Annotated in this window: 108 protein-coding genes and 1 tRNA gene (1 of these 109 only partly in view); 50 read left to right on the top strand and 59 right to left on the bottom strand. The window is 69.7% G+C overall.

From position 1 onward, the window contains the following. From atpD to prmC, 11 genes are all read right to left on the bottom strand, one after another. On the bottom strand, nucleotides 1–171 hold the start of the coding sequence (gene atpD, locus DY023_RS05845) for a F0F1 ATP synthase subunit beta (protein WP_116241395.1). It extends 1,281 nt beyond the left edge of the window; the window shows 171 of its 1,452 coding nt (coding positions 1–171); its start codon is at nucleotides 169–171; the stop codon falls past the left edge of the window. Nucleotides 172–193: 22 nt separating this feature from the next. Next, a complete protein-coding gene (locus DY023_RS05840; RefSeq protein WP_116241394.1) occupies nucleotides 194–1,093 on the bottom strand; it encodes a F0F1 ATP synthase subunit gamma in 900 nt (299 codons plus the stop codon). Between the two features lie 20 nt (nucleotides 1,094–1,113). Continuing rightward, entirely contained in the window at nucleotides 1,114–2,754 is a 1,641-nt protein-coding gene (gene atpA / locus DY023_RS05835; RefSeq protein ID WP_116241393.1) for a F0F1 ATP synthase subunit alpha, read from the bottom strand. Between the two features lie 50 nt (nucleotides 2,755–2,804). Continuing rightward, nucleotides 2,805–3,593 carry a F0F1 ATP synthase subunit delta gene (locus DY023_RS05830; protein WP_116241392.1) on the bottom strand — a complete coding sequence of 263 codons (789 nt, stop codon included), beginning with the start codon at nucleotides 3,591–3,593 and terminating at the stop codon, nucleotides 2,805–2,807. Continuing rightward, nucleotides 3,593–4,141: a F0F1 ATP synthase subunit B gene (locus DY023_RS05825; protein ID WP_116241391.1), complete on the bottom strand. Its 549-nt coding sequence runs from the start codon at nucleotides 4,139–4,141 to the stop codon at nucleotides 3,593–3,595. The genes DY023_RS05830 and DY023_RS05825 overlap by 1 nt, the downstream gene beginning before the upstream one ends. Before the next feature lie 28 nt (nucleotides 4,142–4,169). After that, complete coding sequence (atpE, locus tag DY023_RS05820) at nucleotides 4,170–4,406, bottom strand: ATP synthase F0 subunit C (RefSeq protein WP_116241390.1); 237 nt, start codon at nucleotides 4,404–4,406, stop codon at nucleotides 4,170–4,172. Between the two features lie 45 nt (nucleotides 4,407–4,451). Then, entirely contained in the window at nucleotides 4,452–5,246 is a 795-nt protein-coding gene (gene atpB / locus DY023_RS05815; RefSeq protein ID WP_245958610.1) for a F0F1 ATP synthase subunit A, read from the bottom strand. A gap of 157 nt (nucleotides 5,247–5,403) precedes the next feature. Continuing rightward, nucleotides 5,404–5,874, bottom strand: coding sequence for a Cg1360 family ATP-synthase-associated protein (locus DY023_RS05810; RefSeq protein ID WP_116241389.1), 471 nt, complete (start codon nucleotides 5,872–5,874; stop codon nucleotides 5,404–5,406). Further along, nucleotides 5,871–7,016 carry an MraY family glycosyltransferase gene (locus tag DY023_RS05805; RefSeq protein WP_116241388.1) on the bottom strand — a complete coding sequence of 382 codons (1,146 nt, stop codon included), beginning with the start codon at nucleotides 7,014–7,016 and terminating at the stop codon, nucleotides 5,871–5,873. Before DY023_RS05805 ends, DY023_RS05810 begins: the two co-directional genes overlap by 4 nt. Then, nucleotides 7,013–7,783, bottom strand: coding sequence for an L-threonylcarbamoyladenylate synthase (locus DY023_RS05800; RefSeq protein ID WP_116241387.1), 771 nt, complete (start codon nucleotides 7,781–7,783; stop codon nucleotides 7,013–7,015). Before DY023_RS05800 ends, DY023_RS05805 begins: the two co-directional genes overlap by 4 nt. Nucleotides 7,784–7,852: 69 nt before the next feature. Beyond that, nucleotides 7,853–8,710 carry a peptide chain release factor N(5)-glutamine methyltransferase gene (prmC, locus tag DY023_RS05795; RefSeq protein ID WP_116241386.1) on the bottom strand — a complete coding sequence of 286 codons (858 nt, stop codon included), beginning with the start codon at nucleotides 8,708–8,710 and terminating at the stop codon, nucleotides 7,853–7,855. A 95-nt stretch (nucleotides 8,711–8,805) separates the two neighbouring features. Between prmC and cysK the strand changes: the two genes are divergently transcribed. From cysK to DY023_RS05780, 3 genes are read left to right on the top strand one after another with little or no spacing between them, the layout of a single operon-like run. Then, complete coding sequence (gene cysK / locus DY023_RS05790) at nucleotides 8,806–9,744, top strand: cysteine synthase A (protein ID WP_116241385.1); 939 nt, start codon at nucleotides 8,806–8,808, stop codon at nucleotides 9,742–9,744. A gap of 14 nt (nucleotides 9,745–9,758) precedes the next feature. Further along, nucleotides 9,759–10,328: a serine O-acetyltransferase EpsC gene (gene epsC, locus DY023_RS05785; RefSeq protein ID WP_116241384.1), complete on the top strand. Its 570-nt coding sequence runs from the start codon at nucleotides 9,759–9,761 to the stop codon at nucleotides 10,326–10,328. Between the two features lie 38 nt (nucleotides 10,329–10,366). Beyond that, nucleotides 10,367–11,431 (top strand): DNA polymerase IV, encoded by a 1,065-nt coding sequence (locus DY023_RS05780; protein WP_181905735.1) that lies wholly within the window; start codon nucleotides 10,367–10,369, stop codon nucleotides 11,429–11,431. Nucleotides 11,432–11,435: 4 nt separating this feature from the next. On the opposite strand, the gene DY023_RS05775 is transcribed toward DY023_RS05780, so the two are convergent. The 6 genes from DY023_RS05775 to lysA form a co-directional block, all read right to left on the bottom strand. Further along, nucleotides 11,436–11,786, bottom strand: a complete 351-nt coding sequence (locus DY023_RS05775; protein ID WP_116241383.1) for a YciI family protein — start codon at nucleotides 11,784–11,786, stop codon at nucleotides 11,436–11,438. 68 nt (nucleotides 11,787–11,854) lie between these two features. Next, nucleotides 11,855–12,928 carry a peptide chain release factor 1 gene (gene prfA / locus DY023_RS05770; protein ID WP_116241382.1) on the bottom strand — a complete coding sequence of 358 codons (1,074 nt, stop codon included), beginning with the start codon at nucleotides 12,926–12,928 and terminating at the stop codon, nucleotides 11,855–11,857. Nucleotides 12,929–12,932: 4 nt separating this feature from the next. Further along, nucleotides 12,933–14,963 (bottom strand): transcription termination factor Rho, encoded by a 2,031-nt coding sequence (gene rho, locus DY023_RS05765; protein WP_116241381.1) that lies wholly within the window; start codon nucleotides 14,961–14,963, stop codon nucleotides 12,933–12,935. 178 nt (nucleotides 14,964–15,141) lie between these two features. Then, entirely contained in the window at nucleotides 15,142–16,086 is a 945-nt protein-coding gene (gene thrB / locus DY023_RS05760; protein WP_116241451.1) for a homoserine kinase, read from the bottom strand. A gap of 47 nt (nucleotides 16,087–16,133) precedes the next feature. Further along, nucleotides 16,134–17,447: a homoserine dehydrogenase gene (locus DY023_RS05755; RefSeq protein WP_116241380.1), complete on the bottom strand. Its 1,314-nt coding sequence runs from the start codon at nucleotides 17,445–17,447 to the stop codon at nucleotides 16,134–16,136. Continuing rightward, nucleotides 17,444–18,880 carry a diaminopimelate decarboxylase gene (gene lysA, locus DY023_RS05750; protein ID WP_245958609.1) on the bottom strand — a complete coding sequence of 479 codons (1,437 nt, stop codon included), beginning with the start codon at nucleotides 18,878–18,880 and terminating at the stop codon, nucleotides 17,444–17,446. The genes DY023_RS05755 and lysA overlap by 4 nt, the downstream gene beginning before the upstream one ends. A gap of 139 nt (nucleotides 18,881–19,019) precedes the next feature. Between lysA and DY023_RS05745 the strand changes: the two genes are divergently transcribed. Further along, nucleotides 19,020–20,078: a YhjD/YihY/BrkB family envelope integrity protein gene (locus tag DY023_RS05745; RefSeq protein ID WP_116241379.1), complete on the top strand. Its 1,059-nt coding sequence runs from the start codon at nucleotides 19,020–19,022 to the stop codon at nucleotides 20,076–20,078. 11 nt (nucleotides 20,079–20,089) lie between these two features. On the opposite strand, the gene DY023_RS05740 is transcribed toward DY023_RS05745, so the two are convergent. Genes DY023_RS05740 through DY023_RS05730 form a run of 3 tightly spaced genes read right to left on the bottom strand, consistent with a single transcriptional unit; the run spans nucleotide 20,090 to nucleotide 23,603 of the window. Further along, on the bottom strand, nucleotides 20,090–20,899 hold the full coding sequence (locus tag DY023_RS05740; RefSeq protein WP_116241378.1) for a DUF2993 domain-containing protein: 810 nt from the start codon (nucleotides 20,897–20,899) through the stop codon (nucleotides 20,090–20,092). Continuing rightward, nucleotides 20,896–22,563 (bottom strand): arginine--tRNA ligase, encoded by a 1,668-nt coding sequence (gene argS / locus DY023_RS05735; RefSeq protein WP_116241377.1) that lies wholly within the window; start codon nucleotides 22,561–22,563, stop codon nucleotides 20,896–20,898. Before argS ends, DY023_RS05740 begins: the two co-directional genes overlap by 4 nt. Nucleotides 22,564–22,595: 32 nt before the next feature. After that, a complete protein-coding gene (locus tag DY023_RS05730; RefSeq protein ID WP_116241376.1) occupies nucleotides 22,596–23,603 on the bottom strand; it encodes an N-acetylglucosamine kinase in 1,008 nt (335 codons plus the stop codon). Between the two features lie 18 nt (nucleotides 23,604–23,621). Here DY023_RS05730 and DY023_RS05725 point away from each other — a divergent pair, with 18 nt between their 5' ends. The 6 genes from DY023_RS05725 (at nucleotide 23,622) to DY023_RS05700 (ending at nucleotide 29,713) form a co-directional block, all read left to right on the top strand. Next, nucleotides 23,622–24,620, top strand: coding sequence for a MurR/RpiR family transcriptional regulator (locus tag DY023_RS05725; protein WP_116241375.1), 999 nt, complete (start codon nucleotides 23,622–23,624; stop codon nucleotides 24,618–24,620). Then, nucleotides 24,617–25,369 carry a sugar isomerase domain-containing protein gene (locus DY023_RS05720; RefSeq protein ID WP_116241374.1) on the top strand — a complete coding sequence of 251 codons (753 nt, stop codon included), beginning with the start codon at nucleotides 24,617–24,619 and terminating at the stop codon, nucleotides 25,367–25,369. The genes DY023_RS05725 and DY023_RS05720 overlap by 4 nt, the downstream gene beginning before the upstream one ends. A gap of 101 nt (nucleotides 25,370–25,470) precedes the next feature. Continuing rightward, complete coding sequence (gene ngcE / locus DY023_RS05715; RefSeq protein WP_245958608.1) at nucleotides 25,471–26,856, top strand: N-acetylglucosamine/diacetylchitobiose ABC transporter substrate-binding protein; 1,386 nt, start codon at nucleotides 25,471–25,473, stop codon at nucleotides 26,854–26,856. A 91-nt stretch (nucleotides 26,857–26,947) separates the two neighbouring features. Beyond that, a complete protein-coding gene (locus DY023_RS05710) occupies nucleotides 26,948–27,958 on the top strand; it encodes a carbohydrate ABC transporter permease (RefSeq protein ID WP_425453432.1) in 1,011 nt (336 codons plus the stop codon). Then, nucleotides 27,955–28,866 (top strand): carbohydrate ABC transporter permease, encoded by a 912-nt coding sequence (locus DY023_RS05705; protein WP_116241373.1) that lies wholly within the window; start codon nucleotides 27,955–27,957, stop codon nucleotides 28,864–28,866. Before DY023_RS05710 ends, DY023_RS05705 begins: the two co-directional genes overlap by 4 nt. A 25-nt stretch (nucleotides 28,867–28,891) precedes the next feature. After that, nucleotides 28,892–29,713: an SGNH/GDSL hydrolase family protein gene (locus DY023_RS05700; protein ID WP_181905733.1), complete on the top strand. Its 822-nt coding sequence runs from the start codon at nucleotides 28,892–28,894 to the stop codon at nucleotides 29,711–29,713. 46 nt (nucleotides 29,714–29,759) lie between these two features. Here the strand turns inward: DY023_RS05700 and DY023_RS05695 are convergent. Together DY023_RS05695 and DY023_RS05690 are read right to left on the bottom strand one after the other, a co-directional pair. Further along, nucleotides 29,760–29,832, bottom strand: a tRNA-Arg gene (locus DY023_RS05695). Nucleotides 29,833–29,866: 34 nt separating this feature from the next. Beyond that, nucleotides 29,867–30,253, bottom strand: coding sequence for a DUF1304 domain-containing protein (locus DY023_RS05690; protein ID WP_116241372.1), 387 nt, complete (start codon nucleotides 30,251–30,253; stop codon nucleotides 29,867–29,869). 109 nt (nucleotides 30,254–30,362) lie between these two features. On the opposite strand from DY023_RS05690, the gene DY023_RS05685 reads away from it, so the two are divergent. Then, nucleotides 30,363–30,953 carry a CueP family metal-binding protein gene (locus DY023_RS05685; protein ID WP_116241371.1) on the top strand — a complete coding sequence of 197 codons (591 nt, stop codon included), beginning with the start codon at nucleotides 30,363–30,365 and terminating at the stop codon, nucleotides 30,951–30,953. A gap of 65 nt (nucleotides 30,954–31,018) precedes the next feature. Further along, nucleotides 31,019–31,687 (top strand): DUF2510 domain-containing protein, encoded by a 669-nt coding sequence (locus DY023_RS05680; protein WP_116241370.1) that lies wholly within the window; start codon nucleotides 31,019–31,021, stop codon nucleotides 31,685–31,687. Nucleotides 31,688–31,694: 7 nt separating this feature from the next. On the opposite strand, the gene sufU is transcribed toward DY023_RS05680, so the two are convergent. From sufU to DY023_RS05655, 5 genes are read right to left on the bottom strand one after another with little or no spacing between them, the layout of a single operon-like run. Then, entirely contained in the window at nucleotides 31,695–32,138 is a 444-nt protein-coding gene (sufU, locus tag DY023_RS05675) for a Fe-S cluster assembly sulfur transfer protein SufU (RefSeq protein ID WP_116241369.1), read from the bottom strand. Next, nucleotides 32,138–33,436, bottom strand: a complete 1,299-nt coding sequence (locus DY023_RS05670) for a cysteine desulfurase (protein ID WP_116241368.1) — start codon at nucleotides 33,434–33,436, stop codon at nucleotides 32,138–32,140. The genes sufU and DY023_RS05670 overlap by 1 nt, the downstream gene beginning before the upstream one ends. Before the next feature lie 38 nt (nucleotides 33,437–33,474). Continuing rightward, entirely contained in the window at nucleotides 33,475–34,293 is an 819-nt protein-coding gene (locus DY023_RS05665; RefSeq protein ID WP_116241367.1) for a CPBP family glutamic-type intramembrane protease, read from the bottom strand. Then, nucleotides 34,290–35,009, bottom strand: a complete 720-nt coding sequence (gene trmB / locus DY023_RS05660; RefSeq protein ID WP_116241366.1) for a tRNA (guanosine(46)-N7)-methyltransferase TrmB — start codon at nucleotides 35,007–35,009, stop codon at nucleotides 34,290–34,292. The genes DY023_RS05665 and trmB overlap by 4 nt, the downstream gene beginning before the upstream one ends. Before the next feature lie 22 nt (nucleotides 35,010–35,031). After that, the gene (locus tag DY023_RS05655) at nucleotides 35,032–35,874 is read right to left on the bottom strand and encodes a DUF3097 domain-containing protein (RefSeq protein ID WP_116241365.1); all 843 of its coding nucleotides are present in this window, start codon (nucleotides 35,872–35,874) and stop codon (nucleotides 35,032–35,034) included. Between the two features lie 134 nt (nucleotides 35,875–36,008). On the opposite strand from DY023_RS05655, the gene DY023_RS18365 reads away from it, so the two are divergent. The 4 genes from DY023_RS18365 (at nucleotide 36,009) to DY023_RS05635 (ending at nucleotide 40,090) form a co-directional block, all read left to right on the top strand. Beyond that, a complete protein-coding gene (locus tag DY023_RS18365; RefSeq protein ID WP_116241364.1) occupies nucleotides 36,009–37,976 on the top strand; it encodes a TPM domain-containing protein in 1,968 nt (655 codons plus the stop codon). A gap of 57 nt (nucleotides 37,977–38,033) precedes the next feature. After that, nucleotides 38,034–38,780 carry a PspA/IM30 family protein gene (locus DY023_RS05645; protein WP_116241363.1) on the top strand — a complete coding sequence of 249 codons (747 nt, stop codon included), beginning with the start codon at nucleotides 38,034–38,036 and terminating at the stop codon, nucleotides 38,778–38,780. A gap of 66 nt (nucleotides 38,781–38,846) precedes the next feature. Beyond that, nucleotides 38,847–39,644, top strand: a complete 798-nt coding sequence (locus DY023_RS05640) for an arginase family protein (RefSeq protein ID WP_116241362.1) — start codon at nucleotides 38,847–38,849, stop codon at nucleotides 39,642–39,644. After that, nucleotides 39,641–40,090, top strand: coding sequence for a Fe-S oxidoreductase (locus DY023_RS05635; RefSeq protein WP_116241361.1), 450 nt, complete (start codon nucleotides 39,641–39,643; stop codon nucleotides 40,088–40,090). The genes DY023_RS05640 and DY023_RS05635 overlap by 4 nt, the downstream gene beginning before the upstream one ends. Here DY023_RS05635 and DY023_RS05630 read toward each other — a convergent pair. Both DY023_RS05630 and DY023_RS05625 read right to left on the bottom strand, forming a co-directional pair. Next, nucleotides 40,069–40,533 carry an SIP domain-containing protein gene (locus tag DY023_RS05630; protein WP_116241360.1) on the bottom strand — a complete coding sequence of 155 codons (465 nt, stop codon included), beginning with the start codon at nucleotides 40,531–40,533 and terminating at the stop codon, nucleotides 40,069–40,071. The two genes, DY023_RS05635 and DY023_RS05630, sit on opposite strands and share 22 nt — an antisense overlap. A 56-nt stretch (nucleotides 40,534–40,589) precedes the next feature. Beyond that, nucleotides 40,590–41,294 (bottom strand): tyrosine-protein phosphatase, encoded by a 705-nt coding sequence (locus DY023_RS05625; RefSeq protein ID WP_116241359.1) that lies wholly within the window; start codon nucleotides 41,292–41,294, stop codon nucleotides 40,590–40,592. Nucleotides 41,295–41,451: 157 nt separating this feature from the next. Here DY023_RS05625 and DY023_RS05620 point away from each other — a divergent pair, with 157 nt between their 5' ends. From DY023_RS05620 to DY023_RS05595, 6 genes are read left to right on the top strand one after another with little or no spacing between them, the layout of a single operon-like run. Next, nucleotides 41,452–42,363 (top strand): alpha/beta fold hydrolase, encoded by a 912-nt coding sequence (locus DY023_RS05620; protein WP_116241358.1) that lies wholly within the window; start codon nucleotides 41,452–41,454, stop codon nucleotides 42,361–42,363. 43 nt (nucleotides 42,364–42,406) lie between these two features. After that, complete coding sequence (locus DY023_RS05615) at nucleotides 42,407–43,921, top strand: ABC transporter substrate-binding protein (RefSeq protein ID WP_116241357.1); 1,515 nt, start codon at nucleotides 42,407–42,409, stop codon at nucleotides 43,919–43,921. 8 nt (nucleotides 43,922–43,929) lie between these two features. Further along, nucleotides 43,930–44,880, top strand: a complete 951-nt coding sequence (locus DY023_RS05610) for an ABC transporter permease (RefSeq protein WP_116241356.1) — start codon at nucleotides 43,930–43,932, stop codon at nucleotides 44,878–44,880. Further along, nucleotides 44,877–45,755 carry an ABC transporter permease gene (locus tag DY023_RS05605; RefSeq protein ID WP_116241355.1) on the top strand — a complete coding sequence of 293 codons (879 nt, stop codon included), beginning with the start codon at nucleotides 44,877–44,879 and terminating at the stop codon, nucleotides 45,753–45,755. The genes DY023_RS05610 and DY023_RS05605 overlap by 4 nt, the downstream gene beginning before the upstream one ends. Beyond that, a complete protein-coding gene (locus DY023_RS05600; RefSeq protein ID WP_116241354.1) occupies nucleotides 45,752–46,543 on the top strand; it encodes an ABC transporter ATP-binding protein in 792 nt (263 codons plus the stop codon). Before DY023_RS05605 ends, DY023_RS05600 begins: the two co-directional genes overlap by 4 nt. Beyond that, complete coding sequence (locus tag DY023_RS05595; protein WP_116241353.1) at nucleotides 46,540–47,358, top strand: ABC transporter ATP-binding protein; 819 nt, start codon at nucleotides 46,540–46,542, stop codon at nucleotides 47,356–47,358. Before DY023_RS05600 ends, DY023_RS05595 begins: the two co-directional genes overlap by 4 nt. On the opposite strand, the gene DY023_RS05590 is transcribed toward DY023_RS05595, so the two are convergent. The 4 genes from DY023_RS05590 to DY023_RS05575 are packed head-to-tail and all read right to left on the bottom strand — an operon-like array spanning nucleotide 47,333 to nucleotide 50,035. Continuing rightward, the gene (locus DY023_RS05590) at nucleotides 47,333–47,845 is read right to left on the bottom strand and encodes a GNAT family N-acetyltransferase (protein WP_116241352.1); all 513 of its coding nucleotides are present in this window, start codon (nucleotides 47,843–47,845) and stop codon (nucleotides 47,333–47,335) included. The two genes, DY023_RS05595 and DY023_RS05590, sit on opposite strands and share 26 nt — an antisense overlap. Further along, nucleotides 47,842–48,540 (bottom strand): uracil-DNA glycosylase, encoded by a 699-nt coding sequence (locus tag DY023_RS05585; protein WP_116241351.1) that lies wholly within the window; start codon nucleotides 48,538–48,540, stop codon nucleotides 47,842–47,844. The genes DY023_RS05590 and DY023_RS05585 overlap by 4 nt, the downstream gene beginning before the upstream one ends. Continuing rightward, the gene (locus tag DY023_RS05580) at nucleotides 48,540–49,253 is read right to left on the bottom strand and encodes a Type 1 glutamine amidotransferase-like domain-containing protein (RefSeq protein WP_116241350.1); all 714 of its coding nucleotides are present in this window, start codon (nucleotides 49,251–49,253) and stop codon (nucleotides 48,540–48,542) included. The genes DY023_RS05585 and DY023_RS05580 overlap by 1 nt, the downstream gene beginning before the upstream one ends. Then, nucleotides 49,250–50,035: an SDR family oxidoreductase gene (locus DY023_RS05575; RefSeq protein WP_181905732.1), complete on the bottom strand. Its 786-nt coding sequence runs from the start codon at nucleotides 50,033–50,035 to the stop codon at nucleotides 49,250–49,252. The genes DY023_RS05580 and DY023_RS05575 overlap by 4 nt, the downstream gene beginning before the upstream one ends. Nucleotides 50,036–50,172: 137 nt before the next feature. Between DY023_RS05575 and DY023_RS05570 the strand changes: the two genes are divergently transcribed. The 3 genes from DY023_RS05570 (at nucleotide 50,173) to srmL (ending at nucleotide 54,133) form a co-directional block, all read left to right on the top strand. Further along, on the top strand, nucleotides 50,173–51,495 hold the full coding sequence (locus tag DY023_RS05570; RefSeq protein ID WP_116241349.1) for a bifunctional o-acetylhomoserine/o-acetylserine sulfhydrylase: 1,323 nt from the start codon (nucleotides 50,173–50,175) through the stop codon (nucleotides 51,493–51,495). Nucleotides 51,496–51,654: 159 nt separating this feature from the next. Beyond that, nucleotides 51,655–52,860, top strand: coding sequence for a homoserine O-acetyltransferase MetX (gene metX / locus DY023_RS05565; protein ID WP_116241348.1), 1,206 nt, complete (start codon nucleotides 51,655–51,657; stop codon nucleotides 52,858–52,860). A 154-nt stretch (nucleotides 52,861–53,014) separates the two neighbouring features. Beyond that, the gene (gene srmL, locus DY023_RS05560) at nucleotides 53,015–54,133 is read left to right on the top strand and encodes a PheS-related mystery ligase SrmL (protein ID WP_116241347.1); all 1,119 of its coding nucleotides are present in this window, start codon (nucleotides 53,015–53,017) and stop codon (nucleotides 54,131–54,133) included. A gap of 13 nt (nucleotides 54,134–54,146) precedes the next feature. Here srmL and DY023_RS05555 read toward each other — a convergent pair whose 3' ends face one another. The 4 genes from DY023_RS05555 to DY023_RS05540 are packed head-to-tail and all read right to left on the bottom strand — an operon-like array spanning nucleotide 54,147 to nucleotide 57,295. Further along, nucleotides 54,147–54,803, bottom strand: a complete 657-nt coding sequence (locus DY023_RS05555) for an NUDIX domain-containing protein (protein WP_116241346.1) — start codon at nucleotides 54,801–54,803, stop codon at nucleotides 54,147–54,149. Then, on the bottom strand, nucleotides 54,787–55,116 hold the full coding sequence (locus DY023_RS05550) for a thiamine-binding protein (protein ID WP_116241345.1): 330 nt from the start codon (nucleotides 55,114–55,116) through the stop codon (nucleotides 54,787–54,789). The genes DY023_RS05555 and DY023_RS05550 overlap by 17 nt, the downstream gene beginning before the upstream one ends. Before the next feature lie 23 nt (nucleotides 55,117–55,139). Further along, on the bottom strand, nucleotides 55,140–56,372 hold the full coding sequence (locus tag DY023_RS05545) for a hypothetical protein (RefSeq protein WP_245958607.1): 1,233 nt from the start codon (nucleotides 56,370–56,372) through the stop codon (nucleotides 55,140–55,142). Then, on the bottom strand, nucleotides 56,369–57,295 hold the full coding sequence (locus tag DY023_RS05540; protein WP_116241344.1) for an ADP-dependent NAD(P)H-hydrate dehydratase: 927 nt from the start codon (nucleotides 57,293–57,295) through the stop codon (nucleotides 56,369–56,371). Before DY023_RS05540 ends, DY023_RS05545 begins: the two co-directional genes overlap by 4 nt. Nucleotides 57,296–57,339: 44 nt before the next feature. Between DY023_RS05540 and DY023_RS05535 the strand changes: the two genes are divergently transcribed. After that, entirely contained in the window at nucleotides 57,340–58,407 is a 1,068-nt protein-coding gene (locus DY023_RS05535; protein ID WP_116241343.1) for an NADH:flavin oxidoreductase/NADH oxidase, read from the top strand. 45 nt (nucleotides 58,408–58,452) lie between these two features. Here the strand turns inward: DY023_RS05535 and DY023_RS05530 are convergent, their stop codons facing one another. The 3 genes from DY023_RS05530 to guaB1 all read right to left on the bottom strand — a co-directional run bounded on the left by DY023_RS05530 (nucleotide 58,453) and on the right by guaB1 (nucleotide 62,398). Beyond that, nucleotides 58,453–59,514, bottom strand: a complete 1,062-nt coding sequence (locus tag DY023_RS05530) for a hemolysin family protein (protein WP_116241342.1) — start codon at nucleotides 59,512–59,514, stop codon at nucleotides 58,453–58,455. After that, nucleotides 59,511–60,827, bottom strand: coding sequence for a hemolysin family protein (locus DY023_RS05525; RefSeq protein ID WP_116241341.1), 1,317 nt, complete (start codon nucleotides 60,825–60,827; stop codon nucleotides 59,511–59,513). The genes DY023_RS05530 and DY023_RS05525 overlap by 4 nt, the downstream gene beginning before the upstream one ends. Before the next feature lie 110 nt (nucleotides 60,828–60,937). Continuing rightward, complete coding sequence (gene guaB1 / locus DY023_RS05520; protein ID WP_116241445.1) at nucleotides 60,938–62,398, bottom strand: GMP reductase; 1,461 nt, start codon at nucleotides 62,396–62,398, stop codon at nucleotides 60,938–60,940. Between the two features lie 150 nt (nucleotides 62,399–62,548). Between guaB1 and DY023_RS05515 the strand changes: the two genes are divergently transcribed. Next, nucleotides 62,549–66,211, top strand: a complete 3,663-nt coding sequence (locus tag DY023_RS05515; protein WP_116241340.1) for a multifunctional oxoglutarate decarboxylase/oxoglutarate dehydrogenase thiamine pyrophosphate-binding subunit/dihydrolipoyllysine-residue succinyltransferase subunit — start codon at nucleotides 62,549–62,551, stop codon at nucleotides 66,209–66,211. A 54-nt stretch (nucleotides 66,212–66,265) separates the two neighbouring features. On the opposite strand, the gene DY023_RS05510 is transcribed toward DY023_RS05515, so the two are convergent. From DY023_RS05510 to DY023_RS05495, 4 genes are all read right to left on the bottom strand, one after another. Beyond that, on the bottom strand, nucleotides 66,266–67,345 hold the full coding sequence (locus tag DY023_RS05510) for an APC family permease (RefSeq protein ID WP_245958606.1): 1,080 nt from the start codon (nucleotides 67,343–67,345) through the stop codon (nucleotides 66,266–66,268). 115 nt (nucleotides 67,346–67,460) lie between these two features. Continuing rightward, the gene (locus tag DY023_RS05505) at nucleotides 67,461–68,762 is read right to left on the bottom strand and encodes a GNAT family N-acetyltransferase (protein WP_116241339.1); all 1,302 of its coding nucleotides are present in this window, start codon (nucleotides 68,760–68,762) and stop codon (nucleotides 67,461–67,463) included. A 46-nt stretch (nucleotides 68,763–68,808) separates the two neighbouring features. Beyond that, on the bottom strand, nucleotides 68,809–69,048 hold the full coding sequence (locus DY023_RS05500; RefSeq protein WP_116241338.1) for a zf-HC2 domain-containing protein: 240 nt from the start codon (nucleotides 69,046–69,048) through the stop codon (nucleotides 68,809–68,811). Continuing rightward, nucleotides 69,045–69,725, bottom strand: coding sequence for a sigma-70 family RNA polymerase sigma factor (locus DY023_RS05495; protein WP_181905731.1), 681 nt, complete (start codon nucleotides 69,723–69,725; stop codon nucleotides 69,045–69,047). The genes DY023_RS05500 and DY023_RS05495 overlap by 4 nt, the downstream gene beginning before the upstream one ends. Nucleotides 69,726–69,775: 50 nt before the next feature. On the opposite strand from DY023_RS05495, the gene aroA reads away from it, so the two are divergent. From aroA to bcp, 3 genes are read left to right on the top strand one after another with little or no spacing between them, the layout of a single operon-like run. Further along, nucleotides 69,776–71,119, top strand: coding sequence for a 3-phosphoshikimate 1-carboxyvinyltransferase (gene aroA, locus DY023_RS05490; RefSeq protein WP_116241337.1), 1,344 nt, complete (start codon nucleotides 69,776–69,778; stop codon nucleotides 71,117–71,119). Next, nucleotides 71,116–72,159 (top strand): ribosome small subunit-dependent GTPase A, encoded by a 1,044-nt coding sequence (rsgA, locus tag DY023_RS05485; RefSeq protein WP_116241336.1) that lies wholly within the window; start codon nucleotides 71,116–71,118, stop codon nucleotides 72,157–72,159. Before aroA ends, rsgA begins: the two co-directional genes overlap by 4 nt. 34 nt (nucleotides 72,160–72,193) lie before the next feature. Continuing rightward, nucleotides 72,194–72,670: a thioredoxin-dependent thiol peroxidase gene (gene bcp, locus DY023_RS05480; RefSeq protein WP_116241335.1), complete on the top strand. Its 477-nt coding sequence runs from the start codon at nucleotides 72,194–72,196 to the stop codon at nucleotides 72,668–72,670. Here the strand turns inward: bcp and DY023_RS05475 are convergent, their stop codons facing one another. Continuing rightward, entirely contained in the window at nucleotides 72,671–73,069 is a 399-nt protein-coding gene (locus tag DY023_RS05475) for a hypothetical protein (protein WP_116241442.1), read from the bottom strand. A gap of 203 nt (nucleotides 73,070–73,272) precedes the next feature. Here DY023_RS05475 and DY023_RS05470 point away from each other — a divergent pair, with 203 nt between their 5' ends. Next, on the top strand, nucleotides 73,273–73,521 hold the full coding sequence (locus DY023_RS05470) for a WhiB family transcriptional regulator (RefSeq protein WP_116241334.1): 249 nt from the start codon (nucleotides 73,273–73,275) through the stop codon (nucleotides 73,519–73,521). Nucleotides 73,522–73,599: 78 nt separating this feature from the next. Here the strand turns inward: DY023_RS05470 and DY023_RS05465 are convergent, their stop codons facing one another. Both DY023_RS05465 and DY023_RS05460 read right to left on the bottom strand, forming a co-directional pair. Beyond that, nucleotides 73,600–75,072, bottom strand: a complete 1,473-nt coding sequence (locus DY023_RS05465; RefSeq protein WP_116241333.1) for a sensor histidine kinase — start codon at nucleotides 75,070–75,072, stop codon at nucleotides 73,600–73,602. Between the two features lie 32 nt (nucleotides 75,073–75,104). Beyond that, complete coding sequence (locus DY023_RS05460; protein ID WP_116241332.1) at nucleotides 75,105–75,491, bottom strand: Rv3235 family protein; 387 nt, start codon at nucleotides 75,489–75,491, stop codon at nucleotides 75,105–75,107. Between the two features lie 151 nt (nucleotides 75,492–75,642). Here DY023_RS05460 and DY023_RS05455 point away from each other — a divergent pair, with 151 nt between their 5' ends. Beyond that, a complete protein-coding gene (locus tag DY023_RS05455) occupies nucleotides 75,643–76,239 on the top strand; it encodes a hypothetical protein (RefSeq protein WP_116241331.1) in 597 nt (198 codons plus the stop codon). A gap of 48 nt (nucleotides 76,240–76,287) precedes the next feature. On the opposite strand, the gene DY023_RS05450 is transcribed toward DY023_RS05455, so the two are convergent. After that, entirely contained in the window at nucleotides 76,288–76,566 is a 279-nt protein-coding gene (locus DY023_RS05450) for a helix-turn-helix domain-containing protein (RefSeq protein ID WP_116241330.1), read from the bottom strand. A 97-nt stretch (nucleotides 76,567–76,663) separates the two neighbouring features. On the opposite strand from DY023_RS05450, the gene DY023_RS05445 reads away from it, so the two are divergent. Next, nucleotides 76,664–77,284, top strand: coding sequence for an SAF domain-containing protein (locus tag DY023_RS05445; protein ID WP_116241329.1), 621 nt, complete (start codon nucleotides 76,664–76,666; stop codon nucleotides 77,282–77,284). Next, the gene (locus tag DY023_RS05440) at nucleotides 77,281–78,516 is read left to right on the top strand and encodes a CpaE/TadZ family protein (protein ID WP_116241328.1); all 1,236 of its coding nucleotides are present in this window, start codon (nucleotides 77,281–77,283) and stop codon (nucleotides 78,514–78,516) included. The genes DY023_RS05445 and DY023_RS05440 overlap by 4 nt, the downstream gene beginning before the upstream one ends. Here DY023_RS05440 and DY023_RS05435 read toward each other — a convergent pair. The 3 genes from DY023_RS05435 to DY023_RS05425 all read right to left on the bottom strand — a co-directional run bounded on the left by DY023_RS05435 (nucleotide 78,464) and on the right by DY023_RS05425 (nucleotide 81,423). Continuing rightward, complete coding sequence (locus tag DY023_RS05435) at nucleotides 78,464–79,690, bottom strand: pyridoxal phosphate-dependent aminotransferase (protein ID WP_116241327.1); 1,227 nt, start codon at nucleotides 79,688–79,690, stop codon at nucleotides 78,464–78,466. The genes DY023_RS05440 and DY023_RS05435 overlap by 53 nt on opposite strands. Before the next feature lie 15 nt (nucleotides 79,691–79,705). Continuing rightward, the gene (locus tag DY023_RS05430) at nucleotides 79,706–80,386 is read right to left on the bottom strand and encodes a GntR family transcriptional regulator (RefSeq protein WP_116241326.1); all 681 of its coding nucleotides are present in this window, start codon (nucleotides 80,384–80,386) and stop codon (nucleotides 79,706–79,708) included. Between the two features lie 83 nt (nucleotides 80,387–80,469). Continuing rightward, nucleotides 80,470–81,423 (bottom strand): carbamate kinase, encoded by a 954-nt coding sequence (locus DY023_RS05425; protein WP_116241325.1) that lies wholly within the window; start codon nucleotides 81,421–81,423, stop codon nucleotides 80,470–80,472. A gap of 143 nt (nucleotides 81,424–81,566) precedes the next feature. Between DY023_RS05425 and DY023_RS05420 the strand changes: the two genes are divergently transcribed. The 8 genes from DY023_RS05420 to DY023_RS05385 all read left to right on the top strand — a co-directional run bounded on the left by DY023_RS05420 (nucleotide 81,567) and on the right by DY023_RS05385 (nucleotide 91,133). Next, nucleotides 81,567–82,511 carry an oxamate carbamoyltransferase subunit AllH family protein gene (locus DY023_RS05420; protein ID WP_116241324.1) on the top strand — a complete coding sequence of 315 codons (945 nt, stop codon included), beginning with the start codon at nucleotides 81,567–81,569 and terminating at the stop codon, nucleotides 82,509–82,511. Then, the gene (locus DY023_RS05415; protein WP_116241323.1) at nucleotides 82,508–83,806 is read left to right on the top strand and encodes a cytosine permease; all 1,299 of its coding nucleotides are present in this window, start codon (nucleotides 82,508–82,510) and stop codon (nucleotides 83,804–83,806) included. Before DY023_RS05420 ends, DY023_RS05415 begins: the two co-directional genes overlap by 4 nt. After that, nucleotides 83,806–84,414, top strand: a complete 609-nt coding sequence (locus tag DY023_RS05410) for an ankyrin repeat domain-containing protein (protein WP_116241322.1) — start codon at nucleotides 83,806–83,808, stop codon at nucleotides 84,412–84,414. The genes DY023_RS05415 and DY023_RS05410 overlap by 1 nt, the downstream gene beginning before the upstream one ends. 21 nt (nucleotides 84,415–84,435) lie before the next feature. Further along, nucleotides 84,436–85,986 carry an acyl-CoA synthetase FdrA gene (gene fdrA / locus DY023_RS05405; RefSeq protein WP_116241321.1) on the top strand — a complete coding sequence of 517 codons (1,551 nt, stop codon included), beginning with the start codon at nucleotides 84,436–84,438 and terminating at the stop codon, nucleotides 85,984–85,986. Then, on the top strand, nucleotides 85,986–87,410 hold the full coding sequence (locus DY023_RS05400; RefSeq protein WP_116241320.1) for a YlbE family protein: 1,425 nt from the start codon (nucleotides 85,986–85,988) through the stop codon (nucleotides 87,408–87,410). Before fdrA ends, DY023_RS05400 begins: the two co-directional genes overlap by 1 nt. Further along, entirely contained in the window at nucleotides 87,407–89,038 is a 1,632-nt protein-coding gene (locus DY023_RS05395; protein WP_220347241.1) for a SulP family inorganic anion transporter, read from the top strand. Before DY023_RS05400 ends, DY023_RS05395 begins: the two co-directional genes overlap by 4 nt. A gap of 79 nt (nucleotides 89,039–89,117) precedes the next feature. Beyond that, complete coding sequence (locus tag DY023_RS05390; protein ID WP_116241441.1) at nucleotides 89,118–90,617, top strand: cytosine permease; 1,500 nt, start codon at nucleotides 89,118–89,120, stop codon at nucleotides 90,615–90,617. A gap of 27 nt (nucleotides 90,618–90,644) precedes the next feature. Then, nucleotides 90,645–91,133, top strand: coding sequence for a nucleoside deaminase (locus tag DY023_RS05385; RefSeq protein ID WP_116241319.1), 489 nt, complete (start codon nucleotides 90,645–90,647; stop codon nucleotides 91,131–91,133). A 64-nt stretch (nucleotides 91,134–91,197) separates the two neighbouring features. Here DY023_RS05385 and secA read toward each other — a convergent pair whose 3' ends face one another. Then, nucleotides 91,198–94,002, bottom strand: a complete 2,805-nt coding sequence (secA, locus tag DY023_RS05380) for a preprotein translocase subunit SecA (protein WP_116241318.1) — start codon at nucleotides 94,000–94,002, stop codon at nucleotides 91,198–91,200. Between the two features lie 208 nt (nucleotides 94,003–94,210). Between secA and DY023_RS05375 the strand changes: the two genes are divergently transcribed. Both DY023_RS05375 and DY023_RS05370 read left to right on the top strand, forming a co-directional pair. Beyond that, a complete protein-coding gene (locus tag DY023_RS05375) occupies nucleotides 94,211–94,804 on the top strand; it encodes a PadR family transcriptional regulator (protein ID WP_116241317.1) in 594 nt (197 codons plus the stop codon). Between the two features lie 84 nt (nucleotides 94,805–94,888). Then, nucleotides 94,889–96,223, top strand: coding sequence for a coiled-coil domain-containing protein (locus tag DY023_RS05370; protein ID WP_116241316.1), 1,335 nt, complete (start codon nucleotides 94,889–94,891; stop codon nucleotides 96,221–96,223). Nucleotides 96,224–96,280: 57 nt separating this feature from the next. Here DY023_RS05370 and hpf read toward each other — a convergent pair whose 3' ends face one another. From hpf to mtrA, 5 genes are all read right to left on the bottom strand, one after another. Continuing rightward, nucleotides 96,281–96,937, bottom strand: a complete 657-nt coding sequence (gene hpf / locus DY023_RS05365; RefSeq protein WP_116241315.1) for a ribosome hibernation-promoting factor, HPF/YfiA family — start codon at nucleotides 96,935–96,937, stop codon at nucleotides 96,281–96,283. Nucleotides 96,938–97,026: 89 nt separating this feature from the next. Next, entirely contained in the window at nucleotides 97,027–97,701 is a 675-nt protein-coding gene (locus DY023_RS05360; RefSeq protein WP_245958605.1) for a ComF family protein, read from the bottom strand. 88 nt (nucleotides 97,702–97,789) lie between these two features. After that, nucleotides 97,790–99,496: an LpqB family beta-propeller domain-containing protein gene (locus tag DY023_RS05355; protein WP_116241314.1), complete on the bottom strand. Its 1,707-nt coding sequence runs from the start codon at nucleotides 99,494–99,496 to the stop codon at nucleotides 97,790–97,792. Further along, complete coding sequence (gene mtrB / locus DY023_RS05350) at nucleotides 99,493–101,166, bottom strand: MtrAB system histidine kinase MtrB (protein ID WP_116241313.1); 1,674 nt, start codon at nucleotides 101,164–101,166, stop codon at nucleotides 99,493–99,495. Before mtrB ends, DY023_RS05355 begins: the two co-directional genes overlap by 4 nt. Before the next feature lie 10 nt (nucleotides 101,167–101,176). After that, a complete protein-coding gene (mtrA, locus tag DY023_RS05345; RefSeq protein ID WP_116241312.1) occupies nucleotides 101,177–101,857 on the bottom strand; it encodes an MtrAB system response regulator MtrA in 681 nt (226 codons plus the stop codon). A gap of 209 nt (nucleotides 101,858–102,066) precedes the next feature. Here mtrA and DY023_RS05340 point away from each other — a divergent pair, with 209 nt between their 5' ends. From DY023_RS05340 to DY023_RS05320, 5 genes are read left to right on the top strand one after another with little or no spacing between them, the layout of a single operon-like run. Continuing rightward, nucleotides 102,067–103,485, top strand: coding sequence for a hypothetical protein (locus tag DY023_RS05340; protein WP_116241311.1), 1,419 nt, complete (start codon nucleotides 102,067–102,069; stop codon nucleotides 103,483–103,485). Further along, nucleotides 103,482–104,126 carry a DUF4129 domain-containing protein gene (locus tag DY023_RS05335; protein ID WP_116241310.1) on the top strand — a complete coding sequence of 215 codons (645 nt, stop codon included), beginning with the start codon at nucleotides 103,482–103,484 and terminating at the stop codon, nucleotides 104,124–104,126. The genes DY023_RS05340 and DY023_RS05335 overlap by 4 nt, the downstream gene beginning before the upstream one ends. Continuing rightward, entirely contained in the window at nucleotides 104,123–105,373 is a 1,251-nt protein-coding gene (locus tag DY023_RS05330) for a DUF4350 domain-containing protein (protein ID WP_116241309.1), read from the top strand. The genes DY023_RS05335 and DY023_RS05330 overlap by 4 nt, the downstream gene beginning before the upstream one ends. Before the next feature lie 38 nt (nucleotides 105,374–105,411). Further along, nucleotides 105,412–106,398: an AAA family ATPase gene (locus tag DY023_RS05325; RefSeq protein WP_116241308.1), complete on the top strand. Its 987-nt coding sequence runs from the start codon at nucleotides 105,412–105,414 to the stop codon at nucleotides 106,396–106,398. A 17-nt stretch (nucleotides 106,399–106,415) separates the two neighbouring features. Next, nucleotides 106,416–107,723 carry a DUF58 domain-containing protein gene (locus tag DY023_RS05320; RefSeq protein ID WP_116241307.1) on the top strand — a complete coding sequence of 436 codons (1,308 nt, stop codon included), beginning with the start codon at nucleotides 106,416–106,418 and terminating at the stop codon, nucleotides 107,721–107,723. Between the two features lie 181 nt (nucleotides 107,724–107,904). Here the strand turns inward: DY023_RS05320 and katG are convergent, their stop codons facing one another. Further along, nucleotides 107,905–110,112: a catalase/peroxidase HPI gene (katG, locus tag DY023_RS05315; RefSeq protein WP_116241306.1), complete on the bottom strand. Its 2,208-nt coding sequence runs from the start codon at nucleotides 110,110–110,112 to the stop codon at nucleotides 107,905–107,907. Nucleotides 110,113–110,145: 33 nt separating this feature from the next. Next, nucleotides 110,146–110,580 (bottom strand): Fur family transcriptional regulator, encoded by a 435-nt coding sequence (locus tag DY023_RS05310; protein WP_116241305.1) that lies wholly within the window; start codon nucleotides 110,578–110,580, stop codon nucleotides 110,146–110,148. Nucleotides 110,581–110,734: 154 nt separating this feature from the next. Between DY023_RS05310 and aqpZ the strand changes: the two genes are divergently transcribed. After that, the gene (gene aqpZ / locus DY023_RS05305; RefSeq protein WP_116241304.1) at nucleotides 110,735–111,490 is read left to right on the top strand and encodes an aquaporin Z; all 756 of its coding nucleotides are present in this window, start codon (nucleotides 110,735–110,737) and stop codon (nucleotides 111,488–111,490) included. Nucleotides 111,491–111,528 lie beyond the last annotated feature (38 nt).

Here is a 111,528-nt window from a genome sequence, read left to right as displayed (position 1 = left end):
CTCGAGCGTGATCTCGGTGGACTCGTCACCGATCGTGATCGTGGTCTTGAGGGCGTTGTAGATGTCGGGGATCGAGTCGTGCGGGAACTCGATGTCGACGACCGGGCCCGTGACGCGTGCGACGCGCCCGACGACCGCGGTTGCGGCTTCAGCCGTTGCGGTGGGGGTCATATCTTCGTCTCTCTCTTGAGGCTTACTTGCTCGACGCCAGGGCGTCGGCGCCGCCGACGATCTCGGCGATCTGCTGAGTGATCTCCGCCTGACGCGCGTTGTTGCGCAGGCGGGTGTAGTCGGTGATGAGCTTGTCGGCGTTGTCGCTGGCCGACTTCATCGCCTTCTGCGTCGCGGCCTGCTTGGCGGCCGAGGACTGCAGGAGGGCGTTGAAGACGCGGCTCTGGATGTACACCGGCAGGATGGCATCCAGCACGGTCCCGGCGTCCGGCTCGAACTCGTACAGCGGGTAGACGGCGCTCCCCGCCTCCGAGGCGTCGGCCTCGGCGATCTCGAGCGGAAGCAGACGGCGTGCCGTCGGCTCCTGCGTCATCATGCTGACGAAGCGGTTGAACACCAGCACGATCTCGTCCACGCCGTTCTCGGCACCGCCGCGCAGGAAGGCCTCCTGCAGGACGTTCGCGATCTCCTCGGCGGTCTTGAACGACGGGGTGTCGGTGTCACCGATCCACTCCGCAGCCGAGGCGATGCCACGGAACTGGAAGTAGCCGACGGCCTTGCGGCCGATCAGGTAGTACACCGGCTCGCTGCCCTTGGCACGGATCTGCTCGCCCTGTTCCAGGGCCTCGCGGATCACCTGCGAGTTGAACGCACCGGCCAGGCCCCGGTCGCTCGAGAAGATCACGACCGCGGAGCGGCGGATCTGCTCGGACTCCCGAGTGAGCGGGTGGTCGACGCTGGAGTGCGTCGCGACGGCGGACACGGCCCTCGTCACGGCCTGCGCGAAGGGCGAGGACGCCTTGACGCGTGCCATCGCCTTCTGGATGCGCGAAGCCGCGATGAGTTCCATCGCCTTCGTGATCTTCTTGGTCGTCTGAGCAGAAGAGATCTTCTGCTTGTAGACCCGGAGTTGAGCGCCCATGAGTGCCTATCTCCCGCGCGTTACGCGCGACGACCCTTGACGATCTTCTCCTGGTCGACGTCACCGGCATCCTCTGCCGAGACCTGCTCGTTGCCCGGCGCGCCGAGGGACTGGCCCTTGCCGCCTGCGAACTCCAGGATGAAGGCGTCGGTCTGCTTCTCGAGCTCTGCAACGGTGTCGTCGTCGAGGACGTTGGTCTCGCGCAGCGTGTCGAGGACCTTCGTGTTGCGACGCAGGTAGTCGAGCAGCTCGCGCTCGAAGCGCAGCACGTCGGACACCTCGATGGTGTCGAGCTTGCCGTTGGTGCCGGCCCAGATCGAGACGACCTGCTCCTCCACCGGGTACGGCGAGTACTGCGGCTGCTTGAGCAGCTCGGTCAGGCGCGCGCCGCGGGCCAGCTGACGACGCGAAGCCGCGTCGAGGTCGGACGCGAACATCGCGAAGGCCTCGAGCGAACGGTACTGCGCGAGCTCGAGCTTCAGGGTTCCGGAGACCTTCTTGATCGACTTGACCTGAGCGTCACCGCCGACTCGGGAGACCGAGATGCCCACGTCGACAGCGGGACGCTGGTTGGCGTTGAACAGGTCGGACTGCAGGAAGATCTGACCGTCGGTGATCGAGATCACGTTGGTCGGAATGTACGCCGAGACGTCGTTCGCCTTGGTCTCGATGATCGGAAGACCCGTCATCGAACCGGCGCCGAGCTCGTCGGACAGCTTCGCGCAGCGCTCGAGCAGACGCGAGTGCAGGTAGAAGACGTCGCCGGGGTAGGCCTCGCGACCCGGCGGGCGGCGCAGCAGCAGGGACACGGCGCGGTACGCCTCGGCCTGCTTCGAGAGGTCGTCGAAGATGATCAGGACGTGCTTGCCGCCGTACATCCAGTGCTGGCCGATGGCCGAGCCGGTGTAGGGGGCGAGGTACTTGAAGCCCGCGGGGTCGGACGCCGGAGCGGCCACGATCGTGGTGTACTCCAGGGCGCCGGCCTCTTCCAGCGCGCCCTTGACGGAGGCGATGGTCGAGCCCTTCTGGCCGATCGCGACGTAGATGCAGCGCACCTGCTTGGTGACGTCGCCGGACTCCCAGTTCGCCTTCTGGTTGATGATCGTGTCGATCGCCAGTGCGGTCTTGCCGGTCTGGCGGTCGCCGATGATCAGCTGGCGCTGGCCGCGACCGACCGGGATCATCGCGTCGATGGCCTTGATGCCGGTCTGCAGCGGCTCGTGCACGCTCTTGCGCTGCATGACGCCGGGCGCCTGCAGCTCGAGCTCGCGGACGCCCTCGGTGGCGATGTCGCCCAGGCCGTCGATCGGGCTGCCGAGCGGGTCGACCACGCGGCCGAGGTAGCCGTCGCCGACGGGGACCGAGAGCACCTCACCGGTGCGGGTGACCTCCTGGCCGGCCTCGATGCCGGTGAAGTCGCCGAGGACGACCACACCGATCTCGTGCTCGTCCAGGTTCAGGGCGAGGCCCTTGGTGCCGTCCGCGAAGGTGACGAGCTCGTTCGCCATCACACCGGGCAGTCCCTCGACGTGCGCGATGCCGTCGGCGGCGTCGATGACGGTGCCGACCTCGGTCGCAGCGGCCGACGTGGGCTCGTAGGCGGCGGCGAAGTCCTTCAGCGCGTCACGGATGACGTCGGGGCTGATCGATAGTTCTGCCATTGTCTTCCCTTTGTATCTGGTGGCGCGGTCAGCCCGCGCAAAGTCTTGAGTCAGCCCGCGAGCTTCTGTCGGAGGTCGGCGAGCCGCGCGGAGATGCTGCCGTCGATCACGTCGTCGGCGACCTGCACGCGCAGGCCCCCCACCACAGTGGGGTCGACGACAACGTTCAGCGACACGTTGGAGCCGTACCGCCGGGTCAGCGCCTCGGTGAGGCGCGTGTGCTGCTCGGCCGAGAGCGGTGTCGCGGTCTGCACCGTGGCCACCACCGCGCCGCGCTGTGCGGCGACGATGCTCATGGCGCGGCTCAGCAGCTGGCGCACGCGGCGCTCCCGCGGCTGGCGCACCAGCGACGAGACGATCAGCTCGGTCGCCTGGCTGGTGCTGCCGCCGAGCACGCGCTCGACCAGGCCGGCCTTGGCGCTGCTGTCGCCCAGGCGGCTGCCGAGCGCCAGTTCGAGCTCCGGGTTGTCGGCGATGACTCGCGTCACCGCGAACAGTTCGCCGGACAGGTCCGCGTTCGGCTCGCCGATCGCGGCGGCACGGACCGCCAGCTCCTCGATGCCGTCCACCAGGTCGGAGGCCGAGGACCAGCGCTGCGAGACCGCAACGCGGAGCACCTCGCGCGTGGGCTCGGAAGCCTGAGCGAAGACGTCCGCCGCGACCTTCGCGCGGGCCTCGGCCGGAACCGACGGGTCGGCGAGCGCGCCGCTCAGCTGAACGGAATCACTGATCAGACGTGCGACGGCGAAGAGCTCGCCGGCGACGTCCACGGTGATCCCGGTCGCGCCGGCCAGAGCATTCGCGGTGGTCTCGAGCGCCTGAGTGGTCGCGCTGCCCATTACTTGGCCGCCGTCTCAGAGGCCTCGAGGTCGGCCAGGAAGCGGTCGACCACTGCCGCAGCGCGCTTGTCGTCGGACAGCGACTCGCCGACCACGCCACCGGCGAGGTCGATCGCGAGAGTGCCGACCTCGCTACGGAGGGAGACGAACGCGCTCTGGCGCTCGGCCTCGATCTGGGAGTGCGCCGCGGCGGTGATGCGAGCGGCTTCAGCGGATGCGGTCTCCTTGGCCTCGGCGACGATCTTCTTGCCGTCCTCGCGGGCGGCGTCGCGGATCGTCCCGGCCTCAGTGCGGGCCTCGGCGAGCTGGCGGGTGTACTCCTCCAGCGCTGCCTCGGCCTGCTTCTGCGCCTCGTCAGCCTTGGCGATGTTGCCCTCGATCGCTTCGGAGCGCTCGTCGAGCATCTTCGTCAGCTTCGGGATGGCGACCTTCCAGAACACCACGAGGATGATGACGAAGCAGATCGCCGACCAGAAGATGTCGTAGGTCGCCGGCAGCAGCGGACTGGGAGTTGCTTCCTCCGCCGCAGTGACAAGAGTGCTCAGCATCCTGTCTCCTTACGTGTGAGGTGTCGGATCAGAAGCCGAAGATGAAGCCGGCTGCGATACCGACGAAGGCGAGCGCCTCGGTGAAGGCGATACCGATCCACATCAGGACCTGCAGGCGGCCGGCCAGCTCGGGCTGACGGGCGACACCCTCGATCGTCTTGCCGACGACGATGCCGACGCCGATGGCCGGGCCGATGGCGGCGAGACCGTAACCGACAGCGGCGAGCGAGCCGGAGACATCAGCGAGAACCGTAGTTGCGTCCACGGGGGTTTTCCTTTCGGTTGGTGGGCAGGCGGTTGCCTGTCCCCTTTAGTGCTCTTCAGCGACCGCGAGCTGGATGTAGACCGCGGTCAGGACGGCGAAGATGTAGGCCTGGAGGACAGCCACCAGGATCTCGAACAGGGTGAAGGCGAGCCCGAAGGCGCCGGTTGCGACACCGAGTGCCGACCAGAAGCCGCCGAGTCCGAAGATGAAGAACTGGGTCGCCGAGAACAGCAGCACCAGCATGAGGTGGCCGACCATCATGTTCATCAGCAGTCGCAGCGTCAGCGTGACGGGCCGGATGATGAACGTCGAGATGAACTCGAGGATGGCGACGAACCACTGCAGGGCGATCGGGATGCCCGACGGGAACAGCGAGGCCTTGACGAAGCCCTTGGGGCTCTTCTTCACACCTGCGTAGATGAACGTCACGTAGGACACCAGCGCCAGCAGCAGCGGCACGGCGATCACGGAGGTTCCCGCGATGTTGATCCCGGGGATGATTCCCGTGATGTTCATGAACAGGATCATGAAGAACATCGTCATCAGGATCGGGAGGAAGCGATCCCCGTCCTTGCGGCCGAGCAGGTCGTGCGCGATGTTGTTGCGCACGAAACCGAAGCCCATCTCGATGATGCTCTGGAAGCGGCCGGGGACCATCTTCAGGCGACGGGTTCCGATGAGGAACAGCACGACCAGGACGACAGTGGCGAGGATCTGTGCGAGGTTGATCCGCGTGATCGCGAACGGCGTGCCTTCGAACAGCAGAACCGGCGGGAAGAACTCCCAGATCGACGGCGGATGGAACGTCGGATCCTCAGCGGCTGCTGCGATGAGAGTCACGGCTTGAGTCAACGTTGCGGCTCCAGCTTCGTCTGCGCCGATCGGAATCGGTGCGAAGGGGGACGGATGATCGTCACCCGCGATCACGCCGAGGCACAAGCCGGTTCAGCAATCTCTCAGCGGGGACTTCTACAGCCTAGCAAACTTGTGCGCCTGCTCACGAATCCGCGGGGTCCTCGGTGGATTCCGGGAGCTCGACATCGCTGACGTTCGGCATCCTCGTGCGCAGCATCACCACGACGTCGATGATGAGCGTCACGACGATGCCCGCCAGGATCGCGAAGAAGAACACCTGGGGCTGGACCCACGGCGCTCCGCGCAGCGTGGCGAGCACGACCAGGAAGATCACGAACTTCAGCAGCCAGCCGCCGAGCACGGCGCCGAAGAAGATCGGGACGTAGAGGTCGTCGCCGTACCAGTGATTCGCGATCAGGATGCTGATCGCCGTGATGGCGAGGAACACCGCCGCCAGCAGCACGCCCACGAGCGCGCTGATCAGGCCCGACTGCCCGGCCACCGCCCAGCCGATGAGGGCCCCGGCGACGGCGAGGACGCCGGTCGCGATGGCGCTGAGGATCAGGGTTCGGCGCAGCAGCGGGGTGCTGGTCGGCCTGGCAGGGGTGTTCATGACTTCTCCGGTGTTCGGGGCTTCGGTCGGGACGGATTGAGCGTGACCGCGAGGCAGGCGATGATGCCGATCACGCCGAAGGCGACGCCGACGAGGTAGCCGCCCGGCCAGTCCTCACGCGTGGCGATGTACATCAGCAGCACCGCGATCGAGATCACCGCGGTCCATGCGTAGAAGATCAGCACGGCATCACGGTCGCGGTGGCCGAGGTCGAGCATCCGGTGGTGCAGGTGCAGGCGATCCGGCGAGAACGGCGACTTGCCTGCGCGCATGCGGCGGAAGACGGCGAGACCGAAGTCCAGCAGCGGCAGCATGACGATCACCACGGGCAGCAGGATCGGGATGAACGCACCGAGCAGCTGGGAGCGGCCGAACTGCTCGGGGTCGAAGGCGTTCGAGGGCATCTGCCCGGTGAGGGCGACCGCCGAGGTGGCCATCAGCAGTCCGATCACCAGCGCACCGGAATCGCCCATGAACAGTTTGGCCGGGCTCCAGTTCAGCGGCAGGAAGCCCAGGCAGGCGCCGATCAGCACGGCGGCCAGGAAGGTCGCGAGGTTGAAGTAGCTGGACGCGCCGGAGTCGCGGGTGAGGGTGTAAGCGTAGATGAAGAAGACGCCGTTCGCGATCAGGCAGACGCCCGCGACCAGGCCGTCCAGGCCGTCGATGAAGTTCACCGCGTTCATCACCACGACCAGCGCGAACATCGTGACCCCGATGCTGACCCAGCTGGAGACGAGGATCATCTCGTCGAACGGGAGCGAGAGGATCTGCAGTCCGCCGCCGACGGTGATGATGCCGGCGGCGAGGAACTGCACGCCCAGCTTGATGAACCAGTCCAGGTCCCACAGGTCGTCGAGCACACCGACCAGCGCGATCAGCGCCGTCGCGCCGAGCACCGACCACATGGTGCTCGGCGGCACCCACATGATGTCGAAGAACGGGTTGGCCGCCGAGGCGGCGATGGCCGTCACGATGCCGAAGAAGATCGCGACTCCGCCGAGACGCGGCGTCGGTGTGGTGTGCACGTCCCGGTCGCGGATGCCGGGATAGAGCTTGTACTTCAGGCTCAGCTTCCACACCGCCCAGGAGAGCGCGAAGGTGACCGCCGCGGTCAGGATGACCGTGAAGAGGTACTGCTTCACGCGGGGCCGTCCGGAGCAGCAGGTCCGTCGGCGTCCTCCTCCTGCGCTCCCCCAGCGTCCTCAGCAGCCGTTTCCGGCCGCGTCGCCGCCGGCGGCGTCTCGGGCTCGAGCAGGTCGCCGAGCACAGCTTCGAGCTGCTCGCGGCTGATCGCACCCTGCCGCAGGATGCGCACGCGCGGCTCCTCGGCGGCCGGGTCGGCGAGCGAGGTGCAGTCGACGATCGTCGATGCGACGCCGTCCTCGCTGAGCCCGCCGTCGAGATACACCGACACGCTGTCGCCGAGCATCTCCTGAGCGTCGGCGGCCGAGGTCGCGACGTCCTTGCCGGTGAGGTTGGCGCTCGAGACGGCCAGAGGGCCGGTCTCCTCGAGGAGCTCGAGGGCGATCCGGCGATCCGGCATCCGCACGGCGACGGTGCCGAGCGTGTCGCCGAGATCCCAGGCGAGGGACGGCTGAGCAGGCAGGATGATCGTCAGACCGCCCGGCCAGAACTCGTCGACGAGCTGCTGCACGGGCGCGGGGATGCTCTCCACCAGTGCTGCGAGGGCCGCCTGCCCTGCGACGAGCACGGGCGGCGGCATGTCGCGCCCGCGACCCTTGGCGGCGAGCAGGCGGCTTACCGCAGCAGGCGAGAACGCATCTGCGGCGACGCCGTACACGGTGTCGGTGGGAAGGACGACGAGCTCGCCCCTGGCGATGGCCTGACGGGCGTGGCGCATACCGGCGAGGAGGTCGGCCTCATCGCTGCAATCGAAGACGGTAGACATGGCGGCCTCAGTCTACGCGGGCGCGGGCGGCTGAACCTGTCGAACCGGTGCCGATCCGCTGGCGGCGCGTCACGACCGCAGCGCCGTGGTCGCGCGGTCGCGCCGGGTGAGGTCCTGGTGCGTCGCCGCTCCCCGCCATCCGTCGGCGCCGAGGATGCCGCGGATCGCCTCGCCCTGCAGCTCGCCGTGCTCGAGCACCAGAACGCCCCCGGGGCGCAGCAGCTCGAGGGCACGCCTGCTGATCACCCGCACGACGTCGAGTCCGTCCGGGCCACCGTAGAGCGCCTGCGCAGGGTCGAACAGCCGCACCTCGGGGTCGCGCGGGATCGCGTCGTCGGGAACGTAAGGGGGATTCGAGATCACGACGGCGACGGTGCCGCGCAGTTCCTCGAACGCCGTCGAGAGGTCGCCGTGCGCGAGCGTCAGGTTCGCGGCGGCCGCGGTGTTCCGTGCCGCCCAGGGATACGCGTCGTCGGAGAGCTCGACGGCGTAGATCTTGGCGTGCGGCACTTCGGTGGCCATGGCCATGGCGATCGCACCGCTGCCCGTTCCGAGATCGATCCCGATCGGTTCGGGGTCCGGCATGCCGATCAGCGCGTCGATCGCGAACTGCACGACCTGCTCCGTCTCCGGACGAGGCACGAACACGCCCGGTCCCACGGCGAGCTCCAGGTGGCGGAACGGCGCGGTGCCGGTGAGGTGCTGCAGCGGCTCCCGGCCGGCCCGGCGCTGCGCGAGCGCCGTGAGCCGCTCGGCATCCGTCTCCGCGATCGCGTCGCCGCGCAGGGTGGCTGCCTGCACTCCCCCGCGCGACAGGCCAAGCACGTGGCCCGCGAGCAGCTCGGCGTCGACCTGAGGATCGTTCACGCCCGCATCCGCGAGCTGCTGGGCGACGGCGCGCAGCTGCGCGGAAAGGGTTTCTGGCATGGGTCCGAGTCTACGAGCAGACACATTCCGTCATCGTCCGGAGGCCGAGAAGTAGGCTGGTGCCGCTCTCGCCCCTTTATCCGAAAGGTCGCACCATGTCAGGTATCCATTCCGAGATCACCTCCACGTTCGGCAACACTCCGCTCGTGCGGCTGAACCGGCTCACCGAGGGCCTGGGCGCCACCGTCCTGGTCAAGCTCGAGTCGTTCAACCCCGCCTCCAGCGTGAAGGACCGCATCGGCATCGCGATCATCGACGCTGCCGAGGCCTCCGGCGAGCTGAAGCCCGGCGGCACGATCGTCGAGGCCACCAGCGGCAACACCGGGATCGCCCTGGCCATGGTCGGTGCGGCGCGCGGCTACCGCGTGATCCTGACGATGCCCTCCTCGATGTCGAAGGAGCGCCGCGTGCTGCTGAAGGCGTTCGGCGCGGAGCTCGTGCTCAGCGACCCGACGCTCGGCATGAAGGGCGCGATCGAGAAGCTCCAGGAGATCATCGAGACCACGCCCGGCGCGGTCTGGGCGCGGCAGTTCGAGAACGCGGCGAACCCGCAGGTCCACCGCGACACCACCGCACAGGAGATCCTGCGCGACACCGACGGCGACGTCGACGTGTTCATCGCCGGCGTCGGCACCGGCGGCACGGTCACCGGCACCGGCCAGGCGCTGAAGGCTGCCAAGCCCGGCGTCCAGGTCATCGCGGTCGAGCCCAAGGACTCGCCCCTGCTCTCCGAGGGCCGCGTCGGCCCGGCCAAGATCCAGGGCATCGGCCCCAACTTCGTCCCGCCTGTGCTCGACCGCGACGTCATCGACGAGATCATCACCGCCGAGTTCGACGAGTCGCTGGAGACCGCGCGCGCCCTCGCAGCCAAGGAGGGCCTGCTGGTCGGCATCTCCAGCGGCGCCGCCGTCGCGCAGGCGCTGAAGGTGGCCGCGCGCCCCGAGAACGCGGGCAAGACGATCGTCGTGATCGCGCCCGACACCGGCGAGCGGTACATCTCGACCGCGCTGTTCGAGGACCTGCGCGAGGACTGATGCCGATTCCTGGCATGTCATGGGCCGGGCGGATGCGCGAAGACATCGCGTCCGCCCGGCTTCGTGATCCCGCCGCGCGCAGCGCGTTCGAGATCGCCGTCCTGTACCCCGGTCTCCACGCGATCTGGGCGCACCGGGTGAACCATGTGCTGTGGCGGCGCGGTCTGCGCTTCCCCGCCCGCATGGGGTCGCAGCTGACCCGCTGGCTGACGGGGATCGAGATCCACCCCGCCGCCGTCATCGGCCGGCGCTTCTTCATCGACCACGGCATGGGCGTCGTGATCGGTGAGACCGCGGAGATCGGCGACGACGTCATGCTCTACCACGGGGTCACGCTCGGCGGACGGACGAGGGACGCCGGCAAGCGGCATCCCACACTCGAGGACGGCGTCCTCGTCGGCGCAGGTGCGAAGATCCTCGGTCCGGTCGTGATCGGCGCCGGCACTGCCATCGGGGCGAACGCCGTGGTCACGAAGGACGCCCCCGCGGACTCCGTGCTCACCGGAGTGCCCGCCAAGGCCCGCTCGCGTGCACCTGGCGAGAATCTCGCGCACCTGCTCTCCGCCCCCGAATACCTGATCTGAGCCCCCGCGCGCGCCCCGGCCCGCGTACCCTCGGGGACATGCACTGGGTGCTGCATGTCGATCTCGACCAGTTCATCGCGGCGGTCGAGGTGCTGCGGCGCCCGGAGCTCGCCGGCCTGCCGGTGATCGTGGGCGGACGCGGCGATCCCACCGAACGCGCGGTCGTCTCCACGGCGTCGTACGAGGCTCGCGCGTTCGGCGTCGGATCGGGGATGCCGCTGCGCATCGCCGCCCGCAAGGTGCCGGACGCCGTGATCCTTCCCGTCGACGCCCCCGCGTACCTAGCCGCCTCCGAAGAGGTCATGGCCGAACTGCGAGCACAGCCCGGCGCCGTCGTGCAGGTACTGGGCTGGGATGAGGCGTTCGTCGGCGTCGACACGGATGATCCGGAGGCGTACGCGCGCAGCATCCAGCAGGCCGTGCTCGCCAGGACCGAGCTGCACTGCAGCGTCGGCATCGGCGACACGCTCGTGCGGGCGAAGATCGCGACCGGCTTCGGCAAGCCGCGGGGCGTGTTCCGGCTCACCGCGGAGAACTGGGACGAGGTGATGGGCGACCGCCCGGTGATCGAGCTGTGGGGCATCGGCTCGAAAGTCTCGAAGCGCCTGCTCGGACTCGGCATCCGCACCGTCGCCGAGCTCGCCGCGGCTCCGGAGGGCGATCTCACGGCGGAGTTCGGCCCGCGGATGGGTCTCTGGTACCAGGAGCTCGGCCGCGGTGGCGTCTCGGCGATCGTCGACGACACACCCTGGGTGCCGCGCGGACACAGCCGCGAAACGACGTACCAGGTCGACCTCGAGGACCGCGCCGGGATCGTGCGGGCAGCACTCTCGCTGCTGGATCAGGTGCTCACGGATGTCGGTGATGACGGACGCCCGGTCGTCGGCCTCGGCCTGAAGGTGCGCTACGCGCCGTTCACCACCAAGACGTTCACGAAGCGGATCGGGTCGACGAGCGATCGCGAGATCATCGTCGCGAAGGCGGAGGAGCTCATCGCCCGGATCGATGAGGATCGACCGGTGCGTCTGCTGGGAATGCGCGCCGAGATGGCGATGCCTGATGACGCCAGGGACGGCCACACGCCGACGCGCGGCGGCTGGTGAGCGCTCAGGAGGCCTCGACCATGCCTCCGCTGTGCACCGGGCGGATCTCCACCGCCCCGCCGGCGAGCACGGCGGGGTTGTTCCGCGCCAGACGCGCGGCCTCGTCGATGTCGTCGGCCTCGATGACGTAGAAGCCCGCGACGATGTCACCGTCGGGCCGATGCACACCCTCGACGGCACCCGACCTCCTGACCGTCTTCGCGAACTCCTTGGGCGTGAGCGCGTAGGCGAGGCTCATCCTGCCGCTGGCGACCAGAGCTTCGTAGTCGTCATCGCACTCCTTCAGCTCCTCCGGTGTCGCGTCAGGAGCGTGGGCGGAATCGGAGACATGGATGAGGACGGCGAACTGCGGCATGGCATCTCCTGAAGTCGTGAGCAGAGCGAGCCTATCGCCGCCCTCCGACGAAGAGGAAGAACCCGTCGTCAGCTGCCGACGGCGCCGAGCCGCTCGGCCTCATCCGCCTCGATGCAGGAGGCGATCACCGGGGCGAGTGCGCCGTCCATGACCTGGTCGAGGTTGTACGCCTTGTAACCGGTGCGGTGGTCGGCGATCCGGTTCTCCGGGAAGTTGTAGGTGCGGATCCGCTCGGAACGGTCCATCCCGCGGATCTGGCTCTTCCGGGCATCCGAGGCCGCCGCCGCGAGCTCCTCCTGCTGCCTGGCCAGCAGTCGCGCGCGCAGCACGCGCATCCCCGCCTCGCGGTTCTGCAGCTGCGACTTCTCGTTCTGCATCGACACGACGATGCCGGTGGGCACATGGGTGATGCGCACCGCGGAGTCTGTGGTGTTCACGGACTGGCCGCCTGGTCCGGACGAGCGGAACACATCGATCTTCAGATCGTTCTGATCGATCTGGATCTCCTCGGGCTCATCCACCTCGGGGAACACCAGCACACCGGTGGTCGACGTGTGGATGCGCCCCTGCGACTCGGTCGCCGGTACGCGCTGCACGCGGTGCACGCCGCCCTCGTACTTCAGGTGCGCCCAGACGCCCTGGGCGGGGTCGCTCGAAGACCCCTTGATCGCGACCTGGACGTCCTTGTAGCCGCCCAGGTCGGACTCGTTGCGCTCCAGGAGCTCGGTCTTCCAGCCCATCGATGCCGCGTACTGGATGTACATCCGCAGCAGGTCGGCGGCGAACAGCGCCGACTCGGCACCGCCCTCCCCCGCCTTGATCTCCATGATCACGTCACGGGCGTCGTCGGGGTCGCGCGGGATCAGCAGCCGGCGCAGCTTCTCCTGCGCGGCCTGCAGCCCCGCTTCCAGCGCGGGCACCTCGTCGGCGAACGCGCTGTCCTCGCGAGCGAGTTCGCGCGCGGCATCCAGATCATCGGATGCCGCGGACCAGGCGTCGTACGCGGCGACGATGCGCGACAGCTCGGCGTAGCGCCGGTTCACGCGCTTGGCGCGCGCGGCATCGGCGTGCACCGCCGGGTCGGAGAGCTCCTCCTGCACCCGGCGGTGCTCGTCGATCAGCCCCTGGACGGACTCGAACACGATGTCAGCGGATGCTGTTCTCGTGCCCGTGGCTGTGGCCGGTCGCCGGCTGAGAGCCGGTGACCGACTTCTGCATCTGGACGTTCTGCATCTGAACGAGGAACTCCACGTTCGAGCTGGTCTCCTTGAGCTTGCCGAGCACGACCTCGAGTGCCTGCTGCGGGTCGAGACCCGCGAGCGCGCGACGCAGCTTCCAGGTGATCTTGACCTCGTCGGGCGAGAGCAGCATCTCCTCGCGGCGCGTGCTCGACGCGTTGACGTCGACCGCGGGGAAGATGCGCTTGTCGGCCAGCGCACGCGACAGGCGCAGCTCGCTGTTGCCGGTGCCCTTGAACTCCTCGAAGATGACCTCGTCCATCTTGGATCCGGTCTCCACCAGCGCGGTGGCGAGGATGGTCAGCGACCCGCCGTTCTCGATGTTGCGCGCGGCGCCGAAGAAGCGCTTCGGCGGGTACAGCGCGGATGCGTCCACACCGCCGGTGAGCACGCGGCCCGAGGTCGGGGTCGACACGTTGTAGGCGCGGCCGAGGCGGGTGATCGAGTCGAGCAGCACGACGACGTCGCGGCCCAGCTCGACCAGGCGCTTGGCGCGCTCGATCGCCAGCTCGGCGACCGTGGTGTGATCCTCGGCGGGCCGGTCGAAGGTCGAGGCGATGACCTCGCCCTTCACCGATCGCTGCATGTCGGTGACCTCTTCAGGACGCTCGTCCACGAGAACGACCATGAGGTGCACCTCGGGGTTGTTGTGCGCGATCGCGTTCGCGATCTGCTGCAGCACGATCGTCTTGCCCGCCTTCGGGGGCGCGACGATCAGACCGCGCTGGCCCTTGCCGATCGGGGCGACGAGGTCGATGATCCGCTGGGTCAGCTTCTCGGGCGCGGTCTCCAGGCGCAGGCGCTCCTGCGGGTACAGCGGAGTGAGCTTGCCGAACTCGACGCGGGTGCCCGCGTCGTCGGTGGACAGCCCGTTGATCGAGTCGACCTTCACCAGGGCGTTGTACTTCTGGCGGCCCTGCTGCTCGCCCTCGCGGGGCTGCTTGATGGCACCCACCACGGCGTCACCCTTGCGCAGGTTGTACTTCTTCACCTGGCCGAGCGAGACGTACACATCCGTCGGGCCGGGCAGGTAGCCGCTGGTGCGCACGAAGGCGTAGTTGTCGAGCACATCGAGGATGCCGGCGACCGGGATGAGCACGTCGTCCTCACCGATCTCGGTCTCGAACTCGTCGGTGGTCTGGTTGCTGCCGCCGCGGCGCTTGTTGCGCTGACGGGAACGACCGCTGCCCTGTTCGTCCTCGGCGGACGAGCTCTGCTGCTCCTGCTGACCGCCCTGGCCGTTCTGGCCACCCTGACCACGACCACGGTTGCGGCTGCGGTTGCGGGTGCGGCCGCGGCCGGTGCCCTCCTCGCCGTCGCCGGAGTCCTTGTTCTCGGGGTTCTGCTCGGCGGGCTTCTCGCCCTGCGAGGCAGCGGAGTCGGACGACTCGGATGCCGCAGTCTCGCCCTCGGCGGCCTGCTGCTCGGCCTTCTTGCCCCGGCGACGGGCCGGCTTCGTGGTCTCGCCCTCGGTGCTCTCGCTGTCGGCGGCGGGCTTCTCCGCGACCGGCTCTGCCGTCTCGGCCGACTCGGCGGCAGGCGCTGCCTTCGACGAGGCGCGACGCGAGGAGGCGCGCTTCGGGGGCGCCTCGGTCGCGGGTGCCTCGGCGGCCGGCTCGGCCGCGGCGACTGCGATGTCGAGGGTGTCGCCCTCGGGCGTGGCATCCGCCTTCTTCGCACGGCTGCGCGTCGCGCGCTTCGCCTTGGGCGCCTCGACGGGCGCCTCAGCGGCGTCGCTCGCCGGAGCGGCGGCGGGCGCGGCCTCGGCGGCATCCGCCTTCTCCGCCGCCTTTGCGGCAGCGGTCGCCGTGGTCGCGCGGCGAGGCGCCCGCTTGCGCGGCGCCTCGGCGGCCGGTGCCTCGGCAGCGGCCGGAGTGGATGCAGGGGCGTCGTTCACCGGCGCCGCCTGGTCGTTCTGGGTCTCGGAGAAGTTCTCCACGAGTACTCCCTCATATGTCGTGGGAAATGAGCAATCCTGAGCGCACAGCGATGCTGAGCGCGTTGCACGCACAGGCGACGAACGCCAGCCAGCCGGAACCGCGAAGGAACGGATTCCTTCTCAGACCGGGGAACACGTGCGGATCTCGCAGATGTGCGATGGGGCCAGATTCACGAAGTTACGTGGAGCCCTCCGCTCGATTCCTTACTGTACCACCCCGCACGTCGACGGCGAGCATGTGCGCGGTCCACGGGGTGTCCGTGACGGAATCCGCCAGTTCGACGGCGTCCTGGCGATGACCGGGGCCGTCCGCGAGCACCAGCACACTGGGCCCGGCCCCCGAGACGACGGCGGCGAAGCCCGCCTGACGCAGCGCCTGCACCAGCCGCAGCGTCTCGGGCATCGCCGGTCCCCGATAGTCCTGGTGCAGCCGGTCGGCCGTGGCGTCCAGGAGCAGCTCCGGGCTCTGCGTGAGGGCCGCCACCAGCAGCGCCGAGCGCGACACGTTGAACACCGCATCCTCGCGCGGCACCTGCGGCGGCTGCAGCGAGCGGGCCAGCGAGGTCGACATCGTGAACCCGGGGACGAACACCAGCGGCGCCACACCACGGTGCACGAGCAGCTTCTTGTGGGCCGGCCCTCGCTCGCCGATCCAGGCGATCGTCAGGCCGCCGAACAGTGCGGGTGCGACGTTGTCGGGGTGACCCTCGAGCTCCGTCGCGAGGCGCAGCAGCGCGTCGTCGTCGAACTCGACGTCACCGGCGAGCAGCCCCTTCGCCGCGAGGATTCCTGCGGTGACAGCCGCTCCGGACGAGCCGAGCCCCCGGCCGTGCGGAACGCCGTTGTCGGCGACGATGCGCAGCCCCGGCATCGGCCTGCCGGCATCGGCGAAGACGTGCGCGATCGTGCGCACGACCAGATTCGTGGCGTCCGTCGGGATCTCGTCTGCGCCCGAGCCGGACACGATGATCTCCAGCCTGTCGTCGTCGAACGACGACACGGTCAGGTGGTCGTAGAAGCTCAGCGCCAGGCCGAGGGTGTCGAAGCCCGGTCCGAGGTTGGCACTGGTCGCGGGGACGGTGATGTCGACGGTGCGGAGGGCACCGGTGACGGGCTCGCCCACCGGCTGATCGGTCGGTTCGGCGGCGGGGACGACGGTGACGCTCACGGTCACTCGCCTTCGACGCGCAGCACGGACACGACGCGCTCGACGACCTCGCTGGCGGCGAGGCTGTCGACCGTGGCGCTGAGCGCCTCGTCAGCCGCGCGGTGGGTGCCGATGATGAGGCGGGCGGTGCCGCCCTCCTCGCCGTTCGGCTCGGCCACCGTCTGCAGCACCGTCGCCACGGACACGCCGCCCTCGCTGAGCAGGCCTGCGACCGTGGCGAGCACGCCCGGTGCATCCGACACCTCGAGGGTGATCTGATAGCGCGTGGTGACGTGGCCGATCGGCACGATCGGCAGGTTCGCCCTGGTGGACTCCCCCACACCCGTACCGCCGGCGATGTGCCGGCGCGCGGCCGAGACCACGTCGCCCAGCACCGCCGACGCGGTCTGGACGCCACCCGCACCCGCACCGTAGAACATCAGGGGGCCCGCGGCCTCCGCCTCGACGAAGACGGCGTTGTTGGCGCCGTGCACCGAGGCGAGCGGGTGCGAGCGCGGCACGAGGGCCGGGTAGACCCGCACCGAGATCGATTCCGCCCCCTCGTCGACGAGGCGCTCGCACACCGCGAGCAGCTTGATGACGAAGCCGGCGTCACGCGCTTCCTCGATCATGTCCGCGGTGATGGCGGTGATGCCCTCGCGGTGCACGGTCTCGAGCGGCACCGCGGTGTGGAAGGCGAGGGATGCCAGGATCGCGGCCTTCTGCGCGGCGTCGTAGCCCTCGACGTCGGCGGTCGGGTCGGCCTCGGCGTATCCCAGACGCTGGGCGTCGGCGAGGACGTCGGCGAAGTCGGCGCCCTCGGTGTCCATGCGATCGAGGATGTAGTTCGTGGTGCCGTTGACGATGCCCATGATCCGCACGACGCGGTCGCCGGCGAGAGAGTCGCGCAGCGGGCGGATGATCGGGATCGCACCGGCGGCGGCGGCCTCGTAGTAGACCGAGGCGCCGACGCGATCGGCCGCCTCGAACACCTCCGGCCCGTGCGTGGCCAGCAGCGCTTTGTTCGCGGTCACGACGTCGGCCCCGGACCCCAGCGCGAGCAGGGTGTGCGCACGGGCGGGCTCGATGCCGCCGATCAGCTCGACCACGATGTCGGCACCCGTGATGAGCGCCTCGGCGTCGGTGGTGAACAGCTCCGGCGGAAGGTCGACGTCACGGTGTGCGTCCAGGTTGCGCACGGCGATGCCGGCCAGTTCGAGCTCGGCGCCCGCGCGATCGGCGAGTTCATCACCGTGCCGCAGCAGGAGTCCTGCCACCTGGGATCCCACGGCTCCGGCGCCCAGCAGCGCCACTCGAAGTCGTCGGTACTCGGTCATCTCTCTCCTTCGGAGGTCTGCGAGGTCTCGGAGCCGGACTCGGGCTCCCAGATGCCGGCGTCGCGCGACAGCAGGTCGGCGACCGTCTCACCGCGCACGATCACTCTGGCCGCCCCGTCGCGCACGGCGACGATCGGTGGACGCGGGACGTGGTTGTAGTTGTTCGACAGCGGCGCGCAGTACGCGCCGGTCGCCGGCACAGCGAGCAGATCGCCCGGGGCGGCGTCTGCGGGCAGATACTCGTGGTCGACGACGATGTCACCGGACTCGCAGTGCTTGCCGACGACCCGCGACAGCACGGGTTCTCCATCGCCGTCGCGGGAGGCGAGCCGCGCCGAGAACTGCGCGCCGTACAGCGCGGTGCGCGCATTGTCGCTCATCCCGCCGTCCACGCTGAGATACCTGCGGCTGCCGCCTTCGAGGACGACGTCCTTGATCGTGCCGATCTCGTAGAGCGTGACGCCTGCGTTGCCGATGATCGATCGCCCAGGCTCGAACGACAGAGCGGGCACCTCGATGCCCCGCGCCGCGCACCCTTCCGCGATGGCGCCGACGATGCCCTCTGCGAGCTCGCGGACCGGTGCGGGGTCGTCGACCCGTGTGTAGGCGATGCCGAATCCGCCGCCGAGATTCAGCTGCGGGACGGGTCCGTCCGCGAGCAGCACCGCGTGCAGATCGAGCAGGCGCGACGCCGACTCGCGGAAGCCGGCGCTGCCGAAGATCTGCGATCCGATGTGGCAGTGCAGCCCGACGAACTCCAGTCCGGGAAGCTCGCGGATGCGGGCCACCACGGCTGCGGCATCCGCCAGCGGGAGACCGAACTTCTGGTCCTCGTGCGCGGTGGCGAGGAAGTCGTGCGTCTCGGCGTGCACACCGCTGTTGACCCGCAGCATCACGCGCTGCACCGCACCGGTACGTGCCGTGATCGCCGCCAGGCGCTCGATCTCGATCGCGCTGTCGATGATGATCGTGCCGACGCCGGCCTCGACGGCGCGCTCGAGCTCGGCGACCGACTTGTTGTTGCCGTGGAAGCCGATCCGGGACGGTTCGACCGCTGCGCCGAGCGCGACCTGCAGCTCGCCGCCCGTGCACACGTCGACACCCAGCCGCTCCTCTGCCATCCATCGCGCGACGGTGGTGCACAGGAACGCCTTGCCCGCGTAATAGATGCGAACGCTCGTGCCGTGGGTGGCCGCGGCCTTCTCGAACGCGTCGCGCAGGGCTGTTGCGCGACGGCGGACCTCGCCCTCGTCGATCACCAGCACGGGGGTGCCGTACGAACGGACCAGATCGCCGACGGGCACGCCGCCGAGCACGAGGGCTCCGTCCGCGTCGCGATGCGCGGACTCCGGCCACACCCCCTCTGCGAGATCATCGGGATCGTCGGGCACGACCAGCCATTCGGGGGCGAGCGCGGTGGGGGCGGAATGCACGGGGCAGGTCACCAATCGTGGGAGGGATCCTCGGACGGAACGACGCACGCCGCGAGGTTCCCCCGATTCTAGGGCACGGTCGTGCACTCGCCTGTCAAGCCCTCCGCATCATGACGGCGACACGGATAGGGTGGCGCCGATGGAAGACGAATCGCCCTCGAAATCCTCGCCTCCTGCCTCCGGCGGGCTCACCGGACTGCGGGACGGGCTCATCCGCGCCGCCCTGCGGCTGCGCATCGTGAGGGCCGTGCTGCTGCATCTCGCACGCCGCGGCCCGATGCTGGCCGACGCGGTCACCTACCGTGCGCTGTTCGCCGTGTTCGCCGCTGTGCTGCTGGGGTTCTCGATGGCGGCGCTCTGGCTGGCCGGAGACGATGCGGCATGGAACGCGGTCGTCTCCGCCGTCGACGCGGCTCTTCCGGGGCTGATCGCCGAGGGGGGCGAGGGCGGGATCGTCGATCCGTCCAGCATCCGGGCACCCGCGGGCCTGACCATCGCCGGTGTCCTCTCCGCGATCGGCCTGGTCGGCGCGGCGATGGGCGGGATCAACTCGCTGCGGGCCGCCATCCGCACGATCTCGGGCACAGCATCCGAGGATGCTCCCTGGCTGCGGGCGACCGCACGCAATCTGCTGCTGGCTATCGTGATCGGTGCGACGTTCCTCGCCGCTGCCGCGCTGACCTTCGCCGGCCGCCTGGCCGTGCGCTGGTCTGCGCGCGCGGTGGGCATGCCGGAGGACTCCGATGCCGTGTTCTGGTCGGTGCGGGTGCTCTCGCTGGTCGTCGTCCTCGGCCTGAACGCCGTCCTGATCGTCGCCGCCTTCCGCACGCTCTCCGGCGTGACTGCTCCGCGTCGTGCGCTCTGGGGCGGCGCACTCGGTGGAGCGATCGGGCTGCTGGTGCTTCAGGAGCTCTCCGGGCTCTTCGTCAGCGGCGCGAAGGCGAACCCGCTGCTGGCCTCGTTCGCGTCACTGCTGGCGCTGCTGATCTGGCTCAACCTCTCCACGCAGCTGATCCTGCTCGCGACGGCCTACATCGTGATCGCCGCAGAGGAGAGCACCGAGCGGGTGCGCAGCAGGCACGGCGCGCAGACGCTGGCGCAGTACCGACTGCGCCGCGCCGAGCAGGAGGTGATCGCGGCCACATCGACGCTGCGTCAGGCGCAGCGCGCGGTGTCCGATGAGCGCGGAGAATCCTGACCGGATTCCGCTCAGGGGCAGGTTCCGTTCTCCTGCAGCGAAGGATCGACGGTGATCCGGCCGTCGACGTCGACGTCGGCGACTGCCGTGTCTGCGTCGATCTTCAGACCCGTGAGCGTGAGTCCTGCCGGCAGCTGGTCGGCGATGCAGATCCGCTGCGTCTGCGCGAGACCGGAACCGATCCCGCCGAGCCGGTCGGCCAGCTGGGCGATGTCGAGGTCGATGCCGCCGAGAGTCGCCGACACCGGGGTGAGCAGCAGCTCACCGGCATCCGCGCCGGGAGTGACGGTGAGCGCGACCGGGATCGACAGCCCGAGCACGGGCACGCTGCCGCTGACCGTGACATCCGGTGCGTCGAAGGCGACATCGTCGATCGGCAGGTCGGTCTTCTCCACCAGTCCGGCGAACTGGTCCTCGGGGATCGTGACCGTCCCCTCGGCGTGACCGATCGCGCCGCCGCCGATCGGGACTCCCGTGGCCATGACGTCGACGGCGCCGGTGATGCCGCCGACTTCGACGCTGTCGCTGGAAAGATCCAGCCTGCCCAGGCGGCCGGAGATCAGCTGCGGCACCAGCAGTCCGTATGTCTGCACGTCGAGCTGCTGATCCGCGGGCAGGCCCATGTTGTCGACGACGACGCTGCGGACCACGTTCGGCACGACGGCGCGCGCGACGAGTTCGGCGGTCACGGCCAGCGCCGCGAGCAGGACCGCCACGATGAGCACCACCCACGGCCAGCGCCTGCGGCGCCTCGGCTGCGGAGCCGACTGCGCGAGGTCATCCGGCAGCGGCAGGGTGGGGTACGCCGAGGTGTCGCTCACATGCGCTCCGGCGCACTGACCCCGAGCAGCTGGAGGCCGTTGCGCAGCACGACACCGGTGGCGTCGTTCAGCCACAGCCGCGTGCGGTGCACCGACTCGATCGGGTCGTCGCCCTGCGGGATGACGCGGCAGTTGTCGTACCAGCGGTGGTAGAGACCGGCCAGCTCCTCGAGGTAGCGCGCGATCCGGTGCGGCTCGCGCACTTCGGCGGCGAACGCGACGAGGCGCGGGAACTCCTGCAGTGCGCCCAGCAGCGCCGACTCGGTCTCGTGGGTCAGCGTCTCGGGTACGAACTCCGAGCGGTCCACACCGGAATCCCCCGCATTGCGGGCCACGTTGTGTGTGCGGGCGTGCGCGTACTGCACGTAGAACACCGGGTTGTCGTTGGTGCGCTTCTGCAGCAGCTCGGGATCGAGCGCGAGCGGTGAGTCGGCGGGGTAGCGCTCCAGCGAGTACCGCAGCGCGTCGGTGCCGAGCCACTCACGCAGGTCGTCCATCTCGATGATGTTGCCCGCGCGCTTGGACAGCCGCGCGCCGCCCACCGAGACGAGCTGCCCGATCAGCACCTCGATGTCCTTCTCGGGGTCGTCGCCCGCCGCCCCGGCAAGCGCCTTGAGGCGATGCACGTAGCCGTGGTGGTCGGCTCCCAGCAGGTAGATCTTGTGCTCGAAACCGCGGTCGCCCTTGTTGAGGTAGTAGGCGGCATCAGCAGCGAAATACGTGTACTCGCCGTTGGAGCGGCGGATGACACGATCCTTGTCGTCGCCGAAGTCCGTGGTGCGCACCCAGACGGCGTCCTCCTCGTCGAAGACGTGCCCCTGCTCGCGCAGCCGGTCGACCGCCTGGTCGACGAGGCTGGGGCCACCGTCCTCGCCGTCGGCGTGCAGGATGCGCTCCGAGAACCAGACGTCGAAGTCGACGTTGAACTGGGCGAGCGAAGCCTGCTGCTCGGCGAGCTGGTACTCGTATCCGAGCTCCCGAGCGACCAGCAGCTGGTCGTGATCCGCCAGTTCGGTGAAGTCGGGGCGCGCGGCGATGACCCGCTGAGCGAGGTCGGCGATGTATCCCCCGACGTACCCGCCCTCGGGGGTCGGCTCGCCCTTCGCCGCCGCGACGATCGAAGCGGCGAAGCGCTCCATCTGCGCGCCGGCGTCGTTGATGTAGAACTCCCGAGCCACATTCGCACCGGATGCCGCGAGAAGGCGTGCGATCGCGTCGCCGAGGGCGGCCCAGCGCGTGTGCCCGATGTGCAGCGGACCGGTCGGGTTGGCCGAGACGAACTCGATGTTGATCGAGCGCCCGGCCTGGGAGTCGTTCGATCCGTAGGTCTCGCCCGCGTCGACGATCGTCTTCGCCAGGGCCCCGGCGGCGGCGGCATCCAGTCGGATGTTGACGAACCCCGGTCCCGCGACGTCTGCTGCGGCGATGCCGTCGACGTTCACGAGGCCGTCGGCGATCTGCTGGGCGAGCTCGCGCGGATTGGTGCCGAGCCTCTTGGCCAGACGCATCGCGATGTTCGACGCCCAGTCGCCGTGGTCCCGGTTGCGCGGACGCTCCAGAACGATGTCGGATGCCGTGATATCGGTCTCTTCCCCGGGTCGCAGCGCCGCCGCGATCGGGGCGATGACGGCGAGGATTTCCTGGGCGAGCGTTTCCGGGTTCATAGACCTTCTACTCTACGCGGTGCGCCTGTGCGTCACCGGGCGCGCGCCGCGGCGACGGACTCGGCCAGCCGTGCGTGCCCGGCGGCATCCACCTCGGCACCCGCGTGCCGCAGGGCGAGCACAGCCGAGCCGAGCACGCCGTCGGCTGCCGGGAGCAGTTCCACGGCGGCATCGAGATCGGCGACGCGGGCGGCGAACACGTCGATGAGAAGGCCCGGCTGGGCCAGCACGCTGCCACCGACCACGAGCGGCCCTGTGCCCTGGTACGCCGCGGCGAACGAGTGCGCGAGCAGCTCCCCCGCCTCGGTCAGGATGCCGCGTGCGACCTGGTCGCCGGATGCCGCGAACACCAGTGGCGCCAGCCTCGCGAGCTCGACCGGCCGCCCGCGGTAGATCTGGCGGATCAAAGCCTCCAGCAGAGCAGGGCGCCCGTAGCCCAGTGATTCCGAGGGCATGATCTCGAGTGCCTCGAGGACGGCAGGGGTGAGTGCGGTCGGCGCGCCGCGCCCGTCGAGTTCCTCCACCGCCGCCAGTGCGGCCCGGTGGCCGATCCAGAAGCCGCTGCCGCGGTCGCCGAGCAGCCAGCCCAGACCGTCCACGGTGCCCACGAGCCGCCCCGCCTCGGAGCGGATCACCGATGCTCCGGTGCCGGACACGATCGCGTACCCGTCCGGCGCCGCGGTGCCCGAGAAGTACAGGGCGAGCAGGTCGGACTCGAAGACCAGCCGGCCGCTGAACCCCGCGTCTCGCAGCGCCTGCAGCAGCCATCCCTCCTCACCGCTGGCGCCGTGACCGGCCACGGCGGCGACGATGAGGTCGAGTTCGTCGATCGCCTTCCCTCCCGCGGCGAGCGCCTGCGCGACGGCGTCCACGATGCTGCGGCCGGCGAGCTCCTGTCCGGCCGATGTCGGGTTGCCGCTCCCCGACTTCCCGTATCCGAGGCACTCCGCGGCCGTGGTCAGGAGCGTCGCCCTCGTGGACGTCCCGCCGGCGTCGATGCCGGCGATCAGACCACCGCGATCAGATTGTGACGTGTTCATCGTTGACCTTCGAACGGAATGAGAATAGATTTCGGAAGGACGCTTACCAAACGTATGCGATTTTCACTGGAGGCAATGGTGCCACGGACGGCCCTACCCGGCAACGATGTCAGCATCGCACGCCGGATCGACGCCGGACGCTCACGCATGCCGTCCGCCATGGCCAGGGTCGCCGACGTCGTGGAGCAGCATCCGGACGCTCCCCTCGAGCTCACGATCACCGAGTTGGCCGTGCGCGCACGCACCTCCGCGGCGACCGTCACGCGGTTCTGCCGGCTGATCGGATTCGACGGCTACACGCAGTTCCGCGTGCGCGTCGCGTCTGAGATCGGGCGCGCCAGCGTCGCTCCGGAGTCCCCGCGTCGCGCACGCCGCGATCTCGCGCCCGACGACCCGCCGGAGGTCCTCGTGCAGACGCTGATGGAGACGCACCGCCGTGCTCTCGAGGCGACCGCCGACCGGCTGGACCTGACGGCGATCTCCCGCGCCGCCGAGGCGATCGCCAACAGCGACCATCTGGACATCTACGCCGTCGGGGGCAGCGGCATCATGGCCGCCGCGCTGCAGGGCCGTCTCTACCGCATCGGCGTGAACGCGCACCTCTGGACGGCCGCCCATGACGGCCTCGCCTCGGCCGCGCTGCGCGACCGCACCAGCGTCGCGATCGGCATCTCGAGCACGGGGACCACCGTCGACACCGTGCAGATGCTCTCGCGCGCAGCGGTCTCGGGTGCGTTCACGATCGCCATCACCCACGACGCGCAGTCCGCCCTCGCGGACCTGGCCGATGTCGTCGTCACCACCGCCGCCCACGTCCCCGAGCTGCGGCCCGACGACCTGTCGGTGAAGCACTCGCAGATGTTCGTGCTCGACCTGCTCTATCTGCTCGTCGCCCAGCAGGACTTCGCCACGGCGACCGCCCGCCTCACCGACACCGCGAGAGCCGTCGCCGCGCTGCGCCGTCCTCGCCGCACGACCCCCGTCCGCCTTCCCCGAGGAATCCAGGAGATCCGATGACCGCCACTCCCTCCGACCTGCTGCGCGAGGCCACCACCCGACTCGAGCGGATCACCGCCCTCGCCGACAGCGGCGGCCTGGACGGCGCCGTCGCGCTGCTCACGCGCGCCCTCGAGGACGGCGGCGTGATCCACGCGTTCGGCACCGGGCACTCCGAGGCGTTCGCGATGGAGATCGCCGGGCGTGCAGGCGGACTGATCCCCACGAACAAGATCGCACTGCGCGACCTGGTGCTGCACGGGGACCGGGATGCCGTCATCCTCACCGGTTCGCTGGAGCGCGAGCCCTGGCTCGTGGACGAGCTCATGGCGCTCACGCCGGTCGGCGAGCACGACGTCTTCGTGATCGCATCGAACTCGGGCGTGAACGGGTCGATCGTGGGCGTCGCGCTGTGGGCGAAGGAGCACGGTCACCCGGTCATCGCGGTGACCAGCCTGGACCACACCGCGAAGGTCGAACCGAAGCATCCGAGCGGCAAGCGCCTCAGCGAGGTCGCCGACGTCGTGATCGACAACCTCGCACCCTACGGCGACTCCACGCTCGAGGTCGCCGAGGGCATCGGTGCGGGCGCGATCTCCTCGATCACGGCCGCCTTCATCGCGCAGCTGCTGACTCTCGGCGTCGCTCGGCAGATCGCCGAGACAGGCCAGAAGCCGCCCATGTACATCTCTGCCAACATCCCGGGAGGAGACGAACACAACCACGCACTGGAAGAGCTCTATGCAGGGCGGATCCGTCGCGGCGCCTGACGCCGCCGGATCGTTACCCGCAGAGGGCAACGTTACGAATACCCTGGGCCGCAAGGCCACCACAATCACACATCCCCAACACCAGGGAAGGTAGTCACAAGATGGAAATCGAGAACACCTCCATCAGCCGCCGCAACCTGCTGCGCGGAGCCATCGCCACGGCGGCGCTGGTCCCGTTCGGCATGACGCTCGCCTCGTGCGCAGCACCCGGCGGCAGCACCGGCGGCGGCGAGAAGGGCGAGGTCACTGCTGACAACCCCTTCGGCGTCGCAGCGAACTCGAAGGTCGACGCGGTCATCTTCGACGGCGGCTACGGAGTGGACTACGTCGAGAACTCCGCCAAGATCATGGAGGGCAACAAGGGCCTCGACGGCGTGACCGTCAAGGTCTCGTCCTCCACGAAGATCGCACAGGAGCTGCAGCCGCGCTTCGTCGGTGGCAACCCGCCGGACCTCATCGACAACTCCGGTGCGAACTCGATCGGCTGGAACACCATCCTCGATCAGCTCGAGGACCTCAGCGACGTGCTGGAGTCGGAGAACCTCGAGGGCAAGAAGATCGGCGACACGCTGTTCGACGGTGTGAAGGCACCGGGCACGTTCGGCGACAAGTTCGCCGCGATCAACTACGTGTTCACGACCTACGGCGTCTGGTACTCCGGCAGCCTGTTCGAGGAGAACGGCTGGGAGCCGCCGAAGACCTGGAAGGACCTCAAGGCTCTGGGCGCCGCAGCCAAGGAGAAGGGCAAGTACCTCTTCCTCTGGGGCCAGGAGGCGGCGACGTACTACCAGACGCTCGTCATCGACTCCGCGGTCATCCAGTCCGGCGACGAGGTGCGCCTCCCGCTGGAGAACCTGGAGCCGGGCTGCTGGTCGCACCCGACCCTGCAGGCGATCCTCACGGAGCTGTACGACCTGATCCAGGCCGGCTACATGAAGCCGGGCGGTGCGGGTACGAAGTTCACGCAGGCGCAGTCCCAGTGGAGCCTCGACCAGGAGGCGCTGCTCTACCCCTCGGGCTCGTGGATCGAGAACGAGATGAAGAAGCAGACCGCGGACAACTTCCAGATGAAGGGCGTGCGCGAGATGCCTCTCGACGACAACGCCACGACTCCTGCCGGCTACATGCGTGCCGAGGCCGGCGAGCCGTTCATCGTTCCGTCGAAGGCCAAGAACCCGGCCGGCGGCAAGGAGCTGCTCCGCACGATGCTCTCGAAGGAGTCCGCGACCGCGTTCTCCAAGGAGAAGCTCGCCCCGACCGTCGTCAAGGACATCGTCCCCGAAGACGGATTCGGCTCCACGGCACTGGTGTCGCAGGTCGAGATGATCGCGGCCGCCGGGACCGGCATGTTCACGATCAAGTCGACCAACCTGTACGGCATGAACTCCGACCAGCTGCCGATCTGGAACACGTTCCTCGCCGGCGACATGACGGTCGCCGAGATCACCAAGCAGCTGCAGGCGCTGGTGGACAANCCGGCGACATGACGGTCGCCGAGATCACCAAGCAGCTGCAGGCGCTGGTGGACAAGATCGCGAACGACTCCTCCATCGAGAAGATCGAGATCAAGTGAGCACCATCCCCTCTCTCGAGGGTGCGGACACCGTCACGGTGTCCGCACCCCGCTCGGGGCGCCGCAGGGCGCCCCGAGCGGGGCTCCCTCGCAAGCTGACCTGGGACTACGCATCGTTCCTGCTGGTGTTCCTGGTCCTTCCGCTGGTGATCTTCCTGGTCTTCGTGATCTCGCCGTTCGTCCAGGCCCTGTACTACTCGATGACGAACTGGACCGGCTTCTCGCCGGACATGCAGTTCATCGGGCTGCAGAACTTCGTGAAGCTGTTCAACGACCCCACGTTCCTGCAGGCGATGGGCAACAACATCCTGCTCGCCGTGGTGGTGCCCCTGATCACGATCGTGATCGCCCTCATCTTCGCGAGCATGATCACCGTCGGCGGCCCGAGCCACGGCAACGTCCGCGGACTGCGCGGCTCGAGCTTCTACCGGGTGGTGTCGTTCTTCCCGTACGTCATCCCCGCCATCGTCATCGCGATCCTGTGGAGCATGATCTACGCGCCCACCGGTCTGCTCAACGGCGTCCTGGGCGCCCTGGGCATCGACAACAACCAGTGGGCCTGGCTGGGTGAGCAGTCCACCGCCATGGGAGCGACGATCTTCGTGATCGTCTGGAGCATGGTCGGGTTCTACATGATCCTGTTCATCGCCGCGATCAAGGGCATCCCCGGCGAGACCCTCGAAGCCGCCCGCATCGACGGCGCAGGCCGGTTCCGCACCGTGACCTCCATCCTGCTTCCGCAGATGCGCGACAACGTGCAGACCGCCTACATCTACCTGGGGATCCTGGCCCTGGACGCCTTCGTCTACATGGCCGGCCTGAACTCCACCGGCGGCCCCTCGAACAGCACCCTGGTGATGAGCCAGTACCTGTTCCGCACCGCATTCGAGAAGGGCCAGTTCGGCCTCGCCACCGCCATGGGCGTGGTGCTCGCGGTCATCACCCTGCTGTTCGCCGCCCTCGTGATCGGCGTGTTCCGCCTGATCGGCGGCAAGGATGAAGGAGGACGCGCATGAGCACCGACACGCGCGCCGCTGTCACGATCGACAAGAAGAAGTCCGGCGCTCCGCAGGAGATCCACACGACGAAGTCGACCACCGGTGACAAGGTCGTCGGCGGAGCATCCCACGTCATCCTCGCGATCTGGTCGGTCATCGTCATCCTGCCGATGGTGTGGACCCTGATCGGCTCGTTCAAGACCACCAAGGAGATCTTCGCCTCGCCCTTCGGGCTGCCGGAGAACTGGAACTTCGACAACTACATCAGCGCCTGGGTCGACAACAACTTCGGCGGCATGTTCGTCAACACCGTCATCGTGGTCGGCTGCTCGCTGGTGCTGGTGATGATCCTGGGCGCCATGTGCGCCTATGTGCTGGCCCGGTTCTCGATCCCCGGCAGCCGGATCATCTACTACCTGATGCTGGCAGGGCTCACCTTCCCGGTGTTCCTCGCCATCGTGCCCCTGTTCTTCATCCTGCAGGGCATGCAGCTGCTGAACACCCTGCCGGGCCTGATCATCACCTATGTGGCGTTCGCTCTGCCCTTCACGGTGTTCTTCCTGTACTCGTTCTTCAAGTCACTGCCGTACGAGATCCAGGAGGCCGCCTACGTGGACGGCGCCAGCGAGTGGCGCACCTTCTTCCAGGTGATGCTGCCCATGGCCAAGCCGGGCATGGCGGCGATCGCGATCATGAACTTCCTCGGTCTGTGGAACCAGTTCCTGCTCCCGATCTCGCTGAACACGAACCGCGACAACTACGTGCTCTCGCAGGGCATGGCGTCCTACGCGTCGTCCGCGGGCTACGCACTGGACTTCGGCCAGATGTTCGCCGCGGTGATGATCACGATCATCCCGGTGCTGATCGTCTACATCCTGTTCCAGCGCCAGCTGCAGGGATCCGTGTCCCAGGGCACGTCCAAGTAGCCGGCGGAGCGCTTATCCTCGGATCATGACTCCGCCATCCCGTCGTCCACGCACCTCGTTGCGCGGAGCGATCCTCATCGGCGCCGCCGTCCTCGTGACGGCGGCGTCGATCGGGTTCGGGATGCTGCGCCCGCAGGCTCCCGACCCCGTGGCGCTGTCCGCGGCGTCGGGTGCGGCGAACGCCGAGGCGCCCGCTCCCCTGGTGCTGCCCGAGCATCCCCGCATCCTCGTCTTCGGCGACTCGTGGACCTACGGGTCGGCGGCGACGCCGCCGACCGACGGCTACGCGTACCGGCTCGCCGATCTCATGGACGGGACGACGATCGTGGACGGCGTGCGCGGCAGCGGCTATCTGAAGCCCGGTCTCGACGGCCCCGCGTACGGACCGCGCATCGACGGGCTCGATCCGCTGCTGCAGCCCGACCTCGTCGTGATCGAGGGGTCGATCAACGATCGACGCCTGCCTGCGGCGGGCTACCGCCCCGCGGTCGACGCCGCCTGGGATCGACTCGCGGACATCTACCCGGATGCCCGGATCGTGGTGCTCGGGCCTGCTCCGCAGGTGCTGCCCGTGGAGAAGGCCACCGCACGCATCGATCGCGATCTGCAGGAGCTCGCCGCCCAGCGCGGCTGGTGGTACATCTCCCCCGTGCAGGAGGAATGGATCACCCCGCAGAACTACGCCGGCATCATCGACACCGGCATCGGCAGGGATCACCCCTCGAACGAGGGGCACCGGTACCTGGCCGAGAAGGTCGCCGCCGCGCTGAGGGAGATGGCTGCTGCGCCGGTGACCGTGGCGGTGGAGCCCGCTGAGACCGTGCAGCCGGTGGCGCCGGGCAAGTAGCCACGTCAACGAAAAGGCCGTCCTGCAGGACGGCCTTTCTCGTTCGTGCCCCCGACAGGAATCGAACCTGCGACCTACGGTACCGGAAACCGGCGCTCTATCCGCTGAGCTACGGAGGCGAACCTGACGAGCCTATCAGTTACCGGGGCCCGCTCATGCCCACCCGATCGCCAGCGCCGCGACCGCCAGCAGCGGAAGCCCGCCCTGCATCGCCGCCGCCCTCAGTTTGCTGCGATCGGAGAGCACCAGCACCAGTGCGGCGGCGAGCATCATGCCGGTTCCGGCGAGCGTCAGCGTCACCCCCGCCGTTCGTTGCCCGGCGATCACGAGGACCACGCCGATGAGCGCCGCGACTGCGAGGAACAGGTTGTAGAACCCCTGGTTGAAGGCGAGCTGCTTCATGGTCTCGGCGTCCTCAGCGGAGCGCACGCCGAAGATGCGTCGCGTCGCCGGCTCGGTCCAGCGCAGCGACTCCAGCACGAAGATGAACACGTGGAACGCCGCGGCGGCCGCGGCGAGGATCAGTCCGGCGATCAGCATGACCCGATTCTGGTGCCCCTGCGGGGTGCACGGCAACGCGTGCGAATCCGGAGCACTGCGTCCGATGGCTTCTCGATACCCACATAGGGTATTCGGTTACGTTCGTGGAATGATCGCCCGCCGCCTCGCTCCTGCCCTCGCCTCCGCCGCACTCGCCGCTCTGCTCCTCGCCGGATGCTCCGCGCCGGTGACCGACACCGCGCCGGATGCCTCGGCGGCGTCATCCGCTCTGCTCGCAGACCACGACCTGGACGGCCTCGACGCCCGCACGGTCGTCGACCGGCTCGATGCGCTGCCGGTGGCCGAGCGCCCGACGGACCTCATCGCCGCTGTGCGACCCGACCGCCTCGAACTCTCGGACGACGCCGGACGGACGGCATCCCTGCCGCTGCCAGAGGATCTCTTCTACGCCTCTGTCGCCCCTTATGCCGATCGCACCCACGACTGCTTCTTCCACAGCCTCACGACCTGCCTCGGCGAGCTTCGGAACACCGATGTCCGTGTGATCGTCACGGACGCCGACGGCTCCGTCGTGATGGACGAGATGCACACCACCAACGACAACGGATTCGTCGGGCTGTGGCTGCCGCGCGACATCCGGGGCACGATCACCGTCGAGCACGACGGCCGCCAGGCCGGCCAGCAGTTCTCGACCGACGCGGACGCCCCCACCTGCCTGACGACGCTCCAGCTGACCTGACTGCCGCGGGCGAGTCCGCCGCACCGGGTAGCGTGGGCTCACGCCTGCCGACCGAGAGGACCCCCATGACGTACGCCCCGCCCACACCTCCCGGCTGGTACCCGGACGACGCTCCAGGCATGCTGCGCTGGTGGGACGGCACCGTCTGGACGGCGAGCACGATGCCCGCATCTCCCCCGGCCCCTGCCGCTCCTCAGCCGTACCCCCAGGTCCCCGAGGGAACCCGAACGAGCACGCCGTGGATCTGGGCGGTCGTCGCCGTGCCCCTGGCCACTCTCGCACTCACCGTCGTGCAGCTCGTGCTCATGCAGCAGCTGATGCAGCAGTACCTGTCGTCGTTCGCTCTGATGACGACCGATCCGTACGCCACCGACGCGGCGAACCTGTCGGGGCTGGTCGCGTGGTCGAACGGGATGATGCTGGGGACGATGCTGCTCTCGTTCGTCAGCCTGCTGCTGTACGGAGCCGGAGTCCTCTTCGCCTACCTCGATCACCGCGATCTCGGAGCGCTGGGCTATCAGCGCCGGTTCCACTGGGCGTGGAACTTCCTCAGCCCCGTGTACCCGATCGGCCGATCCGTCGTGGTACGCCGCCAGGCGGGCACCGGCCAGGCTCCGATGTGGGCGGCCATCGCGATCATGGCCGCCACGTTCCTCACACCGATCGTGTGGATGCTCGCGGTGTTCCCGTCGTTCTACGAGCAGATGTTCCAGACCGTCACGCAGTTCTCCTGAACCCGCCTCAGGCGAGCTTGCGCAGCGCATCCTCCGCGGCGACCCAGGCGAGCATCGCGCACTTCACCCTGGCGACGTACTTCGAGACCCCGCCGAGCGCTGCGGCGTCGCCGAGCAGCTCGGGGTCGGGCTCGATCTTCCCGCGCGAGCGCATCGCCTCGCGGAACACCTCGATCCGGTGCTCGACGTCGGCGACGGGCAGCCCCTCGACGAGTTCCGCGAACAGAGACGCGGATGCCTGTGAGATCGCGCATCCGTGCCCCTCCCAGGCGATCGCCTCGATCGTGCCGTCTGGGGCGGCATGCACCTGCAGAGTGATCTCGTCGCCGCAGGTCGGGTTCAGCTGATGCGACTGCGCCGCCACGGCCGGGCGCAGGCCGTAGCCGTGCGGAGCTCGGGAGTGATCCATGATGAGCTCCTGGTAGAGCCCCTGCAGGTCGGACGAGGCCATCATGCCCTCCGGAAGAAGTCGATGGTGCGGGCGACCGCGTCGATCACCTGATCGACCTCATCCCCCGTCGTGTACAGATATGTGCTGGCGCGCGTCGACGACGTCACGCCGAGGCGACGATGCAGCGGCTGGGCGCAGTGGTGCCCGACGCGCACGGCGATGCCGGCGTCGTCGAGGACCTGCCCGACGTCGTGCGCGTGGATGCCCGGGATGTCGAAGCTCGCCAGTCCCACGCGGGGCAGGTCGATGCCGGCGCCGAGCACGCGGACGCCGTCGATCGCGGACAGTCCCGCCACCAGCCGGGCGCCGAGCTCGGCCTCGTGCGCGGCGATCCGCGGCATCCCGACGTCCTGCAGGTACCGTACGGCCGCGGCGAGCGCGACCGCCTGCGAGACCCGTTGGGTGCCGGCCTCGAAGCGCTGCGGCGGCGGCAGGTACTCGGCCTCGGTGGCGGTCACGGTGGTGATCATCGAACCGCCGGTGAGGAACGGCGGCATGATCTCGAGCAGTTCGCGGCGGCCGTACAGGGCCCCGATGCCGGTCGGGCCGAGCATCTTGTGACCGGAGAGCACGGCGAAGTCGACGCCCAGCGCGTGCACGTCCAGCGGCAGGTGCGGCGCCGACTGGCAGGCGTCGAGCAGCACGAGGGCGCCGACGGCGTGCGCCGCGGCGATCAGCTGCTCCACCGGATTGATCACGCCGAGCACGTTGGAGACGTGCGTGACGGCGACCAGGCGGGTGCGTTCGCCGATCAGCTCGGCGGCGACGTCGAGGCGCAGCGCTCCGTCGTCGTCGAGCGGCACGACGCGCAGGGTCGCTCCGGTGCGCGCCGCGAGCTCCTGCCACGGGATGAGATTGGCGTGGTGCTCCATCTCGGTGGTGACGATCTCGTCACCAGGCCCGAGGCGCAGACGATCGGCCTCCGGGCCGCCGCGTCCGGCGGAGGCGTTCGACAGCGAATAGGCGACGAGGTTCACGGCCTCGGTGGCGTTCGAGGTCCAGACGACCTCGTTCTCGTCGGCCCCGATGAACTCCGCGAGGGCGGCCCTGGCGTCCTCGAAGGCGACGGTCGCTTCGGCGGCGAGCGTGTGCGCGCCGCGGTGCACGGCGGCGTTCAGCGTCGTGGCGAACTCGCGCTCCGCGTCGAGCACCGCGAAGGGGCGTTGCGAGGTCGCTCCGGAATCGAGGTAGACGAGCGGATGCCCGTTCACCTCGCTCTGCAGGATCGGGAAGTCCTCGCGCAGCCGGAGGACCTCCTGATCGGTCAGCGCGGCAGCGGTCGCGGTGCGGATGTCCATGCATCAATCCTCTCAGCCGCCGGAGGGCGGTGGCTCCGTCAGAGCAGGAAGATCGGCAGCATCCCCGGGTTGTGCGCGTGCACGAGCACCGCGAACACGACCGCGTCGAAGAGCAGATGCACGGTGACCACGTAGGCGAGCGAGTGGGTGCGCAGGAAGATCCAGCCCTGCAGCAGAGCGAACGGGATCGTCAGCACAGGCCCCCACGCCCGGTAGCCCAGCTCCCAGAGAAACGACACGAACACCGCCGCCTGCAGCACGTTCGCCGCCGCTTCCGGCAGGTGCCGGCGCAGCAGCGCGAACACCGTGCAGATGAAGAACAACTCGTCCCAGATGCCGACGGCGCCGACACCGAGGAACAGCCGTCCGATGAGCTCCGGGCTGTCGACGACCGGCCAGTTCAGGTAGACCCCGCTGGTGATGAAGTAGAACGGCAGGATCAGCCAGCCCAAGACGATCACCGCGACCAGCCAGACCCACTGCCACGGCGCCCAGCGCCTCCCGGTGCGCCACGGGAACGAGATCGCCCGATCGCGGAACACGAAACGTGAGATCAAGTAGGGAACGACGACCGCCCCGCCGAGCGCCAGGGTGAAGCGCAGCATCGCGCCGTCGTCGAGCTCCGCCGCCAGCGGGATCGAATGCACGATGAGCATGCCGAGGCCGATCAGCGCGAGGTCCCTGGTCAGGGACGGCTCGGCGGCGGTGACACGCCTGCGCTCGACGAGCGCCGCGATGCCCACGCCGGCCGCCAGCAGCGCCCAGCCGAGGACCGTCCAGCCCAGCACGAAGAACGCCGGCGCCGCCGCACACACGAGCGCGGCCGGTCCGAGGCTCTGCCAGGCGCTGCGCGTCACTGCACTCGTCGGTAGGCGAGGTCGCGGATGTCGCGGCCCTTCGCGATGCCCTTGCGCTCGAAAGCGGTCATCACGCGACCGTCGAAGCGCTCGGCCCACTCCCCCTCGAACGCGCGCTCGAACTCGGGCGCCTCGTCGAGCACCTCGCGCATCTGCAGCGCGTAGTCCTCCCAGTCGGTCGCGAGGCGCAGCATCCCGCCGACGGCGAGCGCCCGCGCGGCGGTCTGCGGGAAGCCGGGGCGCACCAGGCGGCGCTTGGTGTGACGCTTCTTGTGCCACGGGTCGGGGAAGAAGATCCACACCTCGGATGCCGCGCCGGCCGGCAGGTACGACGAGAGCACCTCGGGCGCGTTGGCCTCGACGAGGCGCAGGTTGCGCGCGCCGGCCTTGTCGGCGTCGAGCATGGTGCGGGCGAGGCCGGCACGGAACACCTCGACGGCGAGGAAGTCGTCGTCGGGGCGAGAGGATGCAGCGTGCACGATCGCGTGCCCCTGGCCCGAACCGACCTCGACGATCAGCGGCGCCTCACGACCGTATTCGGATGCCGGGTCGAGCCGGGCTTCGGGGTGCACCGACGTCCAGGCGACGTCGCGGGGCACGTCGAGCAGGTAGTGCGGGGCGAGCTCCTCGAACGCCCGCTCCTGCGCCTCCGACATGCGACCGGAGCGGCGGACGAACGAGACCGGTTCGTCGCGGAAGGTGCGGGGTTCTGACATCCCTCCAGGGTACCGGCCCGGCTCAGCGGCCCGTGGGCTCCGTCACGAAGTCGATGAGCTCCTCGACCCTGCCCAGCAGCGACGGCTCGAGGTCGCGATACGTCGACACGCGTGACAGGATGCGCTTCCACGCATGCGCGATGTCGGTCTGCGATTCCGCCGGCCAGCCGAAAGCCCGGCAGATGCCGGTCTTCCAGTCGGTGCCCTTCGGGATCACCGGCCAGGCGCGGATGCCGAGGGCGGCCGGCGTCACGCACTGCCAGACGTCGATGTACGGATGACCGACGATCTTCAGGTGCGCGCCGTGCGGCCCGCGCAGGATCTGTTCGACCATGCGAGTCTCCTTCGACCCCGGCACCAGGTGGTCGACGAGCACGCCGTAGCGCCGCTGCGCGGTGGGCGGTGCCTCCGCGAGCAGTTCGTCGAGAAGGTCGATGCCCTGCAGATATTCGACGACGACGCCCTCGTGCCGCAGGTCGTCGCCCCACACCTTCTCGACGAGCTCCGCGTCGTGCCTGCCCTCGACGAGGATGCGGCTGGGCAGGGCCGTCCTCGCCCTGCTGTCGGCCACGGCGAACGAGCCGGACGCCGTGCGCCGCGGGCCCGACGACTTCGCCGAGGGATGCACCAGCCGCACCGGCTCGCCGTCGATGAGGAAGCCGGCGCCGAGCGGGAACATCCTCCTGCGGCCCTTCCAGTCCTCGAGCTCGACCATGCCCGCCTCGACGCGGATCACCGCCCCGCAATACCCGTCGTCGGCGACCTCGACCACCAGATCGGCCTCCGCAGGGACATCCGCCGACTTCTTGAATCCCTTTTCGCGCCAGCCTGCGGCGAGCACATCCGATCCGTACCGGTCTTCCATGCCCTCAAGGGTATGCGTCGCCCGACGCCGCTCCGCGCAGGGCGAACGGCGATTGCGCCCGCCCGCTGTGCTCCGTCGGCGCCAGTGCATAGACTCGTGCCGTGGGGCGTGCTCATCGGGGCGGAGGGAGCAGGATGCGGACTCGCTGGACGATCGTGGTGAGCCTGCTGCTCGCGCTCCTGGGCTCCGGGCTCGCCACCGGATCCGCGTCCGCCACCGATCCTGCGCCGCTGGATCCCGGCCGGTACGTGACCGACGTCAGTGATGTCCTCACCCCTGCGGATGAGGCCGCGGCCGAGGCCCGTCTCACCGCGCTCGACGCGCAGACCGGCGTCGGGCTGTTCTTCGTCTTCGTGCCGGAGTTCACGAACCCTTCGAGCGACAGCGAATGGGTGAGCAGAGCGGCCGAGAGCAATGGTCTGAACAACGATCAGTACCTTGTCGCCGTGGCGACCGACACGCGGGTCTTCGCGATGGGCGGGAGGACCGAGGGCGGCGAGGTCTCCGTCGCCGATCGCGCACGGGTCACCGAGGCCATGATCCCGTCGCTGCGGCAGGACGACTGGGCGGGCGCGATCGACGCCGCCGCCGACGAGGTGCAGGAGATCGTGGTCGATGGCCCGGCCGCCGCCGCGCGCGGCTGGACGGTGTTCGGGCTCCTGGCGCTGGCGGCCGTCGTGATCCTCGTCGTCATCCTGCTCGTGCGTCGCAACCGCAAGCGCGCCGCGGAACGCGCCGCCCGTGAGGCCCAGCTCGAGGAGCTTGCCCAGCAGGCGTCGATCGCGCTGGTGCGCACCGACGACGTCGTGAAGTCCAGCGAGCAGGAGCTGGAGTACGCCAGGGCGCAGTTCGGCGACGACGCCATCGGCGAGTTCGTCGCGGCGCTGCAGACCGCCCGAGCCGACCTCGACCAGGCGTTCACGCTGCAGCAGAAGCTCGACGACGAGATCCCCGACTCCGACCAGGAGCGGATCGCCTGGAACCAGACGATCATCCAACTGTGCTCCGAATCGACGCAGTCGCTCGAGGAGCGCAAGGCGGCGTTCGATGAGCTGCGCGAGCTCGAGCAGAACGCCCCCGCGGCCCTGGAGAACGTGCGCCGGCTGCGCGCCGCAGCGGGGGCCGAGATCGACCGCGCCGATCAGATCTTCACCGCGCTGGGCGCGACCTACGCCGCGGCGGCGATCTCCGCCGTCGCGGACAACACCGCTCAGGCCCGCTCGCGCATGGCGTTCACCGACGCGCAGATCACCGCCGCCGACCAGCAGATCGCAGCCGGCCGCACCGGGGATGCCGCGGTCTCGATCCGTGCCGCGGAGGGCGCGGTCCAGCAGGCCACCCAGCTGGAGGACGCCGTCGAGCAGCTCGCGAACGATCTGAAGGCCGCTGACGAGCGCGGCACGGCCGTGGTCGCCGAGCTGCAGGGCGACCTGCAGACCGCGCGGGCGCTTCCGGACACGCAGGGGTACGTCGCTCAGGCGATCGCGTCGACGACGCAGCACCTCGCCGACGCGCAGCGGCTGCTCGGCACCGGCGCCCGCAACCCGATCGACGCGCTGCGTGTGCTCGATGCCGCGAACACCGCCATCGACCAGGTCGTGCAGCAGGTGCGTGATGAGCAGGCCAGAATCGCCCACGCTCGGAGCCTGCTGGGCAGCGCGCTGGAGCGGGCCGACGTGCAGATCGCCACCGCGGAGAGCTTCATCCTGAATCGGCGCGGGGCGATCAGCTCCACCGCCCGCACCCGACTCGCCGAGGCGCAGTCCAACCGCGACCAGGCGCGTCGCCTCGCCGACACGGACCCGCAGCAGGCGCTCGCCCTAGCGCAGCGCGCAGACCGCATGGCGGCCGAGGCCCTGCGCCTCGCACAGAACGACACCGGCTCCTGGGGCGGCGGCACCGGTAGCGGCGGCAACGACACCCTCGGCGCGGTGCTCGGCGGCGTGCTGATCGGCCAGCTGCTCGGCGGCGGCAACCGCGGCGGAGGCGGCTGGGGCGGCGGTGGCGGCTTCGGAGGCGGGGGCTTCGGCGGCGGGGGCGGCGGTCTCTCGGCCGGCGGCTTCGGCGGCGGCTTCTCCGGCACGAGCGGGGGCCGCTTCTAACCTGCACAGACTTCGTTCTCGACCCACAGACCCTTCCGTATCGAAAGGAAACACACCATGGCCAAGGAATCCATCTTCGGGCGCATCTCCACACTGGTGAAGGCGAACATCAACTCGCTCCTCGACTCCGCCGAGGACCCGCAGAAGATGCTCGACCAGCTGGTGCGCGACTACACCAACAACATCGCCGACGCCGAGTCCGCGATCGCCGAGACCATCGGCAACCTGCGCCTGCTCGAGCGCGACCACGAAGAGGACGTGCGCGCCGCCAAGGAGTGGGGCAACAAGGCCCTCGCCGCCAGCCGCAAGGCCGACGAGCTCCGCGCCGCGGGCAGCATCGCCGACGCCGACAAGTTCGACAGCCTCGCCAAGATCGCCCTGCAGCGTCAGATCAGTGAGGAGCGCGAGGCCCGTGCGGCCGAGCCCCAGATCGCCGCGCAGACCGAGATCGTCGACAAGCTGAAGAACGGCTTGAACGGCATGAAGGACAAGCTCGAGCAGCTCAAGAGCAAGCGCAGCGAACTGCTTGCGCGCGCCAAGGTCGCCGAGGCCCAGAACAAGGTCCAGGACGCTGTCAAGCAGATCAACGTGCTCGACCCCACCAGCGAACTGGGCCGCTTCGAGGACAAGATCCGCCGCCAGGAGGCACTCGCCCAGGGCAAGGCCGAGATCGCGGCCTCGACGCTGGACGCGCAGTTCGAGAGCCTCGAAGACCTCGGTGAGCTCACCGAGGTCGAGGCGCGGCTGGCCGAGCTGAAGGCCGGCGGTTCGCCGAAGCCGCAGGCGGCTCTCGAAGCCGAGTGACACCAGGGGTGGGTGCCGTGCAGCGGCACCCACCCGCTTCCCCGTACACCCGATCCCCCGACTGACATGACCGACTTCCTGATCGTCCCGCAGTGGCAGGGCTCCCCCTCCGCCCGGGCAATGCTCCTCACCGACGGCGCCGCCGCCATCGCCGGTGATCTCCCCCGCTCCTCGACCACGACGCTGGACGTCCCGCTCGAGGCCGGTGAATCACTGGGCAGCGGCGTACACCGTCTCAGCTCGCTGCTGCGGGTTCGCGCCGCCCTGCAGGATGCATGGACCGACGGCGCCGTCGTCATCGGCGGCGACTGCAGCGTGACCGTCGCGGCCCTCGCCGCCACCGACACCTCGGATGTCGCTGTGCTGTGGTGCGACGCGCATCCCGATCTGCACTCCCCCGACAGCTCACCCTCCGGCGCGTTCTCCGGCATGGCGCTGCGTGCCGTGCTCGGCGAGGGCGCACCTCAGCTGGCGCTCTCCCCCGGGGTACGCCGCGACCGCGTGGTCGCCGTGGGCGTCCGCGCCGTCGATGGCGAAGAGGAAGGCGAGCTCGCCCGGCTCACCACGATCGGACCGCAGGACCTCGGACGCGCGGATGCCGTGCTCGAGGCCGTCCGGTCCACCGGTGCCTCGCGAGTATGGGTGCACATCGACGTCGATGTCATCGATCCCGCCGAGTTCGCCGGTGTCTCCGAGGCCGCACCGTTCGGCGTCTCCGCCACCGAGCTCGCGGCGGCCATCCGGCGCCTCCGTGAGGAGATCCCTCTCGCGGGCGCGACGATCGCGGGGTTCGCCCCGCGCACCCCCGCCGCCGCGGTCGACGACCTCGGCGCCGTGCTGCGCCTGATCGGCGCTCTGGCGTGACGGACGACTGGCGTCCGGCTGCTGCTGAGGCACTCGCCCGCGGACGGCGCTTCGACCGCCGCATCCCGTCGTTCCTGCTGCGCTCCCCGATCAGCCGCGTCGGCTACTGGTGGGGCACGGCCGTCGGCTGGGTGTGGGGCTCCCTGTGGAGCACCGGACCCGTCGAGCGCCGGAACGGCCTCTGGGTGTTCCGCGGCATGCCGGAGTGGACGTTCGCCAGGGGCGGCGTGTGCGTGGGCGGCTGCTATCTCACCGGCGACCGCACCCCCGGAGAGGCCGTGCTGCGGCACGAGGCCGTGCACAGGGCGCAGTGGCTGCGCTACGGCTTCCTCATGCCTGTGCTCTACCTGTTCGCCGGGCGGGATGCGCTGCGCAACCGCTTCGAGATCGAGGCGGGGCTCGAGGACGGCGGGTACGTGCGCCGTCAGCGCGTCAGCAGGCCGTAGTTCTCCGGAACGCTGATCGCGGCGGCATCCATCCCGACGGCATCGGTCAGATGCTCGACGATGTCGGCCGTGCCGAGAAATCCGCCGAGCAGGGTGACGTGCGTCTCGATCCGGTCGCCGCAGAGCATCTCGTCCGCCCACGCGCAGGTCGCGCGGGCAAGCGCCTGTCCCGGGGCGCAGAGGCGGCCGCTGCCGGCGGCGCCGGTGCGGCTGCTGCGGGCGAGCCACGTGACCGTCATCCGGCCCGGAGCGGAGATCTCGCCGATGTCGGATGCGTCGGGCACCTCGATGAAGATACGCCCCGAGGCGCACAGCGGCAGGGTCGCGATGAACAGCTCGAGTTCGGCCAGAGAGTTCTCATCGGCCGTGACCAGGTGATGCGAACGACGACGGGCCTCGCGGCGCTGGGACCGCGAAGTGGCGGCGTCGAGGGTGGTTCGCATGATTCACCCATCATAGCACCCAGCCAAGGCTTACCTAACCTGGATGGCGGAGGCGGCTATTCGACGAGAGCGCGACCGAGCGCATCGAGTTCGGCATCCGTCAGCCCGCCCTCGCGCAGATAGCGCGCAACCGATCCGTGCTGCCGCTCGATGCCGGCGAGCAGATCGCGCATCACCGGCGCAGGCGACGCCGTCGCCAGGTCGATCGCGTTCCTGGCATCCGGATGCCTGGACTGCAGGTAGCGCACGACCGAGCGCGTCCGCGCCTCGGGCAGCTGCGAGGCCGTGAGCGCGTAGTCCGCGACGACCTGCTCGCGATCGGCGCCGACCGCCGAGAGGGCGAGCGCGACCGTGACCCCGGTGCGGTCCTTCCCCACCGTGCAGTGCACGAGCGTCGGATCCCCCGCAGCGATCACGCGGATGGCATCGATCAGCCGCGGTGTCGCATCGTCGACGAGGTGCCGGTACATGCCGGCGAGGCTGACATCCTCGGCGAAGAACGATGCCACGGAGCCGATGAAGAGCGGCACCCGCGTCGTCGGCACGTCGCGCAGCATCGAGGGCTCCGCGGAGACCTCGCCGTCGTCGCGCAGGTCGATCACCCTGCGCACTCGCGCACGCAGCATCCCGTCCCCCTCGGGAGTGAGGTGCGCAAGGTTGCCGGAGCGGAAGAGCACGCCTTCGCGCACCCGCGAAGTGCCCGCCGCGATACCTCCGACGTCGCGGATGTTCGCGACGCCGGGGATCTGGAGGACGCTCATACGTCCATCCTATGAACTCTGAGCCATCACCATCCCGCACACAGATAGACAAATCAAGGATGCCCACCCTTTGCATTACGCACTATTCAGATCGCTTGGACTTGTCGATCTGCATTCGCATTTCCGCGGGAAGCTGTCCAGGAAGGAGAATACAGCCGTGGAGAACGACACCAGCGAGTTCCGCTACCTTCCCGGTCAGGCCGCCGCTCTGGGCGTCGCCGCGCCGAGCGCGGAACGACTCACCCTCCCCCTGCCCGACGGCCGCACCCTCAGCGCCATCCGCTACGGCGACGGCAGCCCGGAGGTGACCCTGCTGCACGGAGCGGGCCTGAACGCGCACACCTGGGACACCACGGTGCTGCTCCTGCAGCGGCCCGCCCTCGCCATCGACCTCGCCGGCCACGGCGACTCCTCCTGGCGCGACGACCTCGACTACAGCCCTCAGACCCTCGCCGCCGACGTCGCTCTCGCGCTCGACGCCTGGACCGATGCTCCTCAGGTGCTGGTGGGGCAGTCCCTCGGCGGGCTGACCGCCGTCGCGGTGGCCGCCGGCCACCCGGCGATCGTGCGGGACCTGGTCATCGTCGACATCACGGCCGGGGTCCGCGGCGACGCCGCCCCGTCGGTGCTCGGCGAGTTCTACCAGCAGACGGACTTCGCGTCTGTCGACGACGCCGTCGATCGCGCGATGGCGTTCGGCTTCGGCAGCACTCGCCCCGAGACCGAGCGTGGTGTGTTCCTGAACACGCGGGTCCGCGACGACGGCCGCGTGGAGTGGAAGCACCACTTCGCGCATCTCGCCGGCGCAGCTCTCAGCACTGCTCCGGATGCCGGCGCAGCGATCCTCGCATCCGATCGCAGCTGGGCCGACCTGGCCGGCGTGATCGCTCCACTCACTCTGGTCCGCGCCACCAGGGGATTCGTCGCCGACGACGACGTGGCCGAGTTCCGGAGCCGCCGACCGGATGCCGCGATCCGCACTCTCGACGCGACCCACAACGTGCAGGAGACCGCACCCGCGGCCCTCGCCTCCCTCATCGCGGAATCCGTCGACGCCGCCCGACGTTGACCCTTCCGCACGCACACAGCACTGCCGTCTGAAAGGACCGCACATGTTCCGACGCCCCACCCGCCTCGCGCTGATCGGCGCTCTGGCCGCCGTCACGCTCGCCCTCAGCGCCTGCACCGGCACGGCAGAGCCGAAGCCGACATCGGACGGCAAGCCCGACCCGGACGCGAGCCTGTCCGTCGGCCTCGTGCTCGAGCCGTCCAATCTCGACATCCGGCACACCAGCGGTGCGGCACTCGAGCAGATCCTGTTCGACAACATCTACGAGGGTCTGGTCACCCGCACGCAGGACAACAAGATCGAGAACCGCCTCGCCAGCGACTACGAGATGTCCTCCGACGGGCTGACCTACACCTTCACCCTGAACGAGGGCGTGACGTTCCACGACGGCACGGCGCTGACCTCCGCCGACGTGGTCTCGTCGTACGAGGCGGTGCGGACCGACGAGAGCGTGCAGGGCCACGGCGATTTCGCGGGCGTGGCTTCGGTCACGGCCACCGACCCGCAGACCGTGCAGATCGTGCTCACCGAGCCGAATCAGAACTTCCTGTTCTCCCTCACCGGACGGGCCGGCCTGGTCTTCAAGAACGGGGACACCACCGACCTCAAGACGGCGGAGAACGGCACAGGTCCGTTCACCCTCGGCAGCTGGTCGAAGGGCGCCAGCATCACCTTCGAGCGCTTCGACGAGTACTGGGGTGACAAGGCGGGCGTGAAGCAGGTCGTGTTCCACTACATCCCCGACTTCACCGCCGGGGTCAACGCGGCCCTTGACGGCACGCTCGACGTGCTCACCGCCGTGGACCCGAACCTGGTCGAGCAGCTGAAGGAGACCGGCGAGTTCACGGTCACCACCGGTCGCACCACCGACAAGGGCACGCTGGCGTTCAACAACGCGAAGGCGCCGCTGGACGACGAGAAGGTGCGCGAGGCGCTGCGCCTGGCCATCGATCACGAGGCGCTCGTCGAGGCCGTCGGCGCCGGTGAGACGATGTTCGGCCCGATCCCCGAGCTCGACCCCGGTTACCAGGACCTCTCGGAGCAGGTCCCCTACGACCCGGCGAAGGCGAAGGAGCTGCTCGAGGAGGCCGGCCAGAAGGATCTCACCCTGACGCTGACGATCCCGACGTTCTACGGCACCACCGTGCCCCAGGTGCTGATCTCCGACTTCGCGAAGGTCGGTGTCACGCTGAAGGTGAACCGCGTCGAGTTCCCGACCTGGCTCGAGGACGTCTACACGAACCACGACTACGAGCTGAGCTTCGTGCTGCACGTCGAGCCGCGCGACTTCGGCAACTGGGCGAACCCGGACTACTACTTCGGTTACGACAACGCCGAGGTGCAGCAGCTGTACGCCGAGGCGATGGCGGAACTCGACCCGGACGAGTCGGCCGACCTGCTCGCACAGGCGGCGAAGATCGTGTCCGAGGACGACGCCGCCGACTGGCTGTACAACGGCGCCACGCTCACCGCCCTGCTGCCGGTCGTGAAGGGCTTCCCGAAGGACTCGATCAACTCGCGCATCGACCTGCTCGGCGTCACGCGCGCCGAGGACTGACGCCGGCCGTGCTCCGGTACACGCTCACACGAGGAGCCCTGCTGATCGCAGGGCTCCTCGTGTCGAGCGTGCTGATCTTCCTCACCCTGCGGGTGTTCCCCGGGGATGTCGCGCAGCTGATCGCCGGCACCCAGGCGAGTCCGGCGCAGGTCGCGGCGATCCGCGAGTCGCTGGGCCTCGATCGCCCGCTGCCCGCACAGTACGCGGAGTGGATCGGCGGCATCCTGCGCGGCGACCTCGGCACCTCGCAGCTGAGCGGAGCGTCGGTGGGCGCCGAGCTGGCGCAGAAGGCGCAGGTGACCGTGCCCCTCGGGCTGATGTCGCTGACGGTCGCCCTGCTCATCGCGGTGCCGTTCGGCATCGTGTCGGCCATGCTGCGCGGCAGGGCCGGCGGCACCGCCATGAACTTCACCGCGCAGGCCGTCGCGGCCGTGCCGGTGATCTGGGCAGGGATGCTGCTGGTGCTGGTCTTCGCGCACGGCCTGCACTGGCTGCCCGCGCAGGGCTTCCCCGTGGCGGGCTGGGCGCGGCCCGACAAAGCGTTCGAATCGCTCATCCTCCCCGCTCTCACGATCGGCGTCGTCGAGGGCGCAATGCTCATGCGCTTCGTGCGCAGCGCCACCCTGCAGGCCGCCGGCCAGGACTTCGTGCGGACCGCTGCGGCGAAGGGACTCACCCGGCGTCGCGCGCTCGTGCAGCACGGCATCCCGGCGGTGGGTCTTTCGATCGTCACCGTGCTGGGCCTGCAGGTCGCCGGCATCATCGTCGGCTCCGTCGTCATCGAGCAGTTGTTCACGCTGCCGGGCATCGGGCGGATGCTGGTGACGGATGTCGGTACGCGCGACCTCGTGAAGGTGCAGAGCGAACTGCTCGTGCTGACGGGCTTCGTGCTCATCATCGGGTTCCTGGTCGACCTCGTGCATCACGCGATCGACCCTCGGCAGCGGGAGGCGGAATGAACTGGCGCTCCCGCCTCTGGGCCTCCGGCACCGGCCGGTTCGCCGTCATCGTCGTCGCCGTCGTCACGCTGACCGCGCTGGTCTCGCTGTTCTGGACGCCCTTCGACCCGCAGATCGGCGACGTCCGCGATCGCTGGGCCCCTCCGGGCTGGCCGCACCTGCTCGGAACAGACGGAACCGGTCGCGACATCCTCAGCCTGATCATGGCCGGCGCCAGGACGACGGTGTTCGTCAGCGTCGGAGCGGGTGTCGTGGCGACGCTCGCCGGCATCGCGCTCGCGGCCCTCGGCGCCCTGACCGCACGCTGGATGCGCGAGACAGTCGCGGTGCTGGTCGACATCCTCATCGCCTTCCCCGTGCTGCTGATCGCGATGATGATCTCCGCGGTGTGGGGCGGCTCGCTGTGGGTCGTGGTGATCTCCGTCGGGATCGGCTTCGGCGTGAACATCGCCCGTGTCACGCGGCCCGAACTGCGCCGTGTGCAGCAGAGCGACTTCGTGCTCGCCGGCCGCGCGAACGGGCTCACACCCGCGGAGAACCTCGTGCAGCACCTGCTGCCCAACGTCGCCCCGGTGTTCATCGTGCAGCTGTCCTGGTCGATGGCGGTCGCCGTGCTCGCCGAGGCGGGCCTGTCCTACCTGGGCTTCGGCGCCTCCGTCTCGCAGCCGTCCTGGGGACTGCTGCTGGCCGATCTGCAGCGCTACATCGGCGTGCACCCGCTGTCGGTGCTCTGGCCGGGACTGGCGATCACGCTGACCGTGCTGGCTCTCAACCTGCTCGGCGATGCGCTGCGAGAGGCGACCGATCCGACGCTCTCCGCCCGCGGCACGAAGCGCCGCGCCGCCGAGGCGCACGTCCCCGGGGTGGTGTCATGAGTCTGGTCGTGCAGGACCTGGTCATCGAGATCGACGACCGGAGGGTCGTGGACGGCATCTCCTTCGAGGTGGCGGACGGCGAGCGGCTGGGACTCATCGGGGAATCCGGCTCCGGCAAGTCGCTGACGGCGCTCGCGGTGATGGGCCTGCTGCCCGAGGGGGCGTCGGCGAGCGGCAGCATCCGCTGGAACGGCACCGAGCTGATCGGCCTGCGCGACCGGCAGATGGCGGAGCTGCGCGGCGATCAGATCGGCATGGTCTTCCAGGAACCGCGCACGGCACTGAACCCGATCCGCACGGTCGGCCGGCAGATCGCCGAGACCGTGCGCATCCACGAGCGCCTGTCGAAGGCGGCCGCTCGCGAGCGCGCGATCGCCGCCGCGACGCAGGTGCGGCTCCCCGCCCCGGAGAACATCGTCGACAGGTATCCGCACCAGCTCTCCGGAGGGCAGCGGCAGCGCGTCGCGATCGCGATGGCGCTGGCCTCGAACCCGCGTCTGCTGATCGCCGACGAACCGACCACCGCGCTCGACGTGACGATCCAGGCCGAGATCCTGCAGCTGCTGCTCTCCCTGGTCGAGGGGCGCGGGATGTCGCTGGTCTTCATCACGCACGACCTCGCGGTGCTCGCCCAGGTGGCGAGCCGCGGCGTCGTGCTCGAGGACGGCCGCGTCGTCGAGCACGCCCCGGTCGGCACGCTGCTCAGCGCTCCGCGGTCCCCCGTCACGCAGGGGCTGCTGCGCGACGCCACCGCGACACTGTGGCGCCCGGAAGGCGGTGCGTCATGAACCCTTCGTCAAGCTCAGGACGCCTGATCGAGGCGCAGGGCCTGAGCCGCGAGTTCCGGCTGCCGAAGAAGACGATGTTCGAGCGCACCCGCATGAACACCGCGCTGCATCCGACCGACCTGTCCATCGCCGAAGGCGAGTCGCTCGGCGTGATCGGGGAATCCGGTTCGGGGAAGTCCACCCTGGTGCGGCTGCTGCTGGGGCTGGACCGTCCGACGAGCGGACGCGTCACGGTCGACGGCCGCGACGTGGATGCCGCGGCGAGCGCGCGCTCGCTGCACTGGCTGCGGCGGCAGACCGGTCTGGTGTTCCAGGATCCGTACGCCTCGCTCGACCCGCGGATGCCGGCGGGACGGATCATCTCCGAGCCGCTGCGCGCCCTCGACATCGAAGGCGATCACCGTGCGCGGGTGCGCGAGGTCCTGGAACAGGTCGGCTTGGATGCCGACATGGCCGACCGGCATCCGCACGAGTTCTCCGGCGGCCAGCGGCAGCGCATCGCGCTGGCGCGCGCGATCGCGCATCGTCCCCGCATCCTCGTCGGCGACGAGCCGCTCTCCGCGCTCGACGTCACGGTGCGCGCTCAGATACTCGAGCTTCTCGAGGAACTGCAGAAGACCGAGAACCTCACGCTCATCCTCGTGTCTCACGACATCGGAGTGGTGCAGAACCTCAGCGACACCGTGGCGGTCATGAAGGACGGGCGCATCGTGGAGCACGGGCCAGTGGACTCCGTGCTGCTGCATCCGCGCGAGGATTACACGAAGGCGCTGCTCGCCGCGATCCCCGTCATCCCGGAGACCCCGGGCTCCTGAGCGACAGCTGCAGGAACACCACTCCGAGGTCCTTCCCGAACTTCTCGCCGACGTTCCGCAGCGCCCCGGCATCCGTGAATCCGGCCTTGCGGTGCAGGGCGAGCGAGGCATCCGCCCCCTCCACGATCACCGCGATCACCTCGCGGAGCCCGGCTTGGCGGCAGGCGTCGAGGAACCGGGCCATCAGCGCCCAGCCGTATCCCTGCCCGCCCGAGCCCGGGGCGAGATAGATCGAGTTCTCGACGGTGTACCGGTAGGCGGACTTCGGCGACCACGGCTGCGCGAGCGCGTAGCCGATCAGCTCGCCCTCCTCGGTCTCGGCGACCAGGAACGGCAGGCCCGCCGCGCGGATCCGCGCGGCCTTCGCCGCCCAGTCCTCGTCGGTCGACTCCGTCTCGTCGAAGGTGACGACGGACTCGCGCACGTAGTGGTTGTAGACGGCGCGGATGCCGGGGAGATCGCGCTCCTCGACCGGACGGACCCTCATGCCTCTCCCCCGACGCGCCAGTCGACGGGATCGGCGCCCTGCTGTGCGAGCAGCTCGTTCGCTCGGGAGAACGGCCGGGAGCCGAAGAATCCGCGGCTCGCCGACAGGGGCGACGGATGCGCCGACTCGATGACGGGCGTCTCTCCCAGCAGGGGCTTCAGGTTGCGGGCATCCGCACCCCACAGGATCGCGACGAGCGGCCTGTCCCGCGCGACCAGCGCGCGGATCGCCAGCTCGGTGACCTGCTCCCAGCCCCAGCCGCGGTGCGACGCCGGGGTGCCGGGCCGCACGGTCAGCACCCGGTTCAGCAGCAGCACGCCCTGGTCGCTCCAGGCCGTGAGATCGCCGTGCGGGGCGGGCGGAAGGCCGAGATCCTCCTGGCGCTCCTTGTAGATGTTCCCCAGGCTGCGCGGCAGCGGCCTCACGTCGGCGTCCACAGCGAAGGACAGGCCGATCGGATGCCCCGGCGTCGGATAAGGGTCCTGACCGGTGATCAGCACCTTGACGTCATCGAGCGGCCGCTGGAAAGCACGCAGCACGTTCGCGCCCGCCGGCAGATAGCCGCGACCGGCCGCCATCTCGCCGCGCAGGCGTTCACCGAGTTCGGTGATCACCGGCTGCACGGGCGCGAGAGCCTCGGCCCAGCCGGGATCGAGCTGCCCGTCGGCGGCGAGCTCGGCGAGCGTCCTGGGCATCAGAGTGCACCCCTGCCGCTGGAGACGATGACGCCGCCCTCGGCGGGCGAGACGCGCCAGACACTGCCCTCACCGGCGATCCGCAGCCCGTCCGCTCCCGCGATGAGGGCCGTGCTCTCGTCGATGCCCACGCCGCCGTCGGCGGCTCCGGCCTCGGTGGCGGCGATCAGGCGGGTGAGGGTGCCCCACTGCGCGACGTGCACGTCCACCGACACGTCCACGAGGCCGATGCCGGGGACCACGGTGACCTCCTCGAGGTCCTCCGCCGTGCCGTCCGGCACGACGGGCACCCCGCCGATCAGCCACCCGCCGAGGATCGCACGTTCCGCCGCGATCATGGCGCCCGCCGAGAAGCCGAGGTACGGCGTTCCGTTCCCGACGGCCGTGCGGATGCGGTCGAAACTGGGCTCGAGCGCGGAGTGGTACGCCGGGGTCAGGCCGCCGCCGATCACGATCGCGTGCACGCCGTCGAAGACGGCCGGGTCGATCACGTCGGTCTCGGAGACCGCCACGAGCCGGATGTCGAGGGATGCGGAGCCGTCGGCGGTGATCGCATCGATCAGATCGCGGGCATGCCCCGTGCCGCCGCCCTCGCGGACGGTGACGACTACGACGACCGGGGCAGCTCCCTCCGGCGCCGCGGCGAGCGCCTCGGCGGTGAACGGCGCGTACGCGGTGCGGCCGAATCCGCCGCCGACGAGGTGCACGCTCACGACGGGTCCTCGATCCGCGGACGCAGCGGACCCCGCGCCAGCAGGTGCGAGGCGGCCTGCGCCACCGGGCGGATCACGATCAGGTCGAGGTTCACGTGCGCGGGGGCGTTCAGCGCATACGCGGCGACGTCGGCGACGTCCTCCGCGACGAGCGGCGCTTCGACGCCGGAGTACACCGCCTCGGCCGCCACAGCGTCGCCGCCCAGGCGGCGCAGCGTGAACTCCTCGGTGTGCACCATGCCCGGCGCGATCTCGGTGATGCGGATCGGCTCGCCGTTCAGCTCCAGACGGAGCACCTGCGGGATCATCGACTCCGCTGCCTTGGCAGCGTTGTATCCGCCGCCGCCGGGATATGCGCCGCGAGCGGCCACCGAGGTGACGAACAGCAGGTCGGCGTGCCCGTCCACCGCCGCGGCCCGAAGCTGCGGCAGCAGCGCGGCGGTGAGCTGCTGGGCCGCGATCACGTTCGACTCGTACATCCAGCGCCACTGCTCCGCGGAGCCGCCCTCGACCCGGTCGGTGCCCCTGGCGCCGCCTGCGACGTGCACGAGGGCATGCACCGGGCCGGTGTCGGCGAGGTGCTCCCTGAGCGCATCGATCTGCGCGGCATCCGTGAGGTCGGCAGCGAAGGCCGTCGAGCCGGTCTCGGCGGCGAGCGCCTCCAGCCGCTCCGCTCGCCGGGCGACCCCGACGACATCCCATCCCGAGGCGCGCAGCGCCCGCACCGTCGCCTCACCGATACCGGTGCTCGCACCGGTCACCACCGCACGTCTGTTCACCATGCCTCAACCGTACGACGATCCGGACGGGCCGGTTGTTACGTCACATTTCCCGTTCCTTGTTGACAACCGCCGTTCTTCCGTAGCCTCGCTGCAAGGCATCCGCCCGAAAGATCCCGATTCCACCCTGGGGGAACCTCATGTCCGCAGCAGACAACTGGCGTTTCGAGACCAAGCAGATCCACTCCGGTGCCGCACCCGACCCCGTCACCAAGGCACGTGCGACGCCGATCTACCAGACCACGTCATATGTCTTCGACAACGCCGACCATGCCGCGAACCTGTTCGCCCTGGCCGAGTTCGGCAACATCTACACCCGCATCCAGAACCCCACCCAGGATGTGCTCGAGCAGCGCCTCGCCGCGCTCGAGGGCGGCACCGGTGCACTGGTGCTCTCCAGCGGACAGGCCGCGTCGACCTTCGCCATCCTGAACATCGCCGAGGCAGGCGACCACTTCGTCGCCTCGAGCTCGATCTACGGCGGCACCTACAACCTGTTCAAGTACACGCTCGCCAAGCTCGGCATCGAGGTCACCTTCGTCGAGAACCAGGACGACATCGAGGAATGGCGACGCGCGGTGCGCCCGAACACCAAGCTGCTGTTCGCGGAGACCATCGGCAACCCGCAGATCAATGTGCTCGACATCCGCGCGGTCGCCGATGTCGCCCACGAGAACGGCGTGCCGCTGATCGTCGACAACACGATCGCCACTCCCTACCTGATCCGCCCCTTCGAGCACGGCGCCGACATCGTCGTGCACTCGGTGACCAAGTTCCTCGGCGGCCACGGGACCACCATCGGCGGCGTCGTCATCGACGGCGGCAAGTTCGAGTGGTCGAAGAACGTGGACAAGTTCCCGGGGCTCACCGTGCCGGACCCCTCGTACCACGGCGCCTCGTACACCGCGGCGGTCGGCGACTCGCTCGCCTACATCATCAAGGCCCGCGTGCAGCTGCTGCGCGACCTCGGGTCGGCGATCGCCCCGCAGAGCGCCTGGAACCTCATCCAGGGCGTGGAGACCCTGTCGCTGCGTGTCGAGCGCCACGTGCAGAACGCGCAGGAGATCGCCGAGTGGCTCGGGAACCACGACGACGTCGCCAGCGTGAACTACTCGGGCCTGCCGTCCTCGCCCTGGTACGCCACGGCGAACAAGTACGCCCCCAAGGGCGTCGGCGCCGTGCTCTCGTTCGAGCTCAAGGGCGGCGTGGAGGCCGGGCGCGAGTTCGTGAACAGCCTGACCCTTTTCAGCCACCTCGCGAACATCGGCGACGTGCGCTCGCTCGTCATCCACCCCGCCTCGACGACCCACGCTCAGCTCACCCCGGAGCAGCAGCTCACCGCCGGTGTCACGCCCGGTCTGGTGCGCCTGTCGGTGGGCCTCGAGAACCTCGAGGACCTCAGGGCCGATCTCGACCAGGCTCTCGCCGCCGCGCGCCGTGTGACCGAGGCCGCGCGAGCCTGACGCCTCCTCCGAAGGCAGCGGACACCCCGGACCGTCAGGTCCGGGGTGTCCGCGCGTCCAGGGGCGAGCGCAGGGACGTCGATGCCCAGCGCACGCTCCGCGGCATCCGCAGTGCGTAACGTGCCACCCTCGTACCCGATCTCACGGAAGAATGGATGCATGGACTGGCAGACGATCTCGGCAGACACGGTGCCCTCGCGGCGTGTGACCGAAGCGCAGTCCAGCATGATGCGCGCCCGCCCGCCGGTCACCGGCGCCTGGCGCGACGGAGACCCGGCCGGGGGCCGGCGGTTCACCGACCTCGGCGCCTTCCGCACCGAGAACGGCGCGGAGCTGCCCGCCATCCGCCTCGCCTGGGAGTCGTGGGGCGAGCTGAACGCCGCCCGCGACAACGCGATCCTCGTCCTGCACGCCCTCACCGGCGACAGCCATGTGCGCGGTGCCGCGGGCCCTGGGCATCCCACCGGCGGCTGGTGGGGCGATGTCGTCGATGCCGGCGGCCCGATCGACACCGACGAGTGGTTCGTCATCGCTCCGAACATGCTGGGCGGATGCCAGGGATCGACCGGCCCCGCGAGCATCGCGCCGAGCGGGCGCGAATGGGCGTCCCGATTCCCCTATCTGACGATCCGCGACCAGGTCGCCGCGCAGGTCAGGCTCGCGGATGCGCTGGGCATCGAGCGCTGGGCGGCCGTGATCGGCGGGTCGATGGGCGGGATGCACGCCCTGGAGTGGGCGGTGACCCATCCGTCCCGCGTCGAGCGGCTCGCGGTGCTGTCCTCTCCCCCGGTGACCACCGCGGATCAGCTGGCCCTGAACTTCGTGCAGCTCGAGACCGTGCGGATGGACCCGCGCTTCGACGGCGGCGAGTACTACGACGCCGCACTCGGCGACGGGCCGCACCGCGGCCTGGCGCTCGCCCGTCGCATGGCCCTGCTGAACTACCGCAGCCCGATCGAGCTGAACCAGCGGTTCCAGCGCTCGTGGCAGTCCGACCTGTCGCCGCTGGGTCGCGGTGGAAGGTTCGCTGTGGAGTCGTATCTCGACTTCCACGGCAACAAGTTCACCCGCCGCTTCGACGCGAACAGCTACCTGACGCTGGTCGAGGCGATGAACTCGCACGATGTGGGCCGTGATCGTGGCGGCGTCGAAGAGGCCCTGCACCGCGTCACCGCGAAGACGCTGGTGCTCGGCATCGACTCCGACCGGCTGTTCCCCGTCGACGGGCAGCAGCGCATCGCGCGCAGCATCCCGAACACGATCGACGACGGCGCCGTGGTGCTGACCAGCGACTTCGGCCACGACGGCTTCCTCATCGAGACCGATGACGTGGGCAGGCACCTGCGCCGCCTGCTCGAGGACTAGGCTGGTCCCGTGCTCGAACAGCAGCAGCGATTTCCGCGCCCCCGGCCTCATGGCCGCGGGGCCGTCGACGCGCGCTCGTAGCGCACCGGGTCTCCGCGGGTGGGCCGGGGGAAGCTCTCATCCTTCGCCAGCCCTTTCTTCCTGGAGACCTCCCATGTCGCACGCCGACCATCTCACCCCTGCCCAGCTCAGCCGCGCTCTGGAGATGCGCGATCTCACCGACCCGGCCCAGGGCGCCCACGCCCTGCAGACGCTCCTCGATTCCGTCGTCTCCGCCCTGACGGCCGGATGGGGAAGCACCGTGCGCTGTGTGCGCAACTCCCCTGTCGTGGCGGTGCGTGAGAACTACGACCGCCTCGGCTACGACCGCGGCGACGTCACCCGGGCGCGCCGCTACACCCGCTACGTCAGTCCCACCGTGATGCTGCGCAGCCACATGAGCGCCGAGCTCCCGACGGCACTCGAGGACTACGCCGGCCGAGACGAGGTCGACGAGCTGATCGTGGCGCCCGGCCTCGTCTACCGGCGCGACGCCGTCGATCGCACCCACGTCGGAGAGCCGCATCAGGTCGACCTCTGGCGCATCCGCAGCGCTCAGGACATCACCGACCAGGACATGCTCACGATGATCGGCAGCCTGGTGGACGCCGTGCTCCCCGGCGCCGAGTGGAAGACGACCGACGTGGTGCATCCCTACACGGTGGGCGGGCGTCAGATAGACGTGCTCCACGACGGAGAATGGCTCGAACTCGCCGAGTGCGGGCGCATCCATCCCGACGTGCTGCGCGGGTCGGGACTGGACCCGACCCGGTGGTCCGGTCTCGCTCTCGGAATGGGACTGGAACGCGCGCTGATGCTGCGCAAGGGCATCCCCGACATCCGCTACCTCCGTGCCTCGGACCCGCGGATCGCCACCCAGATGCTCGATCTCGAGCCCTGGAAGCACGTCTCTCCTCTGCCCGCCGTCCGGCGCGACATCTCCGTGGTCCTGGGAGCCGAGCACGACGAGGAGACGCTCGGCGACCGCGTCCGAGTCGCGCTCGGAGACGACGCGGACGTCGTCGAGTCCGTCGAGGTGCTCGGCCGCACCGCGCACGAGCATCTGCCCGAGACAGCGCGCTCCCGCCTCGGGACCGAGCTCGGTCAGGTGAACCTGCTGCTGCGCATCATCCTGCGCCCGATCGATCGCACCCTCACCGCGGATGAGGCCAACACGATCCGCAACACGATCTATCGCGCGGTGCACGAAGGGCCGGTGCTGGAGCTGATCTGACGGCCGCCCGCGGTCAGCCGCGCTCGTACGTCCAGGGCAGGCGCCCGGTCGCGATGCGGTTGCGCGCGCCCGGGCCGCCCGGATGCTCGGGGTGGTGCTCGTCGCCCTCCCAGAGGAACACCCGGCCGTCGGCGGTCTCGAGGATCCTCGTGCGCCGCATCTCGGGCGTACCCAGGGCCGCACGCGCGTCGGCGACCGTGCGATGCGGCAGCAGTCCGTGCAGGGTCACCCAGGTGGGCGGCCAGAGCAGCAGCTCGCCCTCGGCCTGCAGGCGGAGGGCGCCCTCCGGCGTCGTCCAGACCGCCCGCTCGATCTCGCCGGGATTCACGCGGACCTCGTCGCCGTCCTCCTCGGCGAGGAAGAACCACGTGCGGATGCGCTTGGGCACCTCGTGCGGCGGCTCCCAGCACGAGATCGTGACGAGATCGCGGATGCGGATGCCGGCCTCCTCGGCGGTCTCCCGCACGGCAGCGGCTCGCGCCCGCTCGATCTCGTCGTCGCCGAGATCGTCGGACTCGACCCTGCCGCCCGGGAACACCCACGAACCGGCGAACGACCCGCGGTCCGGACGGAGCAGCAGCAGCGCCTGCATCCCCTCCGGTGCATCCCTCAGGACGACGGCGGTGCCCGCCACCGGCAGGCCGGTCTCGAACTCAGCGCTGTGCGGCATCCTCGATCGCCGCCTCGAGCCGCTCGATCTTGCCATCGATCTCGCCGCTGTGGCCCGGCCGGATGTCGGCCTTCAGCACCAGCGAGACGCGTGAGCCGAACGGCATGACCGCCTCCGTGGCACGCTTGACGACGTCCATGACCTCGTCCCACTCGCCCTCGACCTCGGTGAACATCGACGAGGTGCGGTTGGGCAGACCTGAGTCGCGGACCACCTGCACGGCTGCGGCGACCGCGCCGTGCACGGAGGCGTCGGGGTTCTCGGCCCCGTCACGGGGTGCGCCGCTCGGTGCGACGGAGAAGGCGATGAGCATGGGAGTACCTCTTCTGTTGATGATCAGCGGGAACGAGCCTCGGCGGGCACGCGCAGCAGCGAGGCGACACCGACTGCGGCCAGGATGACGAGCAGGATGTTGCGGATACTGAGCAGCAGCACCGGCAGCGGCTCCGCCCGCAGCAGGGCGTCATAGGAGAGCGGGTAGACGAGGAAGGTGAGAGCGCACAGACCGAGCACCAGCAGCGCCGGCGTCGCTGCGCGGGCACGGTCCAGGACCACCCAGAGGATGACCGGCGCGATCAGCCAGGTCTGGAACTGCGGCGATCCGACCTTGTTTGTGACGATCAGCACGGTCACCAGCGTCAGTGCGAGCGGCGGGAACAGCCTCTGCCAGGCCGCCCCACGCGCTGCCTTCATCGCGCCGAGCACGGCCACCGAGACCACGGCGAGCACCATCAGCGGAGTGAGTACGGCCGAGATCACGTCGGCACCCGGTGCCTCGATCTGGAACGTGAGGATGTCGAAGCTGTAAGCGATCGACGCCTTGCCTGCGAGCGCCAGCCACAGGAACGGGGTCGCCGCGACCGCTTCGATCTGCAGACCGCGGCCGGTCTGCTGGCCGAGGAAGCCGAACAGCTCGCGGTCGGCGCCGAGCAGGAACAGCAGGACGACGATCCCTGCAGTGACCGCGGCCGCCGTGAGCAGGATCCGCATCCGCTGCTTCACGGCGATGACGGCCGCCAGCACGAGTGCGGCGGGCCAGATCTTGATCCAGGCCCCCACCGTCAGCAGGGCGGCTCCGATCGCGGGTCGGGTGGCGAGCCAGAGCCCGCCGATGACGGCGAGGGGCACGGTGACGGTGTCGAGCCGGTACATCGCGATCGGCCCGAGCAGCAGCAGCGCGCCGCACCAGAACCATCCCGCGACGCGGCGCCTATGCGTGCGCCCACGGCCGACGAGCACGGCGAAGCCGACGAGGTCGAGCACGGTGACCAGCACCGCCCACGCGATGAGGTACGCGCCCAGCGCGCCCAGCGACCCCACCAGCGGCGTCGCCAGCAGGTGCGCGAGGATCATCGGGATGAGGGCGAGCTGCGGGTACACCCACGGTTCGGTGACGCCCACGATCGCCCCGCCGGTGAGCGCGGAGTGGGACCAGGGCTGATAGACCAGCACGACGTCGCCCATCGGCTGACTCGGCAGCACCCAGCCGAACCACGCGACGATCACATGCACGAGGACGAAGGTCGACCAGAGCGCGATCGTGCCCGGGCGGAGGCGAGCCCGCATCATGCGAGCAGCTCCGCCACCGCGAACGGCAGCGCTTCCGCGACCTCCAGCGCGACGATCGGATGCCCGACCGCGCCGCCTTCGGCGCCCGCGGCGATCGTCGCCGCCCGGCCGTGCAGCCACGCAGCCGATGCCGCGACCTCGGCGGGCGCGGCATCGGGGTTGGCGGCGAGGAGGGCGCCGAGCGCACCGCCCAGCACGTCTCCCGAACCCGCCGTCGCCAGCCAGCCCGGTGCGTTCGCGATCACGATCGCCTCGCCGTCGGGCGCGCAGACGAGTGTGCGCGCCCCCTTCAGCAGCACGGTGCAGGACAGCAGCGACGCGACCTCCGCCGCCTGCGCGGCACGTCCCGCAGCATCGCCCCGGGCATCGTTCTGCAGCTCGAGCCGCTCACGCAGTCGGGCGAACTCCCCTGCGTGCGGCGTGATGACCATCGGCGCGGTTCCCTCGCGGACGAGGTCGAGCGCTCCGGCATCCACCACGACCGGCGCCTCCCCGGCGAGGATGCCGCGCAGGGCGCGCTCCTCGTCGTACCCGCGCGCCGACACCGCGGACGGGCCGGCGTCCGCGCGGGGTGCGCCAGGCAGCGGCACGGCGTCGGTGACGGCGGGGACCCCTCGCCCGGCGCCGCCGACGCGAGAGCCGCCGTCGGTGCCGGAGCCGATGACCCAGGCGTCCACGTGTGCGCCGGCGTCCGCGCCGATCACCGTCTCGGGGCGGCGTGCGAGCACGATGTCGATCGCGGGTCCGGCGTAGCGCACGAATCCGCATCCGATCCGCCAGGCGCCCTCGACGCCGAGCACCGCGGCGCCGGGGTACCTGGCCGATCCCGTGCGCAGGGCGACGACACCGCGGGAGCGCTTGTCGTCGTCGGCACCGGGTGCGCGCAGGAAGCGCGCCGCATCCGCACCGGTCCACTCACGCATGACTCCACGTTAGCGCGCGGTCCGGACAGCGATAGGTTCGGAGCGTGAGCCTGCTGTTCTCCCCCATGACCCTCCGTTCCGTCACCCTGCGCAACCGGCTGTGGGTGTCGCCGATGTGCATGTACTCGGCCGTGGACGGCATGCCGGGAGACTGGCATCACGTGCACCTGCCGCAGTTCGCGGACGGCGGCGCCGGGCTGATCGTCGCCGAAGCGACAGCCGTGGTGCCGGAGGGCCGGATCTCTCCGCACGACACCGGACTCTGGAACGACGCGCAGCGCGATGCGTGGGCGCCGATCGTGCGCAGCATCCGGGATCGCGGCGCACACGCCGGCATCCAGCTCGCACACGCCGGCCGCAAGGCGTCGACGTGGTGGCCATGGGCCGACGAGCGCGGCTCGGTACCCGCCTCGGAGGGCGGCTGGCAGACGGTCGCGCCGTCGGCGATCGCCTTCGAGGGCTTCGCCGAGCCCACGGCACTGGATGCAGCGGGCATCGACGCCGTCGTCACCGGGTTCGCCGACGCGGCGCGCCGAGCGCTGGATGCCGGCTTCGAGGTGCTCGAGGTGCACGGCGCGCACGGTTACCTGCTGCACCAGTTCCTCTCGCCGCTCTCCAATCATCGCGACGATGAATACGGCGGCAGCCTGGAGAACCGGGCCCGGCTGCTGCTGCGTGTCATCGACGCGGTGCGAGAGGTGTCGGGAGAGGGCGTCCCGCTGTTGGTGCGCATCTCGGCGACCGACCACGCCGAGGGCGGATTCGTCCCTGAGGAGGCCGCTCTCGTCGGCGGCTGGGCGATCGAACACGGCGCCGACCTCATCGACGTTTCCAGCGGCGGGCTGGTGCTGCATCAGCAGATCGAGCTGTATCCGGGCTACCAGGTGCCGCTGGCCGAGACCGTGCGGCAGGGCGGACGCGTCGCCACCACCGCGGTCGGCCTGATCACCGTGGCCGAGCAGGCCGAGCAGGTCCTCGCGACGGGAGCGGCCGACGCCGTGTTCGCCGGCCGCGAGTGGCTGCGCGACCCGCATTTCGGCCTGCGGGCAGCGCATCAACTCGGCGCCGACATCGCCTGGCCGCCGCAGTACCAGCGCGCCCGCTGGCACTGATCCCGCATCCTGATGCCGCCGGCGAAGCGCCGGCGGCATCAGGAGTCAGCGGCCGTGGCCGCGACGTGTGGCGTCCTGCACCTCTCCGACGAGCTCCTCGATGATGTCCTCCAGGAACAGCACCGCGGTGGTCTCTCCGTTGCGGTCGCGCACCCGTGCCAGGTGCCGTCCGGCGCGGCGCATCGCCGTCAGCGCATCCTCGAGGTCGGTGTCCTCCTGCACGGGGACCATGTGGTGGATCCGCTTCGCAGGCACCGGCACGGTGGCACGCTCTGCGGCATCCGGCCCCTCGGCGGCACGCAGTACGTCCTTGAGGTGGACGTAACCGGCGGGCTGGCCCTCGTCGTCGACGATCACATAGCGCGAGAATCCGTAACGGGCCACGGCACGCTCGATCTCGTCGGGCGTCGTGTGCTGCGGCAGGGTGACCAGGTCGCCCAGTGCCACGGCGACGTCGCGCGCCTTCTTGTCGGTGAACTCGACGACGGCGGCCACGGTGCCCGCGTTGTCGGTCAGGACCCCCTCCCGACGGGACTGGTCCACGATCGTGGCCACCTCGTCGAGGGTGAAGGTCGAGGCCGCCTCGTTCTTCGGCTCCACCCGGAACAGGCGCAGCACGCCGTTGGCCGCGGCGTTGAGGAACCAGATCACCGGCATGAAGAGCTTCGAGACCCATACCAGCGGCGTCGCGAGCAGCAGTACGGCGCGGTCAGGCAGCGAGAACGCGAGGTTCTTCGGCACCATCTCGCCGAACACCACGTGCAGGAACGAGACCAGCACCAGCGTGATGACGAAAGCCGTGACGTCGACCACCGCGGCCGTCCAGCCCAGCGCCTCCATCGGCACGGCGAGCAGGTGATGGATCGCCGGCTCGGAGACGTTCAGGATCAGCAGCGAGCAGATCGTGATGCCCAGCTGCGAAGTGGCGAGCATGAGCGTCGCGTGCTCCATCGCGAACAGCGCGGTCTTCGCCGGCCGCGATCCCTTCTCGGCGAGCGGCTCGATCTGCGATCGGCGTGCGGAGATCACGGCGAACTCCGCACCGACGAAGAAGGCGTTGCCGAGCAGCAGCACGACCAGCCAGACCAGTCCAGCCCAATCGCTCATCGCTCGTCCTCCTGCTCATCGGACACCGGGTCGGGCGTGAAGCGAAGGCGATCGATGCGGCGCCCGTCCATGCGCACGACATGCAGCACGCCGTGGTCGGTGCGCACCTCGTCGCCGACGACGGGAACCCGCTCAAGCAGACTCATGACGAATCCGGCGACGGTGTCGTAGACGTCGCCCTCGGGGACGGCGATACCGGTCCGCGCGAGCAGTTCGTCGGGGCGCAGCTCGCCGGGGAAGGTGATGGAGTCCTGGCGGCGGACGATACCGGCGCGCGTGCGGTCGTGCTCATCCGAGACCTCGCCGACGATCTCCTCCACGAGATCCTCCAGCGTCACGAGGCCCGCCGTGCCGCCGTACTCGTCGACGACGATCGCCAGCTGGTACCCCTTGGCGCGCAGCTCGGCGATCAGGGCGTCGAGGTGCACGGTCTCGGGCACACGCAGCGGCTCGGTCGACAAGGCGCCGACAGGCACTTCGGCGCGCCGCTCGCGCGGCACTCCGACCGCGGCCTTCAGATGGACGATGCCGGTGATGTCGTCGAGGTCGTCTCCGAACACGGGGAACCGACTGTGTCCGGTGCGCCGGGCGAGTTGGATCACGTCGTCGGCGCTGTCGGATGCCGCGAGCGCATGCATGCTCGGCCGCGCGGTCATGATGTCGCCGGCGGTGAGGCGGGCGAACGTCAGACTGCGGTCGAGCAGGGTCGCGGTGTCCTCCTCGAGCACGCCCGCGCTGGCGGAGCGTCGCACCAGCGAGGACAGCTCCTCCGCGCTGCGCGCGCCGGAGAGCTCCTCCTTGGGCTCGACCCCCATCGACCGCAGCACCGCGTTCGCGCTGCCGTTGAGCACCACGATGGCGGGTTTGAACACCGCGGTGAAGGCCGTCTGGAACGGGATCACGAGTTTCGCGGTGGCCAGCGGCAGAGCGAGAGCGAAGTTCTTCGGCACGAGTTCGCCGAGGATCATCGACAGCAGCGTGGCGAAGACCATCGCCACCACGACCGCGATCGGCCGCACCGCGGCCTCGGGAACGCCCCAGCCGGTGAGCACGGGAGCGAGCAGGTTCGAGATCGCCGGCTCCATCGTGTAACCGGTCAGCAGCGTGGTCAGAGTGATGCCCAGCTGCGCCGACGACAGGTGCGTGGAGGTGATCTTCAGCGCCCGGATGGTGAGTCCGAGGCGCGTCTCGCCACGGGCCTGCCGCGCCTCGAGCTCTGCGCGGTCGAGATTGACCAGGGAGAACTCGCTGGCCACGAACAGGCCGGTGCCGATCGTGAGGAGGAGCCCCACGCCCAACAGGATGTAATCCATCAACTGATCCCCTCCGAGAGGAGGAGCGGGCGGTGGGGCGAGGGACTGCAAGAAGGAGGGTCGTCCATTGTGCGCACGATTCTACAGACTCCGGCTGTGCTCGTGCCCGTTCACCAGCTGACCGGCAGCGCCTTGCCCTCCTCGTAGCCGGCGGCGGACTGCAGGCCGACCAGCGCGCGCTCGTGGAACTCTGGCACGGTGGCCGCTCCCGCGTAGGTGAACGACGAGCGGATGCCGGAGGTGATCATGTCGAGCAGGTCCTCGATGCCGGGGCGCAGCGGGTCGAGGTAGATCCTCGACGAGGAGATCCCCTCGGCGAACAGCTCCTTGCGCGCCCGCTCGTAGGAGTCGAGGCGGCCGAACCTGGCCTGCACGGCCTTCGTCGAGGCCATGCCCCAGGACTCCTTGAACACCCGCCCCTCGGCGTCGTGCTGCAGCTCGCCCGGCGCCTCGATGGTGCCGGCGAACCAGGAGCCGACCATGACGGATGCCGCACCGGCGGCGAGCGCGAGGGCGACGTCGCGCGGGTAGCGCACTCCCCCGTCGGCCCAGACGTGCGCACCGACCTGGCGGGCCGCCTCTGCGGTCTCGAGCACGGCGGAGAACTGCGGGCGTCCGACCGCGGTCATCATGCGCGTCGTGCACATCGCACCGGGCCCGACGCCCACCTTGAGGATCGAAGCACCGGCCGCCACGAGATCCGAGACCCCGTCGGCGGTGACGATGTTGCCCGCGACGATCGGGATGCCGAGGCCCAGCCCCGCCACCACGGAGAGCGCACGCAGCATCCCCTCCTGGTGCCCGTGGGCGGTGTCGACCACCAGCACATCCACGCCCGCGGACGCGAGCGCCTTCGCCTTCTCCGCGACGTCGCCGTTGATGCCGACCGCCGCGGCGACCGCGAGGCGCCCTGCGGCGTCTACGGCGGGGCGGTACAGGTTCGAGCGCAGCGCCGTGCGACGGCTGAGCGTCCCCACCAGGTGCCCGTGGTCGATCACGAGCGCCATCTCGGCGTCCAGCGCATCGACGGCGTCGAAGGCCGCCCGCCCCTCCCCCACGGTCTCGGCGTCGATCGCAGGGGCGTGCGCGTGCACGAGGTCGCCGAGTGCGGCATCCGGCAGCGCGGTCGCGAGGCGGGTCGCAGGAAGGATGCCGGAGATCTGCTCGATGCCCAGACGGTCGTCCCCTGACGGAGGCGCGACGACGATCCCGTGCCCCTCGGTCGGCGGAAGCAGCCGCAGCGCATCGGCGACGGTCGCCGAAGGCGGGAGCACGAGCGCGGTGTCCCAGCGCACCGGCTGGCGCTTGACCCAGCGGATCGCCGCGTCGAGCTCCTGCAGCGGCAGGTCCTGCGGCAGCACGCCGAGTCCGCCGCGCCTGGCGAGGGCCGCGGCCAGTCGAGGTCCGGTCACCGAGTTCATGTTCGAGGCGACCAGCGGGATGGTCGCCGGGGTGCCGTCCGAGGGCGCCAGATCCACCTGCAGCCGGCTGGTGATGTCCGAGCGCCGCGGCACCAGGAACACGTCCGAATACGTGAGGTCGACCATGGGCCGTTCGCCTGCAAACTCCATGTGGTCAACGGTACCGGCTGAGGCGGCGCGGCGGCGGTCTCCGATCATGCGTTCACGCAGGGAATGGCATTAGGCTTGAACCCCGTAACGTGTGCGGGTCTGCCCTGATCCGCGCATCAGACATTCAGCGATGAAAGAGGGCGATCGAGCGTGGCGAACCAGGTGACCGGCGTCGGCGGCGACGGGGGGTTCGGAGCCAATTCGTGGCTCGTGGACGAGCTCTACGAGCAGTTCAAGAAGGACCGCAACTCCGTCGACAAGGAGTGGTGGCCGATCCTGGAGAACTACCAGCCGGATGCCGCTGCCGCGGCGCCCGTGCCCACCACGACGGCTCCCGTGACGGCGCCCATCCCCGTGATCGGCGCACAGCCGGTCGCGCGCACGACGGCGAAGCCCGCGAGGCAGGCACCCGTTCCGGCACAGGCGCCCAAGCCGCAGGCCAAGGCCGCGGAAGATGCGCCCGCCGTCGATGAGGACACGGTCACGCCGCTGCGCGGCATGCCGAAGACCCTCGCGGCGAACATGGACCAGTCGCTCTCGGTCCCGACGGCGACCAGCGTGCGCACCGTCCCGGCCAAGCTCATGATCGACAACCGCATCGTGGTCAACAACCACATGGCGCGCACCCGCGGCGGCAAGATCAGCTTCACGCACCTCATCGGCTGGGCGCTCATCCAGACGCTCAAGGAGTTCCCCAGCCAGAACGTGTTCTACGCCGAGGTCGACGGCAAGCCGTCGGTCGTGGCGCCCGCGCACGTCAACCTCGGTATCGCGATCGACATCCCCAAGCCGGATGGCACGCGCGCGCTGCTCGTGCCGAGCATCAAGCGCGCCGACACGATGAGCTTCCACGAGTACCTCTCCGCGTACGAGGACCTCGTGTCCCGCGCCCGCGGCAACAAGCTCACCGCGGCGGACTTCGCCGGCACGACCGTCTCGCTCACCAACCCCGGCGGTATCGGCACCGTCCACTCGGTGCCGCGTCTGATGAAGGGCCAGGGCTGCATCATCGGCGCCGGCGCCCTCGAGTACCCCGCCGAGTTCCAGGGCTCCAGCGAGAAGACGCTCGCCGAGCTCGGCATCGGCAAGACCATCACGCTGACCAGCACCTACGACCACCGTGTCATCCAGGGCGCAGGCTCCGGCGAGTTCCTCAAGAAGGTGCACGAGCTGCTCATCGGGCAGCGCGGCTTCTACGACGACATCTTCGCGGCGCTGCGCATCCCGTACGCGCCGATCCGCTGGAACTCCGACATCGCCGTCGACCTGGCCGAGCGCGTCGACAAGCAGGCTCGCGTGCAGGAGCTCATCAACTCCTTCCGCGTGCGCGGCCACCTCATGGCCGACATCGACCCGCTGGAGTACGTGCAGCGCACCCACCCCGACCTCGAGATCGAGAACCACGGCCTGACGTTCTGGGACCTGGACCGCGAGTTCGTGACCGGTGGTTTCGGCGGCAAGCGCCAGATGAAGCTGCGCGACATCCTCGGCGTGCTGCGCGACTCGTACTGCCGCACCGTCGGCATCGAGTACATGCACATCCAGGACCCGGAGCAGCGCCGGTGGTTCCAGGAGAAGCTCGAGGTCAAGTACGTCAAGCCCGGCCACGACGAGCAGCTCAGGGTGCTCCGAAAGCTGAACGAGGGCGAGGCGTTCGAGACGTTCCTGCAGACGAAGTTCGTCGGCCAGAAGCGGTTCTCGCTCGAGGGCGCCGAGTCGCTCATCCCGCTGCTGGACGAGATCCTGCAGGGTGCGGCGGCCGCCGGGCTCGACGGCGCCGCGATCGGCATGGCCCACCGCGGCCGGCTGAACGTGCTCACCAACATCGCAGGCAAGACCTACGGCCAGGTGTTCCGCGAGTTCGAGGGTTCGCTTACCCCGGGCAACCAGCGCGGATCCGGCGACGTGAAGTACCACCTCGGCACCGAGGGCACCTTCGTGTCCGAGGACGGCGACGAGCTGCCGGTGTACCTGGCGGCCAACCCGTCTCACCTGGAGACCGTCGACGGCGTGCTCGAGGGCATCGTCCGCGCGAAGCAGGACCGCAAGCCGATCGGCACCTTCGCCTGGCTTCCGATCCTGGTGCACGGAGACGCCGCGTTCGCCGGCCAGGGTGTGGTCGTGGAAACCCTGCAGATGTCGCAGCTGCGCGGCTACCGCACCGGCGGCACCGTGCACGTCGTGGTCAACAACCAGGTCGGGTTCACCACCCTGCCGAACGACTCGCGCACGTCCGTCTACGCGACGGACGTCGCCAAGACCATCCAGGCGCCGATCTTCCACGTGAACGGCGACGACCCCGAGGCCGTCATCCACGTCGCACAGCTCGCGTTCGAGTATCGCGAGCGGTTCCACCGCGACGTCGTGGTCGACCTGGTCTGCTACCGCCGCCGCGGTCACAACGAGGGCGACGACCCGTCGATGACCCAGCCGCTGATGACCGACCTCATCCAGGCCAAGCGCTCGGTGCGCAAGCTGTACACCGAGGCCCTCGTCGGACGAGGCGATATCACCGAGGAGGAGTACGACGAGGCGAAGGCCGACTTCCAGAACCGACTGGAGATCGCGTTCGCCGAGACGCACGCCGCGGAGACCGGCGCCACACCGATCGCCCCGGAGCTCACCCCGGTCGACGACCGGGTCGGCGCTCCCGAGGTCACCGGGGTCTCCGATGAGATCATCCGCCTCATCGGCGACGCCCACGCGAACAAGCCCGAGGGCTTCACCGTGCACCCGAAGCTGCAGCAGGCACTCGACAAGCGCGTCGAGATGAGCCGTTCCGGCGGCATCGACTGGGGCTTCGGCGAGCTGCTCGCGTTCGGCTCGCTGCTGCTCGAGGGCACCCCGGTCCGCCTGGCCGGTCAGGACTCGCGTCGCGGCACGTTCGTGCAGCGTCACGCCGTGCTGCACGACCGCCAGAACGGCCAGGAGTGGCTGCCGCTGACGAACCTGTCCGACAGCCAGGGCCGTTTCTTCGTCTACGACTCGCTGCTCAGCGAGTACGCCGCACTCGGCTTCGAGTACGGCTACTCGGTCGAGGACACCGAGGCGCTCGTGCTCTGGGAGGCGCAGTTCGGCGACTTCGTCAACGGTGCGCAGTCCGTCATCGACGAGTACATCTCGGCAGCCGAGCAGAAGTGGGGCCAGCAGTCCAGCGTCACCCTGCTGCTGCCGCACGGCTACGAGGGTCAGGGCCCGGACCACTCCTCCGCGCGCATGGAGCGCTTCCTGCAGCTGTGCGCGCAGGAGAACATGACCGTGGCGCGTCCCTCGACGCCCGCCTCGTACTTCCACCTGCTGCGTCGTCAGGCCTATGCCCGTCCGCGCAAGCCGCTGATCGTCTTCACCCCGAAGGCCATGCTGCGTCTGCGCGGCGCGACCAGCGCGGTGGAGGACTTCACGCAGGGCCGATTCGAGCCGGTCATCGACGACGCGCGTCAGCTCGACCGCGCCGCCGTGAAGCGCGTGCTGGTGCACTCCGGAAAGGTGCACTGGGACCTGCGCAGCGAGCTCGACAAGAACCCGAACCCCGAGGTCGCTCTGGTCCGGCTCGAGCAGCTGTACCCGACTCCGATCGACGAGCTCAAGGCGATCACCGACAGCTACCCGAACGCCGAGCTGGTGTGGGTGCAGGAGGAGCCGGAGAACCAGGGCGCCTGGCCGTTCCTGGCCCTCGCGTTCGCTGATGTGCCCGGTCCGCGCCAGTTCCGCGCGGTGAGCCGTCCGGCGTCGGCGTCGCCCGCGACCGGCTCCTCGAAGGTGCACGCCGTCGAGCAGGCCGAGCTGCTGAAGGCCGCGCTCACCCTGAACTGATCCGCATATCGCGAAGACGGATGCCGCTCCTCCTGAGGGGCGGCATCCGTCGTCTCAGGCGCCGCGCCGTCGGCGCACGACCGAGACGACGACGGCGGCGGCCGCGAGCAACAGGGGAACCACCAGCGCGATGCCGGCCAGCGGCAGCAGCAGGGTGGTGAGCACCACCGCGACCACGGCGAACCGGTGCCCGGCGGTCCCTCTCGGCAGCAGCCTGACGGCGGCGATCATGCCGATCACATAGATCGCGACCATGCTCGCGGTGTGGATCAGGATGAACGGCTGCAGTTGACCCCCTGTGGCCAGCGCCGCGCAGAAGTACAGCATGACGACGAAGCCGGTGAGCAGCAGGGCACGGCGTGGTACCCGGCCGTTCTCGACCCCTTTCGCGAACCAGCCCGGCAGGTCGCCGGCGGATGCCAGGGAGGCGCCCAGCTTCGCGAACGCGGCGAGATACACGTTCATCACGCCCAGGGCGACGATGCCCGCCGCCGCGCCGATCAGCATCGGCGCACCAGGCAGGTCGCCTGCGCGGGCGAGGTCGAGGAGCACGACGTCGCCCTCCCCGGCTCGTGGGCCGAGAGCGCCGACGGTGACGATCTGCAGCACCAGGTAACCGGCGCCGGAGAGCACCAGGGTGACCGTTGTGGCGATGGGGATGGTGCGACGCGGCCGGCGGAACTCGCCCGAGATGTGCGTGCCGACCTCCCAGCCGAGGGCGATCACGGGGACGGCCGCCTCGTCGATGCCGAGGACGGTGGCCACGTAGCGTGCCCCGAGGAGCGCGACGACGCAGCCGCCCGCGGCGACGCCGAACATGAACCAGTAGCCGGCTGCTCTGGCCGCTGTGGGACCGAGCGTGCGGCGGGCGTAGGCCGCGACACCGCCGGGATCGGGATGACGGGCGGCCAGCGCGGCGAAAGCGCCCGCGAGCGGGATCGCGAGCAGCGTCACCGCCGCGACCGACAGGATGCTCGCCGGCCCCGCTGTCTGCGCGGCGAGGCCGGGCAGCACGAGCAGACCGGTGCCGAGCACGGAGGCCAGGTACAGCGCGATCCCCGGCAGCAGGCCGAGACGACCGCCGACGAGTCCTGCAGGATGCGTCGCGATCGGCGCAGGTTCCCGGATGCTCACCCGCTCACGCTAGCGCCGGGATCCGACATCCCGGCACGCTCGTGAACCGGCGGACGAGGATTGTCCGGATTGCTCCGCAGACCGTCGGTATCGCTCCGGTCGGCTTCCCCGACGCTCAGTACCAGATGCCGAGCAGCGGGGCTCGGCCGGATCGCAACGCCCGGCTCAGAGCCCCGATGACCCTCGCGTCGCCGCGCACCCGCCCGGCCGCCGCGAGCTGCGCCAACGGCACACCCCCGGCATAGGCGGCGGACAGGTCGGCGACCCCGAGCGTGACGTCGGGGTCCGCGTCGGAGGGCAGCACCGAGGCGACGCCGTCGGCGCCGATGCGGACCTGCCAGGTGCCCGCCGCGAACCCGTACTGATCCTCGACCTGCACGACCGCTTCTGCAGGACCCTCGTACCGGCGCGCCTCCAGCGCGGCAGGCACGTCGAGGATGCGCAGCCAGCCATGGTCGTGGACCGTCAGCTCGACGGCGCGCTGATCCGCCACGAGGTGCACGATCGGGTCATCGATCGGGCGCAGATCGACCTCGACGCGGGTGACCAGATCGTGGTTCACGGCGAAGCCCCACAGCGCGCGCATCGCCTCATCGGTCTGGGCTGCGAGGTGTGCGATCTTCAGGACGCTGCGGAAGGTGCCCGGCTGGTCGGCCATGGAATACGCCATGACGCCGCGGAGCTCGCCGTCGGCGTCGAGATACCGCACGCCGCGCGCCCCCGCGTTCTTCTTGCCCTCCTCGGCGGCGAGTCCGGCCATCGTCTTCCAGCGCGTCTCCCAACCGGGGATCTGCCCCGACCGGTTCGCACGGGACCGCTCGTGCACCTCTCCGAGATCGCTCGCCAGCTGCTCGCCGGCGACGTACTCGAGGCGTCCCTCCTCGCGGGGGCCGGCCCATCCGGCACGCCCCGTGTCGATCGCGATCCGCGCGGCAGGAATGGCCGCCCCGAAGCCGTAGCGGCCGTAGATGGTCGCCTCGCTGACGGTCAGGCCGGCGATCGGCACGCCGGTAGCGACGGCGGCGCGAAGCTCGCCCTCGAGAAGGTTCCGCGCGATCCCACGGCGACGGTGGGTCGCCGCGACAGTGACGACGCTGATCGCCCACATGGGGATCTGTCCGCCCGGCACAGTCGCCGGAGCGACCCAGGAGTTCAACGTCGCGACCGGCAGGGCGTCCGCGGCGGCACCGGTCTCATAGACGCCGACGTTGCGACGGGCCTTCCACGTCTCGGCTGTCCAGGTGATCTCATCATCCGTGGCAGCGGGACCGAGGAACCCGCGGTTCACGGCCTGGGTGAAGGCGCCCGCCGCCACCGGATCGTCCATGCCCACGAGCCGGTAGTCGAACCCCGCCTCCTCGAGACGGGTGGCCGACAGAGGGTCTGCGGGGATGGAACGCGCGTCGATGAGGGTCACCGACTCAGACTATCGACCTCCGCCGACACGGAGGCGACCAGGCCGGTCAGTGCGCCGCGGCGGTGCGCAGACGTGCGAGGACCTGGTCGCGCAGCTCCTCGGGAGCTGCCTCCTTGCATGCCCGCGCCACGACCTCTGTCAGGGTCGTGGCGACGAGTGCCTCGTCCCGGCAGGACGGGCAGTTGTCCAGGTGCTCGCGGATCTCGCCCTCGGAGGTCTTGCAGACCTCGGAGCGCAGGTACTCCTCCAGGTCGCGACGCGCCTTCTCACAGCCGCAGTCCGTCATTTCGTGCTCCTCGTTCCGGCCGCGGCGATCCCTCGCTCGGCGGCATAGTCAGCCAGCAGCTCCCGAAGCATGCGCCTGCCGCGGTGCAGGCGGCTCATCACGGTGCCGATGGGCGTCTTCATGATGTCGGCGATCTCCTGGTAGGAGAACCCCTCGACATCGGCCAGGTACACGGCGAGGCGGAAGTCCTCGGGCACCTGCTGCAGCGCGTCCTTGACGACGGATGCCGGCATCCGGTCGATCGCCTCGGCCTCGGCCGAGCGACTGCGTGATGCGGTCGTGGACTCCGCCCCGCCGAGCTGCCAGTCCTCGAGCTCGTCGATCGTGCCCTGGAACGGCTCGCGCTGCTTCTTGCGGTAGATGTTGATGTACGTGTTCGTCAGGATGCGGTACAGCCACGCCTTCAGGTTCGTGCCCTGCGAGAACGTCGCCCACGATCCGTACGCCTTGACGAAGGTCTCCTGCACGAGGTCGGCCGCGTCGGCCGGATTGCGCGTCATGCGCATGGCAGCGGCGTAGAGCTGATCCATGTACGGGATCGCCTGCTCCTCGAAGTCGCGTCGAGGGTCGCGCGCTGCAGCGTCGTCAGAAGAGGTGTCGTCCATCACCGGCCAGTCTAGGCCGGTGGCCCACGGGTCCACGATGGCGATGTCGTCGCGCTCCAGAGTGGCGATCATCCGCCCCTCCTCTCCGATCACGTCGGGGCTGTTCACTAAGGTTGGAACCGATGAGCGCTGCAAGGTATTCCACCTCCCCCGCGACGGGCCGCTATTCCGCACCGGTCGCCGACGGACCTGTCGTCGCGACCGTCACGATTCCCGGCTCGAAGTCGCTGACCAACCGCGAACTGGTCATCGCCGCGATCGCCGACGGCCAGGGCCGCCTGCTGCGTCCGCTGCACTCGGACGACTCCCGTCGCATGATCGAGGCGCTGCGCGCACTCGGCGTCGGCATCGAGGAGGTCGAGGGCGACGGCGAGTTCGGTCCCGACCTCGAGGTGACCCCGGCGCCGCTGACCGGCGGCAGAGAGATCGACTGCGGGCAGGCGGGCACGGTGATGCGCTTCATCGCGCCCCTCGCCGGTCTCGCCACAGCAGACGTGCCGCTCACCGCGCACGAGAGCGCGCTGCACCGCCCGATGGGCGCCATGATCCACGCGCTGCGCGACCTCGGCGTGGACATCGACGACGAGGGCACCTGGTCTCTGCCCTTCACCGTGCGCGGTCACGGGCACATCCGCGGCGGGCGCGTCGAGATCGACGCCTCGGAATCGAGCCAGTTCGTCTCCGGGCTCCTGCTCGCCGCGCCGAAGTTCGACGTCGGGCTGCATCTGGTGCACACCGGCGAGCACCTGCCGAGCCTGCCTCACATCGACATGACCATCGAGGCCCTGAGCACCCGCGGCATCCGCATCGAACGGCCCGCCGTCGGCGAATGGCTGGTCGAGGCGGGCGTGCCTCGCGCGAAGCAGATCGCCATCGAGCCCGACCTGTCGAACGCCGCGCCCTTCCTCGCCGCTGCGCTGGTGACAGGCGGCGAGGTCTCGATGACCGGCTGGCCGCTGCACTCCACGCAGCCGGGCGCGCTGCTCCCCGACATCCTGCGGGCGATGGGCGCGCACGTGATCCGTCACTCGGGTGTGCTCACCGTGCGCGCCGGTGAAGGCATCCGCGGTCTCGATCTCGACCTGTCGGCGGCGAGCGAACTCACCCCGACGATCGTGGGTATCGCGGCCTTCGCCGACGGCCCCACCACGATCCGCGGCGTCGCCCACATCCGTGGCCATGAGACCGACCGCATCGCGGCGCTCGTCGGCAATCTGCGCGCCCTCGGCGGCGAGATCGAGGAGCTGCCCGACGGCATGCGGATCACCCCGGTCCCGCTGCACGGCGGCGAGTGGCCCGCGCACCACGATCACCGGATGGCGACCACCGGCGCGCTGATCGGGCTGCGGGTGCCCGGCGTCGAGATCGACGAGATCGGCACCACCGCGAAGACGCTGCCCGAGTTCGCGCAGCTCTGGGAGCGGATGCGCGAGGGCACCGGGGCACGGGAGGGCGCAGACGCGTGAGCTGGCTGGGCGCTGACGACGACGATGACGAGTTCGACGACTTCGACGAGTCCGACGTGCGGGTGCGCCCGAATCCGAAGGCCAACAGGCCCCGCACCAAGCGCCGCCCCGCCCATGAGGACGCCTCGATCGGCCGCGTGCTCGGCGTCGACCGAGGCCGGTACAGCGTGCTGGTCGACGAGGACACCGATGACGAGCATCTGATCACCGCCGCACGTGCCAGAGAGCTCCGCAAGAAGCCCATCGTCACCGGCGACCGCGCCCGCGTCGTGGGCGACCGATCCGGCGACGAGGGCACCCTCGGCCGCATCGTCGGCATCGAGGAGCGCACCTCGCTGCTGCGGCGCAGCGCGGACGACACCGACCAGGTCGAGCGGGTCATCGTCGCGAACGCCGACCAGATGCTGGTCGTGGTCGCCGCCGCCGACCCCGAGCCGCGCGAGCGTCTGGTCGATCGCTACCTCGTCGCGGCGCTGGATGCCGGCATCCGCCCCCTCCTCGTCGTGACCAAGACCGATCTCGCCGATCCGTCGTCCTTCCTCGCGCACTTCGACGGGCTGGACGACCTGCGTGTGTTCACCAGCGCCAGGGGGCAGATGCCCGTCGAGGAGATCGGGGCGGCTCTGGTGGGGCACTCCACGGTCTTCGTCGGGCACTCCGGAGTCGGCAAGTCCACGCTGGTGAACGCGCTCGTGCCCACCGCTGGGCGGGCCACGGGGCACGTCAACGAGGTCACGGGCCGCGGCCGGCACACCTCGTCGTCCACGGTCTCGCTGCGCTACCACGGCGATACCGGACGCGGGTGGGTGATCGACACCCCCGGCGTGCGATCCTTCGGGCTGGGGCACGTCGATCCGGTGAACATCCTCGCCGCGTTCACCGAGCTCGCGGCGATCGCCGAGGACTGCCCGCGGGGCTGCACCCATCTGCCGGACGCCCCCGACTGCGCGCTGAACGAGGCCGCGGCGTCGGGCGAGCTGGGCGAAGCGGGGCGCGCTCGCCTGGACTCCCTGCAGCGACTGCTGCAGACGTTCGGCTGAGCGGCCGGCGCGCAGCCGCCGATAGGCTGGGGGCATGACTGCGACGCGCCTCGAGCCGGGCACCCCGGCCCCCGACTTCTCCCTGCTCGACCAGGACGGGAAGACCGTCTCGCTCGTGGATCTGCGCGGCCGGAAGGTCGTGCTCTACTTCTACCCCGCCGCGATGACCCCCGGGTGCACCACGCAGGCGTGCGACTTCCGCGACAGCATCTCGTCGCTGCAGGGCGCCGGGTACACCGTGGTCGGCGTCTCCCGCGACGAGCCGGCGAAGCTGAAGAAGTTCCAGGAACGCGACGGGCTCACGTTCGAGCTGCTCAGCGACCCGGATCACGCCGTGCACGCCGCCTACGGCACGTGGGGCGAGAAGATGAACTACGGCAAGGTCGTCGAGGGCGTCATCCGCTCGACCTTCGTGCTGGACGAGGACGGCGTCATCACGCTCGCGCAGTACAACGTCAAGGCCACCGGTCACGTCGCGCGACTGCGCAAGACGCTCGGCATCGACGGCTGATCAGCCCCTGCCCTGCAGCCGCGGGCCACCCGGACGACCGGTGCGCGATGCGAGGATCAGCAGCACGAGGCACACCGCGCCGGGGATCCCGACGGCGATGGTGAACGGCCACGGAACGGGGCTGAGGGTGAGCGAGGACAGCGCCAGCGCGATCGCCAGCACCTGGAACACGACCGCACCGGAGCGGGCCCACGAGATGCCGCGCAGCACCCCGATCGCGAAGAGCACGAGCCCGGCCGCGACCAGCAGGGTGAGCACGATCAGGCCGATGCCCGCGGGGGTGGACATGACGTTGCCCGCGCCGAGCTGAACGAGCTCGATGATCGAGACGATGCCGAGGGCAAGACCCTCCGCGACGAGCAGGATCGCAGCGAGGACGGCGGAACGGGATGCGCGCACGAGCACTCCTGGGGAATCGGATGTCAGAAAACCCTTGATTTCGCGGTTTCCATGTAACAGAATAGACAAAGCCATGTGCTCCCACAGCGGCGTGGGGCGAGCATTCGCTCGCATCTCACCAGGGTAGCGGACCCCCGAACCGCCGCCCGCATCGAGTGTCGCAAACCGCGTGCTCGAACCAGATCCCATACCGAGGAGCCCCCATGGATTGGCGCGACAAAGCCGCCTGCCTGACCGTCGACCCCGAGCTGTTCTTCCCCGTCGGGAACACCGGTCCCGCCGTCGACCAGATCGAGAAGGCGAAGGCCGTCTGCGCCACCTGCACCGTCACCGAGATCTGCCTGCAGTACGCCCTCGAGACCGGACAGGACTCGGGCGTGTGGGGCGGCCTCTCCGAGGACGAGCGCCGCGCCCTCAAGCGCCGCGCCGCTCGCGCACGTCGCGCAGGCTGAGCCCGCGCCCGCAGAACCACGACGCCGCCGGCCCGGATACCGGGCGGCGGCGTCTTCGTGTGTCCGGGCTCGCCCGGGTCAGGCCTTGATCCAGCGCAGCGGGACGTCGATGGTCACTTCGGTGCCCTCGCCGTCCACGCCCTTCCACTCGATCGTGCCGCCCAGCTCGCCCTGGATGAGCGTGCGCACGATCTGGGTGCCCAGGCCCTGACCGACCCGGCCCTCCGGGAGCCCGTGACCGGTGTCGCGCACGATGACGCGCAGGTTCTCCGTGGTGCGGTGCGCCTCGATCGTGACGACGCCCTCCTGGCCGGCGAGCCCGTGCTCGACGGCGTTCGTGACCACCTCGGTGAGCGCGAGCGCCAGGGGCGTCGCGTACTCGCTCGGCAGCACGCCGAACCGCCCGGTGTGCTGCGTGCGAGCGCGGGTGTTCGGCGCGGCGGCGACCTCGGCCACCAGCTTGAGCACACGCGCGAACACCTCGTCGAAGTCCACGGTCTGGGAGAGGCCGCTCGCCAGGGTGTCGTGCACGACCGCGATCGACTCCACCCGGCGCATCGCCTGGGTGAGCGCGTCCCTCGCATCCTCGGAGTGCGTGCGGCGGGCCTGGATGCGCAGCAGCGAGGCGACCGTCTGCAGATTGTTCTTCACCCGATGGTGGATCTCGCGGATCGTCGCGTCCTTCGTGATGAGCTCCTGCTCCTGGTGACGCAGCTCGGTGACGTCGCGGCACAGCACTATCGCACCGATCCGCGTTCCGTGGTCCTTGAGCGGGATCGCCCGAAGCGAGACCGTGACTCCGCGCGCTTCGATGTCGGTGCGCCAGGGCGCACGACCGGTCACGACCACGGGCAGCGACTCGTCGACCTGCCGCGACGGCGGCACCAGGCGGGTGGTCACCTCGGCGAGCGACTCCCCCTCGAGCTCGTCGTCGAAGCCCATCCTGTTGAAGGCCGAGAGCGCGTTCGGGCTGGCGAAGGTGGTGACGCCGTCGACATCGATCCGGATCAGGCCGTCCGAGGCGCGCGGTGCACCGCGACGCGGGGATGTCGGGGCCGCGAGGTCGGGGAACTCCCCCGTGGCGATCATGCGGAAGAGGTCGTTCGCGCACTCATCGAAGCTGATCTGCTGTCGTGACGGCATCCGCGCCTCGCCGAGGTTGGTGTGCCGGGTGATCACCCCGAGCACGACGCCCTGCTGTCCGCGCCGTTCGATGGGCACGGCTCGCACGCGGGTGGGGATCTCCTCGAACCAGTCCGGCGAGGACGAATCGATGATCTCGCCGGTGTCGAACGCCGACTGCACCTGGGTGCGCCACTGCGGCCGCACCCGCTCGCTGACGATGTCGCGGTAGAACAGCGTGGCGGCGCCGCTGGGTCGCGAGTGCGCTATCGCGATGAACGATCCGTCGGCGGTCTGCACCCAGATGACGATGTCGGCCGACGAGAGGTCGGCGAGCAGCTGGCCGTCGCCTGCGAGTCGGTGCAGCCATTCGACGTCGGCGTCGCTGAGGAGCCCCTGGGCGTGGACGAGATCACTGAGCGTGGACACCCTCCCAAGAATAGGGGTGAGCGCCCCGCGATTCAGAGCACGGCGAGGGATGTCGCGCGCCAGCGCCCGTCGAGGCCCTCCAGGCGAACCGCCACGGCCCTGGCCCGACCGGGGCCCTGCACGACGAGGGTCGCCTCGAGCACGCATTCGGCAGGCGACGAGTACCGCACCGACAGGATGCGGAAGACGGGCCTGGACGCGGGTGTGCCGCGCGCGCTGCGCGCCCGGGCGGCCAGGTTCGAGCGGACCAGGAGCTTGCGGAACGCGTCCTCGCTGAGCCAGCGGACGAGCTGTTCGGCCTCGCGCACGCCAGCGAGCACCTCGAGCACGCCCTGAGCGAGACCCCGGAGCAGCGGCACCGGATCGGGCAGGGCGTCGGCCGGTGTGGGCTGGGGCGCGAAATACTCCTGCGCGGTCATCTATCGTCCTCGATCCATGATGCGTGGTGTCCGTTGCCCCAGCGCTGAACCCCAGGAAAGTAGAACACGGATGCCCGGAATCGGGAAGCCTCCCGACCGACTTCTGTGGATAACCCGTACTCCCCCATCGGCGCTCGCCTACTCTCGGAGGGTGGAATGGGATCACCTCTTCGACGACCTCGAAGGACAGCTCGCCTCTGAGTGGGAGGCGGAGCGCGCCGCGCTGGACGCGGAGTCGGAGCGGCTGCGCATCTCGAAGCTCACGCTGCACGACCGGCTGCGCGCGCTGTGCGGGCAGGCGTCCGTCGTCGTCCTCGATCTCGGTGACGAACATCGGCTGCACGCGACCATGCGCACGATCGGAGCCGACTGGATCGCGGTCACCATCCGGAACGATCCCAGACCGCTGATCGTGCCGATCGCAGCCATCGCCGGGGTGGGCACAGACCACGGCAGTCTCCTCGGCAGCCTGGCCGAGACCGCCGAGCTGTCTCCGCTGCGCGCGCGGATGGATCTGGGCTTCGTGCTGCGCGATCTGGCACGCAGGCGGACCACGGTCGCGCTCGCCGTGCGCGACGGCGGGCTGCAGCACGGGACGATCGACCGCGCCGGTGCCGATCACCTCGACATCGCGCTGCACGATGCCGGAGAACCTCGGCGGACGTCGACCGTTCGGGGGTTCCGCGTCGTGCCGTTCTCGTCGCTGCGATGGATCCGCGCCGAGCAGCCGGGCGCGCGGCTCCCGTGATCCAAATGCGCCGCGTGCCCCGCGGCGGGTGACGAGCGAATGCCGGCGTCAGCGCTGAATGCGCGGCGCCGGACCCCACACCTCGGGGAAGCTGGCGTTCTCGGACTGGTGCCAGAGCGCCGCGCGCCGCGCGATCTCGGTCTGGTCCTCGAGATAGTCGTTCACGCTGGCCTCCTCGACCCGCCAGCGCGGCGGCGAGCCGAGTTGCGCGCCGCGCAGTCGCCCTTCGTGGACGAGCGCGACGACCTCCTCTACCGGGACGGCGAGGAGTTCGGCGACCTGACCGGGCGTCAGGTAGCGCGGAGCGGACGGGGGTGTGTCGGGCATTGCTCCATTGTGGCGCGAACGACGCCCGGGAGGACAGCCCCCGAGGCCCTGTGGATAACTTTCGGAGCCTTCTCCCGGGATCTGTGACCATATCCTCATGACGTCGCACTCCCGCACCCGCCGCTCGTACTTCGGCGACATGCGGTTCCTCATCGGCATCGTCCTGGTCATCGCCTCGATCGCCGGCGTGTGGCTGCTGGTCGGCGCGGCCAGGCAGACGACACCGGTGCTGCAGGCATCGCACACCATCGTCCTCGGTGAACCCCTCGGGTCCGCGGACTTCCAGGTCGTCGAGGTCGGACTCGGCTCGCTCACCGACGACTATCTCGCGCCGCAGGACCTGGAATCGGGCATGATCGCCGCGCGCACGATCGCCGAGGGCGAGCTCGTGCCCCGCTCGAGCACGGCGGATGCCGAGGCCGGCCGCACCACCACGATCGTGATCACCAGCTCCGGCGCGGTCCCCGATGGGGTGCGCGCGGGCAGCACGGTCGAACTCTGGCAGGCTCCGCCCAGCGAGGACGGTCGTTCCTTCGGCGACCCCCGCATCCTCGTCGCCGACGCCGTCGTGGCCTCCGTGGCTGAGCCGGAGGGCATGCTGAACGACGCGCGCACGGATGTCGAGGTGGTCATCGACCGGACGGATGTCGCGGACGTGCTGTCCGCGATCACCGGCGGCGCCGCCGTGTCCGTCATCCCGGCAGGACCGGCCGAATGACCGCCGTCATCGTCGCCCTCGCCGACGAGGAGCGAGCCGGAGCCCTGGCGGCGGAACTCGAGCTCGAGGAGGTCACCGTCCTCACCGTCTGCGCGCCCGGCAAGATCGATCCCGCTGACCTCGAGATGGCCGATGCACTCGTCATCACGCCGTCGCGTCGCTGGCTCACGCGCGAGCTCGTGGCGGCCTGCGACCGCGCTGCCGTGCGGATCGTGGCGTTCGGCGACGGAGAAGAGCGTCTGCTGGCCCGGCTCGGGCTCGCCCCCACGTTCCCCGCAGAGACGCCGGGCTGGCGCATCGCGGACGCCCTCGTCGCCGATCGCCCCGATGCGGCGAAGGAGGCGGCCCCTGTCGCCCCCTCGCAGGTGATCGCCGTCTGGGGTCCGCACGGCGCACCGGGGCGGACCACGCTCGCGATCCAGCTCGCCGTCGAGCTCGCACGAGCGGGACGGCGCACCGCTCTGCTCGATGCCGACACCACGGCGCCGTCGATCGCGCTGCAGCTCGGCCTGGGCGATGAGGCACCGGGGCTGGCCGCCGCGTGCCGCCGAGCGGAACTGGGCAGCCTCGACTCCGCCGAGCTGTCGCGCCTGGCGGTTTCGCTGGAGACGTCCGCGGGTCCGGTCGACGTGCTCGGAGGACTCAACCGCCCCTCGCGCTGGCCGGAGCTCGGAGCCGCCCGCCTACGGGGCGCCCTGACATCCTGCAGGGAGTGGGCGGACGAGATCGTCGTGGACGTCTCCGCCTCGTTCGAGGAGGAGGACGACGACTACGACCTCGCTGCACCGTCGCGGCATGCGGCCACGGCGGCGGTGCTGCGCGAGGCGGATGCAGTGATCGCGCTGACCTCTGCAGACCCGATCGGTGTCAGCCGGTTCGTTCGAGGGTACGCCGAGCTTCGGCACCTGGTCGGTGCGACACCGATCACGGTGGTCGCGAACTCCGTCCGCCCCGGTCCGCTCGGCATCGACGCACGAGGGCAGATCCGCCGGACCCTCGACCGGTTCGCGGGCATCGACGACGTGCAGTTCCTCCCTCACGACCAGCGCGCCGCGGACGCTGCGCTCCTGCACGCGCGTCCGATCGCCGATGTGCTGCCGCGGTCACCACTGGTCGCCGCGGTCCGCCGGCTCGCCGCGGGGCTGATCCCGCGGGAGACCGGCGTGCGCGAACCCGCCGCTACTGCCGGTAGCTCGCGAGGAAGTTCCCGAGGCGCTCGACGGCTTCGGTGAGCACCCGGGGCTCCGGCAGCGTCACCAGGCGGAGGTGGTCGGGCGTCGCCCAGTTGAACCCGGTGCCCTGCACCAGCAGGATGTGCTCCGAGACGAGCAGGTCGTAGACCAGGCGCGCATCGTCGCGGATCTCGTGCACGTTCGGGTCGAGCCGCGGGAACGCGTACAGCGCACCCTCCGGCTTCACGCAGCTGACGCCGGGGATCGCCTCCAATCCCTGCCAGGCGATGTCGCGCTGCTCGTGCAGGCGCCCGGTGGGGGCGATCAGGGCGTCGATGGACTGCACGCCGGACAGCGCCGCCTGCATCGCATGCTGCGCCGGGACGTTCGGGCACAGGCGGGTGGAGGCGAGCAGAGTGATGCCCTCCAGGAAGCCCTGGGCGTGATCCTTGGGGCCGGTCACCACGAGCCATCCGGAGCGGTATCCGGCGACCCGGTAGGTCTTGGACAGGCCGTTGAACGTCAGGCAGAGCAGGTCCGGCGCCAGCGTCGCCGTCGGGATGTGCACCGCGTCGTCGAACAGGATGCGGTCGTAGATCTCGTCGGAGAGCAGCAGGAGCTCGTGCTCCCTGGCGATCTGCACCAGCCCCTCGAGCACCTGCCTCGAGTACACCGCGCCGGTGGGGTTGTTCGGGTTGATGATCACGATCGCCTTGGTCCGCGGCGTGATCTTCGACCTGATGTCCTCGATGTCGGGGTTCCAGCCGTTTTCCTCGTCGCAGAGGTAGTGCACCGGCGTGCCGCCCGCGAGCGAGGTCATCGCGGTCCAGAGCGGGTAGTCGGGCGCCGGGATGAGCACCTCGTCCCCCTCGTCGAGCAGTGCCTGCATCACCATCGTGATCAGTTCGGAGACGCCGTTTCCGAGGTAGACGTCATCAGGGTCGAAGCGCGGGAAGCCGGGGATCTGCTCGTAGCGGCTGACGACCGCACGACGAGCGGAGACGATGCCCTTGCTGTCGCTGTAGCCGTGCGCGGTGGGCACGGCTGCGAGCATGTCGTGGACGATCTGGTGCGGCGCCTCGAACCCGAAGATCGCGGGATTCCCGGTGTTCAGCTTCAGGATCTGATGCCCCTCGGCCTCGAGCCGTGCCGCCTCGACCAGTGCCTTGCCGCGGATCTCGTAGAGAACGTTCTTGAGCTTGGACGACTGATCGAAATGGCGAGGAGGGGTCATCGCAGAATCCTAGCGCTACGAGGAGGCCGCCTCCGTCGCCGGGGCCCCCGGATGCAGGGCCTGAACGTGCGCGTTGCGCTGCACCCGGCTGCTCTCGATGTGCGCAGCGGCGAGGGTTGCAGCACGGTCGCCGTCGCGATCGCGGATCGCCTCGTACAGTGCGACATGCTCCTCGGCGATGTGCTGCAGATCGTCGTGCTGGGACAGGGCCCAGCGGAGCCTGCTGCGGATGCTCTGCATGAGGTCGGACAGGAGCATGTTGTCCGCGAGGTCGGTGACGATCTCGTGGAAATCGGCCGCTGCGCGTCGTGACACGACACGGTCCTCGACCTCAGCGCTGGCCTGCTCGGACTCGAGCGCACGGCGCAGGCGCTCGAGCCCCTCCCGGCGATGCCGCTGCGCGGCGAGACGGAAGGCCAGGGGCTCGACCACCTCGCGGACCTCGTCGAGGTCGGCGAGGTCGTGATCGGTGAACTCCCTGACGACCGCCCAGGTGCGGGGGCGGAGCTCGACGAGCCCCTCCCCCTCGAGCACCTTCAGCGCGTCCCGCACCGGCACCCGGCTCACGCCGAACTCGGCCGCGAGGTCGCGCTCGATGAGCCGGCTCCCCGGATCCCGGACGCCGTCCAGGATCGCGTCGCGCAACCACGCTGCGACCCTGGTCGACTCCAGTACGCGTTCGTCTGCTCTGCTCACAGCCTCATTCTTCCATCGTGTCCGGCCTTTTCCCTGTCACTCGGGAAGAACGCCGGACACGGCGACAGACCGCATCGGCGGATTCAGGCCTTCTTCGCGGCCTTCTTCTCGACCCAGACGATGCCCTCGTCGAGGGCGGGGACGATCTCGGTGCCGATGCGACGCGCGAGCAGGTCGTCCAGGCGGTCCAGCGGGCCGATCAGGGTGCGCCCGCCGGCGCGGGCGACGCGGATGGCCGCATCGATCTTCGGCTGCATCGAGCCCTCGGCGAACTTCATGGCCGCGACCGCGTCGGCGGATGCGGTGAGGATGTCGCGCTGCTCCGGTGTGCCCCAGTTCTCGCTCACGTAGTCGCCGTCGGTGAGCATGATCAGGGTGTCGGCGCCGATGTCGGCGGCGAGCGCCGCGCTGGCGAGGTCCTTGTCGACCACGGCCTGCACGCCGATGTGGCGGCCCTTCGAGTCCTCGCGGACCGGCACGCCGCCGCCGCCGACGCAGACCGCGAGGCTGCCGGCCTCGAGGAGGCGCTTGATCAGCGGTGCCTGCACGATCGAGAGCGGGTTGGGTGAGGGGACGACGCGGCGGAACGCGTTGCCGTCCTTCGCGATGGTCCAGCGGTACTCGGCCGCGGCCTCGGCGGCGTCGTGTGCGGAGTAGGTCGGGCCGATGAGCTTGGTCGGGCGGGCGAAGGCCGGGTCGGCCTCGTCGACCACGGTTGTCGTGATGACACCGGCGACCTCGCGCTCGCCGTTCAGCGCGTTGGAGAGTTCCTGCTGTACGACGTAGCCGATCATGCCCTGCGTCTCTGCTCCGAGGATGTCCAGCGGGTAAGCGGCGACGTCCTGGTAGGCGAGGTTCTGCAGGGCGAGCAGACCCACCTGGGGGCCGTTGCCGTGCGTGATCACCATCTCGTTGTCACGCGCGAGGTTCGCGAGCGCCTCCATCGTGGACTTGACGTTCGCCCGCAGGTACTCCGCGGTCATGGGCTCTCCGCGACGGGCGAGGGCGTTGCCCCCGAGTGCCACTACGACGCGCATGCTGTTCTCCCTTGTTGAAGTCTTCTGGTATCCCGAAACACGGGATGGTATTCCATTTGGGTAAATGGTATACCTGAAGTAACACAACGTAAAGATGCCCTGCGCCGCACACCCACGGGGCGGGGCATCCCGGAGAGAAGACGATGACCCCCGTCGCAATCCCGGTCGCGGTGAGCGCGACCAGCTGGGATGCTGCGCTTGCGGAGACGCTCTCAGGAGCCGCCGAGCGCGCGTTCGGCGATGGCACGCACGGCACGGTGCATTCCGTGCACCGTCGCGTCGTCAACGTCCTGTTCGATGACGCGCTCGTCGCGATCGCGGATGACGGGATCGACGACGCCCCCGCCACGATCCGCGTTCCGCTGAGCGACTGGGATGCCCGCGGCATCCGTCAGGGCGCCGCCGTCCTTGCCGTCGGCGGTGACCGGATCGAACTCCCGTGCGCCGACGGGACCCTGGTCGTCTCGCTGTGCGGAGCGGTGACCTGGAGCGCGCCACGCGCCGATCTCTCCGTGCTCACCACCGCGGACCTCGCCGTGGCCCTCTCCGCGCTCGACGCGCTTCCCGCGCCCGAACCCGTGACGCCGTTCGGTCGTGCCGCAGACGAACTGCTGCGCGCCAGGATCGAGGGGATGCGCACCGCACTGCGCACCGGTGACGACGAGGCGGTCCGCAGTGCGGCATCCGCCCTCATCGGCCTCGGCGAGGGACTCACGCCGTCCGGCGACGATGTGCTCACCGGGCTCACTCTGCTCGCCGCGCAGGACGGGACGCTGCTGAACCGCTTCCTCCCCGCCCTGTCCGACGCGGTCCACGACGGCGGCGAGCGCACCGGACTGCTCAGCGCGACGACCATGGCGCACGCCGTCGCCGGCCGCGGCCGGCAGAGCCTGCACGATCTCATCGCCGCCCTACGCGACCGCGACGGCGACGGCCTGCGTCGCGCCGCGGACCGCGTCCTCCAGATCGGTCACACCTCGGGGGCCGACATCCTCTCCGGCATCCGTCTCGCGCTCGAAGCCGAGCACGCGGCACACAGCGCCGGACGAACGCGTCCGCGAGATGACGAGAAGAAGGAGCAGTCATGACTGACAGCGCCACGACCACCGAAGCGACCGCTTCCGCCGAGTTCGAGCACGAGCCGGTGCCGCTGAGCCACAGGAAGTCGCTCTACACGGTCTCGGCGGTGTGGTTCGGGTTCCCGATGATCCTCACGAACGCCGTCCCCGGCGGCCTCGTGGTCGCGATGCTCGGCTTCTGGCAGGGCGTCGGCGCGATCCTGGTCGCCAACGCGATCATGTTCGTCTACGTGAGCCTGCTCAGCTGGCGCGCGGGACGCACCGGCAAGAGCTTCTCGCTGCAGGCCATCGAGACCTTCGGCACCGCAGGGTACGCGATCGCCTCCGGGTTCCTGTCCACCGTCGTGGTCGGCTGGTTCGCCTTCAACACCGGTGCCACCGGCGCGACGCTCAGCGAGGCGTTCGGCTGGAACGAGATGCTCGTGGCCGCGATCGCCGGCATCGTCTTCATCGCGGTCACCTACCTCGGCATCCGCGCGCTGTCCGTCCTCGGCACGATCGCCGCCCCTCTGTTCATCGTCGCGGTGATCATCGCGATGGTCATCGCCGCGCAGACCAACGACTTCTCCGCCGTGTTCAGCTACGCCGGCGAGGACGTGCCCAACCCGATGACCTTCGGCGTCGCGGTCACCGCGATCATGGCCACCTTCGCCGACTCCGGCACCATGACGGCCGACTTCACCCGCTGGGCACGCAACGGCAAGGAGGCTGTGCTCGCCACCGTCACCGCCTTCCCGATCGCCAGCCTGGTCGCCCAGATCAGCGGCGCGGTGTTCGTCGCCGCCGGCGCCATCGTCGCCCCCGCCGTCAACGGCGGCAACTTCGCCCCGATCCTCACCGGCACCGGCAACCCGTGGCTGAACGTGTTCCTCGTGCTGTTCGTGGTGATCAACCTCGGCTCGGTGTGCACGCACTGCCTGTACAACGGCGCCCTCGGCTGGTCGCACCTGACGCGCTCCACCATGCGTCTGCTGACGCTCATCCTCGGCATCATCGGCGTGATCGTCGCCGTGGCCGGCGCCTGGCAGTACTTCGCCAGCTGGCTCGCACTGCTCGGCGTGCTGGTACCGCCGCTCGGCGCCGTGCTCATCGCCGACCAGATCATCCTCGCCCGCCGCAACGCCGGACGCTCCGAGAAGCGCTTCCGTGCCAACGCCCTGCTGGCCTGGGCGGTCGGCGCCGCCGCTGCGCTGATCTCGCACCTCTTCGTTCCGTCGCTCTCCGACGCCGTCGTCGGCCTCGTCGTGGGATGCGTCGCCTATCTCGCCCTTGAACAGTTCTCAGCAAAGAAGGAGATCCACTGATGATCAGCACTCAGACCGCCGACGAGCAGTACCTCGCCGCGGCCGCATCCGGTGATCTGGACGGCGTGCGCGCCGCCCTCGCCGCAGGCGCCGACAAGGACGCCCTGGACCGCGAGGAGGCGACCGCGATCCTGCACGCCGCCCGAGGCGGACACCTCGACATCGTCCGCGCGCTCATCGCGGAGGGCGTCGACATCGACGCCCAGGACCAGACCTGCTCGAACCCCTTCCTGTACGGATGCATCAACGACCAGCTCGAGCTCGTGAAGATCATGGCGGAGGCGGGCACCGACCTGAAGCGACTCACCCGCATGGGCGGCAACGGCCTGACCCCGGCCGCTGAGAAGGGCCACCTCGAGGTTGTCCGCTACCTGCTCGAGAACACCCGCATCAACGTCAACCTCACCAACAACCTGGGCTGGACGGCGCTGATCGAGACGATCATCCTCGGCGACGGGGGCCCTGTGCGCCAGCAGATCGTCGAGCTGCTGCTCGCGCACGGTGCGAAGCCCGGCATGCCCGACCCCTGGGGCACCTCGCCCGCAGACCTGGCCCGCGAGCGCGGATACGACGAGATCGTCGCGATCCTCGAGCGCGCCGCCGCCTAAGAATCCCGCGAAAGGACAACGATGACCAGGCACATCGAAATCAGGAAGAACACCTACCTCGACTCGGTCTCGCTCATGTCGATGAGCACCAAGGCGAACGCCGTCGAGGGCGTCACCCAGGCCCTGCTGGGCATGGCGACCCCGATGAACAAGGAGGTGCTCGCGAACGTCGGCGTCCAGGACACCGCCGTCGACGCGGCGAAGCCCAGCGATCTGATGATCGTTATCGACGCCACCGACGACACCATCGAGGCGGCGATCGCGGCCGTCAACGACATCCTCGCCCGCAAGGACAAGAAGGCCGGCGAGGCCCACGAGGTGCGCTACCGCACCCTCGACGGCGCCTTCGAAGAGGTCCCCGACTCCAACCTCGTGCTGATCTCGGTCAACGGCGCGTTCGCCGCCCGTGAGGCGCGCAAGGCGCTGAACGCGGGCAAGAGCGTGATGATCTTCTCGGACAACGTGTCGGTGGAGGACGAGCTCTCGCTGAAGAACCTCGCCCACGAGAAGGGCCTGATCGTGATGGGACCCGACTGCGGCACCGCGATCATCAACGGAACCGGCCTCGCGTTCGCGAACGCCGTGCGCCGCGGCTCGATCGGCGTCGTGGGCGCCTCGGGCACCGGCAGCCAGGAGGTCTCGGTCCGCATCCACGACTTCGGCGGCGGCGTCTCGCAGCTGATCGGCACCGGCGGTCGCGATCTGAGCACCGACATCGGCGGCATCTCGATGATCGACGGCATCAAGGCCCTCGACGCCGACCCCGAGACCAAGGTCATCGTGCTCATCTCCAAGCCGCCGGCGGAAGAGGTCGCCGAGAAGGTGCTCGCCGTCGCCGGCGCCGCCTCCAAGCCGGTCTTCGTGACGTTCCTCGGCTCGGACCGCACCGAGTCCGGCCACGACAACGTGACGATGGTCACCGAGGGCACCAAGCCCCTCGCGATCGCCGCGGTCGTGGCATCCGGGATCGACGAGTCGACCCTCGACAAGCACCCGCTGAACATCCCGCTGATCGAGGAGGTGCGCGCCAAGCTCGCCCCCGAGCAGAAGTACGTGCGCGGCCTGTTCTGCGGCGGCACCCTCTGCGACGAGTCCATGTTCGCGGCCCTCGGCAAGTACGACAACGTGTACTCCAACATCCAGAAGAACCCGGCCTACAAGATCGGCGCGATGGATGCATCGAAGGAGCACACCTTCCTCGACATGGGCGACGACGACTTCACCAACGGCCGTCCGCACCCCATGATCGACCCCTCGCTGCGTCTGCAGCGCATCGTCCAGGAGGCGGACGACCCCGAGGTCGGCGTCATCGCGATGGACTTCGTGCTCGGCTTCGGCTCGCACGAGGACCCCGTGGGCGTGACGATCCCGGCGATCACCGAGGCCAAGGCGAAGGCCGCCGCTCGCGGCCAGCACCTCGAGATCCTCGGTTACGTGCTCGGCACCGACCTGGACACCCCGGCGATCGCCGAGCAGGTCGCCAAGCTCGAGGCCGCCGGTGTGACCATCGCCTCCTCCTCCACCAACCTCGGCCTGCTGGCCCGTGAATTCGTCGCGAAGGGTGACAACTGATGAGCGTCAACGACCTGTTCTCCACCGATCTGAAGCCGGTCAACCTCGGCCTCGACATGTTCGCCGACGACCTGAAGGCCCAGGGCGTCGAGCCCGTCCTGATGGACTGGACCCCGCCGGGCGGCGGCGACCCCGAGGTCATCGCCGCGCTCAGCCGTCTCGAGGACCCGGCGGTCGCCGAGAAGATCGATGCCGCCAACCAGGTCGCGCTGGAGCGCATCCTCGGCTCGCAGCCGTTCCTGGAGGGCTTCGGCCAGGCGATCGACACGGTCCCCGGTATGACGAAGAAGACCATCCTGCACGCCGGTCCGCCCATCGAGTTCACCCGGATGTCGGGGCCGATGAAGGGTGCCGTGACCGGCGCGCTGGTCTTCGAGGGCCTCGCGAAGGACGTCGACGAGGCGTTCGAGCTCGCCGCCTCCGGTGAGATCACCTTCTCGCCCTGCCACGAGCACCAGTCGGTCGGCTCGATGGCCGGTGTCACGAGCGCCAGCATGTGGGTGCACAAGGTCACCAACCGCACCTACGGCAACACCGCCTACACCAACCTGTCCGAGCAGCTGTCGAAGATCCTGCGCTTCGGCGCCAACGACCAGTCGGTCATCGACCGTCTGAACTGGATGCGCGACGTGTTCGGCCCGGTGCTCGCCGGCGCCATGGAGCTGAACGCCGAGGGCATCGACCTGCGGCTGATGCTCTCGCAGGCCCTGCACATGGGTGACGAGGCGCACAACCGCAACGTGGCCGGCACCACGCTGCTGATCCAGGCACTGGCCCCCTACATCCTGGAGAGCGACTTCACCACGAAGGAGAAGCGCGAGGTGTTCGACTTCGTCGCCTCGTCGGACTACTTCTCCGGCCCGACCTGGATGGTCGCCGCCAAGGCGTCGATGGATGCCGCCAACGGCATCGAGAACTCGACGATCGTCACCACCATGGCCCGCAACGGCGTCGACTTCGGCATCCGCGTGTCCGGCACCGGCGGCCAGTGGTTCACCGGCCCCGCCCAGGAGGTCGTCGGCCCGATGTTCGCCGGCTACACCCCGGCGGACTCCGGTCTGGACATGGGCGACTCCGCGATCACCGAGACGTTCGGCATCGGCGGCTTCGCGATGGCCGCAGCCCCCGCGATCGTCGCTCTCGTCGGCGGCACCGTCGACGAGGCGATGGGCTACTCGCGCACGATGAACGCGATCACCACCGGCAACAACCCGAACGTCACGATCCCCGCTCTCGACTTCATGGGCGTGCCCTCGGGCATCGACGTGCGCAAGGTCATGGAGACCGGCATCCTGCCGATCATCAACACCGCGATCGCGCACAGGGAGCCAGGCATCGGCATGATCGGCGCCGGCATCACGCACCCGCCTGTGGAGGCGTTCCAGAAGGCGCTCCGCGCCCTTGCGGACACGGTCAAGCCATGACGTCGCTCGCCCCCGCGCCGGCCGCCGCCCACCTGAAGTGGTGGAAGAAGGGCGACATCGCGGCGTTCTTCGCGCTGTTCACCAACAACCTCACGAACATCATCACCTTCACGGCCCTGCTCACCATGGCGGGCCTGCCGGTGGGGATGGTGGTGGGCAGGATCGCCCCGGCCTTCGGCCTGGCGATCCTGATCACCTCGTCGATGTACGTGTGGTTCGCCCGACGGCTGGCCAGGAAGGAGGGCCGCGACGACGTCGTGGCCCTCCCCTCCGGCCCGAGCGCTCCGTCGATCTTCACGGTCACGTTCCTCGTGATCCTGCCGGTCTACTCGAGCACTCAGGACGCGGAGCTGGCCGTCGGCATCGGCCTGGTGTGGGGCTTCCTCGAGGGCCTGATCCTCTTCGTCGGATCATTCTTCGGCGACCTGCTGCGCCGCGCGGTGCCCCGCTCCGTGCTGCTGGCCTGCCTCGCCGGACTCGGCCTGCTGCTGCTGGCCATGAACCCGATGCTGCAGACGTTCCAGTTCCCGGTGGTCGCGTTCATCGTCCTGGTGATCGTGTTCATCAACTGGTTCGGCCGCTCGCCGTTCCTGGGCAAGGTGCCGACCGGTCTGCTGCTGCTGATCGTGGGAACCGCCGCCGCATGGGCGTTCGGGCTGCAGACGCCGGAGGCCGTCCAGGCCGCGCTGGTGCACGCCGGCTGGCACCCGCCGCAGGTGTCGATCGGCAACTTCTTCGAGGGCCTGCAGCACGCCGGTCCGTTCCTGGCCTCGGCCGTGCCGCTGGCCCTGGCGAACTACGTGTTCGACCTGGAGAACATCGAGGCCGCGGAGGCCGCGGGCGACCACTACAGCGCCCGCCCGGTCATGCTCGTCAACGGAGGCGCCACGATGGTCGGCGCGCTGATGGGCAACCCGTACCCCGTCACCGTGTACATCGGTCACACCGCGTACAAGGAGATGGGCGCCGGCATCGGCTACACGATGCTGAACGGCATCACGATGTTCGCGGTGGGACTGTTCGGCATGAGCGCACTGCTGCTGTCGGTGGTGCCGATGGCCGCGATCGCCCCGATCCTGATCTACATCGGCATCGTCACCGCCGCGCAGTCGGTGCGCGAGACGCCGAAGGTGGAGCTGCCGGTGATCTTCATCGCGCTGTTCCCCTGGATCGCGAACTGGGCGAACAGCCTGATCGGCAACACGCTGAAGGCGGCCGGTACGAACGTCGCCGAGGTGGGAGCGGATGCCCTGAACGGCGCCGGCACCTACTTCGCGGGCATCTCGACACTCGGCAACGGCGCGCCGCTGTCATCGCTGCTCTGGGGGATGATCGCGATCTTCGCGATCCGGAACAAGCCGGGACTCGGCGCGATCGTGGCCGTGCTCGCCGCGATGCTGTCGTTCTTCGGCATCATCCACTCCCCCGTGCCCAGTCTGCCGGCCGAGTTCGCGCTGTCGGACACCCACGTGATGTTCCTGGTGGCCTACCTGATGGTCGCGGCGCTGTTCCTGGCCAAGAAGATCCAGGACCGCGTCACGAACGAGAAGGTGACCTTCACGACGACGGACGAGATGACGCTGAGCAACGCCATCGCGCCCTCCCTGATCCAGAGCCCGGAGCGCTGAATCACCCCGATGGGTCCGGGGTGCACCGCCCCGGACCCATCGAGTACCCGAAAAACGGTGCTGAGAAGAACGGATGGCCATGTCCACCCCCGCAATCGACCCCGTCCTGGTCGACCCCGGCGCAGAGAAGGTCGCGGAGTACGCGGCCCGCGGATACGCCGAAGAGGTCCTGCCGATCCGCCCGAAGGATCGCACCTGGAAGACGCCCCAGTTCATCACCGTGTGGATGGGGCCGATCCACAACATCCTGTCGTACTTCACCGTCATGACCTTCTTCGCCCTCGGCCTGAACGCCTGGCAGGTCGTCGCCGCCATCATGACCTCCGCGGTGATCGTCTCGATCGGCTACATCCTCAACGGACAGGCCGCGGCGAAGTACGGCATCCCGTTCGCGATGCAGCTGAGGGAGGCCTTCGGCCACAAGGGCGCCCTGATCCCGACCTGGGTGCGCGGCATCATCGCCGGCTTCATGTTCTTCGGCATCACCAGCGTCTCATCCGCCCAGGCGTTCGACGTGGTCTTCGAGACCATCTGGCCGGGCTACATGAACCTCGGGAACGGCGCCGAGATCCTCGGTCTGCCGATCCCGACGGCGATCTCGTACCTGATCACCTGGATCATCACCGTCGGCCTGTTCCTCGGCGGCCAGGCGTTCCTCGGCAGGTTCAGCAACTGGGCGAACCCGGTCGTGTTCATCCTCGTCGTCATCGCCGTGGTGCTCGCCGTCATCAACGCCGGCGGAATGGACGTGGTCATGTCGACCCGCGTGGTGGACTCGCCCGTCACGCCGCTGGTGTTCATCAGCTGCGTCGCCATCCTGGTGTCGAACTGGGCGGGCCCGATCGTCAACACCGGCGACTACACCCGCAACGCCACCAGCATGAAGGCGCCCGCCGTCGGCTTCCCGATCGGCGTCATCGGCTCGTACATCCTGTTCGCGGTCGTGACCGTCTCGTTCATCGGCGCGCTGCAGGTCGTCTCGGGCGGCGAGTTCGACATCAACCAGCCGTTCGTGTTCATCCAGGCCATCAACGAGGGCGTCGGCAACCCGTTCGTCGTCGTCCTGCTGATCCTCGCGATGAACGTCGGCGCGGTCGCCTTCGTGGTGTTCGGCAACATGCTCCCCGCCGGGCTGCAGCTGACCGCTCAGCTTCCCAAGATCTTCACGATCAAGCGCGGCGCCATCCTCGCCGCCGTCATCGGCACTCTGATCCTGCCGTGGCAGTTCGTGGAGAACACCGACGCGCTGTTCCTGTTCTACTCGCTGATCGGATCGATGTTCGGCCCGATCGTCGGCATCATGCTCGCCTCGTACTTCGTGGAGCGCAAGCGGACGCTGGACGTCGAGGGCATCTACGCCGACTACAAGGGCGGCCAGGAGGGCTCGCTGCCGGCGTACAACCGGCGTGCGCTGGGCGTGCTGATCGCCAGCTTCGTGATCACCATGATCGGCCGTGTGCCCGGGATCGCGAACGTGGAGTTCCTGGCTCAGGTCAACAACCTGGCCTTCTTCTCCGGCCTGATCATCGGCTTCATCGGCTACACGCTGTTGACGCTCGCCGCCCGCAAGAGCAACTGACCCGCACTCACATCCAAGGAGACCGAAATGACTCACCCCACTCCCTCCCCCGAGGTCCTGGACTCGTACTTCACTCCCGCGGTGGAGGTGACCATCGCAGGTCTGCGGGATCGCACCGGCGGCCCGTTCGGAGCGACGCTGGTGAACCCCGAGGGCGAGATCGTCGTCGCCGTCGGCAACACCGTGATCAAGGACACCGACATCTCCGGTCACGCCGAGATGGTCGCCGTGCGTGAGGCCTGCAAGAAGCTGAACACGCTCGATCTGTCGGGTCACGTCATGTACGCGACCTGCGAGCCCTGCCCGATGTGCGTCGCCGTGATGATGTGGGCGGGCATCACCACCTGCTACTACGCCTCGACGCACGAGGACGCCGGTGACAACGGCTTCAGCGACGTGCACCTGCGCAAATACCTGGACGGCAGCGACACCTCGACGCTGGACATGATCCACCTGGACTCGGGCCGCGAGGACTGCGCATCGATCTGGACGGAGTTCCAGGCGTTGAACGGCTGAGCCCCGGCATCCGGGTACGAAGAAGGCCGGTTCCCCGGGGAACCGGCCTTCTGCGTACCCCGGACTACTTCTTCTTCTGGGCCCGGCGCTGCGCGCGGTTCGCCGGCTGCTGGGCCGGTGCGTCCACGGCCTGTCCGAAGGCGCCGCGCTCGGCGGGCTGCTCAGGCTGCTGCGCCGCCTCTCGTGCTGCCTCGGCCTGGCGCATCCGCGCGGTCTGGGCCTGCTGCACCTGACCGCGCTCGTTGCGCACCTCGACCTCGCCCGCGTCGTTGGACGCGGAATACTCCAGCCGCTGCTCGGGCTGACCGCTGGTCAGGCCCTTCGCCGCGACCTCGGCGACCTCGGCGGTGCCGTCCTCGCCGGCACGGCGCACCTCGACCTCGAGGTTGTAGAGGTAGCCGACCGACTCCTCCTTGATCTGGCCCATCATCGACTGGAACATCGCGTAACCCTCCCGCTGGTACTCGACCAGCGGATCGCGCTGCGCCATCGCGCGCAGGCCGATGCCGTCCTTGAGGTAGTCCATCTCGTAGAGGTGGTCGCGCCAGCGGCGGTCGAGCACCTGGAGCACCACACGACGCTCCAGCTCGCGGGTGGCGGGTGACCCGAGGGCCTCCTCGCGCTTCTCGTACGCGATCATCGCATCGGAGAGCAGCTCGCGCTTGAGGCCCTCTGCCGAGATGCCGCCCTTGCGCTCCGCGGCTTCTGCGACGACCTCGTCGATCGTCACGCCCACCGGGTACAGAGTCTTCAGCTCGGTCCAGAGCGCGTCGAAGTCCCAGCTCTCGTTGTGCCCCTCGCCGGTGTGGTCGTCGACCACGCCGCCGATGGCATCCTCGATGAAGTGCTTCACCCGGTCGGCGATGTCGTCGCCCTGCAGGATGTGCCGGCGGTCGGCGTAGATCGCCTCGCGCTGACGGTTCAGGACGTCGTCGTACTTCAGCACGTTCTTGCGCATCTCGGCGTTGCGCGCCTCGACCTGCGACTGGGCGCTGCGGATCGCGCGCGAGACCATGCCGGACTCGATCGGCACGTCGTCGGGGAAGTTCGTGCGCGACAGGATCGCCTCGGCGGCACCGGACTGGAACAGTCGCATCAGGTCGTCGGTGAGGCTCAGGTAGAAGCGGCTCTCACCGGGGTCGCCCTGACGGCCCGAGCGGCCGCGGAGCTGATTGTCGATGCGTCGCGACTCGTGCCGCTCCGTGCCGAGCACGTACAGGCCGCCGGCCTCTGCGACCTTCTTGCCGTCCTCGGCGACCTTGGCCTTCATCGCCTCATAGGTCTCGTCCCACGCGGCCTCGTACTCCTCCGGAGTCTCCTCCGGGTCGAGTCCCTTGGACTTGAGTTCCTGCACGGCGAGGAACTCGGCGTTGCCGCCGAGCATGATGTCGGTGCCTCGACCGGCCATGTTCGTCGCGACGGTCACCGCTCCGAGTCGCCCGGCGAGGGCGACGATCTCCGCCTCACGGGCGTGGTTCTTCGCGTTCAGGACCTCGTGCTTGACGCCCTTCTTGGCGAGCAGGCGCGAGAGGTACTCGCTCTTCTCGACGCTGACGGTGCCCACCAGGACCGGCTGGCCGGTGGCGTGCCGTTCGGCGATGTCCTCGACGACTTGGGCGAACTTGGCCTGCTCGTTCTTGTAGACGAGGTCGGGCTGGTCCTTGCGGATCAGCGGACGGTTGGTCGGGATGGGCACGACGCCGAGCTTGTACGTCGACATGAACTCGGCCGCCTCGGTCTCGGCGGTACCGGTCATGCCGGCGAGCTTGTCGTACATGCGGAAGTAGTTCTGCAGCGTGACCGTGGCGAGGGTCTGGTTCTCGGCCTTGACGGGCACGTTCTCCTTGGCCTCGATGGCCTGGTGGATGCCCTCGTTGTAGCGCCGTCCGACCAGGATGCGGCCGGTGTGCTCGTCGACGATCATCACCTCGTCGTTCATGACGACGTAGTCGGTGTCGCGCTTGAACAGCGCGATCGCCTTGATCGAGTTGTTCAGGAACGAGATGAGCGGCGTGTTCGCCGACTCGTAGAGGTTGTCGATGCCGAGGTAGTCCTCGACCTTCTCGATGCCGGGCTCGAGCACGCCGACGGTGCGCTTCTTCTCGTCGACCTCGTAGTCGACGCCGACCTCGAGGGTGCGCGCGATCTTGGCGAACTCGGTGAACCAGCGGTTCGCCTCGCCCGATGACGGTCCGGAGATGATCAGCGGGGTGCGCGCCTCGTCGATGAGGATCGAGTCGACCTCGTCGACGATCACGAAGAAGTGCTCGCGCTGGACGAGGTCCTCCTTGCGCCACGCCATGTTGTCGCGCAGGTAGTCGAAGCCGAACTCGTTGTTCGTGCCGTAGGTGATGTCGGCCGCGTACTGCTGACGGCGGACGTCGGGGGTCTGCCCCGCCACGATGACACCGGTCGTCATGCCGAGGGCGCGGTAGACGCGCCCCATCAGCTCGGCCTGATAGCTGGCGAGGAAGTCGTTCACCGTGACCAGGTGCGTGCCCTTGCCTGCGATCGCGTTCAGGTACATCGCGAAGACGGCGGTGAGCGTCTTGCCCTCACCGGTCTTCATCTCGGCGATGTTGCCCAGGTGCAGGGCGGCGCCGCCCATGAGCTGCACGTCGTAGGCGCGCATGCCGAGCGTGCGGCGCGCGGCCTCGCGCACCGCTGCGAAGGCCTCTGGCATGAGCTGGTCGAGGGTCTCGCCCTTGTCGTAGCGCTCGCGCAGCACGGCGGTCTCGTTGCGCAGATCGTCATCGCTGAGCTTCTCGAAGTCCTCTTCGAGCTCGTTCACGGCCTTGGCGACCTGCTTGAGGCGGCGAAGGATGCGGCCTTCACCGGCGCGGAGCAGCTTCTCCAGAGGATTCGCCACGGATTTCTCCCTCGGGTCTCGGGTGCCGGCGATGTTCAGCGCCGGGCATACCGTGTCATGTTACCGGCCCGTGACATGCGCCACCTGTGCGCGGGAACGCTGACGGCGAACGGACCCTCCGATATCGACCTCGCCAAGGTTTCCGAGTATGCATATACTCGGAAATGAAATACCGGGCATTGTCCTACCAACGACAGATCGGAGCGCCATGTCCGTCCGCCAGAGCCTTCTCGCCATCCTCGATCAGGGGCCGTGCTACGGCTATCAGCTGCGCGCCGAGTTCGACCGTCGCACCGGTTCGACATGGCCGCTGAACGTCGGCCAGATCTACAACACCCTGGAGCGGCTCGAGCGGGACGGTCTCGTCGCCAAGGGCGACGTCAACGACCAGGGCCACGTCTATTACGAGATCACGGATGCCGGTCACTCGGCCGTTCAGGACTGGCTGGGCTCTCCCGTCGAGCGTGCGCAGGGCACCCGCGACGAGCTCGCGATCAAGCTCGCCGTCGCCGCGACCCTGCCCGGCGTCGACGTCACCGCGGTCATCCGGAGCCAGCGCAAGGCATCCCTCGTCCAGTTGCAAGCGCTCAACCGGGCGAAGTACGCCGGGACCGACCCGAACGGTCCGGAGGACCTGGCCTGGTCGCTCGTGGTCGACTCGATGATCTTCGCCGCGGAGGCCGAGGTGCGCTGGCTCGATCACACCGAACAGCGGCTCGCGCAGCATCCGCAGCACACGATGACCCTCGCCCTGTCCACAGAGCGTCCCAAGCGCGGACGCCCGGCGAAGGCCCGCGCATGAGCAGTGCGATCGCGTGTTCCGTCGTTCTCGCAGGGCGAAGCGGATCCACAGCCGGGTGAGAGCCGGGAACCATAGGATCGAACCATGGCCGGATTCTGGGGCAGACGTAGACGTGAGCAGGAAGAGCTGACCGCGCAGGACGCCGATCTCGCGCGCCGTGCGGAGCAGGCGCTCGTGGGGGCCGACGAGCGGATCCGCACCACCGCGGACGAGCTCGTTTTCGCGCAGGCCGAGCTCGGCGAATCGATGACCGCCGACCTCAAGGCGGCGCTCGACGCGGTGCGCACCCACCTGCGCGAGGCATTCCAGCTTCACCAGCTCAACCACGACGAGATCCCCGACACGGCTGAGGAGCTGCGCACCCGCAACGCGCGGATCGTACAGCTGTGCGAATGGGCCGAGGACCTGCTCGACGAGAAGACGTCCGCCATCGCGGAGCAGGTCGCCCTGGTGCGCCGCTCCCCCGAGATCGTCGCCCAGCTGCGCACGGACGCCGAGTCCCTCGCCGCCCGCATCCCGCACGCCCGCGAAACCGTGGATCGGCTGTCGCTGCGCTACTCGGATGCGGCGATGCGCCGCGTGTCCTCCTCGCCCGCCGAGGCCGAGCAGCTGGTGACCTTCGCGACGCACGGCGCGGAGGTCTCCGAACGCCGCCGCGCGGCGAAGCAGAACGAGGAGGCCAACCTCGCGCTCGAGACCGCGACCGAGGCGATCAGGCGCGCTTCCGCCGTGCTCGACGGCGTCGAGGACTTCGAGATCCAGGCTCTGCGCGCCGAGTCCACCCTTGCCGCCGTGGTCGACGACTCACGGGGCGACCTGATCGCCGCTCGCACCGCACCGCAGACCCGCGAGGTACAGGCCGCGGTCATCGCCCTGGAGTCGGCCGTGAACGCCCTGCCCCCGTCGGGCACGCGCAACGACCCCTTCACCGAACTCACGGCCCTGCGCGAGGCGAACACCGCCCTCGACGAGGCCATCGCGACCGCGCTGTACCGTGCCGAGCATCCGCTCCCCTCGATCGAGCATGTGCAGCACGCGCTTGACGACGCAGACCGCCAGCTCGGCATCGCCCGTCCGCTGATCTCCGGGCACCGCGGGTGGATCGGAGCGGATGCCCGCACCCGGTTCGCCGAGGCCGAGCGGCTCCGCGTCGACGTGGCCGCGCTGCTGCCCGCCGAGGAGACACGCGAGCAGGCGCTCTCGACCGCGCGCCGCGCGGGACAGCTGGCCGCAGAGGCCCTGCAGCTCGCGCAGCGGGACATCGAGTCCGCGCGACCGCAGGACTACGCCGGATGGGGCGGACCGAACCAGCAGGGCGGTTGGGGCGGAGGCCGGCGCGGAGGAGGCGGCGGCGACATCGTCAGCGGTGTTCTCGGCGGCCTCGTGATCGGCAGCATCCTGGACGGCATCTTCGACTGAACCGCATTCGTCAGAGGCGCCCTTCCCCGAGCGGGGAAGGGCGCCTCTCTTCTGATGTCAGGAGGCGAGCTCCTCCTCCGGAGCCGCCTGCGTGGTCAGCGAGATGACGCCGTAGTCCCAGCCCTTGCGTCGGTAGACGACGCTCGGGTGGTCGGTGCTGGCATCCACGAACAGGAAGAAGTCGTGACCCACCAGTTCCATGCGGTCGACGGCCTCCTCGACCGTCATCCACTCTGCATCGAAGTTCTTGGTGCGGATGACGACGGGCGAGTAGACCTCGTCCTCCTCCGCCTGGACCGGCACCGCTCCCGTCGCGACGGCCTTGAGCACGTCGGCGGATGCGGGCTGCACGTCGATCCCGGTGAGCGAACCGCTTCCCTTCTCGAAGTGCGCGCCCCGGGGGTGCTGCCTCCCGTCGATGCGCTTCTCCTTCGCGCGTCGCAGCTGTTCGGCGAGCTTGTCGATCGCGAGATCGAGCGCGACGAACTTGTCGCCGTCGACAGCCTCGGCACGGACCACCGGCCCCTTGCCGACCAGTGTGAGCTCCACCGTCTCGTCGGGCACCCGGCCGTTGCGATAGGCGCGGTGGGTGACCTTGACGTCGATGCGCTGGGCCTTGGCGGCGAGCTGTTGGAGGCGGCCCACCTTCTCCTCGACAACCGTCCGGAACCGGTCGGAGATGCTCACTCCGACGCCGACGATGCTCGTTTCCATTCCTGCCTCCTTGTCCCGGTCCTCCCGGCCAAGGGCGGACCGTGGTCGCCTTGTGTGCCCTACCGTAGTGCCGAGATCGGCGGATGTCACTACCCGTTCACCCCGTGTTTCGATGTGCGCGGCGTGGCGGCCAGCGCGACCGCCCCGATGACCCGGAATCCCGCTCTTCGGAGCACCCGCGCCGCCTCGTCGATCGTGGCGCCGGTGGTCACCACGTCGTCGACGATGACGACTTCCGCGCCCTGTCCAACGGGCGCGAGAAGCGGATGCCGCACCCGCATGCTGCCGCGGACGTTGTGTGCCCGTGCCGCCCGTCCGAGGCCACGCTGATCGGTGCGCGACCCTGTGCTGACCAGCATCCGCTGCGGTGAGCGCCCCGCGGCGCGCAGCAGCAGTTCCGGCACGCGATAGCCGCGCCGCCGGAAGGCGGCCCTGCTCGTGGGTACCGGCACGAACAGGGCCCCGTTCCAGTCGTTCGGGATGGCCGCGCGCAGGGCCGCCCCCATCGGAGGCAGGAGCAGCGTCTGGCCGTCCTCCTTCACGCGCCGGATGCACCGCGCGACCACTCCTCCGAACTCGTGGGCCGCGTGCACGGGCACCCCTGCGGGAGTCGTCCGCTGCACCGGGTGCGCGGCCAGTGCCATCACACACCCAGGGCACAGAAGCGTGCCGGGGAGACCGCACCCCGGGCAGTCCGCCGCGAGGAGGAATGCGAGCGTCTCCGAGCCCAGGATGCGGGCGCGTGCCATCCAGGTGCCGAACATGAGTCGATCGTGCCCGGCGACGGTCCTCAGCCCGCCGGGGTTCCCCGGGACTGTGGAGGAGTCACGGCGTCCCGGAGGATGGGGAGGGTCACTCGCCGGAGCGCGTCCCGAGAACGAGCACCCCGCTGAGCGAGGCCTGCCAGGTCGAACCGCGCTGTGCGAACACCACACCCCCCGAGGACAGGATCCGCACTCCGGCGGCGCTGCGCGCGCCCGCGAGCGACCGGGGCTCGGCCGGCGCGGCCGATGCGGCGAGCGGCCCGCCGACGGGCTGAGTGAGGATGCGGTCGTCATCCGATGAGGTGAGTACTCCGATCGCATCCGACCCGATCCAGGCGAGCCCCTGCGGCGTACCGGTGAACCGGCCGATCTCGTGCATCTCACCCAGGCTGATCGGCGTGCCCTTGTCGTCCCGGATCACTGCCGCCACGACCGACCTGCGCTGCCCGCCGACGGTCACGAGCGCGGCCACCCTGACGCCGTCCGCCGCGACGCGCAGCGCGCTGATCTCGGATGCTCCCGACCAGGCGCGGGCGATCTTCTGCTGTCTGACGTCGGCGCCGGTTGCCAACAGCTCTCCCGGCGAACCGTGCGGCACGGTCCAGGTGTATCCCCGGTTGTCCAGGCTCGGTGCGATCAGCCCCGCCCTGGAGTCGAGCTCCACGACGTTGTCGGAAGTGGCGAGGTAGACGTGACCGTCGTCGAGGAGCATCGCCGCTGCGCCGTCGTCGTCGGCGACGTCGATCGAGCGCACGCGCGCGGCGAGCCCGTCCACCTGTGCGCTCAGTTCCCCCACCGGGGCGATCTCATCGCCCACGGCGACGCCGAAGCCGTCCTTCGTGAGCACGAGGGTGCCCGCATCGGGCGCAGGCTGCTGCACCTGCACCTGGCTGACGTCCAGCGGCTGCTGATCGACGGTGAAGCGCACCTCGACGACGCCCAGCGGTGCGAGCGTCGCCTCCAGCTGCGTGCGCATCCGGGCCAGCGTGGTGGCATCCGTCGACAGCGCCGAGCGGGTGAGCGGAACCTCTGCGACCTGCGACTGGTCGATGACGACTGCTCCCCGTGCGAGACCGACCTCATCGGTGAAGGCGTTGCGCACCCCCGGGGCGAGCCACGGAGCCGGGTCGCCTGCGACCAGCTGCTGCGTCAGGGTCGTCGCGGTCGACGGCCGACGCGGATACCAGCGCAGATCCGGCACCAGGTGCGACCAGGTCGGGTCGAAGTACTGCAGGGCGTACGAGCGGAACACCAGCGGGAAGTTCACGGCATCGAGCACGATGCCGTTCGGCGCCTCGGAGATGCGCCACTCACCGCCCTTCTCGCGCTCCAGGTGGAACCTCAGGGGTTCCGCATCGCCGATCCCCGCCGCATACGCCCCGGTGCTGTCGACGCTCGCGACCTGCGAGAGCTGCACCGTCACGTCTGCGCTCGTGGCGTCCTCGTCGTCGCTGTCGCCCACGGAGGTGATCGTTCGCGACACGCTCGAGGTGTCGATGGTGACTCCGGCGGACGGCGCCCAGCTGTCACTCATCTCGGGTGTGAGGAACTCCCTGGCGATGCTCCAGTTGTCGATCGGCGTGATCCCCGCGTCCAGGAAGCCCTCGACGATCTCCTGGGGCCCTGCGCCCTCGACAGGGCTCGCCGCATACTCCGTGAACCCCGGGTCGTCACCCTTCACGCCCACGGCGAGGCCGACCGAGACCGGACCGCTGGTCGGCAGTCCGGTGCAGGCGGTCAGGAGCAGCATCGCCGCAGCGACGGCGCCGGCCGCCAGGGAGCGCATCCTTCTCATCGGTCTCCCCCTTCGGCATCCGCTGTCGCGATCGGCTGAGTGAGCACGCCGAGGTCGGCGATCCCCTCCTGCGGCTCCAGCGGCACCGGGCTGGGACCGGCCAGGTCGCCGGGATGCCGCGGAATGGTGAGCACGAAGTTGGTGCCGACGCCGAGTTCGGACCACACCTCCAGGGTGCCGCCGTGCAGTCGTGCGTCGCCGAGCGCGATCGACAGTCCGAGGCCGGTACCGCCGATCGTCCGCTTGCGCGAGGGGTCGGCCCGCCAGAAGCGGTCGAACACCCGCTGCGCGTCCTCCGGGCGCATCCCGAGACCGAAGTCGCGCACGCCGGCGGCGACGGCGTGCTGATTGCTGTCCACCGTGACCACGATCGGCCGGCCTTCACCGTGCTCGATCGCATTGCCCACCAGATTGCGCAGCACCCGGCGCACGCGGCGCGGGTCCATGTCGACCGGGGAGTATCCACCCGGGGCCACCAGCCGGAGTTCGACGCCGTGCTGGTCGGCGAGCGGACGCATCTGGTCCACGATCTCCTCGGCGACCTGCGCGAGTCCGGTCGCCTCCACCTCGAGCTGCACCGACCCCGCGTCGTACCTGCTGATCTCGAGCAGGTCGGCCAGCAGGGTGTCGAACCGCTGCACCTGGGTGTGCAGCAGTTCGGCGGTGCGGGCCGTGGTGGGCTCGAAGTCGCCCTTCTGATCGTTGATCATGTCTGCTGCCAGCCGGATGGTGGTCAGCGGCGTCCGGAGCTCGTGCGAGACGTCGGACACGAAACGCTGCTGCACGAGCGAGAGCTCGCCGAGCTCCTTGATCTGCGCCTCGATGCTGTCGGCCATCGCGTTGAAGGAGCGCGCCAGCACCGCCAGCTCGTCCTCGCCGCGCACCGGCAGGCGCACACCGAGATCACCGGCGGCCAGCCGGGCGCTGGTCTCTGACGCCTCGACGATCGGTGCCGACACCGCGCGCAGCACGAGCCACGAGATCGCGGCGACGATCGCCACCAGGGAGATCCCTGCCAGCCACAGGGTCCGCTGCACGAAGAGCAGGGTCTCGTCGGAGTCGCTCAGGTCATAGGCGATGTACACCTCGTAGACCGCCTTGCCCGGCACGAGCAGCTGCTGTCCGACGACGATCCCGGGAGGTGAGCTGCCCTCCTCCGCCGGCACGGCGATCGACTGCCAGGACTGCTGACGGTCGCCCTTCTCGGCGACCCTGGCCCGCAGCTGGTCGCTGACCATGTCGACCGACAGGCCGCCGGCGCGGAACTCCGGGGGGATGAAACCGCCGCCCTCAGGGGATTCGATCGGTGACGCCGTAATGAGATCGGTCGCCGCGGCCCTGGCCAGATCCGTCTGCACCGAGCGCCACAGAGCCTGCAGAGCGGCACGGTCGTCCGCGACGTTGCTGTTGTCCAGCGTGGTCTGGGCTTCGGCGACGGCGCGCTGCGCCTTCTCGAGGGCGTCGCTCTTGCGCGACTCGAACAGGTCGTTCTGGATCACGAGCGCCATCGCGACGCAGGTGATGAAGATCGCCAGCGACGTGAGCAGCAGGGTGACGGCGATGGTGCGGAACCGCATCGACCGGCGCCAGAGCCCGACGACGGAGCGCGGCCAGCTCCTCCAGTCGCGCCACGACGCGACCGGAGCGGGCGTCACGCTCGTCGCCGTCATCGCAGAGTCCTCAGCCGGCGCTCCCGGCCCGGTAGCCGACGCCTCGCACCGTCATGACGATCTTGGGGTTGTCGGGATCGAGCTCGACCTTCGCGCGCAGCCGCTGCACGTGCACGTTCACCAGACGAGTGTCGGCCTTGTAGTGGTACCCCCAGACCTGCTCGAGCAGCATCTCGCGGGAGAACACCTGCTGAGGCTTGGAGGCGAGCGCGACGAGGAGCTGGAACTCGAGCGGCGTCAGCGAGATCGGCGTCGTGCCGCGACGCACCTCGTGCCCGTCGACGTCGACCACGAGGTCGCCGACGCGGAGCACCTCGGTCGTCGCCTGCGGGTTCGGCCGCAACCGGGTGCGGATACGGGCCACCAGCTCCTTCGGGTTGAACGGCTTGATCATGTAGTCGTCCGCGCCGACCTCGAGCCCCCGGACGACGTCGGCCGTGTCGCTGCGGGCGGTGAGCATGATGATCGGGACACCGGATTCGGCCCGGATGCGACTGCAGATCTCGATGCCGTCCATGCCGGGCAGCATCAGGTCGAGAAGCACGAGATCCGGGCGCTGAGTGCGCCACTGCTCGACGGCCTTGGCACCGTCCGCGCAGAACAGCGGCTCGAAGCCCTCTGTTCGCAGGACGATGCCGATCATCTCGGCGAGCGCCGTGTCATCGTCGACTACGAGGATGCGTGACGTCATATCCGCCCAGCCTCAACAATCTTTGTCCGCTACATGCGCCTACCGGGATCCCCCACCCCGGCACGACCGCACCTCCGCACAGCTTACTGAATCCGGCCCTGCACGTCCTGGAAGCGCTTCCGCGACGCGTCGTTTCCCTCGGCATGCGCCCTCGCACGCATATGACACGATGGGACGGCAGCTGTCGTGCTGCGCGGGAGGGGAAGCGAGTGAGCGGTCAGGGCTGGACACCGGCACCGAGGCGCGGGGCGATCCCGCTGCATCCGATGACGTTCGGGATGCTGCTCGGGCGGTCCTTCGCTGCGCTGCGGCACAACCCGAAGGTTCTGTTCGGATTCGCCGTCGTCGTTCAGCTGCTGACCATGCTGGTCGTGATGATCGTGCTCGGCGCGATCATCGCCGCGAGCCTGCTGCGACTGCAGACCGTGCAGCCCGGTTCCGAGGACTTCGCCACGATCCAGGCCGGCACCGCCGGTCTCTCCATCGTGTTCGCGATCGGCGCAGCGCTCCTGTCTGCCGCGGTCACCGTCGTGCTGCAGGGGATCGTCGCCGCAGACGTCGCTCTCGCTGCGCTCTCCCGCAAGGGCACCCTGCGCGCGCTCTGGGCACGGATGGCCCCGTCGTTCTGGCGTCTCATGCTGTACGCGCTGCTGCAGGGCGTCGTCGTCGGCGGGGCGTTCGCCCTGATCGGCTTCGCGGTCTTCGCCATCGCCGCCGGTGCCGGTCTCGCCGGGACCGATGTCACAGGGCTGGCCATCACGCTGACGATCGTCCTGGGCATGGGGAGCATCCCGCTGTTCGTCTGGCTGTACACCAAGCTGCTGCTCGTTCCCAGCGTGCTGGTGCTGGAACGCGCGCCGATCGGCACCGCGCTGGTTCGCTCCTGGCGGCTCACCCGGGGGCGGTTCTGGGTGGCGTTCGGCGTGATGTTCCTCATCTCGCTGATCATGGGGGTCGCCGCCAACGTGGTCTCGGTGCCCGGTGTGCTGATCACGTCGGTGGTCGTCGGCATCGTGGCTCCGACGGGTGACCCGAGCGTAGGTCAGATCGTGTCGATGGTGCTCGCGTTCCTGCTGCCGCAGCTGCTGGTGTTCGCGGTGCAGGCGATCGGCCAGGTCGTGCAGTGCACGGGCGCCACTCTCGTCTACATCGACTCGCGGATGCGGTACGAAGGACTGGATCAGACGCTGATCGCCCATCAGGAGCGCAGCGCGGCCGGCTGGTCCCCGGAGCAGCTCGGCGACCCCTACGCGGTCGATCCAGCCCGCGCCGTCACGAAGGAGAGGCCTCAGGCCGCGGCCCCGCCGTACGCCGCTCCGATGTACGCGCAGCCCGGCTACGCGCAGCCCGGCTACGCGCAGCCCGCACAGCCGGCTCCTCACGGATACGGGCAGCCGCAGCAGGCTCCCGCCCCTGCGCATCCGCCGTATTACCAGCCGGCCCCGCCCACTCCCGCATCCCCGGCTTCCGCTCCTGCGCACCCGCCGTACTACCAGCCGTCACCGGCCGCCCCGGCTCCGGCTCCGGCTCCCCCGGCATCGGCCCCGGCGGAGCCCGCGCCGCCCATGGCCGTGCCGCCGCCCCCGCCGACCGACAGTCCTTGGGCGCCCCCGAGCGGCGGCGCATGACGTTTCCGCCCGCGTACGCCGATGTCTTCGTCCCCGATGGGGACGAAGCTCGACGCTGGGCGCAGGAGGAGCTTTCCAAGCAGATCTACGAGGCGGCGAAGCCGACGTGGTTCGACCGGATGTCGCGCGCGATCATGGAGTTCCTCAGCAGCCTGTTCACCGTCGACGGCTCCGGCGCCATCGCGCCGTTCGCCGGCGTGCTCATCACCGTGATCATCGTCGCCGCGCTCATCGTCGCTCTGATCGTCTGGGGCCGGCCCCGGGCGTCCCGCACCGTCCGCCGCGGTGCGCGACTGCTCGGCGAGGCCGACGATCGCACAGCCGCTCAGCTGCGCGCCGACGCCGAGCGCGCCGCGCGCGACGGCGACTGGGATGCCGCAGTGACGCTGCGCTTCCGAGGCCTCGCCCGCGGCCTCATCGAACGCGACCTGATCGACCCTGCGCCCGGCGCGACCGCTCAGGCGATCTCGCGGGATGCCGGCGCTGTGCTCCCGGTCGAGCACGCCGCGCTGCATGACGCGGCGTCCTCCTTCGACCGGGTGCGCTACCTTCGTGTCCCCGCCGACGAGGCCGACTACCGGGCGATCGCCGCGACCGACGACCGCCTGAAAGCGCTTCACCCCGAGGCGGTGCCGGCATGACCCTCGTCGAGAGCCCCCCTCAGCCGGCGGGCGCCGGATCCGGCGCATCCACCGCAGCCGAACGCCCTCGCGGCCGCTGGCGCCGGCTGGTCGCCTGGCTCGTCGTGCTGCTGATACTGATCGGCGGCACCGCGATCGCCGCACGACTGGTGATCTCGCCGACGGCGTCCGGCAGCATGCTCGACCCGGAAGGCCCCGGCGACAACGGTGCACGCGCACTGGCCGAGATCCTGCGCCAGCAGGGCATCGAGGTCACGGTGGTGCGCTCGCGCACCGAGGCGCGCAGCGAGCTCGACGACGGCTCGACCCTGGCGATGGCCGACCCGGCGTACCTCACCGACGAGGCCGTGCAGGAGTTGGTCGCCGACGCACAGCGCGCAGTGCTGCTCTCGAGCAGCGCGCGCATGCTGCGTCTGTTCCAGTTGGGCGAGTACGCATCCGGCCTGTCCGCGGAGGCCGTCGCGGACTGCGACCTCCCCGAGTTCGCCCGCGTGGGCACGATCGTCCCCGGGCGCATGTTCACACCGGCCGACGGCATCGACGGCTGCTTCACCGGTGAGGACGGCAGCGCGGCGGTGCTGTCGGACGACGCCTCCTCCCGCCGCATCTCGCTCGTGGACGGCACCGCGCTGTTCACCAACGGTCACCTCGCCGAGAACGGCAACGCCGCCCTCGGCCTCGCCCTGCTCGGTCAGACCGGGCGCGTGGTCTGGTACGTCCCCTCGCCGACCGACAGCGACATCAGCGGCGACACGCCGGACACGCTGGGCTCGCTGACGCCCGGCTGGGTCACACCCGCCATCGTCACCCTGCTGCTGGCCGGCCTCGCTGCCGCGTTCTGGCGCGGTCGACGGTTCGGGCCACTCGTCGCAGAGACCCTCCCGGTGACGGTGCGCGCCTCCGAGACGATGCACGGCCGAGCCCGGCTCACGGCGAAGGCGGCGGATGCCGCGCACGCCGCCGAGGCCATCCGGGAGGGCACGGTGAGACGGCTCGCCAAGCGCCTCGCCCTCGGCGATCGCGTCGCCGCCCGCGAGGTCGCGGATGCGGCGGCCGACCGGCTGCGCATCCCGCGCGGCTCACTGCAGGATCTGCTGGCCGGTCCCCCGCCGACCGGCGACCAGCAGCTCGTCGATCTGGCCCGCCGACTCGCAGAGCTGGAGGACGCCGTGGACACGGCGCTGCATCCCGATCTCCGCGCCCCGAACCCCGACGACCCGTCCCGATCCGGAAGGACAACACCGTGACCGAGGAGAACACCGTGCCAGTGGAAGACACCGTGCCAATGGAGAACACCGTGGCGCCGGAGAACATCGTGGCGCCGGACGACACCGCCCTTCGCCAGGCCATGCATCGTGTGCGGCTCGAAGTCGACAAGGCCGTGATCGGTCAGGCGGGCACGGTGACCGGTCTGCTGGTCGCGCTGCTCGCCCGCGGCCACGTGCTGCTCGAGGGCGTCCCCGGCGTGGCGAAGACGCTCGTCGTGCGGTCGTTCGCCCGTGCTCTGGGGCTGGACACCAAGCGCGTGCAGTTCACCCCCGATCTGATGCCCGGCGACGTCACCGGCTCGCTCGTCTACGACGCCCGCACCGGGGAGTTCGAGTTCCGGGCAGGGCCGGTGTTCACGAGCATCCTGCTCGCGGACGAGATCAACCGCACGCCCCCGAAGACACAGGCGGCGTTGCTGGAGGCCATGGAGGAGCGGCAGGTCTCGGCGGACGGCGTCAGCCGGCCGCTGCCGGACCCGTTCCTGGTGGCCGCGACGCAGAACCCGGTCGAGCACGAGGGCACGTACACGCTGCCCGAGGCGCAGCTCGACCGCTTCCTGATGAAGCTGGTCGTGGGGATGCCCGAGCGCGACGCCGAGGTTTCGGTGCTGAGGCTGCATGCCGAAGGCTTCTCCCCTCGGCTGCTGAGCGGGGTCGAGGCCGTGATCACCGCTGAGGAGATCCGCGCCGCGCAGGAGGCCGCCGCCGGGGTTCAGGTCACCGACGAGGTGCTGGGCTACGTCGTCGACCTCGCCCGCGCCACACGCCAGTCCCCCTCGGTCGAGCTCGGCGCCAGCCCCCGTGCCGCGACCGCCCTGCTCGCGGCGGCGAAGGCCTGGGCCTGGCTGAACGCCTCCACCGCGGTCACCCCCGACCACGTGCAGACCATGCTCATGCCGGTCTGGCGGCACCGCCTGCAGCTGCGTCCTGACGCGCAGATGGAGGGTGTCACCGCCGACGCGGTGCTCGGCTCCGTGGTGCAGCAGACCCGCGTCCCGATCTGATCGGCCGAGGAGAGCTCGTGTTCGTCACCGGACGGTTCGCCCTGCTGGTCGGGGTCGGTGCCATCCCGATCGCGCTGCTGAACGCGGCGGGAGCCGCGGCCTGGCTGGTGTTCGGCGCCTGGATCGCGCTGTGCGCTGTGCTGCTCGCGCTGGACGTGCTGCTGGCGGCGAACGCGCGGAGCATCCTCGTCACCCGGCGCGTTCCGGAGCGCGCGCGGATGGGCGAGCCGATCGCGGCGAGCGTCGCCCTGCAGAACACCGGCCGACGCACGCTGCATGCGCTCGTGCGCGATGCCTGGCAGCCGACAGCCGGTGCCCCGTCCACACGCGCACGCCTCGTCGTGCCTCCCGGCGAGCGCCGCCGCGCGGAGGTGCCGCTGCTGCCCCGGCGCCGCGGCGAACTGGTCAGCGAGTTCGTGGTCGTCCGCTCACGTGGCCCGCTCGGCCTCGGCGGACGTCAGGCACGGCACGTGGTGCGCGGCGCCATCCGCGTGCTGCCGGCGTTCGCGTCGCGCAAGCACCTCCCCTCCCGGCTGGCCCGCCTGCGCGAACTGGACGGCAACACATCGATCCAGGTGCGCGGCCAGGGCACCGAGTTCGACTCGCTGCGCGAGTACGTGCGCGGCGACGACGTCCGCTCCATCGACTGGCGCGCAACCGCCCGAGCGGGCACGACGATGCTGCGCACCTGGCGGCCCGAGCGCGACCGGCACGTGGTGATCCTCATCGACACCGGCCGCACCGCGGCCGCCCGCGTCGGCGACGGCACACGCCTGGACGCCTCGCTCGAGGCGGCGCTGCTGCTCGCCGCCCTCGCGAACCGCGCCGGCGACCACGTGCACCTGCTGATGTACGACCGGGTCGCCAGGGCGAGGGTCACCGGCGTGGACGGCGCTCCCCTGCTGCCGGCGCTCAGCGACGCGATGGCACCCGTGCACGCCCAGCTGATCGACACGGACTGGCCCGGCGCGTTCGCCGCGATCCGGTCCCTGACCACGCGCCCCTCGCTGATCGTCGTGCTCACCGCGCAGGATGCCGCGGAATCCTCGCGGGGATTCCTCGGGGCGTTCCCGCAGGCGTCGCGGGCGACGACGGTGCTGGTCGGCTCGACCACGGATGACGGCATCCCGCTGCTCGCGCGGAAGCGCGACTCCCGCGCGGACGTGTACCTCGCGGCTGCCGCGGAGCGCACGATGCGCGACGCGGAGAACGTCGCCGACGCCGTGCGCCGGGCCGGTGGCGAGGCGATCGCCGCGGACCCGGAAGCCCTGCCGCCTCGGATCGCCGACCGGTACCTCGAGCTCAAGGCCGCCGGCCGGCTCTGACCCCCCGCATCCGGCATCCGGCATCCGGCATGCGGCATCCCTTGCAGACGGCGGACGAAACGACGGATGGCGGACGACACACCGCCGTACCACCCGCCGAACGCAGATCCGTCCGCCATCTGCAGGTGGGAACGCGCAGAACGGCCCCGCACCGGAGGGTGCGGGGCCGTTCTGGGAGAACTCAGACCAGGTCGAAGCGGTCCAGCTCGGTGACCTTGCCCCACGCGGCGGCGAAGTCGCGGACGAACTTCTCGTTCGCGTCATCCGAGGCGTAGACCTCGGCCAGCGCGCGCAGCTCGGAGTTCGAGCCGAACAGCAGGTCGACGCGGGTGCCCCGGCCGACGAGGTCGCCCGAACCGTCCTTGCGGCCCTCGAAGGCGTGCGAGCCGGGGTCGAGCGCGGTCCAGGTGGTGCCGAGATCCAGCAGGTTCACGAACACGTCGTTCGAGAGCACGCCGGGGCGCGAAGTGAACACGCCGTACTCGGAGCCGTCCCAGTTCGCGCCGAGGGCGCGCAGGCCGCCGACGAGCACGGTCGTCTCGGGAGCGGTCAGCGTGAGCAGGCTGGCCTTGTCGAGCAGGTGGAACTCCGCAGGCTGCTCGGCCAGCGGGCCCTGGTAGTTGCGGAAGCCGTCGGCGACCGGCTCCAGGTAGCTGAACGACTCGACGTCGGTCTGCTCCTGCGAGGCGTCGGTACGACCCGCGTGGAACGGCACGGTGACCTCGACGCCGCCGTCGCGAGCGGCCTGCTCGACCGCCGCGTTGCCCGCGAGCACGATCAGGTCGGCGAGCGAGACCTTCTTGCCGCCGGTCTGCGCGTCGTTGAACGCCGCCTGGATGCCCTCGAGCACCCCGAGCACCTTCTGCAGGCGGGCCGGGTTGTTGGCCTCCCAGTCCTTCTGCGGAGCGAGGCGGATACGTGCGCCGTTGACACCGCCGCGCTTGTCGCTGCCGCGGAAGGTCGACGCCGCGGCCCAGGTGGTCGCGACCAGCTCGGAGACGGTCAGCTCGCTCTCGAGCACCTGCTGCTTCAGCGCCGCGGCATCCGCGTCGTCGATCAGCTCGTGGTCGACAGCCGGGACGACGTCCTGCCAGATCAGCTTCTCCTCCGGTACCTCGGCACCCAGGTACCGGGCCAGCGGGCCCATGTCGCGGTGCGTGAGCTTGAACCAGGCGCGGGCGAACGCGTCGGCGAACGCGTCGGGGTCGTCACGGAACTTCGCGGAGATCGGACCGTAGATCGGGTCGTAGCGCAGCGACAGGTCGGTGGTCAGCATGCGCGGCTCGCGGCGGCCCTCCGAGTGCGCGAGCGGCACCATGTCGGCACCGGCGCCGTTCTTCGGACGCCACTGCTGCGCACCGGCGGGGCTCTCGAACTTCTCCCACTCGTAGGCGTACAGGATGTGGAAGAACTCGTTGTCCCAGCGGGTGGGGTGGTAGGTCCACGTGACCTCGAGGCCGGAGCCGATCTGGTCGTCGCCCTTTCCGGTGCCGAAGGAGCCCTTCCAGCCCAGTCCCTGCTGCTCGATCGGCGCGTCCTCGGGGTCGGCGCCGACGTGCGTGTCGGGGGCCGCGCCGTGCGTCTTGCCGAAGGTGTGTCCACCGGCGATCAGCGCGACGGTCTCCTCGTCGTTCATCGCCATGCGGCCGAAGGTCTCACGGATGTCGTGCGCGGCGAGCAGCGGGTCGGGGTTGCCGTCCGGACCCTCGGGGTTGACGTAGATGAGGCCCATCTGGGTCGCGGCGAGCGGCTTGTCGAGCTCGCGCTCACCGGTGTAGCGCTTGTTCGCGAGCCACTCGGCCTCGGGACCCCAGAAGATCTCCTCGTCGGGTTCCCACACGTCGGTGCGGCCGCCGGCGAAGCCGAAGGTCTTGAAGCCCATCTCCTCGAGTGCGACGTTGCCGGCGAGGATCATCAGGTCGCCCCACGAGATCGACTGGCCGTACTTCTTCTTGACGGGCCAGAGCAGGCGGCGGGCCTTGTCGAGGTTGACGTTGTCGGGCCAGCTGTTCAGCGGTGCGAACCGCTGCTGGCCGGTGCCGCCGCCGCCGCGGCCGTCGGTCACGCGGTAGGTGCCGGCGCTGTGCCACGCCATGCGGATGATGAGCGGTCCGTAGTTGCCGAAGTCCGCCGGCCACCAGTCCTGCGAGGTGGTGAGCGTCGTCGCGATGTCGGCCTTGACCGCGTCGAGGTCGAGAGCCTCGAAGGCGGCCTTGTAGTCGAAGTCGCTCTCGAGCGGGTTGCGCTTCTCGTTGTTCTTGGCCAGCACCTTGATGTTCAGCTGGTTCGGCCACCACTGGCGGTTGCCGGGGCCGCTCGCGGCGCCCTGCGGCTGGTGGATCACCGGGCAGCCGCCTGCGGCGGCCTCGGTCTGAGTCACGTCAGTCATTGCTTTCCTTCTTCGTGTGCGGTCGTGGGTGGTTCAGTCGCGGTCCGTGGCGCACTGGGAGCACAGCCCCCAGTACGTCACCTCCGCCACGGAGATCGTGAACCCTCGATCATCCGAGGGTGTGAGGCAGGGCGCGTGGCCGACGGCGCAGTCGACGTCCTGGACGGCGCCGCAGCCGGTGCACACCAGATGGTGGTGGTTGTCGTCGACGCGCAGCTCGAACAGCATCGGATGCCCGGCCGGCTCGATGCGGCGCACAAGGCCGGCCGCGGCGAAGTCGCCGAGGGCGTTGTACACCGACTGCATGCTGGTCGAGTCGACGTGCAGGCGCACCCTCTCATGCACTTCATCGGCACTGGCATGCGGGTGATCGCGGAGTGCGTCGTACACCGCACGCCGCGAGTCGGTGACCCGCAGACCGGCGCCGCGGATGGCGATGTCGGCAGCAGTGGCGTGGGTGACGGGCATGCCTGACAGCCTAGCTGTTTTGATTCATTCAAGAAAGAGCGTGCGCTGCGGGCGTGTCGCGCGGCGGCGTGTCCCGGCTGTGCATCTGCTGAGAGTGCGGAATCATGTGAAAGTCCGGCAACCGCCGTGGCTTTCACAAGGTAAGGACAGAGAAATGACTGATTCCCCGTCCCCAGCGACTCCCACGCTCGGCGCGAAGCTCGCCGCAGAGGGCTTCGGCACGTTCCTCCTGGTCTTCGGCGGCGTCGGAACCGCGGTGTTCGCCTCGAACCTCTACACCGACCCGTCGCCCAATGCCGGCGTCTACCTTCCGGTGGCCCTGGCGTTCGGCCTCACGGTCGTCGTCGGCGCATATGCCTTCGGTCCGCTCTCCGGAGGCCATTTCAACCCCGCCGTCACACTCGGCGTCGCTGCGGCGGGCCGCATCGCCTGGCGGGACGTCGTGCCGTACATCATCGCGCAGGTCGTCGGCGGTGCGATCGCATCGACGCTGCTGGTCCTGATCGGCATGTTCGGCCCCGATGGCTGGCTCACCGGGGCGCAGGATGCCGGCTTCGCCAGCAACGGCTGGGGCGAGCACTCCCCCGGCGGCTTCGGCATGGCGTCCGCGATCATCATCGAGGTGATCCTGACCGGGATCTTCCTGCTGGTGATCCTCGGGACGACGCATCCCGAGCGCGGCACGAAGTTCGCCGGACTCGCCATCGGCCTGACGCTGACGCTCATCCACCTGATCTCCATCCCGGTCGACAACACCTCGGTCAACCCCGCCCGATCGATCGCCTCAGCGATCTACGGCGGCGTCGGCCCGCTCTCGCAGCTGTGGGTGTTCCTGGTGTTCCCGATCGTCGGAGCGCTGCTGGCAGGCTTCGCCTACAAGGCGCTGTTCGACAGCACGCAGAAGATCTGATCCGCAGGGATCGCAGAAGGGGCCGGCGCGTCGCGCCG

Origin of the sequence: Microbacterium bovistercoris, assembly GCF_003387575.1 — a bacterium.
GTDB lineage: Bacteria > Actinomycetota > Actinomycetes > Actinomycetales > Microbacteriaceae > Microbacterium > Microbacterium bovistercoris.
Note: the sequence above shows the minus strand (reverse complement) of the source record. Positions and strands in the feature narration are given on the sequence as shown.

What these genes read in the sequence shown, in the direction of transcription:
- DY023_RS05840 (WP_116241394.1), bottom strand. Translation starts at nt 1,093, where the DNA reads ATGGGCGCTCAACTCCGGGTCTACAAGCAGAAGATCTCTTCTGCTCAG.
- atpA (WP_116241393.1), bottom strand. Translation starts at nt 2,754, where the DNA reads ATGGCAGAACTATCGATCAGCCCCGACGTCATCCGTGACGCGCTGAAG.
- DY023_RS05830 (WP_116241392.1), bottom strand. Translation starts at nt 3,593, where the DNA reads ATGGGCAGCGCGACCACTCAGGCGCTCGAGACCACCGCGAATGCTCTG.
- DY023_RS05825 (WP_116241391.1), bottom strand. Translation starts at nt 4,141, where the DNA reads ATGCTGAGCACTCTTGTCACTGCGGCGGAGGAAGCAACTCCCAGTCCG.
- DY023_RS05810 (WP_116241389.1), bottom strand. Translation starts at nt 5,874, where the DNA reads ATGAACACCCCTGCCAGGCCGACCAGCACCCCGCTGCTGCGCCGAACC.
- DY023_RS05800 (WP_116241387.1), bottom strand. Translation starts at nt 7,783, where the DNA reads ATGTCTACCGTCTTCGATTGCAGCGATGAGGCCGACCTCCTCGCCGGT.
- prmC (WP_116241386.1), bottom strand. Translation starts at nt 8,710, where the DNA reads ATGCCAGAAACCCTTTCCGCGCAGCTGCGCGCCGTCGCCCAGCAGCTC.
- cysK (WP_116241385.1), top strand. Translation starts at nt 8,806, where the DNA reads ATGTCAGGTATCCATTCCGAGATCACCTCCACGTTCGGCAACACTCCG.
- epsC (WP_116241384.1), top strand. Translation starts at nt 9,759, where the DNA reads ATGTCATGGGCCGGGCGGATGCGCGAAGACATCGCGTCCGCCCGGCTT.
- DY023_RS05780 (WP_181905735.1), top strand. Translation starts at nt 10,367, where the DNA reads ATGCACTGGGTGCTGCATGTCGATCTCGACCAGTTCATCGCGGCGGTC.
- DY023_RS05775 (WP_116241383.1), bottom strand. Translation starts at nt 11,786, where the DNA reads ATGCCGCAGTTCGCCGTCCTCATCCATGTCTCCGATTCCGCCCACGCT.
- DY023_RS05755 (WP_116241380.1), bottom strand. Translation starts at nt 17,447, where the DNA reads ATGACCGAGTACCGACGACTTCGAGTGGCGCTGCTGGGCGCCGGAGCC.
- DY023_RS05745 (WP_116241379.1), top strand. Translation starts at nt 19,020, where the DNA reads ATGGAAGACGAATCGCCCTCGAAATCCTCGCCTCCTGCCTCCGGCGGG.
- argS (WP_116241377.1), bottom strand. Translation starts at nt 22,563, where the DNA reads ATGAACCCGGAAACGCTCGCCCAGGAAATCCTCGCCGTCATCGCCCCG.
- DY023_RS05730 (WP_116241376.1), bottom strand. Translation starts at nt 23,603, where the DNA reads ATGAACACGTCACAATCTGATCGCGGTGGTCTGATCGCCGGCATCGAC.
- DY023_RS05725 (WP_116241375.1), top strand. Translation starts at nt 23,622, where the DNA reads ATGAGAATAGATTTCGGAAGGACGCTTACCAAACGTATGCGATTTTCA.
- DY023_RS05720 (WP_116241374.1), top strand. Translation starts at nt 24,617, where the DNA reads ATGACCGCCACTCCCTCCGACCTGCTGCGCGAGGCCACCACCCGACTC.
- DY023_RS05705 (WP_116241373.1), top strand. Translation starts at nt 27,955, where the DNA reads ATGAGCACCGACACGCGCGCCGCTGTCACGATCGACAAGAAGAAGTCC.
- DY023_RS05700 (WP_181905733.1), top strand. Translation starts at nt 28,892, where the DNA reads ATGACTCCGCCATCCCGTCGTCCACGCACCTCGTTGCGCGGAGCGATC.
- DY023_RS05690 (WP_116241372.1), bottom strand. Translation starts at nt 30,253, where the DNA reads ATGCTGATCGCCGGACTGATCCTCGCCGCGGCCGCCGCGGCGTTCCAC.
- DY023_RS05685 (WP_116241371.1), top strand. Translation starts at nt 30,363, where the DNA reads ATGATCGCCCGCCGCCTCGCTCCTGCCCTCGCCTCCGCCGCACTCGCC.
- DY023_RS05680 (WP_116241370.1), top strand. Translation starts at nt 31,019, where the DNA reads ATGACGTACGCCCCGCCCACACCTCCCGGCTGGTACCCGGACGACGCT.
- sufU (WP_116241369.1), bottom strand. Translation starts at nt 32,138, where the DNA reads ATGGCCTCGTCCGACCTGCAGGGGCTCTACCAGGAGCTCATCATGGAT.
- DY023_RS05670 (WP_116241368.1), bottom strand. Translation starts at nt 33,436, where the DNA reads ATGGACATCCGCACCGCGACCGCTGCCGCGCTGACCGATCAGGAGGTC.
- trmB (WP_116241366.1), bottom strand. Translation starts at nt 35,009, where the DNA reads ATGTCAGAACCCCGCACCTTCCGCGACGAACCGGTCTCGTTCGTCCGC.
- DY023_RS05655 (WP_116241365.1), bottom strand. Translation starts at nt 35,874, where the DNA reads ATGGAAGACCGGTACGGATCGGATGTGCTCGCCGCAGGCTGGCGCGAA.
- DY023_RS18365 (WP_116241364.1), top strand. Translation starts at nt 36,009, where the DNA reads ATGCGGACTCGCTGGACGATCGTGGTGAGCCTGCTGCTCGCGCTCCTG.
- DY023_RS05645 (WP_116241363.1), top strand. Translation starts at nt 38,034, where the DNA reads ATGGCCAAGGAATCCATCTTCGGGCGCATCTCCACACTGGTGAAGGCG.
- DY023_RS05640 (WP_116241362.1), top strand. Translation starts at nt 38,847, where the DNA reads ATGACCGACTTCCTGATCGTCCCGCAGTGGCAGGGCTCCCCCTCCGCC.
- DY023_RS05630 (WP_116241360.1), bottom strand. Translation starts at nt 40,533, where the DNA reads ATGCGAACCACCCTCGACGCCGCCACTTCGCGGTCCCAGCGCCGCGAG.
- DY023_RS05625 (WP_116241359.1), bottom strand. Translation starts at nt 41,294, where the DNA reads ATGAGCGTCCTCCAGATCCCCGGCGTCGCGAACATCCGCGACGTCGGA.
- DY023_RS05615 (WP_116241357.1), top strand. Translation starts at nt 42,407, where the DNA reads ATGTTCCGACGCCCCACCCGCCTCGCGCTGATCGGCGCTCTGGCCGCC.
- DY023_RS05605 (WP_116241355.1), top strand. Translation starts at nt 44,877, where the DNA reads ATGAACTGGCGCTCCCGCCTCTGGGCCTCCGGCACCGGCCGGTTCGCC.
- DY023_RS05600 (WP_116241354.1), top strand. Translation starts at nt 45,752, where the DNA reads ATGAGTCTGGTCGTGCAGGACCTGGTCATCGAGATCGACGACCGGAGG.
- DY023_RS05595 (WP_116241353.1), top strand. Translation starts at nt 46,540, where the DNA reads ATGAACCCTTCGTCAAGCTCAGGACGCCTGATCGAGGCGCAGGGCCTG.
- DY023_RS05590 (WP_116241352.1), bottom strand. Translation starts at nt 47,845, where the DNA reads ATGAGGGTCCGTCCGGTCGAGGAGCGCGATCTCCCCGGCATCCGCGCC.
- DY023_RS05585 (WP_116241351.1), bottom strand. Translation starts at nt 48,540, where the DNA reads ATGCCCAGGACGCTCGCCGAGCTCGCCGCCGACGGGCAGCTCGATCCC.
- DY023_RS05575 (WP_181905732.1), bottom strand. Translation starts at nt 50,035, where the DNA reads ATGGTGAACAGACGTGCGGTGGTGACCGGTGCGAGCACCGGTATCGGT.
- DY023_RS05570 (WP_116241349.1), top strand. Translation starts at nt 50,173, where the DNA reads ATGTCCGCAGCAGACAACTGGCGTTTCGAGACCAAGCAGATCCACTCC.
- metX (WP_116241348.1), top strand. Translation starts at nt 51,655, where the DNA reads ATGGACTGGCAGACGATCTCGGCAGACACGGTGCCCTCGCGGCGTGTG.
- srmL (WP_116241347.1), top strand. Translation starts at nt 53,015, where the DNA reads ATGTCGCACGCCGACCATCTCACCCCTGCCCAGCTCAGCCGCGCTCTG.
- DY023_RS05555 (WP_116241346.1), bottom strand. Translation starts at nt 54,803, where the DNA reads ATGCCGCACAGCGCTGAGTTCGAGACCGGCCTGCCGGTGGCGGGCACC.
- DY023_RS05550 (WP_116241345.1), bottom strand. Translation starts at nt 55,116, where the DNA reads ATGCTCATCGCCTTCTCCGTCGCACCGAGCGGCGCACCCCGTGACGGG.
- DY023_RS05545 (WP_245958607.1), bottom strand. Translation starts at nt 56,372, where the DNA reads ATGATGCGGGCTCGCCTCCGCCCGGGCACGATCGCGCTCTGGTCGACC.
- DY023_RS05540 (WP_116241344.1), bottom strand. Translation starts at nt 57,295, where the DNA reads ATGCGTGAGTGGACCGGTGCGGATGCGGCGCGCTTCCTGCGCGCACCC.
- DY023_RS05530 (WP_116241342.1), bottom strand. Translation starts at nt 59,514, where the DNA reads ATGAGCGATTGGGCTGGACTGGTCTGGCTGGTCGTGCTGCTGCTCGGC.
- DY023_RS05525 (WP_116241341.1), bottom strand. Translation starts at nt 60,827, where the DNA reads ATGGATTACATCCTGTTGGGCGTGGGGCTCCTCCTCACGATCGGCACC.
- guaB1 (WP_116241445.1), bottom strand. Translation starts at nt 62,398, where the DNA reads ATGGAGTTTGCAGGCGAACGGCCCATGGTCGACCTCACGTATTCGGAC.
- DY023_RS05500 (WP_116241338.1), bottom strand. Translation starts at nt 69,048, where the DNA reads ATGACGGACTGCGGCTGTGAGAAGGCGCGTCGCGACCTGGAGGAGTAC.
- DY023_RS05495 (WP_181905731.1), bottom strand. Translation starts at nt 69,725, where the DNA reads ATGATCGCCACTCTGGAGCGCGACGACATCGCCATCGTGGACCCGTGG.
- aroA (WP_116241337.1), top strand. Translation starts at nt 69,776, where the DNA reads ATGAGCGCTGCAAGGTATTCCACCTCCCCCGCGACGGGCCGCTATTCC.
- bcp (WP_116241335.1), top strand. Translation starts at nt 72,194, where the DNA reads ATGACTGCGACGCGCCTCGAGCCGGGCACCCCGGCCCCCGACTTCTCC.
- DY023_RS05470 (WP_116241334.1), top strand. Translation starts at nt 73,273, where the DNA reads ATGGATTGGCGCGACAAAGCCGCCTGCCTGACCGTCGACCCCGAGCTG.
- DY023_RS05460 (WP_116241332.1), bottom strand. Translation starts at nt 75,491, where the DNA reads ATGACCGCGCAGGAGTATTTCGCGCCCCAGCCCACACCGGCCGACGCC.
- DY023_RS05450 (WP_116241330.1), bottom strand. Translation starts at nt 76,566, where the DNA reads ATGCCCGACACACCCCCGTCCGCTCCGCGCTACCTGACGCCCGGTCAG.
- DY023_RS05445 (WP_116241329.1), top strand. Translation starts at nt 76,664, where the DNA reads ATGACGTCGCACTCCCGCACCCGCCGCTCGTACTTCGGCGACATGCGG.
- DY023_RS05440 (WP_116241328.1), top strand. Translation starts at nt 77,281, where the DNA reads ATGACCGCCGTCATCGTCGCCCTCGCCGACGAGGAGCGAGCCGGAGCC.
- DY023_RS05435 (WP_116241327.1), bottom strand. Translation starts at nt 79,690, where the DNA reads ATGACCCCTCCTCGCCATTTCGATCAGTCGTCCAAGCTCAAGAACGTT.
- DY023_RS05425 (WP_116241325.1), bottom strand. Translation starts at nt 81,423, where the DNA reads ATGCGCGTCGTAGTGGCACTCGGGGGCAACGCCCTCGCCCGTCGCGGA.
- DY023_RS05420 (WP_116241324.1), top strand. Translation starts at nt 81,567, where the DNA reads ATGACCCCCGTCGCAATCCCGGTCGCGGTGAGCGCGACCAGCTGGGAT.
- DY023_RS05415 (WP_116241323.1), top strand. Translation starts at nt 82,508, where the DNA reads ATGACTGACAGCGCCACGACCACCGAAGCGACCGCTTCCGCCGAGTTC.
- DY023_RS05410 (WP_116241322.1), top strand. Translation starts at nt 83,806, where the DNA reads ATGATCAGCACTCAGACCGCCGACGAGCAGTACCTCGCCGCGGCCGCA.
- fdrA (WP_116241321.1), top strand. Translation starts at nt 84,436, where the DNA reads ATGACCAGGCACATCGAAATCAGGAAGAACACCTACCTCGACTCGGTC.
- DY023_RS05400 (WP_116241320.1), top strand. Translation starts at nt 85,986, where the DNA reads ATGAGCGTCAACGACCTGTTCTCCACCGATCTGAAGCCGGTCAACCTC.
- DY023_RS05395 (WP_220347241.1), top strand. Translation starts at nt 87,407, where the DNA reads ATGACGTCGCTCGCCCCCGCGCCGGCCGCCGCCCACCTGAAGTGGTGG.
- DY023_RS05390 (WP_116241441.1), top strand. Translation starts at nt 89,118, where the DNA reads ATGTCCACCCCCGCAATCGACCCCGTCCTGGTCGACCCCGGCGCAGAG.
- DY023_RS05385 (WP_116241319.1), top strand. Translation starts at nt 90,645, where the DNA reads ATGACTCACCCCACTCCCTCCCCCGAGGTCCTGGACTCGTACTTCACT.
- DY023_RS05375 (WP_116241317.1), top strand. Translation starts at nt 94,211, where the DNA reads ATGTCCGTCCGCCAGAGCCTTCTCGCCATCCTCGATCAGGGGCCGTGC.
- DY023_RS05370 (WP_116241316.1), top strand. Translation starts at nt 94,889, where the DNA reads ATGGCCGGATTCTGGGGCAGACGTAGACGTGAGCAGGAAGAGCTGACC.
- hpf (WP_116241315.1), bottom strand. Translation starts at nt 96,937, where the DNA reads ATGGAAACGAGCATCGTCGGCGTCGGAGTGAGCATCTCCGACCGGTTC.
- DY023_RS05360 (WP_245958605.1), bottom strand. Translation starts at nt 97,701, where the DNA reads ATGTTCGGCACCTGGATGGCACGCGCCCGCATCCTGGGCTCGGAGACG.
- DY023_RS05355 (WP_116241314.1), bottom strand. Translation starts at nt 99,496, where the DNA reads ATGAGAAGGATGCGCTCCCTGGCGGCCGGCGCCGTCGCTGCGGCGATG.
- mtrB (WP_116241313.1), bottom strand. Translation starts at nt 101,166, where the DNA reads ATGACGGCGACGAGCGTGACGCCCGCTCCGGTCGCGTCGTGGCGCGAC.
- mtrA (WP_116241312.1), bottom strand. Translation starts at nt 101,857, where the DNA reads ATGACGTCACGCATCCTCGTAGTCGACGATGACACGGCGCTCGCCGAG.
- DY023_RS05335 (WP_116241310.1), top strand. Translation starts at nt 103,482, where the DNA reads ATGACGTTTCCGCCCGCGTACGCCGATGTCTTCGTCCCCGATGGGGAC.
- DY023_RS05330 (WP_116241309.1), top strand. Translation starts at nt 104,123, where the DNA reads ATGACCCTCGTCGAGAGCCCCCCTCAGCCGGCGGGCGCCGGATCCGGC.
- DY023_RS05325 (WP_116241308.1), top strand. Translation starts at nt 105,412, where the DNA reads ATGGAGAACACCGTGGCGCCGGAGAACATCGTGGCGCCGGACGACACC.
- katG (WP_116241306.1), bottom strand. Translation starts at nt 110,112, where the DNA reads ATGACTGACGTGACTCAGACCGAGGCCGCCGCAGGCGGCTGCCCGGTG.
- DY023_RS05310 (WP_116241305.1), bottom strand. Translation starts at nt 110,580, where the DNA reads ATGCCCGTCACCCACGCCACTGCTGCCGACATCGCCATCCGCGGCGCC.
- aqpZ (WP_116241304.1), top strand. Translation starts at nt 110,735, where the DNA reads ATGACTGATTCCCCGTCCCCAGCGACTCCCACGCTCGGCGCGAAGCTC.